At 61.2% G+C, this 114,269-nt stretch carries 103 protein-coding genes and 1 pseudogene (1 of these 104 running past the window's edge); 51 read left to right on the top strand and 53 right to left on the bottom strand.

Annotated features, from left to right (window positions below):
- A protein-coding gene (locus tag AAE029_RS21300; protein ID WP_371074893.1) for an alpha/beta hydrolase crosses the window boundary here: on the top strand, positions 1–704 show its 3' portion. The gene continues 211 nt to the left of window position 1, outside the view; the window shows 704 of its 915 coding nt (coding positions 212–915); its start codon lies beyond the left edge, outside the window; it ends in the stop codon at positions 702–704.
- Between the two features lie 219 nt (positions 705–923).
- Here AAE029_RS21300 and AAE029_RS21295 read toward each other — a convergent pair whose 3' ends face one another.
- From AAE029_RS21295 to AAE029_RS21285, 3 genes are read right to left on the bottom strand one after another with little or no spacing between them, the layout of a single operon-like run.
- Positions 924–4,187 carry an error-prone DNA polymerase gene (locus tag AAE029_RS21295; RefSeq protein ID WP_371075048.1) on the bottom strand — a complete coding sequence of 1,088 codons (3,264 nt, stop codon included), beginning with the start codon at positions 4,185–4,187 and terminating at the stop codon, positions 924–926.
- Positions 4,187–5,701, bottom strand: a complete 1,515-nt coding sequence (locus AAE029_RS21290) for a DNA polymerase Y family protein (protein ID WP_371074892.1) — start codon at positions 5,699–5,701, stop codon at positions 4,187–4,189. Before AAE029_RS21290 ends, AAE029_RS21295 begins: the two co-directional genes overlap by 1 nt.
- Positions 5,622–6,383, bottom strand: coding sequence for an ImuA family protein (locus AAE029_RS21285; RefSeq protein ID WP_371074891.1), 762 nt, complete (start codon positions 6,381–6,383; stop codon positions 5,622–5,624). The genes AAE029_RS21290 and AAE029_RS21285 overlap by 80 nt, the downstream gene beginning before the upstream one ends.
- A 444-nt stretch (positions 6,384–6,827) precedes the next feature.
- On the opposite strand from AAE029_RS21285, the gene dinB reads away from it, so the two are divergent.
- Positions 6,828–7,919 (top strand): DNA polymerase IV, encoded by a 1,092-nt coding sequence (dinB, locus tag AAE029_RS21280; RefSeq protein ID WP_371074890.1) that lies wholly within the window; start codon positions 6,828–6,830, stop codon positions 7,917–7,919.
- Here the strand turns inward: dinB and AAE029_RS21275 are convergent.
- Complete coding sequence (locus AAE029_RS21275; protein ID WP_371075047.1) at positions 7,916–8,413, bottom strand: SOS response-associated peptidase family protein; 498 nt, start codon at positions 8,411–8,413, stop codon at positions 7,916–7,918. The two genes, dinB and AAE029_RS21275, sit on opposite strands and share 4 nt — an antisense overlap.
- A 297-nt stretch (positions 8,414–8,710) precedes the next feature.
- On the opposite strand from AAE029_RS21275, the gene AAE029_RS21270 reads away from it, so the two are divergent.
- Positions 8,711–9,301: an SOS response-associated peptidase family protein gene (locus AAE029_RS21270; RefSeq protein WP_371074889.1), complete on the top strand. Its 591-nt coding sequence runs from the start codon at positions 8,711–8,713 to the stop codon at positions 9,299–9,301.
- 252 nt (positions 9,302–9,553) lie between these two features.
- Positions 9,554–10,609 carry a non-homologous end-joining DNA ligase gene (gene ligD, locus AAE029_RS21265; protein ID WP_371074888.1) on the top strand — a complete coding sequence of 352 codons (1,056 nt, stop codon included), beginning with the start codon at positions 9,554–9,556 and terminating at the stop codon, positions 10,607–10,609.
- Positions 10,610–10,751: 142 nt separating this feature from the next.
- On the opposite strand, the gene AAE029_RS21260 is transcribed toward ligD, so the two are convergent.
- The 5 genes from AAE029_RS21260 to AAE029_RS21240 form a co-directional block, all read right to left on the bottom strand.
- Positions 10,752–11,186: a DUF2165 family protein gene (locus tag AAE029_RS21260; RefSeq protein ID WP_371074887.1), complete on the bottom strand. Its 435-nt coding sequence runs from the start codon at positions 11,184–11,186 to the stop codon at positions 10,752–10,754.
- Positions 11,187–11,257: 71 nt separating this feature from the next.
- Positions 11,258–12,037, bottom strand: coding sequence for an SDR family oxidoreductase (locus tag AAE029_RS21255; protein ID WP_371074886.1), 780 nt, complete (start codon positions 12,035–12,037; stop codon positions 11,258–11,260).
- 4 nt (positions 12,038–12,041) lie between these two features.
- The gene (gene folE / locus AAE029_RS21250; RefSeq protein WP_371074885.1) at positions 12,042–12,662 is read right to left on the bottom strand and encodes a GTP cyclohydrolase I FolE; all 621 of its coding nucleotides are present in this window, start codon (positions 12,660–12,662) and stop codon (positions 12,042–12,044) included.
- A 66-nt stretch (positions 12,663–12,728) separates the two neighbouring features.
- Positions 12,729–13,463 carry a hypothetical protein gene (locus AAE029_RS21245; RefSeq protein ID WP_371074884.1) on the bottom strand — a complete coding sequence of 245 codons (735 nt, stop codon included), beginning with the start codon at positions 13,461–13,463 and terminating at the stop codon, positions 12,729–12,731.
- Between the two features lie 46 nt (positions 13,464–13,509).
- Entirely contained in the window at positions 13,510–14,706 is a 1,197-nt protein-coding gene (locus AAE029_RS21240; protein ID WP_371074883.1) for an MFS transporter, read from the bottom strand.
- Positions 14,707–14,769: 63 nt separating this feature from the next.
- Between AAE029_RS21240 and AAE029_RS21235 the strand changes: the two genes are divergently transcribed.
- A complete protein-coding gene (locus tag AAE029_RS21235; protein WP_371074882.1) occupies positions 14,770–15,843 on the top strand; it encodes a LysR substrate-binding domain-containing protein in 1,074 nt (357 codons plus the stop codon).
- Positions 15,844–16,074: 231 nt separating this feature from the next.
- Here AAE029_RS21235 and AAE029_RS21230 read toward each other — a convergent pair whose 3' ends face one another.
- From AAE029_RS21230 to AAE029_RS21215, 4 genes are read right to left on the bottom strand one after another with little or no spacing between them, the layout of a single operon-like run.
- The gene (locus AAE029_RS21230) at positions 16,075–18,453 is read right to left on the bottom strand and encodes a hypothetical protein (protein WP_371074881.1); all 2,379 of its coding nucleotides are present in this window, start codon (positions 18,451–18,453) and stop codon (positions 16,075–16,077) included.
- A 12-nt stretch (positions 18,454–18,465) separates the two neighbouring features.
- Entirely contained in the window at positions 18,466–19,236 is a 771-nt protein-coding gene (locus tag AAE029_RS21225) for an ABC transporter permease (protein WP_371074880.1), read from the bottom strand.
- Positions 19,237–19,246: 10 nt separating this feature from the next.
- On the bottom strand, positions 19,247–20,242 hold the full coding sequence (locus tag AAE029_RS21220) for an ABC transporter substrate-binding protein (RefSeq protein WP_371074879.1): 996 nt from the start codon (positions 20,240–20,242) through the stop codon (positions 19,247–19,249).
- Between the two features lie 13 nt (positions 20,243–20,255).
- The gene (locus AAE029_RS21215) at positions 20,256–21,071 is read right to left on the bottom strand and encodes an ABC transporter ATP-binding protein (protein ID WP_371074878.1); all 816 of its coding nucleotides are present in this window, start codon (positions 21,069–21,071) and stop codon (positions 20,256–20,258) included.
- Between the two features lie 157 nt (positions 21,072–21,228).
- Here AAE029_RS21215 and AAE029_RS21210 point away from each other — a divergent pair, with 157 nt between their 5' ends.
- From AAE029_RS21210 to msuE (AAE029_RS21145), 14 genes are all read left to right on the top strand, one after another.
- Positions 21,229–21,948 carry a GntR family transcriptional regulator gene (locus AAE029_RS21210; protein WP_371074877.1) on the top strand — a complete coding sequence of 240 codons (720 nt, stop codon included), beginning with the start codon at positions 21,229–21,231 and terminating at the stop codon, positions 21,946–21,948.
- Between the two features lie 183 nt (positions 21,949–22,131).
- Positions 22,132–22,710, top strand: a complete 579-nt coding sequence (locus AAE029_RS21205) for a TetR/AcrR family transcriptional regulator (RefSeq protein ID WP_371074876.1) — start codon at positions 22,132–22,134, stop codon at positions 22,708–22,710.
- Between the two features lies 1 nt (position 22,711).
- The gene (locus AAE029_RS21200; RefSeq protein ID WP_371074875.1) at positions 22,712–23,314 is read left to right on the top strand and encodes a 2-hydroxychromene-2-carboxylate isomerase; all 603 of its coding nucleotides are present in this window, start codon (positions 22,712–22,714) and stop codon (positions 23,312–23,314) included.
- 86 nt (positions 23,315–23,400) lie between these two features.
- Positions 23,401–24,777 carry an FAD-binding oxidoreductase gene (locus AAE029_RS21195; protein WP_371074874.1) on the top strand — a complete coding sequence of 459 codons (1,377 nt, stop codon included), beginning with the start codon at positions 23,401–23,403 and terminating at the stop codon, positions 24,775–24,777.
- A gap of 41 nt (positions 24,778–24,818) precedes the next feature.
- On the top strand, positions 24,819–27,119 hold the full coding sequence (locus AAE029_RS21190) for a molybdopterin guanine dinucleotide-containing S/N-oxide reductase (protein ID WP_371074873.1): 2,301 nt from the start codon (positions 24,819–24,821) through the stop codon (positions 27,117–27,119).
- Positions 27,120–27,306: 187 nt separating this feature from the next.
- Entirely contained in the window at positions 27,307–28,959 is a 1,653-nt protein-coding gene (locus tag AAE029_RS21185) for an ABC transporter substrate-binding protein (protein WP_371074872.1), read from the top strand.
- A gap of 33 nt (positions 28,960–28,992) precedes the next feature.
- Positions 28,993–30,003, top strand: a complete 1,011-nt coding sequence (locus AAE029_RS21180; protein WP_371074871.1) for an ABC transporter permease — start codon at positions 28,993–28,995, stop codon at positions 30,001–30,003.
- A complete protein-coding gene (locus AAE029_RS21175; protein WP_371074870.1) occupies positions 30,000–30,848 on the top strand; it encodes an ABC transporter permease in 849 nt (282 codons plus the stop codon). The genes AAE029_RS21180 and AAE029_RS21175 overlap by 4 nt, the downstream gene beginning before the upstream one ends.
- Entirely contained in the window at positions 30,827–32,530 is a 1,704-nt protein-coding gene (locus AAE029_RS21170) for a dipeptide ABC transporter ATP-binding protein (RefSeq protein ID WP_371074869.1), read from the top strand. The genes AAE029_RS21175 and AAE029_RS21170 overlap by 22 nt, the downstream gene beginning before the upstream one ends.
- Positions 32,527–33,618, top strand: coding sequence for an LLM class flavin-dependent oxidoreductase (locus tag AAE029_RS21165; protein ID WP_371074868.1), 1,092 nt, complete (start codon positions 32,527–32,529; stop codon positions 33,616–33,618). The genes AAE029_RS21170 and AAE029_RS21165 overlap by 4 nt, the downstream gene beginning before the upstream one ends.
- Before the next feature lie 141 nt (positions 33,619–33,759).
- Positions 33,760–34,863, top strand: coding sequence for an LLM class flavin-dependent oxidoreductase (locus AAE029_RS21160; RefSeq protein ID WP_371074867.1), 1,104 nt, complete (start codon positions 33,760–33,762; stop codon positions 34,861–34,863).
- A complete protein-coding gene (locus tag AAE029_RS21155; protein ID WP_371074866.1) occupies positions 34,863–36,059 on the top strand; it encodes an acyl-CoA dehydrogenase family protein in 1,197 nt (398 codons plus the stop codon). The genes AAE029_RS21160 and AAE029_RS21155 overlap by 1 nt, the downstream gene beginning before the upstream one ends.
- Before the next feature lie 2 nt (positions 36,060–36,061).
- Positions 36,062–37,057 carry a ketopantoate reductase family protein gene (locus tag AAE029_RS21150; protein ID WP_371074865.1) on the top strand — a complete coding sequence of 332 codons (996 nt, stop codon included), beginning with the start codon at positions 36,062–36,064 and terminating at the stop codon, positions 37,055–37,057.
- A gap of 38 nt (positions 37,058–37,095) precedes the next feature.
- Positions 37,096–37,656, top strand: a complete 561-nt coding sequence (gene msuE / locus AAE029_RS21145; protein WP_371074864.1) for an FMN reductase — start codon at positions 37,096–37,098, stop codon at positions 37,654–37,656.
- 167 nt (positions 37,657–37,823) lie between these two features.
- On the opposite strand, the gene AAE029_RS21140 is transcribed toward msuE (AAE029_RS21145), so the two are convergent.
- Positions 37,824–38,831 (bottom strand): LysR substrate-binding domain-containing protein, encoded by a 1,008-nt coding sequence (locus tag AAE029_RS21140; protein WP_371074863.1) that lies wholly within the window; start codon positions 38,829–38,831, stop codon positions 37,824–37,826.
- 272 nt (positions 38,832–39,103) lie between these two features.
- Positions 39,104–40,708, bottom strand: a complete 1,605-nt coding sequence (locus tag AAE029_RS21135) for an ABC transporter substrate-binding protein (protein ID WP_371074862.1) — start codon at positions 40,706–40,708, stop codon at positions 39,104–39,106.
- 223 nt (positions 40,709–40,931) lie between these two features.
- Here AAE029_RS21135 and AAE029_RS21130 point away from each other — a divergent pair, with 223 nt between their 5' ends.
- Both AAE029_RS21130 and AAE029_RS21125 read left to right on the top strand, forming a co-directional pair.
- Complete coding sequence (locus AAE029_RS21130; RefSeq protein WP_371074861.1) at positions 40,932–41,228, top strand: DUF1778 domain-containing protein; 297 nt, start codon at positions 40,932–40,934, stop codon at positions 41,226–41,228.
- The gene (locus AAE029_RS21125; protein WP_371074860.1) at positions 41,225–41,722 is read left to right on the top strand and encodes a GNAT family N-acetyltransferase; all 498 of its coding nucleotides are present in this window, start codon (positions 41,225–41,227) and stop codon (positions 41,720–41,722) included. Before AAE029_RS21130 ends, AAE029_RS21125 begins: the two co-directional genes overlap by 4 nt.
- 27 nt (positions 41,723–41,749) lie before the next feature.
- Here the strand turns inward: AAE029_RS21125 and AAE029_RS21120 are convergent, their stop codons facing one another.
- Both AAE029_RS21120 and AAE029_RS21115 read right to left on the bottom strand, forming a co-directional pair.
- Positions 41,750–42,973 carry an acyl-CoA dehydrogenase family protein gene (locus AAE029_RS21120; protein ID WP_371074859.1) on the bottom strand — a complete coding sequence of 408 codons (1,224 nt, stop codon included), beginning with the start codon at positions 42,971–42,973 and terminating at the stop codon, positions 41,750–41,752.
- Positions 42,974–43,039: 66 nt separating this feature from the next.
- Positions 43,040–44,656: an ABC transporter substrate-binding protein gene (locus AAE029_RS21115; RefSeq protein WP_371074858.1), complete on the bottom strand. Its 1,617-nt coding sequence runs from the start codon at positions 44,654–44,656 to the stop codon at positions 43,040–43,042.
- A gap of 374 nt (positions 44,657–45,030) precedes the next feature.
- Here AAE029_RS21115 and AAE029_RS21110 point away from each other — a divergent pair, with 374 nt between their 5' ends.
- Positions 45,031–46,131, top strand: coding sequence for an LLM class flavin-dependent oxidoreductase (locus AAE029_RS21110; protein WP_371074857.1), 1,101 nt, complete (start codon positions 45,031–45,033; stop codon positions 46,129–46,131).
- Complete coding sequence (locus AAE029_RS21105; protein WP_371074856.1) at positions 46,128–47,081, top strand: amidohydrolase family protein; 954 nt, start codon at positions 46,128–46,130, stop codon at positions 47,079–47,081. Before AAE029_RS21110 ends, AAE029_RS21105 begins: the two co-directional genes overlap by 4 nt.
- A gap of 79 nt (positions 47,082–47,160) precedes the next feature.
- Here the strand turns inward: AAE029_RS21105 and AAE029_RS21100 are convergent, their stop codons facing one another.
- From AAE029_RS21100 to AAE029_RS21080, 5 genes are read right to left on the bottom strand one after another with little or no spacing between them, the layout of a single operon-like run.
- The gene (locus AAE029_RS21100; protein ID WP_371074855.1) at positions 47,161–48,222 is read right to left on the bottom strand and encodes an aldo/keto reductase; all 1,062 of its coding nucleotides are present in this window, start codon (positions 48,220–48,222) and stop codon (positions 47,161–47,163) included.
- Positions 48,223–48,240: 18 nt separating this feature from the next.
- Positions 48,241–49,185 (bottom strand): ABC transporter ATP-binding protein, encoded by a 945-nt coding sequence (locus AAE029_RS21095; protein ID WP_371074854.1) that lies wholly within the window; start codon positions 49,183–49,185, stop codon positions 48,241–48,243.
- Entirely contained in the window at positions 49,163–50,161 is a 999-nt protein-coding gene (locus AAE029_RS21090) for an ABC transporter ATP-binding protein (protein WP_371074853.1), read from the bottom strand. The genes AAE029_RS21095 and AAE029_RS21090 overlap by 23 nt, the downstream gene beginning before the upstream one ends.
- 2 nt (positions 50,162–50,163) lie before the next feature.
- The gene (locus AAE029_RS21085; protein ID WP_371074852.1) at positions 50,164–51,171 is read right to left on the bottom strand and encodes an ABC transporter permease; all 1,008 of its coding nucleotides are present in this window, start codon (positions 51,169–51,171) and stop codon (positions 50,164–50,166) included.
- Positions 51,171–52,157 carry an ABC transporter permease gene (locus tag AAE029_RS21080; protein ID WP_371074851.1) on the bottom strand — a complete coding sequence of 329 codons (987 nt, stop codon included), beginning with the start codon at positions 52,155–52,157 and terminating at the stop codon, positions 51,171–51,173. Before AAE029_RS21080 ends, AAE029_RS21085 begins: the two co-directional genes overlap by 1 nt.
- A gap of 294 nt (positions 52,158–52,451) precedes the next feature.
- Here AAE029_RS21080 and AAE029_RS21075 point away from each other — a divergent pair, with 294 nt between their 5' ends.
- The 7 genes from AAE029_RS21075 (at position 52,452) to AAE029_RS21045 (ending at position 59,946) form a co-directional block, all read left to right on the top strand.
- A complete protein-coding gene (locus AAE029_RS21075) occupies positions 52,452–53,492 on the top strand; it encodes an ABC transporter substrate-binding protein (protein WP_371074850.1) in 1,041 nt (346 codons plus the stop codon).
- 11 nt (positions 53,493–53,503) lie between these two features.
- Positions 53,504–54,736 carry an acyl-CoA dehydrogenase family protein gene (locus tag AAE029_RS21070; protein WP_371074849.1) on the top strand — a complete coding sequence of 411 codons (1,233 nt, stop codon included), beginning with the start codon at positions 53,504–53,506 and terminating at the stop codon, positions 54,734–54,736.
- Between the two features lie 10 nt (positions 54,737–54,746).
- Positions 54,747–55,781, top strand: a complete 1,035-nt coding sequence (locus tag AAE029_RS21065; RefSeq protein WP_371074848.1) for an ABC transporter substrate-binding protein — start codon at positions 54,747–54,749, stop codon at positions 55,779–55,781.
- Positions 55,778–56,647, top strand: coding sequence for an NAD(P)H-binding protein (locus AAE029_RS21060; RefSeq protein WP_371074847.1), 870 nt, complete (start codon positions 55,778–55,780; stop codon positions 56,645–56,647). The genes AAE029_RS21065 and AAE029_RS21060 overlap by 4 nt, the downstream gene beginning before the upstream one ends.
- A 4-nt stretch (positions 56,648–56,651) precedes the next feature.
- Positions 56,652–57,905 (top strand): FAD-dependent oxidoreductase, encoded by a 1,254-nt coding sequence (locus tag AAE029_RS21055; protein WP_371074846.1) that lies wholly within the window; start codon positions 56,652–56,654, stop codon positions 57,903–57,905.
- A gap of 18 nt (positions 57,906–57,923) precedes the next feature.
- The gene (locus tag AAE029_RS21050) at positions 57,924–58,574 is read left to right on the top strand and encodes an NAD(P)-dependent oxidoreductase (RefSeq protein ID WP_371074845.1); all 651 of its coding nucleotides are present in this window, start codon (positions 57,924–57,926) and stop codon (positions 58,572–58,574) included.
- A 64-nt stretch (positions 58,575–58,638) separates the two neighbouring features.
- Positions 58,639–59,946, top strand: a complete 1,308-nt coding sequence (locus AAE029_RS21045; protein ID WP_371074844.1) for an NtaA/DmoA family FMN-dependent monooxygenase — start codon at positions 58,639–58,641, stop codon at positions 59,944–59,946.
- A 40-nt stretch (positions 59,947–59,986) separates the two neighbouring features.
- Here the strand turns inward: AAE029_RS21045 and AAE029_RS21040 are convergent, their stop codons facing one another.
- A complete protein-coding gene (locus tag AAE029_RS21040) occupies positions 59,987–61,237 on the bottom strand; it encodes an acyl-CoA dehydrogenase family protein (RefSeq protein ID WP_371074843.1) in 1,251 nt (416 codons plus the stop codon).
- Between the two features lie 223 nt (positions 61,238–61,460).
- Between AAE029_RS21040 and AAE029_RS21035 the strand changes: the two genes are divergently transcribed.
- From AAE029_RS21035 to AAE029_RS21025, 3 genes are read left to right on the top strand one after another with little or no spacing between them, the layout of a single operon-like run.
- Positions 61,461–62,555, top strand: coding sequence for a rhodanese-like domain-containing protein (locus tag AAE029_RS21035; RefSeq protein ID WP_371074842.1), 1,095 nt, complete (start codon positions 61,461–61,463; stop codon positions 62,553–62,555).
- Positions 62,556–62,601: 46 nt separating this feature from the next.
- Positions 62,602–62,799, top strand: a complete 198-nt coding sequence (locus tag AAE029_RS21030) for a hypothetical protein (protein ID WP_371074841.1) — start codon at positions 62,602–62,604, stop codon at positions 62,797–62,799.
- 13 nt (positions 62,800–62,812) lie between these two features.
- Positions 62,813–63,016: a hypothetical protein gene (locus AAE029_RS21025; RefSeq protein ID WP_371074840.1), complete on the top strand. Its 204-nt coding sequence runs from the start codon at positions 62,813–62,815 to the stop codon at positions 63,014–63,016.
- Between the two features lie 164 nt (positions 63,017–63,180).
- On the opposite strand, the gene AAE029_RS21020 is transcribed toward AAE029_RS21025, so the two are convergent.
- The 7 genes from AAE029_RS21020 to AAE029_RS20990 form a co-directional block, all read right to left on the bottom strand.
- Complete coding sequence (locus tag AAE029_RS21020; RefSeq protein ID WP_371074839.1) at positions 63,181–64,506, bottom strand: NtaA/DmoA family FMN-dependent monooxygenase; 1,326 nt, start codon at positions 64,504–64,506, stop codon at positions 63,181–63,183.
- A gap of 60 nt (positions 64,507–64,566) precedes the next feature.
- Positions 64,567–66,231 (bottom strand): dipeptide ABC transporter ATP-binding protein, encoded by a 1,665-nt coding sequence (locus AAE029_RS21015; protein WP_371074838.1) that lies wholly within the window; start codon positions 66,229–66,231, stop codon positions 64,567–64,569.
- Positions 66,228–67,100 carry an ABC transporter permease gene (locus AAE029_RS21010; RefSeq protein ID WP_371074837.1) on the bottom strand — a complete coding sequence of 291 codons (873 nt, stop codon included), beginning with the start codon at positions 67,098–67,100 and terminating at the stop codon, positions 66,228–66,230. The genes AAE029_RS21015 and AAE029_RS21010 overlap by 4 nt, the downstream gene beginning before the upstream one ends.
- Positions 67,097–68,113: an ABC transporter permease gene (locus tag AAE029_RS21005; protein WP_371074836.1), complete on the bottom strand. Its 1,017-nt coding sequence runs from the start codon at positions 68,111–68,113 to the stop codon at positions 67,097–67,099. The genes AAE029_RS21010 and AAE029_RS21005 overlap by 4 nt, the downstream gene beginning before the upstream one ends.
- Positions 68,114–68,166: 53 nt before the next feature.
- Complete coding sequence (locus tag AAE029_RS21000) at positions 68,167–69,789, bottom strand: ABC transporter substrate-binding protein (protein WP_371074835.1); 1,623 nt, start codon at positions 69,787–69,789, stop codon at positions 68,167–68,169.
- A gap of 39 nt (positions 69,790–69,828) precedes the next feature.
- Positions 69,829–71,430 (bottom strand): ABC transporter substrate-binding protein, encoded by a 1,602-nt coding sequence (locus AAE029_RS20995; RefSeq protein WP_371075046.1) that lies wholly within the window; start codon positions 71,428–71,430, stop codon positions 69,829–69,831.
- 62 nt (positions 71,431–71,492) lie between these two features.
- Positions 71,493–72,494 (bottom strand): MsnO8 family LLM class oxidoreductase, encoded by a 1,002-nt coding sequence (locus tag AAE029_RS20990; protein WP_371074834.1) that lies wholly within the window; start codon positions 72,492–72,494, stop codon positions 71,493–71,495.
- Between the two features lie 205 nt (positions 72,495–72,699).
- Here AAE029_RS20990 and AAE029_RS20985 point away from each other — a divergent pair, with 205 nt between their 5' ends.
- The 5 genes from AAE029_RS20985 to AAE029_RS20965 all read left to right on the top strand — a co-directional run bounded on the left by AAE029_RS20985 (position 72,700) and on the right by AAE029_RS20965 (position 76,757).
- Positions 72,700–73,326, top strand: coding sequence for a GNAT family N-acetyltransferase (locus AAE029_RS20985; protein WP_371074833.1), 627 nt, complete (start codon positions 72,700–72,702; stop codon positions 73,324–73,326).
- A 68-nt stretch (positions 73,327–73,394) separates the two neighbouring features.
- Positions 73,395–73,853: an LLM class flavin-dependent oxidoreductase gene (locus AAE029_RS20980; RefSeq protein ID WP_371074832.1), complete on the top strand. Its 459-nt coding sequence runs from the start codon at positions 73,395–73,397 to the stop codon at positions 73,851–73,853.
- Between the two features lie 12 nt (positions 73,854–73,865).
- Entirely contained in the window at positions 73,866–74,384 is a 519-nt protein-coding gene (locus tag AAE029_RS20975; RefSeq protein ID WP_371074831.1) for a hypothetical protein, read from the top strand.
- Positions 74,385–74,408: 24 nt separating this feature from the next.
- Positions 74,409–75,680 (top strand): LLM class flavin-dependent oxidoreductase, encoded by a 1,272-nt coding sequence (locus tag AAE029_RS20970; RefSeq protein ID WP_371074830.1) that lies wholly within the window; start codon positions 74,409–74,411, stop codon positions 75,678–75,680.
- Between the two features lie 9 nt (positions 75,681–75,689).
- Entirely contained in the window at positions 75,690–76,757 is a 1,068-nt protein-coding gene (locus tag AAE029_RS20965; protein WP_371074829.1) for an LLM class flavin-dependent oxidoreductase, read from the top strand.
- Between the two features lie 175 nt (positions 76,758–76,932).
- Here the strand turns inward: AAE029_RS20965 and AAE029_RS20960 are convergent, their stop codons facing one another.
- From AAE029_RS20960 to AAE029_RS20945, 4 genes are read right to left on the bottom strand one after another with little or no spacing between them, the layout of a single operon-like run.
- Positions 76,933–78,693, bottom strand: coding sequence for a dipeptide ABC transporter ATP-binding protein (locus tag AAE029_RS20960; protein ID WP_371074828.1), 1,761 nt, complete (start codon positions 78,691–78,693; stop codon positions 76,933–76,935).
- The gene (locus tag AAE029_RS20955) at positions 78,690–79,565 is read right to left on the bottom strand and encodes an ABC transporter permease (RefSeq protein ID WP_371074827.1); all 876 of its coding nucleotides are present in this window, start codon (positions 79,563–79,565) and stop codon (positions 78,690–78,692) included. The genes AAE029_RS20960 and AAE029_RS20955 overlap by 4 nt, the downstream gene beginning before the upstream one ends.
- Positions 79,562–80,512, bottom strand: coding sequence for an ABC transporter permease (locus tag AAE029_RS20950; protein WP_371074826.1), 951 nt, complete (start codon positions 80,510–80,512; stop codon positions 79,562–79,564). The genes AAE029_RS20955 and AAE029_RS20950 overlap by 4 nt, the downstream gene beginning before the upstream one ends.
- On the bottom strand, positions 80,493–82,118 hold the full coding sequence (locus AAE029_RS20945; protein ID WP_371074825.1) for an ABC transporter substrate-binding protein: 1,626 nt from the start codon (positions 82,116–82,118) through the stop codon (positions 80,493–80,495). Before AAE029_RS20945 ends, AAE029_RS20950 begins: the two co-directional genes overlap by 20 nt.
- Positions 82,119–82,355: 237 nt before the next feature.
- On the opposite strand from AAE029_RS20945, the gene AAE029_RS20940 reads away from it, so the two are divergent.
- Genes AAE029_RS20940 through AAE029_RS20925 form a run of 4 tightly spaced genes read left to right on the top strand, consistent with a single transcriptional unit; the run spans position 82,356 to position 85,593 of the window.
- The gene (locus AAE029_RS20940; RefSeq protein ID WP_371074824.1) at positions 82,356–82,643 is read left to right on the top strand and encodes a DUF971 domain-containing protein; all 288 of its coding nucleotides are present in this window, start codon (positions 82,356–82,358) and stop codon (positions 82,641–82,643) included.
- Positions 82,644–82,653: 10 nt separating this feature from the next.
- A complete protein-coding gene (locus AAE029_RS20935; protein ID WP_371074823.1) occupies positions 82,654–84,390 on the top strand; it encodes a fumarate reductase/succinate dehydrogenase flavoprotein subunit in 1,737 nt (578 codons plus the stop codon).
- Positions 84,391–84,401: 11 nt separating this feature from the next.
- Positions 84,402–84,635: a ferredoxin family protein gene (locus AAE029_RS20930; protein WP_371074822.1), complete on the top strand. Its 234-nt coding sequence runs from the start codon at positions 84,402–84,404 to the stop codon at positions 84,633–84,635.
- A 1-nt stretch (position 84,636) separates the two neighbouring features.
- Positions 84,637–85,593, top strand: a complete 957-nt coding sequence (locus AAE029_RS20925; RefSeq protein ID WP_371074821.1) for a HEAT repeat domain-containing protein — start codon at positions 84,637–84,639, stop codon at positions 85,591–85,593.
- A gap of 20 nt (positions 85,594–85,613) precedes the next feature.
- Here the strand turns inward: AAE029_RS20925 and AAE029_RS20920 are convergent, their stop codons facing one another.
- Entirely contained in the window at positions 85,614–86,420 is an 807-nt protein-coding gene (locus AAE029_RS20920) for a Crp/Fnr family transcriptional regulator (protein ID WP_371074820.1), read from the bottom strand.
- A 369-nt stretch (positions 86,421–86,789) separates the two neighbouring features.
- On the opposite strand from AAE029_RS20920, the gene AAE029_RS20915 reads away from it, so the two are divergent.
- From AAE029_RS20915 to AAE029_RS20905, 3 genes are read left to right on the top strand one after another with little or no spacing between them, the layout of a single operon-like run.
- Positions 86,790–88,202, top strand: a complete 1,413-nt coding sequence (locus AAE029_RS20915; protein ID WP_371074819.1) for an ABC transporter substrate-binding protein — start codon at positions 86,790–86,792, stop codon at positions 88,200–88,202.
- Positions 88,203–88,210: 8 nt separating this feature from the next.
- Positions 88,211–89,005 (top strand): ABC transporter permease, encoded by a 795-nt coding sequence (locus AAE029_RS20910; protein ID WP_371074818.1) that lies wholly within the window; start codon positions 88,211–88,213, stop codon positions 89,003–89,005.
- Positions 89,002–89,844, top strand: a complete 843-nt coding sequence (locus AAE029_RS20905) for an ABC transporter ATP-binding protein (RefSeq protein WP_371074817.1) — start codon at positions 89,002–89,004, stop codon at positions 89,842–89,844. Before AAE029_RS20910 ends, AAE029_RS20905 begins: the two co-directional genes overlap by 4 nt.
- 303 nt (positions 89,845–90,147) lie before the next feature.
- Here AAE029_RS20905 and AAE029_RS20900 read toward each other — a convergent pair whose 3' ends face one another.
- Together AAE029_RS20900 and AAE029_RS20895 are read right to left on the bottom strand one after the other, a co-directional pair.
- The gene (locus AAE029_RS20900) at positions 90,148–90,765 is read right to left on the bottom strand and encodes a shikimate kinase (RefSeq protein ID WP_371074816.1); all 618 of its coding nucleotides are present in this window, start codon (positions 90,763–90,765) and stop codon (positions 90,148–90,150) included.
- Between the two features lie 167 nt (positions 90,766–90,932).
- A complete protein-coding gene (locus AAE029_RS20895) occupies positions 90,933–92,291 on the bottom strand; it encodes an FAD/NAD(P)-binding protein (RefSeq protein ID WP_371074815.1) in 1,359 nt (452 codons plus the stop codon).
- A 201-nt stretch (positions 92,292–92,492) separates the two neighbouring features.
- On the opposite strand from AAE029_RS20895, the gene tauA reads away from it, so the two are divergent.
- Genes tauA through AAE029_RS20880 form a run of 3 tightly spaced genes read left to right on the top strand, consistent with a single transcriptional unit; the run spans position 92,493 to position 95,198 of the window.
- Complete coding sequence (tauA, locus tag AAE029_RS20890) at positions 92,493–93,506, top strand: taurine ABC transporter substrate-binding protein (protein ID WP_371074814.1); 1,014 nt, start codon at positions 92,493–92,495, stop codon at positions 93,504–93,506.
- 52 nt (positions 93,507–93,558) lie between these two features.
- Positions 93,559–94,347, top strand: coding sequence for a taurine ABC transporter ATP-binding protein (locus AAE029_RS20885; RefSeq protein WP_371074813.1), 789 nt, complete (start codon positions 93,559–93,561; stop codon positions 94,345–94,347).
- Complete coding sequence (locus AAE029_RS20880; protein WP_371074812.1) at positions 94,344–95,198, top strand: ABC transporter permease subunit; 855 nt, start codon at positions 94,344–94,346, stop codon at positions 95,196–95,198. Before AAE029_RS20885 ends, AAE029_RS20880 begins: the two co-directional genes overlap by 4 nt.
- 27 nt (positions 95,199–95,225) lie before the next feature.
- Here AAE029_RS20880 and AAE029_RS20875 read toward each other — a convergent pair.
- The 15 genes and pseudogenes from AAE029_RS20875 to AAE029_RS20805 all read right to left on the bottom strand — a co-directional run bounded on the left by AAE029_RS20875 (position 95,226) and on the right by AAE029_RS20805 (position 107,982).
- Positions 95,226–95,997: pseudogene (locus AAE029_RS20875) on the bottom strand (gamma-glutamylcyclotransferase).
- 2 nt (positions 95,998–95,999) lie between these two features.
- Entirely contained in the window at positions 96,000–96,308 is a 309-nt protein-coding gene (locus tag AAE029_RS20870; protein ID WP_371074811.1) for a hypothetical protein, read from the bottom strand.
- An 11-nt stretch (positions 96,309–96,319) separates the two neighbouring features.
- The gene (locus tag AAE029_RS20865) at positions 96,320–96,901 is read right to left on the bottom strand and encodes an RBBP9/YdeN family alpha/beta hydrolase (protein ID WP_371074810.1); all 582 of its coding nucleotides are present in this window, start codon (positions 96,899–96,901) and stop codon (positions 96,320–96,322) included.
- 161 nt (positions 96,902–97,062) lie between these two features.
- Positions 97,063–97,239: a hypothetical protein gene (locus AAE029_RS20860; protein ID WP_198175575.1), complete on the bottom strand. Its 177-nt coding sequence runs from the start codon at positions 97,237–97,239 to the stop codon at positions 97,063–97,065.
- Between the two features lie 131 nt (positions 97,240–97,370).
- Positions 97,371–97,568 carry a hypothetical protein gene (locus AAE029_RS20855; protein WP_371074809.1) on the bottom strand — a complete coding sequence of 66 codons (198 nt, stop codon included), beginning with the start codon at positions 97,566–97,568 and terminating at the stop codon, positions 97,371–97,373.
- Between the two features lie 10 nt (positions 97,569–97,578).
- Positions 97,579–98,139, bottom strand: coding sequence for an FMN reductase (msuE, locus tag AAE029_RS20850; protein ID WP_371074808.1), 561 nt, complete (start codon positions 98,137–98,139; stop codon positions 97,579–97,581).
- A gap of 120 nt (positions 98,140–98,259) precedes the next feature.
- Positions 98,260–98,856, bottom strand: a complete 597-nt coding sequence (locus tag AAE029_RS20845; protein ID WP_371074807.1) for a 2-hydroxychromene-2-carboxylate isomerase — start codon at positions 98,854–98,856, stop codon at positions 98,260–98,262.
- A gap of 67 nt (positions 98,857–98,923) precedes the next feature.
- A complete protein-coding gene (locus AAE029_RS20840; protein ID WP_371074806.1) occupies positions 98,924–99,958 on the bottom strand; it encodes an LLM class flavin-dependent oxidoreductase in 1,035 nt (344 codons plus the stop codon).
- A gap of 15 nt (positions 99,959–99,973) precedes the next feature.
- Entirely contained in the window at positions 99,974–100,912 is a 939-nt protein-coding gene (locus AAE029_RS20835) for an ABC transporter substrate-binding protein (protein WP_371074805.1), read from the bottom strand.
- A gap of 71 nt (positions 100,913–100,983) precedes the next feature.
- Positions 100,984–101,928 (bottom strand): ABC transporter substrate-binding protein, encoded by a 945-nt coding sequence (locus tag AAE029_RS20830; RefSeq protein WP_371074804.1) that lies wholly within the window; start codon positions 101,926–101,928, stop codon positions 100,984–100,986.
- A gap of 95 nt (positions 101,929–102,023) precedes the next feature.
- Positions 102,024–103,802 carry an amino acid ABC transporter permease/ATP-binding protein gene (locus tag AAE029_RS20825; RefSeq protein ID WP_371074803.1) on the bottom strand — a complete coding sequence of 593 codons (1,779 nt, stop codon included), beginning with the start codon at positions 103,800–103,802 and terminating at the stop codon, positions 102,024–102,026.
- A gap of 36 nt (positions 103,803–103,838) precedes the next feature.
- Complete coding sequence (locus AAE029_RS20820) at positions 103,839–104,402, bottom strand: GNAT family N-acetyltransferase (RefSeq protein ID WP_371074802.1); 564 nt, start codon at positions 104,400–104,402, stop codon at positions 103,839–103,841.
- A complete protein-coding gene (locus tag AAE029_RS20815; protein WP_371074801.1) occupies positions 104,399–105,598 on the bottom strand; it encodes a M20 aminoacylase family protein in 1,200 nt (399 codons plus the stop codon). Before AAE029_RS20815 ends, AAE029_RS20820 begins: the two co-directional genes overlap by 4 nt.
- A gap of 18 nt (positions 105,599–105,616) precedes the next feature.
- The gene (locus tag AAE029_RS20810; RefSeq protein WP_371074800.1) at positions 105,617–106,966 is read right to left on the bottom strand and encodes an LLM class flavin-dependent oxidoreductase; all 1,350 of its coding nucleotides are present in this window, start codon (positions 106,964–106,966) and stop codon (positions 105,617–105,619) included.
- A gap of 23 nt (positions 106,967–106,989) precedes the next feature.
- Positions 106,990–107,982 (bottom strand): LLM class flavin-dependent oxidoreductase, encoded by a 993-nt coding sequence (locus tag AAE029_RS20805; RefSeq protein WP_371074799.1) that lies wholly within the window; start codon positions 107,980–107,982, stop codon positions 106,990–106,992.
- Between the two features lie 190 nt (positions 107,983–108,172).
- Here AAE029_RS20805 and AAE029_RS20800 point away from each other — a divergent pair, with 190 nt between their 5' ends.
- A complete protein-coding gene (locus AAE029_RS20800; RefSeq protein WP_371074798.1) occupies positions 108,173–109,198 on the top strand; it encodes an NADP-dependent oxidoreductase in 1,026 nt (341 codons plus the stop codon).
- Here AAE029_RS20800 and AAE029_RS20795 read toward each other — a convergent pair.
- A complete protein-coding gene (locus tag AAE029_RS20795) occupies positions 109,140–109,418 on the bottom strand; it encodes a DUF1403 family protein (RefSeq protein ID WP_371074797.1) in 279 nt (92 codons plus the stop codon). The two genes, AAE029_RS20800 and AAE029_RS20795, sit on opposite strands and share 59 nt — an antisense overlap.
- Before the next feature lie 488 nt (positions 109,419–109,906).
- Here AAE029_RS20795 and AAE029_RS20790 point away from each other — a divergent pair, with 488 nt between their 5' ends.
- Both AAE029_RS20790 and AAE029_RS20785 read left to right on the top strand, forming a co-directional pair.
- Positions 109,907–112,204, top strand: a complete 2,298-nt coding sequence (locus AAE029_RS20790) for a P-loop ATPase, Sll1717 family (protein ID WP_371074796.1) — start codon at positions 109,907–109,909, stop codon at positions 112,202–112,204.
- Between the two features lie 62 nt (positions 112,205–112,266).
- A partial coding sequence (locus AAE029_RS20785; protein WP_371074795.1) for a restriction endonuclease occupies positions 112,267–114,269 on the top strand: 2,003 nt, incomplete at its 3' end.

Below are 114,269 nucleotides of genomic sequence, written 5' to 3'. Positions count from 1 at the left end.
ACACCGACAAGCCTCCCGCTGAGGAGGGATATGACTCTCTAGCCAATGCCAGCGACATGGCCGAACTGATGACCCAACTAGGGTTTGACAAATTTCACGTTCATGGGGAGGATCGTGGTGCGGAATTTGCGTATGCGCTTGCCGCGACGGAGAGAGAGCGGGTTCTGACGCTTTCGTTCTGCGAGATGATGCTGTCGGGACTTGGGCTCGAGGAGCTCTCGTTTTTCACGCCCGAAAATATTACTGCACAGTACCGTCAGCAAGGTGTTTGGAACTGGCACCTGCCGTTTTTCTGGATCCCTCATGTCGCGGAAATGCTCATAACCGGGCGCGAGCGAGAGTTCTGGGAATACTGGATCAAAGCTGAGACCTGGAACCCGACGGCAATTGACGACTCGGCGATCAGCGAATGGGTGGCTCGGCTCACCGCGCCCGGCGGTCTCCGCGGCTGCCTTGAGACATATCGTGCTGGCCTCAAGAATGCGGAAATCAATCGGCGCCTTTCCAAGGAGAAACTTGATCTCCCTGTGATGACTATAGGGGCGCCTGAATTCTTTGGGCCTATGGTCCGTGAGCAAATGCTCAATGTTGCGAAAAACGTCGAGCAGTCAGAGGTATTCGAAGAGTGCGGTCACAGTTTGGCGTGGGAAGCCGAGCATCGATTGGCGAAAAGTCTACGCGATTTCATGCTGAAGAACCGGTGATCGAACGAACGACAGAATTTGGTCTTAAGAGCGGGAGCACGCAACTTCAAGAGGGTACAACACATTAGCATTCCTAAAGGGATGTATTGAGAAATGCGATCGTGTCTTGGAGAGATATGGGCCTGGTAAATTGGAAGGCGATAAGCTGCATCGATTTTTATGCAGTTAAACGGAATCGAACCCACCGCCCACAGTGGATAACATTAGTCAGCAGCAAATCTACTGAAAATTCCTGGATTTCACCTTCAGCGTATCGATATGAAGATCCGGCGTGAACAGATCCCTGGCCCGAATGCCGGGCGGCGCCTTTTCGCGCGAATCCGGGCTGCCGGGTGAGCCATGCGCGAACTCATCGCCGCGGCCGGTCGGCGGATGGAACGCACCGTGGCGCCCGGCCAGCCCAGACAGATCAGCCGAGAGATCGAAGAGCTGCTGGGCGACCAAGTGCACCACCTCGCCTTCTCGCTGGATCCTGCCGTTGATCGCCATCATGCTGGCGCCGAGCACCACACGTTTCGACCGTTCGAAGAGCTTTGGCCAGACGACGACATTGGCAATGCCGGTTTCATCCTCGATGGTGATGAACATCACGCCCTTCGCCGAACCGGGGCGCTGGCGCACCAGCACCAGGCCGGCCGCCATCAGCCACCGACCATTACGAGCGGACATCGCTTCCGTGCAGGTGACGATCTGACGTTCCGTCAGTTCTCGACGAAGGAAGCTGAGGGGATGCGCGCGCAACGTCAGCCCTATATGCCCGTAATCGAGGACGACGTTATGTCCCTGTGTCATCTGCCGGAGTTCGACGTTCGGTTCCTGTTGCTCGGCGATCGTCCTTGCTTCGCGCTGGGCGGCAGCCGCAAAAAGCGGTAGAGGCTCATCTCTTAACGCCTTGATTGACCAGAGCGCATCGCGACGCTCTAATCTAAGGGACGGTCGGAACGCGTCTGCTTCGGCCAGTTCAACCAATGATGCACTTGGAACGCCTGATCGCCGCCACATGTCATCAACGCCATCGAATGGCTGATCGGTTCGGGCTGCAACAATGCGGGCCGCGTCGGCAGTTGCCAGCCCTCGGACCATACGCATACCAAGTCGGACCGCGTGTCGGTCGGTGCCGTCGATAGGCTCGAGCGTGCAGTCCCAGCGTGACCGGTTGATACACACCGGCCGAACCTCGACACCATGCTCGCGGGCATCCCGGACGATTTGCGCCGGCGCATAAAAACCCATCGGCTGCGAGTTCAACAGCGCCGCACAGAAGACGTCCGGAAAATGGCATTTCACGTAGTTGGAGGCATAGGCGATCAGCGCGAAGGAGGCCGCGTGGCTTTCGGGGAAGCCATAAGAGCCGAACCCTTCGAGCTGTCCGAATGTCTTTTCGGCGAATTCCGGCGAATAGCCGTTCCGGATCATCCCCGAGACCAGCTTTTCCTTGAAGCGTGAAACGCCACCGGTGAACTTGAATGTCGCCATGGATTTGCGGAGCTGGTCGGCCTCTCCGCCGGTGAAGCCCGCACAGACCATCGCCACCTTCATCGCCGACTCCTGAAACAGCGGCACGCCCAGCGTCTTGTGGAGGACCGCCTCCAGTTCAGGCGTCGGATATTCGACCTTCTCCTTGCCCTCTCGCCGGCGAAGATAGGGATGCACCATATCACCCTGGATCGGGCCGGGACGGACGATCGCCACCTGGATGACGAGATCGTAGAAGGTCTTCGGCTTCATGCGTGGCAGCATCGACATCTGCGCGCGGCTCTCGATCTGGAAAGTCCCGAGCGTATCGGCCTTGCGGATCACCGCATAGGTCGCGGGGTCCTCCTGCGGGATGGTGGCGAGGTCGATGGCCTGGTGCTTGTGCTCGTTGATCAGCGCAAAGGCCTTGGCCATGCAGGTCAGCATGCCGAGCGCCAAGACATCGACCTTCATCATTTTGAGCGCTTCGACGTCGTCCTTGTCCCATTCGATCACCTGGCGGTCGACCATCGCTGCCGGTTCGATCGGCACGAGATGATCGAGCCTGTCATGCGTCAGGACGAATCCGCCCGGGTGCTGGCCAAGATGACGCGGCGCTCCCATCAGCTGCTGCGCGAGTGTAAGCGTCAAAGCGAGACGCCGATCATCAGGATTGAGGCCGAGGCCACGCACCTGGCTCTCCCCGACCGTTTCCGACCAGGACCAGATGCCGGAGGAAAGCGCCTTAATCAGATCATCGGGGAGGCCGAGCGCCTTGCCGACATCGCGAATGGCGCCCTTGGCGCGGTAGCGGGTGACCGTCGAGCAAAGTGCCGCCTTGTCATGGCCGTAGGTCTTGTAGATCCACTGGATCACCTCCTCGCGCCTCTCATGCTCGAAATCGACATCGATATCGGGCGGCTCGTCACGCTCCTGTGAGACGAAGCGCTCGAACAGGAGATCATTGGTTTCCGGGTCGATCGAGGTGATGCCGAGAACATAGCAGACGGCAGAATTTGCGGCCGATCCCCTGCCCTGGCAGAGAATGCCCTGCGATCGGGCGTAGCGGACGATGGAGAAGACCGTCAAAAAATAGGGGGCGTATTTCATCGTCTCGATCAGGGTCAGTTCATGACGGATCGTCTTTTCGACATGCGCAGGCAACCCCTCGGGATACCGAGTTTTCACGCCTTCCCAAGTGTAGTGCTCCAGCGACTGTTGCGCCGTCATGCCCGGTATCAGCGCTTCCTCGGGATATTGATAGACCAGCTCTTCCAAGGAGAACCTGCAGCGCTCGACGATTTCCATCGTGCGTACCAGTGCTTCCGGGTAACGGGGAAAGAGCCGCGCCATTTCTTCCGGCGGCTTCAGATAGCGGTCCGCGTGCCGCTCACGCTCGAAGCCGACATCGTCGATCGTGGAGCCGGTGCGGATGCAGGTGACGACATCCTGCAGCTGCCGCCGGCCGGGCTCATGAAACAGCACGTCATTGGTGACGACGGTCTTCACCCGGTGTTTTACCGCGAGGTTCGAGAGCCCGTGTAGGCGTAGCTGATCGTTGGGCCGCCGGCGCAGGCAGAGCGAGACATAGGCGCGGTCGCTAAAAATCTCGGCCATCTTCCTGAGTTGCACGGCGCAGATCTCGTCCGGTATGTCCGGAACCAGGATGCCGATCAGGCCTTCCGAATAAAGCGCCACGTCATCGAGATGCAGGATGCAGTTGGCCTTCCCGCCCCTGCCCTTGCCCAAGGTCAGAAGCCGCGTCAGCCGCGAGTAGGCGGCACGATCGGTGGGATAGACGAGGATTGACATGCCGTCGGCCAGATCGAGCCGGCAGCCGACGACCAGCCGCAGACTGGTGGCGCGCGACGCCTCCAGCGCCCGGACGATACCTGCCAGGCTGTTGCGGTCGACAATGCCGAGCGCGTCGATGCCCATGACTTTGGCGGTCGCGAACAGTTCTTCCGCTGAGCTGGCGCCCCTCAGGAACGAAAAATGCGTGGTGACCTGCAGCTCGGCATAGCGCATCAGGCAAACACCCCATGCAGAAACCATTTGTGCGATCCGGTGTCCGCGTCGACGCCGTCGCCCGACCGGAAAACCCAGAAGCGCTCGCCGACATCGTCCTCGACGACGAAGTAGTCGCGGACGGCGATCCACTCGGAGCTTCGTTGCCACCATTCCCCAAAAATTCGTTCCGGTCCGTCGGCGCGCGTCACCCGACGCCGCTTGCCGCGCCAGGTGAAGGAGACCGGCGGATGATCGGGCATAAGCGCAATCACCTCGATCGCTTCCGGTCGCGCCAAAAGCCGGGAAGGCCTCGGCCAATGGAGCGGCCAGGTGGCGCCGACCTCGTCGGCCGTCGGTGCAATCCGCTCAACGCTGCGCTCCGGAACGTCGCTTGCAACCGGCGCAACCCGGAAAATCCGCTGGCCGCCGCGATTACCAAGCACATCGATGAGCGGCGCCACATCGGTGACCTGCTCTTCGATCAGGGTGGAGGCCGACTGCACATTGAAGAGCGGTTCGACAAGGACGGCGGCCAGGCTCAATTTCTCGATCCCGAAGCCGGGCTCGATCTTCTCGATGCGATCACGGAAGAGTTTTGTCAGCCAGGCGATATCGCGAACCGGCTTGGCCGTGCCCGCCCGCAGCGACTGAAGCGTGTTATCGACGCGGTGGACGATCAGGTCGGCGCGCCGCACGCCTAGCCCCTTCTTCTCGAGCTCGAGACAGAGCTGCCGCACGAGGCGGGTGATGTATTTCTCGATCGTTTCCGGCGCGCCGATCGGTTCAGCAAAGGATTTTTGGACCTCGATCAGATCTGCCGGCCGGATCGGATCGATCGGCTCGGCGAGGCGTCCGAACATCTGGTCAAGTCGCCGTCCGACCTCCGACCCGAAGCGTAGCGTCAGCGGTGCGCGCGGCGTCGCCGCAAGATCGCCGACGGTGGCAAAACCGAGAGTGCGCAGGCTCGCGACGGTCTCGGCCGGCAGCCGCAGCGATGAAAGCGGCAACTGGTTCACCGCCTTGGCTGTCTTGCCATGCGGAATGACGATCGTCTCGCGATCCGTGGTGCGGGCGAGCGCATGCGCGGCACCCCATGTGTCGGCGATCGCCGCTCGCGCAAGGAGACCGCGGCCGCGGAACCGGTTGACGAGGCCGGAGAGCATGAGCTCCTCGCCTCCCTGAAGATGGTCGGCGCCTTCGGTGTCCATGACGATGCCATCGGGAGGGTCCATGGCGACGATCGGAGAATATTGCGACATGGCCCAGAGCGTCAGCCGTTCGAGCGCCGCGAGGTCTGCCGCCGGATCGGCATCGATCATCATCAGGCCCTGAACCAGCGCCTGCGCCTTGGCGGCGGGCACGCCGACACGAAGGCCGAGTTTAAGCGCTGCACGATCGGCCGCTGCGACCCAGCGCTTCGAGCCGCTCCTGGCGATCACCACGAGGGGCGTGTCAGGAGAGAGCGAAGGATCGGCGCGCCTGATCCTGTCGGTCGGCAGCGTCGGAAGAAAGACAGATACGACCCTGGCCATCACATGCTCCGATAATGAATTCTCCTCCCTCTCCTGCTCTCACCCGCATCAGTTCCGCCAGCCAGCGCGCCCGGCCGACGCCCGGCACGGGGAGTGGCTCGGACGGCAGTACCGAGATCCGCCACCGGGTTGCCGCAGCCGTTGGCATGCCGAAGTCCGAGGCTTCCGTCTGGCGCCGCCAGCGACGGATCACCAGACCCAACGTTCCCGACTTTTCCGCCGCAAGCTGCAGCCGGCGCGACGCCGTCATCGGCAGGCGCACCAGTTCGGCGACGACGGCGCCGAGGCCACCATAACGCAAGGCCTCTTCGAAGCTTGCCAGCACCGTCTCTTCCTTTTCGCATTCGACAAAGATGACGCGATCCGGATGAAGCCCGACCTGGGCGAGTGCCGGAAAGAACAGATCGAAGCGAGAGAGGCACCAGACCACCTTGCCGGTGGTGCGCGCTGCGATGCCGCCAATGAATAGCGCCGCTGCCGCCCCGTCGATCGCGCCGTTTCCGCCGCCGGCGACTTCGTGCAGCGCGCCATAGGCGAGACCTCCGCCCGGCAGCTGCGCGTCGATCTCGCCAACACCGAATGGCAGGACCATTCGACGACGCAAGCCCGTCCCTTCCAGGCTGGCGATTTTCTCGCGCAACTCGTCGAGAACAGCATTCGAAGTGGCGGCGGCTGTAGTCATGATCTCCTTACGGCAACCCGTTTTTCGACTTGAGATGTGAGAATATGTTCTTTATTTGTTCTCATGAGGGAAACGAGTCAATGCGCCACGTAACGCGCCGAAGTTGAGCGCGGCAGCTGACGAGTGATTCGGTGAATGGATTCAAATCGATGGCAGGAATGGGAATTTTTTCGCATGGTTCGGCCGGAGCCTGTGAACGATCTGGATCCGAGACTGAGGGATCACCATGAGCCGCTCATTGAATTCATCTGCCGCCTGTGCGATCGCCGGTGCACAGTTGAGCGCAAGCTGCTGGTAAAAACGTTTGGGACCGGTGTGAGCTTCGCGGTGATCCGCCGGCGTCTCGCGATGGGCTGCTGGCGAATGCAGACGCCGGAGGGTGATAAATGCGGCGCGCACTTCCCATCTTTGGGCAATGGATATGGTCCTGATGAAAGCTAGGCCATGACAAATGCGGAAGGCGGCGAGCGTCCGCGCAAGATCGTCCACATCGACATGGACGCCTTTTATGCGTCGGTCGAGCAGCGCGACAATCCCGAGCTGCGCGGCCTGCCGGTTGCCGTCGGCTATCCTGCCGCCCGTGGGGTCGTGGCGGCCGCGAGCTACGAGGCACGCAAGTTCGGCGTTCATTCGGCAATGCCTTCGGTAACCGCGCAACGGAAATGCCCCGACCTCATCTTCGTCAAACCCCGCTTCGAGGTCTATAAGGCCGTCTCGTTGCAGATCCGCGCGATCTTCGCCGAATACACGCCGCTGATCGAACCGCTCTCACTCGACGAGGCCTACTTGGACGTCACCGAAAACCTGAAGGGCATGGAGATCGCCACCGAGATTGCAACGGAGATCCGCGCGAAGATCAGAGAGGTCACCGGCCTCAATGCGTCGGCCGGGATTTCCTACAACAAGTTCCTCGCCAAGATGGCGTCCGACCTGAACAAGCCCAATGGTCAGGCCGTCATTACGCCGAAGAACGGGCCAACCTTCGTCGAGGCTCTCCCCGTCAAGAAGTTTCATGGTGTCGGCCCGGCGACGGCTGAAAAGATGCATCGGCTCGGGATCGAGACCGGCGCCGATCTGAAGCAGAAGACGCTAGAGTTCCTGGTCGACCATTTCGGGAAGTCGGGACCCTATTTCTACGGAATTGCCCGCGGCATCGACAATCGCCAGGTGAAACCGGACCGGGTGCGGAAGTCCGTTGGTGCGGAAGACACGTTCTCTGAGGACCTGCATTCCTACGACCAGGCGCGAGAAGGGCTGCAGCCGCTGATCGAGAAGGTATGGGGTTACTGCGAGGCCAATGAGATCGGCGCCAAAACCGTCACTCTGAAGGTCAAATATGCCGACTTCAGCCAGATCACCCGCAGCAAGACCGTTATGGCACCTCTGCCGGCAATCAAGGATCTCGAGGAGGTGGTCGACCTGCTGCTGGCGCCGATTTTCCCGGCGCGCAAAGGCATTCGCCTGCTCGGCGTCTCGCTGTCGTCGCTGGAGCGGCAGGCCACCCGAGCGGAGCCACAATTGCGCCTTGCCCTTTAGATCGCCAGCATTTGCTGGGCGGGAGCGGCTCCATGGCGTCTGATCCGAAATGTTCCTGGCGGCAACGGTCGCAGGATTTCGTCTTCAGCCACCAGTCCGTCAAGCCAGGCCATCCTTTGATCCCGTGTCAGCACCGCCATCTGCCGATCGTGAAACGGCGCGATATCGGCGTTCGCCTCGATCGTCAGGATGGCGTAGGCCTCAGGCCAAGCGTCGGTTTCCGGCCGCCAGATCCCCGCGAAATAGAACCAGTCGCCATTGGCGAGCGAAAAGCTGAAGCTCTTATGGCGAAATTCTGACGCCGGCACCAGGCAGCGGTGGGTCGGGAACGTCCGTCCCTCGGATCGTACGACGTTCACAGCGCGAGGACCGCCGTCTCGAGGACGCAGGCCCCAGGCCAGTTCCACCATCTCCACATCGCCATCATGGCGTCTGATCACGACGCGCCGCTCATCGAGCGGGGCATCGGATCGAAAAACGGTCGCGTTCATAATAGGAAGAACATATCAGGAACGAGCGCCCACGGCAATCGTGTAGCCGTCATCGTAAGAATGTTCGGAAACTGCTATTCTAACTCGATGCGCTCAGTTGAAACCGAATTTCAGATGGTCCCACGGCACGTCCGAGATGGGACCACCATTCTCGAGCCTCAAACAGCACTCATCAAAAGATTCGCCGATTTCCCAACGAAGCAAGCCGAAGAGCTGCTCGTCCTGGTGCAATCGAAGCATATATTGCATCTGAAGCGGCTCGGTGGCGAGTTGACCTGCTTGCGTAGAACAGGAGGCCCAATGTGCAATGATTATCGCCTGATGGTGGATGTCGCCTCGATTGTCGAGGACTTCGCCGACCTCAAGATCAAGATCCGCTTCGGCGAAGGCACGCCGAACATCGAGGCACGTGAGGACATCAAGATCACCGATAGCGGCCCGATCGTCCGGACCATCGAAGGGGTCCGTGACGAGGGTGAGCTCGTGCAGCGGCGCTGGAGCTGGCCCGGGCCAAACAAGCGGCCGGTGTATAATTTCCGCTCGGAAGGACGGGAGTTCACGTCCAATCGCTGCCTGATCGTCGCCGATGGCTTTTACGAGTTCACCGATCCGAAGGACCCGAAAAAGAAGCGCAAGGACAAGTGGTTATTCACCAAGAAGAATGAGCCGATCTTCTGTATCGCCGGCATCTGGCGCGAAACGCCGGAGGTCGGGCAAGCCTTCACCATGCTGACGATGGAGCCTGGTCCCGACATTGCCCCATATCATGATCGACAGATCGTCATCCTGGAGCACAGCGCCTGGGCCGGCTGGCTCGATCCGACCGTTCCGGCAAAGTCGCTGATCAGGCCGCTCGCGGCCGGCACTCTCGCTGTGGAACAGGTTGGGTGATCCCGACGGCAGCCTTCGCATCTCGCTTCACCCGGCTGCAACCGGTCTGTTACCCGTTCCGCAAGTGCCCCGCATAGACTGCGTACTGGCACCAGAGATGCCGGTCTGATCGCCCCTTTCCGCGGGCATGCTGTTGAATTTCAGTTATGTCCACGGAGTTGGCGTTCGCAGTGCCAGCATCGCGTGAGTAATCCCTACAGTCACTCGGTCCAAGGACTCGACTCTTCAGATCCCGTCTGATGCACTGTCGGTATGACCAAGCCACCGGGAAAAAGAACGCAACCCCTGTTGGGCGTCGCCGAAGCGCCGCTTCGAAGCCGTGCACGAAAACCGCGTGATCCAACGCAGCCGGTACTGCCGTTTGACCCGATGCCAGATCGCATTGAGCCATGTCTGGCGCTGCTAGTATCGAAACCTCCAAAAGGCACGGAATGGATCTACGAGGTGAAATGGGACGGGTATCGTCTCGCGATCCACGTCGAGCCGACGCGAGTCCGCGTCATCACTCGCGGTGGCCATGATTGGACGCATCGGTTCCCGTCGATCGCGCAGGCGGCGTCTCGGTTTGGCGGAACGATGATCCTCGATGGCGAGGCCGTCGTGCTCGATGAACAGGGCCGCTCCGATTTCGGAGGCCTGCAGCAGGCGCTCGGCGGCCGGGGTGGCAAGCGAAGTGCCGCTGAAGCGATCTTCTTCGTCTTCGATATCCTGTATCTAGACGGGCATGATCTACGGCGAATGACTTTCTCCGAGCGCCGGCAGATGCTCGAGAGCGTCATTCCAGCCGAGGCTCTCGGCGCCATCCGGCTTTCCGAAGCGATCGAGGCCGACGGCGACGAGTTGTTCGCTTCGGCCTGCGAGCACGGGCTCGAAGGGCTCATCGCCAAGAAGCTCGACTCGCCCTATCGATCGGGTCGTCTCGGTGACTGGCTCAAGATCAAATGCGTCCAAAGCGACAGCTTCTTTATCATCGGCTATGAGCCTTCCGCGGCGGCGCGGGGTGGCATTGGAAGATTGCTGCTCGCGGCCTATCAGGGTAACGATCTCGTCTACGTCGGCGGTGTAGGCACTGGTTTCAAAGAACGCGAGACAATCCGTCTTCGGGAGGATCTCGACAAGATCAAGACGGCGAAGCCGCCGGTGGAGCTTAAGCGCAAGGGCGCGATCTGGGTTCAACCGACTCTGATCGCTGAAATCGAGTATCGGGCTTGGACCGATGACGGTAAGCTTCGGCACCCCTCATACAAGGGCCAGCGTGAGCGGCAGGATAATGCGTCAGTCTACCGTATTGGCAGGGGACCGACATGAAGGGTATTGTCCCAGACACGCCGCGGAACCCGCGACGCTGTTGATGAGAATCGGACCAGTGGCTCGCTCGTCACATCATTGAAATGATCTTGCGCCCATCGTCTGCGCTGACTGATTCAAGGGACATGAAGATCAAGCAGGCTTAATCGGATTCCGGCTGATTTAAATAAATCAGAACCAAGGCGATGCATACGATAAATCGAAATGCGGCTTGCACACCGTTCCACTGTTGCGATTGCCACATCAGAAACCATTCTGCAGCGACCGTCATGAAGCCGAAGAACCAGACGAAGATCCCAAGCGTCAGTCCCAAAGTTGCCGTTCGCTTCGCTTTTGAGAAAATCTCCCGTGGGAGAGTGGATGCCCTGATGAGCCCAATTGCTCCCCAGACACAGAGTACCCCGGCCGACATCTCTCCGGCAATGATGAGCCAGTAGGCCGCGTGATGCGCGGACGGTGAAGAAATCGAGCGCCACATCAAGTCATTGCCCGGAAATGTGGTATCCATGAGCATGACATGCTGGACGAAATTGAAATTCGATTGATAGTCAAAAATATTGTTCGATGCGACCAGCACACCGAAAAGTCCGATCAAAAGGACGAGAAACGCCTTTGACAAGCGCGTAACATTCATAATTTTCTCCGTTTTTATTCTGAGATGCCGATGACGTCGGGCGTCTGCCAGGCAAGGTGCTGTCCGCCATCGACGGCAATCATTTGGCCCGTGATACTCTCGGCTCGCGCCAGATAAGCAACCGTTTCGGCAACCTGATCTGGGGAACTCCCGCGGCCAAGCGGAACGGCGCCCGATTGGCGTGCAAAGTCATCGTCGCTTTGCCTCACATTGCTGAGCGTCGGACCTGGCCCTACGGCATTTACCCTTATCCGGGGCGCCAGGGCCTGCGCAAAGGTCTTCGTCGCGGTCCAAAGTGCGGCCTTTGCAAGCGTGTATGAGGCGAATTGGGGCGTTAACTTCCAGACTCGCTGATCGATGACATTCACAACCGCACCAACACGGCCTGGCGGCAACTGCCGGGCCAGGTCCCGCATCAAAAACGCAGGGGCGCGAAGATTGATTGCAAAGTGCTCGTCCCATAAAGCCTGATCGAGAGATATGGCCTCATCAGCGTCGAATTTGGATGCATTGTTCACGAGAAGCGTCACGGCGCCCAATTTCGCGGAAGCTTGCGTTAAAAGTGTTTCCACCACCGAGTGATCGGCGAGATCACCCTCGACGAGTTCGGCACGAGCACCCGCATCATTAATACGGCTCGCCAATTCATACGCGGCTTCATTTTTCTTACGAACGTGAATAGCGACTGCGTAACCGTCGGCGGCAAGCCTCTCTGTGATTGCGCGGCCGATCCGGACCGCCCCGCCGGTGACAAGCGCCACCGACCTGGATGTGATAGATTGCGGCCGCTCCATACCTTCACCCGCGCAATAGCTTGAAGGTTTCTGCTCGCAAAGTGGGATCTGTTTCCAAAGTACCGCGTGATACCACGGTCAACGTCTTGCTGTCGGGTGAACGGATGCCCCGCATCGCCATGCACATATGTTCCGCCTCAACAACGGCAAGTACGCCCTTGGGCTCAAGCGCGTCCCACATGGCATCTACAATCTGGGAGTTCAATCGCTCCTGGAGTTGTGGCCGTCTGGCAACGGATTGAACAACTCGGGCGATTTTGCTGAGACCCGTCAAACGTCCGCCGTTCGGTATATAGGCGACGTGAGCTTTACCAAAGAAAGGAACAAGATGATGCTCGCATACTGAGTAGAAGCGGATGTCTTTCACGATGACCATGTCCTCGTGCTGATCATCGCTAAATTGCGTTTGAAGATGGTCCCGTGGATCTTCATTGAGGCCGGAGAAGAGTTCCTCAAACATCTTCGCAACGCGAACGGGGGTATCACGAAGCCCTTCACGTTCAGGATCTTCCCCCGCCGCCGCGAGGATTTGTTTTACCGCTCCGGCTATCGCCGACCGCGCCTCGAGCTGCGCAGACTGCGCGGACGGTATGCCTTTCAAGGATTGTGCTAAGTCAAGATTCATCGGGTCCTCCCGTTTTGCCTGCGGCAAAAGCCGACAATGTGCCGGCTTCCAGCCGCCGATTACACGTCAGAAAAAGTGGATTTCGAGCTTCGATTTGGCGAGAAGCGGCCAATCAATAGAACCGATGCTGAAAACGCCGGGCCAGTAGATCCGCTCCACATTTTCTTCCTCGACCACTGATTGGTTCGTGCAGACATATCGATCGAGATAATCAAAGTCCGTTGGGACGATCGCATCCTTGCCGCCCTCGGTCACATCAAGGATATAGTTGACGTCGGCAGGCTCGTAGAGCTTGATGAGCGGGATTAGATGAGGATGGCCGATCGCTCGCAGCAGGTCGGCAGCAAAATCATTGGCCCTGATCTCGAACTCGGTTCGATCGCGTCTGACTTTATCCGTAACGATACGCGCCTCCTGAACCGCCTTGGCGTCTGCCTGTTCGTAGACGTGCAGGTTGGTGTTCTCGAAGGTGTCGTAGATGTATTTGTACCGATCGATACCCATCTTGTCGGCGCGTGAGATGAAGTAATAGTGGCCGAGCGTGTGCAGGATCATGAACAGACGGGAAGGCAACGATATCCCGTCCGAGAAATCGAAAACGCGGCTCTTGATAACCGTCTTAATTCCGAAATTGTGGACCTTGCCGAAGTTCAGCTCAAGGTCGAACAAGGCCATAAGCTTGGAGACAACCGTCTCGTATTCGTTTTCATCGACCATGCTCAGGACGGTCTTGATACGATCCGCCTTCGTCAGCGCCTCAAAAGTCTCCTTTGCCAAAGGCGACGCAACAGAAATGTTCATGGATTTTCTCCTTCCTCTCTCAAAATAATGGGATTTGGTTGTCCACTCAGTCTGCGGACGGCTTGATCAGTGCGATGAGAAGTGCGGTTCCGGCGGATAGCGCCCCAAAGACGCAGGTTCCGGTCCATCCAAATCTCGAAAAGGCGAGGCCTGCAGCGCCGGCACCCAACGAGCCGCCGAGGAGCATCGTTGCCATGAAGATCGTATTGAGACGGCTGCGTGCAGTCGGATCCAGCGCATAGACCCGTGCCTGGTTGGCAACTTGGGAGGACTGCACGCCGAGATCCATAACGATCACGCCGATAATCAACGCGACGATCGATCCCTGTATGGCGATGAAGGACACGAAAGCAGCCACGACAATGGCCGCTCCGAGCGCGATTACAGCCTTGGGTCCTCGTCTATCGGCAAACCGGCCGGCGACGGGTGCTGCCATTGCCCCACCGGCACCGACCAGCGCAACCAGTCCCACCCATGACGAACCCAGCTGAAAGGGCTCCCGAGCAAGGTGCAAAGCCAGGTTCGACCAGAAGCCGAGGAACGACGCAAAAATCAGCGCTTGAATGATAATGGCACGACGCAGAAGCGCGTGTGTGCGTAACAGGCTCCACAACGATGCGATGAGATTGAAATAGCTAACATCAGTTGTTGGGACGACCCGCGGCAGCATTAACGCCAGTGCAAGGCCAATTAGGGTCATCAGCAGGGCTGCAACCCAGAACATTATATGCCAATCCCACAGGTCCGTAACGAATCCACTCAGCACTCTGGACAGCAAAATGCCGATCAGGATTCCGCCGGTGACTGTCCCGAGCACCTGCCCCTTCATCTTCGCCGGCGCGATATGCACGGAAAGCGGCACCAACTGTTGCGCGACGGTTGCGAAAAGACCGACAAAGAAGCTTGCGATGACGAGCCACTCAAATGAGTTTGCCAGCGCAGCGCTGATCAGCGCAACGACAAGCGCTGTTATGGTGACCAAGATGAGGAGCTTGCGCTCAATGCGATCACCCAAAGGCGCGATGAACAGGACGCCGATTGCATTGCCGAATTGAGTCAGGACTGGCACCAGCGCCACGGTTGCCGCGGCCAGGCCGAAATCGCTCGAGAGCCGGCTCAACATAGGCTGATTATAATAGCTGTTGGCGACCGACAGTCCGGCCGCCGTCGAAAGTGCGACAAGCAAGCTACGACTCAGCGTCGGCGTCGGCGAAATTTCCAGTGATCCTGCGGGATAATTCATTTCCGACGCCTGCCTTGTCTGACCGCGCAGCCGAGCTTTTGCCCGGTTGGCCGGGCAGCTCGGATGCGCAAAACATCATTTCGAGATTTGGTTTGCGACGGGCAAAGAGATGCACGAAATGGTTGCGGCGAGCAAACAAGTTCTCTTGCAGGTGAAATTAGTTTTGCTAAACTCCGGCCCATGGGGCTACAGATTTCATTGGTTTCTCTTCGAACATTTGTTGAAGTCGCGCGCTGCGGAAGCATGAAGGATGCTGCGCGAAATTTGGGCGTCACTCCGGGCGCCGTGAGCCAGCAAATCAAGATCGTGGAGGACCGCCTGGGTGCTACGCTATTTGAGCGTGCCAGCAAGGATCTGCATTTGACGGCGGAGGGAGCACGCCTGATAGAGGCGCTTAATATGCCTTTCCAACAGATCCAGGACGCTGTTGAAGACTTCGATCACCGCAAGCCGAAGCGCAACACGCTTGTCGTCACGACCGTACCGTCTTTCGCGTCATCCTGGCTCGTTCCCCGGATAGGCAAGTTCTCGAAGCTCTATCCCGATATCGAGGTAAAAGTAGACAGTTCAGTCGCCTTGGTTGACCTGCGTCACGAGCCGTTCGACGTCGCGATCCGCCATGGAAGTGGGAACTATCCTGGCATGTCAGTGACGCAACTCTTAACACCACAGCTGATCGTCGTCGCCAGCCCTGAATTTTTGAGGAGCATACCCTCAATACAGACCCCCGCCGATTGTCTTGCCCACCCACTTTTACAGGATCGTGATCGCGTAGATTGGCCGAGATGGTTTCGCGCTCATGGGATCAATGATACGACGGGCCGAGCTGCACGTGGGTCGAGCTTTTCTGACGATTCGCTTATGATCAAAGCGGCAGTGGCTTCGCAGGGACTGGCCTTGGTTCGCGACATCTATGCCGAGGAAGCTATCAGCTCGGGGCTTGTAAGGATCCCGATCGCAGCATCGCTGGGAACCCCTCTTTCCTATTATTTTGTTACACGGACGCAGGACGCGCAAAAACCGCGGATCCAGGCCTTCAGGAACTGGCTGCTCAGTGAGATAGCAAGCAGGCCAGCGCTAGTTCAGGTCGAACCAACTTTTCGCCTGCCCGAAAACGCCACCCAAGTGGCAACCTGACTTGAGGGCGTTCGCTTGGGCGGAGTTGGATTTTACGACTCTGCGATGGCCGACGAAGCGATAGTTGTCTTAGTTGCTCCTGACGGGAGCAGGACGTTAATGCAATCCAGTTGCAGTTGAAGGGAGTAGAACCCCTGACCTCTCTGATCGATCGGCGCCGCGACGCACACCCAGCAAATATCGGCGCGTATTCGCGAGGCGCCCACAAGCAACCAAAGAACTCAGCGTCTCTCAGACTGCCAGACTTGTCATGAACAATGGCGACGTCCAGACACGGGATTGATCCCGCTGTCTCGCTGTCAGGAAAAGCGGATGTTCGCGTCCATCCTGCAATCCGAGTTCGGCAATTGGTATCTCGCCTGAGAGATCGCGCGGCAAGGGACTATCGGTGACGCGCTCCAACAGAAGCCTGAGTTCGACTCCCGGAAGATCGACCGAGATGGAGCCCTTTGCGATTATCTCGTGTCCGCTTGCCTCCAGCGACACCTGGGGCGCATGCACATGTGGCGGCGGCTGCAGCGAATCTCCGATCTTGCTGTAGCCGTGGAGCTTGGCGGCGATGACGATGCGCGCGTCGCGCAGGTCGGAAAGCTTAAGTTCGATTCCGTCGACGTCGCCATGTGTCGCCGTCCTGAAGCCGAGCGTGCCGAGCCCAGTGCGCCACACGCTTTGCTCGGGATGATCGAAACCGACCCCGTGCACGTCCAGAAGCGCTGCACCGGTCACAGCCACCTCGCCGCTCCAATAGGCAGCGCGATAGCGATCCTTGATGCGCGCCCCGCCGAAGCGTATCCGCACACTCCGCTCACTAAGCCCCGTTTCGGCGTGCAGATCGCGCCGCCACACGGCGCGATCGCCATCAAAAAGCTGAACCTCCTCCCAGCCGGCGTGCCCGAGCAGGCGGTAAGAGAGCGGCTCTTCAGACTCGGCGCTGAACACCTCACCCATCAAATGTTTTCCTTGCGACAGTGAGGCGAAACTGCGTTCGCCGGTCGTCGCAAAAGTGCGCCTCGCTCGAAGTGCGCTGCCAACGCCGGCACGGTCGAAACGCTCGGCGATGACGCCGGTGAGCCCGCCACGCGCACCGAAGGTTCCGGTGGCCGGTGCACCACCGCCACAGCGGCCCTGATGCTCATCGCTTGCAGCGGAAGCGCCGACCCTATATCCGCGTGCCAGAGCTTCGATGTAAAGCCAATGAAATTGCCCCCAGGCAGAACCGACCTCGATGAGTCGTTCCAGCTCCGGATGGTTCCAGTCCAGTATGCAGCGCCTGCCACCCACATGCGGGATCAACAAATGGCCTTCCGGATCATCCTCATAGGCTGCATAGAGCCGGTCCACGGGCCAGATACCGGGGCGGATGGCTCCCGCCGTCGTCTCATTCCATTCGAAAGAGCGAAGGGAGCCCCCCTTCTCGTCAAATGGAAACCGGGGCTTGCCGTCGCGCAGAAAGACGACGTTGCGGTCGCCGCCAGCAGCGGAGTTGCCGCACCATTCGGTACCCGGGTAGCAGACAAAGCGACCCGGCTCGTTAAGATCGTGGATGATCTCCACGGCCTTGTCCCAATTCGCCTCGGTGATGTTGAAGTCGTTGACAGTGTAACCCACCACGTCAAGCCCGGCGATGTCGCGTCCGTAGGTGAGATTGTAGGTCGCGTCGTTGGTGCCCACGGTGTCGTCGGAATGGACGTGCAGATCGGCATAGAGAGGGCGCAAAGCGCCGTCTTCGCTCTGTACATAGGCGACGCCCGCGACGACAGAGGGTTGGCCGTTCAGCCATGCTTCCAATTTCCACTCGCCGGCTTCGGCGAAGGAAAGGCCGGAAATCCGTGCGAATGTCCAGCCTTCCGCGGCAAATGCCACTGGCTCCGTCCGTTGCCGCCCGTCCGGGGCGGTGACGACGAGCGCACCCTGCAGGTCGCGACCATGGCAAGTGTTGCCCCATATATCGTCGACGCGCACGATAGCGTCGAAGAATTGGCCGAGGCCAACCAGCCGCGGCGCGATGACTTGAAGGGCATGAGGCTCGCCGGCCGAAATTTCCAGTTTGCAGTCGCCTGGCACTTCTGCAAATTTCGAGCTGCCCAGCGGATCGACGAACAGCCGGAAACGGAATGCCCTCTCCACGAAAGTCTGGACACGGGTACCCGCACCGCCCTGCCGCCGATCGCCCAGGCGGATGACGATCCTGTCGCCGGGATTGAGATAGCCGTCGACGATGTCAATGATGACAGCCTTCTGGAAGGGACGTTCGTGTCCTTTCTGGTCGAAACGCACTTTCAGTGCTTGAACTGTGCCCGGGCTTTGCCCCGAAACCAGAGGACCGGCGTGATATTCGGCGGAAACATAGTTTGCGCCCGCTGGGTTCGTTGTTTGGAACAGCGCCCAGTCGGAATAGAACTTGAAAGCGAGCTTCAGCCATGCTCCGTCCGCGAGGCCGACGGCACCGACCTCATAAACGAGCTCCAGTTCGGTCCACTCACCCGCCGTCAGCGTCTGCCTCTGACAGGTCAGACGACCGAGGAAGGGCAAAGTATCGAAATGATCGGCAAGGCCCGTCGGAGAATGGGCGCTGGCTTGAAACGTCTTGTGCGGCAAAATCTCTGTCATGGGAAACGTCCGTTATTGTCCGCGCCAGCCTTCGTAGCGGCGCTCTATCCGTCGAAACACGAGGCTTTCCATCAGCCACGCGGTAAGTCCTATCAGCGCGATGCCGAGAAGCACCTGCGCCGAGTTGCCGAGCTGGCCGCCCATGGCGACCATCCAGCCGATACCTTGAGATGCCCCGATCATCTCGGCCGCCACAAGCGCCCGCCATGCCTGCGCAAAACCGATGCGCAATGCAGCCGTGAGGAAAGGAAGAGAGGCGGGAAGATAGACGTGGGCCAGCAATTGCAACCGTCTGGCTCCCAATATGCGCGCTGCACGCACCTCGCCGCTGTTGGTGGAAAGCACGCCTTCCTGAACTGTCACGGCCATCGGAAAGGCCGATGCGATGAAGATGACGACGGCGATGGAGAGATATCCGAGGCCGAAGAAAATCAGCGACAGCGGCGCCCAGGCGATCGGTGGGATGGCCATGAAAAGACCGAGCAGCGGCTGGGCGAATTCGCGAAACGGCCGCCAAAGCCCGGCGGACACGCCGATGAGCACGGCAGCTACGACGGCCGCGCCGAAGCCGCCGAATTCCCGCAACAAGCTCGCCATGATCTGGCGGCCCAACTCGCCCGACCGGATCCAGCGGAGCCCTTCGGCCGCCACGTCCCAAGGCTGCGGCAGCACATAGGAGGGAACGCGGCTTGCCGCGAGGCACCACACCACAAGCAGAAACGGAAGCGCTGCCCAGCGCCAGGACGGTTGCGGAAAACGCAGCCGCGCTGCCAACTTCTTCATCGATCGGATCTCATCGTTGAGCGGCCGCTTTCGCGGCGAAGCTGTCGTCAATGATGTCGGCGACATTCAAGCGCTTGTCGAGAAAACCGAGGTCGACGGAGTAGTCGATGAGCCGCTGGATGAAGGCACGGTCGGACGGCTCGATTTCAGCGGACCACCCAAGCCGCTTCCTCGCTTCCGCGACGATCGCTTCCGGCGGTACGACGCTTCCGTCAGCGGCCTTGAGGGCTTCCAGCTTGAAGCTCCGGGCGATGATCCGGTCGGCCTCCTCAGGATGCTCTCGCAGAAAGGCAATGGCCTTCGAATTCGCCCGCAACAGTTTCACGAGATCGTCCGGGCGTTCCTTAAGGGTCTTGTCGGGCGCTGCCACGACATACCAGGGATAACCGGGCAGAGCTCCGTTCACGTCGAAGACGACACGGCCTGCACCGCGGAGCACCGATTGGCTGATAAAAGGTTCCCATAAAAAGGCTGCATCGACGACGCCTGTATCGAGAGCGGCGTTCATGTTTCCGACGGGCATTTGCGACAACGCAAGATCCGTGTCCGGGCTGAGGCCGGCGGCCTCTTTCAGAACGTAGCCGCGCAGCAGCACGTCCATGCCGCTACCCCTGTTGACGCCGGCAAGCCTCTTGCCCTTAAGGTCGGAAAGCGCGTGGACAGGGCCGTCCGCCTTTGCGATCACCGCTGCCTGACCATAGTTGACCTTGGCGATGATCTTCGCGTCGAGACCGCGTGCTGCCCATTGATAGACCGGGGGCGCTCCGATATAGGCCACGTCGATTTCGCCTCCGGCCACGGCCTGCTGGATGACTGGACCATCGCCGAAACCCTTGAGCTCGACGTTCAAGCCCTCGTCCCGAAAATAGCCTTTCTCCTCGGCGATCAGGGCAGGCGCATTCGCCATCGCCTGGACCCAGCCAATGCGAAGCGGCCGCGGATCCTCGGCATGGGCAGGCAGAGCCGCCGCAAGAGCGAGAAGAACTGCAGGCAGAATGTGTTTCATCGGATGCTCCCCTTCAGGTAACTGGTTGATTGCTGGTCATGACCTTGGCGATTTCCTCGCCGAGCCGTTCGCGCAGCTGCGCGAAGAGCGGATTGGCTCTCGTGCCACGCTGATCGCGAGGACGCGGCAGATCGATCGCCAGTTCGGCGGTGATGCCCGCCGGCGGCAGCCCGAGGACGAGGACCCTGTCGGCGAGATAGATCGCTTCATCGATGTCATGGGTGATGAAAAGCACGGTCTGGCCCAAGCTCGACCAGATGCGAAGCAGTTCGTCGTTAAGGGCCGCGCGCGTCATGGCGTCGAGCGCTGCGAATGGTTCATCCATCAGCAGAAGGCGCGGCTCGAGTGCCAGTGAGCGCGCCAGCGCAACCCGTTGACGCTGGCCGCCCGACAATCGGTGAGGCGGCTCATGCGCCTGCTCTTCCAGACCGACGAGCCGCAGAAAATGCAGCGCGACGGCTCGCTGCTCCTGCGGAGAGCCACGGCGATTCATGCGCAGGCCAAAGCGGACGTTTTCCAGGACGCTCAGCCAAGGGAAGAGGTTCGGCGACTGAAATACATATCCGAGAACCGGATGCTCCGGCACAACAGGCGCACCATCTATGGTGATATGCCCCGATTGCGGGCGCAGGAAGCCGGAAAGAAGATTGAGGAGCGTAGACTTGCCGCAACCGGACGGGCCGAGGATCGCCACGAATTCTCCCGGCCGAGCCTTCAGCGAAAACCGTTCGAATATGCCGCGTCGGCTTCCGGGATAGGCGAAAGCCGTACCGTCCACCGAAAAGGCGGCGCCGGATGAAATCTGCCTTGAGGTAGCTGGAGATGCCATGTTGCCTTGGGACGCCCCTGGATTGGAGTTGCCCCAATTTCTAATACATTATAATACATGTTATCAACGTGAAGAGTTCCCCTTGTCCGGCAACAAAAGGGAAAGCTATTCCAAAGCTTCGCAGCTCCGTGGTCTTTTCGACCCAATGGAAAAATAGATGAACCTCATACGGAACAACCCGGTGGCAATGTACCTGCAGATCGCCGATCGCCTTCGTGCCGAGATTACCGGAGGCGCCTACGAGCCGTCAGGCCGGCTCCCGTCGGAATCGCAGATCATGGCACGCTTCACGGTCAGTCGCGTCACCGTCCGGCTGGCACTCGAACGGCTTGATAAGGATGGGCTGATCGAACGTCGGAAAGGCAAGGGCACTTTCGTGGCCGGCAAGCAGGTGCGCCATCAGATCGATACGCTGCGCAGCTTTCATGAATCGCTGAAAGTCCAAGGCTTCGATGCCACGATGCGGATCGTCGAGTTGACCGCCATCGAAACACCATCTGCTTTCATCCCGCTGTTCGGAACGAAATGCGCACTTTTGGAACGCCTTCACATTGTGGATGACGAGCCGATTGCCTTGGGCCGAAGCCTCTTGCCGGCCTTCATGTCTGAAGTGGAGCGAGAGATCGCTGAACAACGTCCGACGTATGCACTTCTCAAAGACAAAGCCGGCGCCGACATTGTCTCCGCCGAGATTGCGATCGGGGCGCGTGCTGTCTCGCCTCGGATAACATCGCTGATTGGAGCGGCGGAAAATGCGGTCCTGCTCGTGCTCGAACGAACCTCCTACTTCGAGAACGGCGCCTGCGCCGAAAAGTCTGAATTCTTTATTCGACCGCAGCGCTACAAGTTTGTTCTCGGCAATCGAATGCTCAGTTAGGACCGGCGCCTAGCTGAATCAGGCAGCCAACACACCAATCGAACTATCAAAGCAAAAACATTCCCGGCGAGCCGCGCAAAGGGAACGACCTGTCTTTCTCTTCTCGGCTGAGGCGCATAAAAGCCCTTAAAGTAGCTCGCACGTCAAAGCGTACCGATTAAGAAGGCTCCCTTAAACAGTTCCATGAAAGCATCGATATCAGATCACATTCTTGCGTCAGCCGGCGCACTTTTCTACCGCGAGGGCATTCGCGCTGTTGGCATTGACCGGATCATCGACGAAACCAAGATCGCCAAAGCGACGCTCTATCGGCATTTCCCGTCAAAGGACCATCTCGTCGCCGCCTATCTTCAGGACCGTCATGAGCGCGTCGTCCGCTCTCTTGAAGAAGTCTTAGACGAGGCAGCCAATCCACGGGATCAGCTCAAGCTCGTCTTTGAGCGGTTGCATGAGAAGGCTGATAGCCCTGAATTTCGAGGATGTGCGTTCGCTCTGGCGGTGGCCGAGCACGGCGATTCCGAACGTGTCGTTACCGTCGCACGTGCCCACAAGGCCGCCGTCAGCCAAATGTTTCGCGCGCTCATGGCGAGGGCGAATGCCGCAGCACATCAGCCGGCTGCTTATCTTGCCCTCCTTTACGAAGGAGCGCTGGCGACAGTCGCAGTTGGCCGCGATCCCCAAGCCGTGCTGACCGCCAGAGACTGCGCTCTTTTCGTTTTCGACGCCGCACTTTCCCCGATCAAGGACGCTGAACAGGCATAGTATGACAAAAGCAATTGACTACTTCTTCGGCATCGGTTCGCCTTGGTCCTTCATCGGCCTCGATGCTTTTTCCGAACTTGCGGAAAGGCACGGAGCTTCGATCCGCCCGCACGTCATCTCTGTTATAGAGGATAATGGCGGTATCTATTCGCGCAACCGGCCCGAGGCGCGGCGCGCCTACTGGACCAAAGACCTTAAGCGCTGGGCGGCATTGCGCGGCAAGACGCTCAACTTCGAAAATCGATCCGCCCTTTCCGATCCGACTCCCGCGGGCTTCATGGTGATTGCCGCCATCGAGGATGGCCTGGACTGGCTGAAGCTGACGCGCGCTCTTCAGGCGGCCTTCTGGACGAACGGCGATGATATCGGCCGAAGCGAAATCCGCCAGGCTGTTGCCCAAACGGCAGGCTTCGATGGGACAAAGCTCGAAGAACGAGCCTGGTCGGAGGCGATCCAGTCAGTCTGGCGATCCAATATAGAAGGCGCCAAGAGCGCAGGCATCTTCGGCCTTCCGACGTTTCGCTACGAGGACGAGCTCTATTGGGGACAGGACAGCCTGCCGTTTCTGGAACGCCATCTGAATGGCGAGAAGATCGCCGTCTGACACCAACGGACTGGGTGCAAGCACGCATCGCGTCTCATCATGCGAGATCTTCTCGCCGCCAGCACTGCTGACAGAGGAACTGAGAAATGGGCGCCCTATCCGCTGAGCTATCCGATCAGCTGCTGTCGATGTTCGGCAATCGCTTCTCGACATCAAAGGCGCTACGCGAACAGCATGGACGCGGCGAATCCCATCATATTCCGGCTGTCCCAGACGCTGTTGTGTTTGCGGAAAGCACGGACGAGGTCGCCGAGATCGTTCGGCTCTGCGCGGCCGAATACGTGCCCGTCATCGCCTTTGGCGCGGGCACGTCGCTCGAAGGCCATCTGACGGCAGTCCGCGGCGGCATTTCCATCGATCTTTCGCAGATGTCGCAGATCATTCGCGTCAGTGCCGAAGATCTCGATTGCACCGTGGAGGCCGGCGTCACGCGCGAACAGCTCAACGCTTATCTGCGCGATCAGGGCCTGTTCTTCCCGATCGACCCAGGTGCCAACGCTTCGATTGGCGGCATGGCAGCGACCCGTGCATCGGGCACCAACGCCGTGCGCTATGGCACCATGCGCGAGAACGTGCTCTCGCTGACTGTTGTGCTGCCGACAGGTCAGGTCATTCGCACGGGCGGAAGGGCGCGCAAATCATCGGCTGGCTATGACCTGACACGCCTCTTCGTCGGCTCTGAAGGCACGCTCGGCATCATCACCGAGGTGACGTTGCGGCTGCGGGGCATCCCCGAAACCATTTCGGCGGCCCTTTGTTCGTTCGAGAGCGTGGAGCAAGCGGTCAACGCAGCGATCGCGATCGTGCAGCTTGCCATCCCGGTCGCCCGGATGGAACTGATGGACCGTGGCCTGATTTCCGCCACCAACGCTTATTCCGGTCTCTCTCTCAAGATTGAAGATACGCTCGCCTTCGAGTTCCACGGGTCCCCTGCCTCGGTTCAAGAGCAGGTCGAATTGGTCGGAGAAATCATAAGGGATCACGGTGGCAAGGACTTCGAATGGGCCAATGCGCCGGAAGAACGAAACCGCCTCTGGAAAGCCCGCCACAACGCCTTCTACGCGGTCGTCTCGCAACGGCAAAATGCCAGGGGCTGGTCGTCCGATGTCTGCGTTCCGGTATCGGAACTCAGCGGCTGCATTCTCAAGACGCGCACGCTGTTGCAGGACTGCAGTGTTCCGGCCGCCATTCTCGGCCATGTCGGCGACGGCAACTATCATGTGGTCTTCGCCGTGGATCCGGAAAACGAAGCGGAGCTTGCGGAGGTCGCGGCCATCAACAAGAAGATGGTAGAACACGCAATCTCCGTCGGCGGGACGTCGACCGGAGAACACGGCGTCGGCACAGGCAAGATCGGCTATCTGCGCCAGGAACACGGAGACGCGGTCGAACTGATGGCCCTGCTTAAGAACGCCATCGATCCCAAAGGCATCATGAACCCCGGCAAGATCCTGCCGGCGTAAGTGCTGCCGATTTTTCCACCCTTGCCGCGGGAGACGGTGCGATGGACGGCTTCAAACCCCACAGCTCTCATTGGGGCGCATTCTATGGACGGGATCAAGGCGAAGCGCTCGAAATCCGTCCGCATCCCGCCGACCCTCACCCATCTCCCCTGCTCGGCAACCTGCCCGCAATCGCCCATAGCCCCGCCCGCATCCGGCGCCCGGCCGTCAGGCGCGGATGGCTTGAACGCCGGCCCGACAATGCCAGGAAACGTGGGAGCGACGGCTATGTCGAGGTCAGCTGGCCCGAAGCGCTCGATCTTGTCGCCAACGAGCTTCGCCGGGTTCACGCCGAAGCCGGGCCGCAGGCCATTTTCGGCGGCTCGTATGGTTGGTCCAGCGCCGGGCGATTTCATCACGCGCAAAGCCAGATCCACCGCTTCCTCAACATGCTCGGCGGATATGTCAGATCGGTCAATACTTACAGTTCGGGCGCGGCGATGGTCATCATTCCGCATGTGCTCGGCCCCTATGATCATTTCGACCGAAAGAGCGTCACCTGGGAAGCGATCGAACGCAGCAGCGAACTGATCGTTGCCTTCGGCGGCATGGCGGTGAAGAACACCGATGTCCATGGCGGCGGCATTAGCCGGCACGTCGTGCGCCCGGCGCTGAGCGGTGCCCGTGCGCGCGGTGCGCGCTTCGTGCTCATAAGCCCGCTCAAGGACGACATTGCCAGTGATCTCGATGCCGAATGGCTGCCGGTCACCCCTGGAACCGATGTCGCGCTCATGCTGGCGATCGCCTTCGTCCTGGTCAGCGAGGGACGGCACAACAGGGAGTTTCTCGACCGCTATACGACAGGCTATCCACGCTTCGAGGCTTATCTACTGGGGCGCGAGGATGGCGTCGAGAGGAGCCCGCAATGGGCAGCCGGAATCTGCGGTATCGCTGCCGATACGATCGTGGATCTGGCGCGGCACATGGCCAATGTCCGGACACTGATCACCGTCAGCCACTCGCTGCAACGCGCCGACTATGGCGAACAGCCGGTCTGGATGGGAATCGTGCTGGCGGCCATGCTCGGCCAGATCGGCCTCGATGGCGGCGGCTTTTCCTATTCGCTTGGTGCGCTCGGCAATATCGGCAAGCGCCAGCTCGCCGTTCCCCTGCCGACGCTCAAGCAGTTCCACAATCCGGTGCCGGATTTTATCCCAGTCGCACGGATCGCCGACATGCTGCTGAATCCGGGCGAACCGTTCCATTACAATGGCCAGGCTCTGCGCTATCCTGACATTCGCCTCGTCTATTGGGCCGGCGGCAACCCGTTCCATCATCATCAGGATCTCAACAGGCTTCGCCAGGCGTTCAAGAAGCCGCAGACGATCATCGTGCACGAGACGGCATGGACGTCGTCTGCATGCCACGCCGACATCGTCCTGCCCGCGACCACAACGCTCGAGCGCGACGATATCGGTGCGGCCGACCGCGATCCGATGATGATCGCCATGAAGAAGCTGATCGAACCGGTCGGCGAAGCACGCGACGACTACGAGATATTCGCGGATATTGCAGAGCGCCTCGGCAAACGCGGCGAATTCACCGAGAACCGGTCGAGCCGTGAGTGGCTCGCTCTCCTCTTCGAGACCACGCGAACAGCACTCACCGCCGCCGGTCATCCGGCGCCGGATTTCGAAACCTTCTGGGAGAAGGGTGAACTGCTGCTACCGGTAAAGCCTGACGATGGCGGCCCTGCGCGCGCATTCCGGGCCGATCCTGACGCCAATCCGCTGCCGACGCCATCGGGCAGAATCGAAATCTTCTCTGAGGCGATAGAGAGCTTTGGCTATGACGATTGCCGCGGTCATCCGCGCTGGTATGAACCGGACCCGGAGAGAGAGGCGGCGGAGTCCCCCCATCCTCTTTACCTCGTCTGCAACCAGCCCCACTCGCGCCTTCACAGCCAGCTGGACTATGGTGACTTCAGCCGTTCCACCAAGATCGACGGCCGCGAACCGGTGCGCATGAACCCTGCCGATGCGGCAGAGCGCGGCATTTCCGATCGCGATGTCGTCAGGCTGTTCAACGCCCGTGGCAGTTGCCTCGCCGCCGCAGTGATCAGTGAGGATGTAAGACCGGGCGTGATGCAGCTTGCCACCGGCGCATGGTTCGAGCCCGATGATGCTGAGGCTGCGATCGCCATGTGCATTCATGGCAACCCGAACATCCTCACCCGCGACGCCGGCACATCAAAGCTTGCCCAAGGCTCGACGGGCCAGCTGACGAAGGTCGATGTCGAGCGCTTCACTGGTGAACTGCCGCCCGTGCGCATTCTAGACGGAATGACATTCATCGCCGGATAGATCGGCATCACGTAATCTCGCTCGCCGGGCGATCGACGGCCGGAAATCCTGATCCTCGTGCTTCAGATTGCGCTGATAAAATAATCTACGAATTTGGTAGAAAAAGAACAACCAGTCTTTCTCGAAATCGATCCGCTCACATAGGCTCCTGTTCCTAATCAGCCCGGCAACCAAACAGGACCGCTTCATGAACGACCGTTCTTCTCGCCTTCTTCTTCCCCGGCGTCGTCTGCTGACCGCCACCTCTGCACTGGCATTTGCCGCTCTGGTCGCAACAGCTGGTGTAACCCCGGCATCGGCTGAGGACGGCGCGCGTGATGGCGGAGATGTCGTCTTCCTGATCGACTCGCTGGGCGACACCTGGATTCCCAACAACAGTGCGATCTCAAGCTTTCAGGGCCATATCTGGGGTCATGTCACCGACAAGCTTCTTTATGTCGATGCCGACGGCAAGGTCAGCCCGTGGATCGCCGAGCGCTGGGAGCAGAACGACAATGCGACGGAATTCACCCTGCATCTCAAGGGCGGCGTGACCTTCTCCGACGGCAGCCCGCTCGATGCAGCTGCGGTCGTCGCAAATCTCGACATCTGGTATGCGGGACGCAAGAGCGAGGGCATCAACCCGATCGGCCTGTTCCCCAAGACCTATGATCATGCCGAAGCCGTCGACGCGACAACCGTGAAGGTTTTCTTCAAGAAGCCGACGCTGGGCTTCATTCCAACACTCGGCTATCACGGCTCGATCCTTGTTTCCCCGAAGACCATCGCGTCGCCGGCGAGCAGCCAGGCCGATCTCAGCAAGACCTCCGGCAGCGGCCCCTATGTCGTCGAGTCCTGGAAGGAAGGCGACTACGTCAAGCTTACCAAGCGCAAGGATTACAACTGGGGTCCTGCGGCGGTTGGCCAGACAGGTCCGGCCCATCTTGATACGATCACCTACAAGCTGGTGTCGGAACCGTCGCTGCGGGTCGCAGCCGTCCAGTCCGGCCAGGCCGACGTTGCCTATAACGCATCGCCGCAGGAACTCGAGTCCCTCAAGTCGGAAGGCCTCACGGTAGCGACGCCCCGCTATCTCGGCTTCGTCAACGGCTGGGCGATCAATACCAAGCTTGCACCCTATGACGATGTGAAGGTTCGCCAGGCGCTTCAGGCAGGCATCAATCGCCAGGAAATCATCGACACGGTCTATACGCCCGACTGGAAGCTTGCGACCTCGTTCATCCAGAGCAACGTTCCAGGTGCGACCGACCAGAGCGCGCTCCTCGCCTACAATCCTGAAAAGGCAGAGAAGCTTCTCGACGAGGCAGGCTGGAAGAAGGGAACGGGCGGTGTTCGCGCCAAGGATGGCAAGCCGCTGTCGCTGACGCTGAATTCCAACCCCTACCTCGCGACATCGAAATCGATCGATGAGCTGATTGCGCAGCAGCTCGGCAAGATCGGCTGGAAGGTCGATATCCGTGCCTATGACGTCGTCACCTTCGGGCAGAAGGTCAAGTACGGTGGCGCGGGCGTACCGGCATATGAGGTGACGCGCTCCTTCATCGACGCCGGCACCGTCGCCAGCATCCTGACGAATGCCAATAATGGCGAGAACTGGTTTGCGCTCGACGAGAGCGACAAGACCCTCAACGACCTGCGCGACAAGATCGCCGGCGCCGGCTCCATCGAAGCCCGCAAACCGCTGCTCGACGAATTGCAGAGATACGTCCTCGAGCAGGGCTACTTCATTCCGCGAACCCAGATCGTCCAGCGCATCTACGTGCAGTCGCCGAAGCTCAAGGGAGAGGTCTACAACGGCGTCGCCTATGCCAGTTACTACACCGCAACAAAAAGCGAATAGTCCGGCCGTTCAACAGACACAGAGGTGATGGGCATGAGAAAAGCCTATTTCGACTACGCCGGAAAGCGGCTCCTGCAGGCGATCGTCGTGATCCTGCTGTCTTATGTCTTCACCTTTGTCGTCGTCAGTATCCTGCCTGGCGATCCGATTACCAACGTCCTGAACAACCCGCAGAACGGCTTCACCCCGGATGAGATCAAAGAGATCATCGCCGCGCAGGGGCTGGATAAACCGATCCCCGTGCAGCTCTGGAATGCCTTTTCCGGCTTCATGACCGGCGATCTCGGTCTGTCGATGCGAACCAACCGGCCGGTGGCGACGCTGATTGCGGAGGTTTTGCCGTCGACGCTCGTGCTTGCCTCGGCGGGGCTCACGGTTGCGCTGTTCCTGGCGGCAATCATCGCCTATGGCACGCAATCTCTGCCCCGGCGGTTTGGTCAGGGATTGCTCCGCGGCTTCCCGTCGCTCTTCCTGTCGGTTCCGAACTTCGTGATCGGCCTGGTGCTGATCCATCTCTTCGGTTTTCAGCTCGGCGTCTTTCGCGTCATCCAGCCTGACAGTTTCTGGGCAACGCTTTTCGCAGCGATCGCCCTCGGCATTCCGATCTCGGCACAGATCGCCGAAGTCCTGATTGCCAATCTCGACCATGAATCCAGCCAGGACTATGCCGTCGTCGCGCGCGGACGCGGGCTCGGCCAGATGCGGCTCTTCGTCATGCACCTGCTCAAGCCCTCATCACTCCCGGTCATCACGGTCGTCGCTTTGACGATCGGCGAATTGCTCGGGGGCTCGCTGATCACCGAAACGGTCTTTGGGCGAAACGGGCTCGGCAGCCTGGTGCAGCGGTCGGTCAGCACGCAGGACCTGCCGGTTCTGCAAGCGGTCGTCTCGCTCGCCGCGGTGGTCTTTGTGGTCGTCAACCTGATCGCCGACCTCACCTACCCACTCCTCGATCCGCGCGTCAAACTTCTCGGTGGGCAAGCACGCCGCCCGACGACTGCTGACGACAGTTCTCCTCCCATCTCCAAGGCGGTAACCCCATGACACTTGCCTCTGTTTCCGCGACCCCGCGCGCGACGGCGATCGGCCGTCTGACGGGCCTGCGCGTGCAGCCTGTCGTCATTCTTTCTTTCCTGGTCGTTGCTGTGGCGATCGGCTGGTCTTTGGCGCCGTGGCTGTTTACCCATTACGATCCGGTGAACGGCACACCCGCTCAAAAGCTGCTCGGCCCAAGTGCGGCACACTGGTTCGGTACTGACCATCTCGGCCGCGACCTCTATGCACGTGTCGTCTATGGCACGGCCTCATCGGTGGCGAGCGCACTGATCGCGGTCGTCATCGGTGTCGTCGCAGGCGGGTCTGTCGGACTGCTGGCCGGCTTCTTCGGCGGCTGGGTGGACACGGCCTTTGCCCGTCTCGTCGATGTGTTGCTGGCGATCCCCAAGTTCCTGCTGGCGGTCATCGTCGTCACCGCAATCGGTTTCGACACGACCAACGCGGCAATCGCGACGGGCGTCTCCGCCGTTGCCTTGTTTGCCCGGGTGATGCGCTCCGAAGTCATCAAGACCCGGCAGGCAACATTCGTCGAATCGTCCTTCCTCCTCGGTGGCTCGCGCTGGCACATTCTGTGGCGCCATGTGCTTCCGAACGCATCGCGATCGGTGCTGCCGCTTGCTGTCTTGCAATTCGGCGATTCCATCCTTGTCATCGCCAGCCTCGCCTTCCTTGGCTACGGCGACCCGCCACCCGCCTCCGACTGGGGCCTGCTGATCTCGACCGGCAAGGATTACCTCAAGTGGCCCTGGCTTGTTTACGCCCCGGCCCTCGTCACGATCGCAACCGTCCTCTCTGTAAACAGGATCAGCCGATGGCTCCGCAAGACAGACTGACTTCGCTTTCAAACCGCGCGTCGACCCCGCTGTTGCGGGCCGAAGGATTGTCGGTCGCCTACGACACCCACAGGGTTGTGAGCAATGTCGGCTTCGAGCTCGGACGCGGCAAAGGTCTCGCGCTGATTGGCGAATCCGGATCGGGCAAGTCGACCATCGCTCGCGCCGTCCTGCGACTACTTCCAGCAACGGGACACGCCTCCGGCCGTGTCGAATTCGAGGGCCAGGAGCTACTGGGGCTTCCGGAGCGCCGCTTCCGCCCCTTGAGGGGACGCAGCATCGGCTTCGTGCCGCAGGACCCTGGCAACTCCCTGAACCCGGTCCGCACGATCGGCGCGCAGGCAATGGAAGCGGCCGCACTGCTGGACGAACCGGACAAGGCGCTTCGCAAGGCATTGGTTCTGGAGACATTCGCGCAGGTCGGGCTCGACAATCCGCAGCGTGTCTACGACTCCTATCCGCATCAGCTTTCCGGCGGCATGCTCCAGCGCGTGTTGATCGGTCTGGCCGTTCTGCCGCGACCCTCGCTGCTGGTCGCGGACGAGCCGACCTCCGCACTCGATGTGACGATCCAGAAACGTATTCTCGACCTGTTGTCGAAATTGCAGGAGGAGTTACAGATCAGCCTTCTCCTGATCACCCATGATCTGGCGATCGCAGCCGAGCGCGCGGATTCCATCGTGGTCCTCAAGGACGGCACCGTCCAGGAAGCCGGCAGTACCGCTACGATATTCTCCGCCCCTTCCTCGTCCTACGCCAGAAAGCTCCATGGTGACGTGCCGGCCCTCAACCCGGACCGGTACCGGTCGTTGCGAGAGCCTGGTTTCCGGCACCTCGGCGCTCGGCGCGAGAAGACACCGAAGATCGAGGTTGCCGGCGTAACGAAGAACTTCACCGTCGACGGCAAGGTTCTGAGCGCCGTCAACGACGTCTCGTTCGAAGTTCAGGCGGGAACGACGCATGCGCTGGTCGGGGAATCCGGATCGGGGAAGACAACGGCGATCCGGCTTCTGCTCGGGCTTGAGCAGCCCGATACCGGGAAGATCGCGGTCGGCGGCGAACAGGTCAACGGCAAGTCGCCCGAACAGCTGCGCTCAGTCTGGCGCCACCTGCAACTCGTCTACCAGAACCCCTTCACATCGCTCGATCCGACCTGGAACGTCGAGAGGCTCGTGCGCGAGCCCTTGGACCGCTTCAAGATCGGGACGCATCAGGAGCGGGCGCTTGTGGTGCGCAAGGCGTTTGCGGACGTGGGGCTGGGAGAGCATCTCCTGTCCCGCAAGCCCGCCGCCTTGTCTGGCGGCCAGCGCCAGCGTGTTGCCATTGCGCGCTCGCTCGTCCTGAAACCCGACGTGATCGTGCTTGACGAACCCACCTCGGCGCTCGACGTCAGCGTTCAGGCCGATATTGTCGAGGTGCTGCTGTCGCTGCAGGCCAAGCTTGGTCTTACCTATATCTTCGTGTCGCATGATCTGGCGCTCGTGCGCCAGCTTGCCCACACGGTCTCGGTCATGAAGCGCGGACGCATCGTCGAGCATGGCACCGTCGGCGAGATCTTCGACACGCCCCGCCAGCCTTACACCCGCTCGCTGCTGGAATCGATCCCGTCAGGGGCCGCGCGTTTTGCGCGAACCCAGCCCCCGCAGCAGCGACAGATCTTCAACGAGGAAAAGATCGCATGACCGTCATCGCCCCCGCCGCGGCACCGTCCGCATCATTCCGTCCGAAGAAGCGGCTTGGCTTCAACACGCGCGTCTCGTTCAACGACGAGACCGGCCCGGCTCACGGCTTGCGGGAAGGCATCGAACTTTTCAAGGCGGCAGAACGTCTGGGCTACCAGTCGGGTTGGGCCTATCAACGCCATTTCGACCATTATCTGTCCTCGCCGCTCCCCTTCTTTGCTGCAGCTGGCCAGCATACCAGCCACATCGTGCTCGGCTCGGCCGTCATTCCGATGCGCTATCAGGATCCCATCCTGCTGGCGGAAGCCGCAGGCACGACAGATCTCCTGATCGGCGGCCGGCTGGAACTGGCGATCTCGACCGGCTCCAACGCCGCCTTCGATGCCGTGTTCGGCACGGTCGGAACTGACGCCCGGACGGAAGCCAAGCGCCGTCAGGCCCGTTTTCTTTCCGCGGTCGCAGGCGAAGTTCTGCACACCGTTGCAGAACCCGGCCAGGGTGCCGCGGAAGGCAGCCAGCTGAGAGTGACGCCGCATAGTCCTACCCTTCGCTCGCGCATCAGGCAGGGTTCCGCCAGCCTTGGATCGGCGACCCGGGCGGCCGAACTCGGCATCGGGCTGATCGCCGGAACCGTACAGCATGACCACGCCGAGGGTGAGAGCTTCGGAGATTATCAGGCCCGCTGCATCGAGGCTTTCCGAGCCACCTGGCGGCGGGAACGGACAAGCGAGCCGCCGCCTGTCGCGGTGGCAGCGTCGATCCTGGTCGGCACCACCCCGGACCTTCGCGAAAAATACGCCGCCTATGATCTCGAGCGTCGCACCCAAGGCATTGCGGCATCGCGGCCGAAGGGCGCGCTTCAGCCGAGCGCGCGGACCAACCAGCCGCCGGGAAGCCAGATCTCACCGGTCTTTCACGGCACGCCGGACCAGGTCATCGAAGCGGTGCTCAGTGATCCCGGCCTTGCCGCGGCCGACGAGGTCGTCCTCTTTCTGCCGCCTGCCTTCGGTCTGGCCGAGAACATCCGTCTGCTCACCGATCTCGCCGGAACCGTCGCTCCAAGCCTCGGCTGGTCCCCTGACTGGTAAGGCCGTCGCTCGACTAAACCTCCCGCGCGAGGGATTAGAGAATATTTTCTATAGTTTCAATGGAAATAGAAAGACCTGTCTTCCTTACTCCTTAGCTGCCACCTAACTTTTGTCCAACATTCGACAATCAGAGGAGCTCCCATGTCCGCGGAATTCATCAGCGTTAGCTTTCCCAACGCCTCGAGCGATCTCAATCCCATGCCGGACGCTCCGGTCGATCCCCGCTATCTCGAGCGCTATGCACGCGCGCTCGATGACTACGGCTTCAACTACACGCTGATCCCCTACTCATCCTCTTCCTTCGACCCCTTCACCATTGGCGCCACCGTCCTTGCGCATACGAAGAACATCAAGATCATCGTCGCGCTCAGGCCCAATACCGTCTATCCGACGGTCGCGGCCAAATCGCTTGCTACACTTGACCAGTTGAGCGGCGGGCGCGTGGTCGTCCACTTCATTGCCGGTGGCAGCGATGACGAGCAGGCGCGCGAGGGGGACTTCCTCAATAAGGAGCAGCGCTACGAGCGGCAGGAGGAATATATCCGTATCCTGCGGCTTGCATGGAGCTCAACCGAGCCCTTCGATTTCGACGGGAAATACTACCAGTTCAAGCAGTTCCGCAGCGCCGTTCGTCCGACGAATGGGACCATCCCCATCTCGGTCGGCGGGTCGTCGGACGCCGCCTACCGGATCGGCGGCTCGCTCGGCGATATTTTTGGCCTGTGGGGCGAGCCGCTGGCGGAAACCAAGCAGCAGATCGAGCGCATCTACGCCGAGGCGGCAAAGGCCGGCAGGACCGACCGGCCCCGGATCTGGGTGACCTTCCGCCCGATCGTTGCCGAAACCGACGAACTGGCCTGGGAAAAGGCTCACCGGGTCCTCGACCGCCTCAAGGACAACCGGGAAAAGGGCCTTCATCGCGCGCCGCCCACCGCCCCTCGTCCCGCCAATGTCGGATCGCAGCGGCTTCTCGACATTGCGGCACGCGGCGACGTCCATGATCGTGCCCTCTGGTATCCGACGGTCACGGCGACCAATGCCTCCGGGGCAACTACCGCGCTCGTCGGATCGCCGCGCACGATTGCCGATTCGATCCTCGACTATATCGATCTCGGCGCCGACCTGATCTCTATCCGCGGCTATGATAACTTCAACGATGCCGTCGACTACGGCCGCTACATCCTGCCGCTGGTGCGCGAGGGCATACGCGAACGGGAAGAGGCAAAGAAGAAGGCCGCAGCCTGATGATTGCGCAGGACACGCCTTTCGATCCAAGCCTGCTGAGAGCGACAACGCGTGCTCTTGCGGACGCTGCCCCCGAGGCGGACCGGACCGGGGACTTCCCATGGGCAGGCATCCGTGCGGTTCATGAAAGCGGCCTGCTCGAAAGCACCGTCGCGGCGAGATATGGTGGCGCCGGCGCAACCCTTCACGACGTTGCAACGATTCTCACAGCACTCGGTCGCGGTGATCCGTCGGTCGCACTTATCAGCGCGATGACGATCTTCAACCACCTCGGCCAGGCAACGAAAAGCCATTGGCCGGAGGATCTCTACAGGCGCCTGCTTGCGCAGGCCAAAGAGCAGCCGCTGCTCATCAACGCCGCGCGTGTCGAGCCCGAGCTCGGCTCGCCCGCCCGCGGCGGCCTGCCGGCGACGCTCGCCCGCCGCACGGCCTCCGGCTGGTCGATCACCGGTCGCAAGCGGTTCGTCACCGGCGCCCACGGCCTGAGGCATTTTCTGGTCTGGGCGCACACCGACGAGGCGCCGGCCCGTGTCGGAACATTTGTCGTGCCGAACAAGCTTTCGGGCATCCGCGTCATCGAGAACTGGAACAGCCTTGGCATGCGCGCCTCCGGCTCTCACGACGTCGAATATACCGATGTCGAGATCCCGCTCGAGAACGTGATCGATCTCGTCGATCCGTCCGTTGCACAGCAGGATAATCGCGCCCATGCAGCAATCACGCTGGCACTGACTGCGCTTTATCTCGGAGTGGCCGAAGCCGCTCAGGAAGCGTTCATCCGCTTTGCCCACGAGCGGGTGCCGACCAACCTTGGTCATCCGATCGCACGCACGGAACGCTTCGTGACGCTTTCCGGTGAGATCGATCTGCTCGTCTCCGGTGCCCGGCAGATCATTTTCGATGCCCTGAGGGATAAGCATGCCGATGCCGAGAAGCACATAAGGGCCCGGTTGATCGCAGGCCGGCAACTGCGCGACGCGGTTCAGGTTGCTGTTCGCGGGATCGGCAATCCCGGTCTCGGAAACGAACTGGGGCTGGAGCGCCACTTCCGCGACATTCAATCGGTGCTCGTCCATGCCCCGCAGGAGGACACATCCATCTCCATGCTCGGGCGCGCAGCCTTCGAACGTTGGAAGAGCGAAAAGGACACGCCGTCGGCTCCTCCGCTCAATCTCGCCGTATTGAAAACGGCCTGATCATGACACGCTACATCATAATCGGCGCCGGCGCAGTCGGCGCGAGCCTTGCGGCCGAGTTCGAAACGCACGCCATCCCCTATGTCCTGGTCGGGCGCGGCGCCCAGATCACCCATATTGCAAGGCACGGTCTTTCCTATCGCCGCCCGGCAGAAGACAGGATCGTGCGGCTCAACACCGCCGATACGGCCGCACCGCCGGCGCTCCGGCGAGGCGATATCCTCGTCCTTGCGGTCAAGGCGCAGGATGTCGAGGCTGCGACCGAGTTCTGGGCCTGGCGGGATGTCGAGGGGTCAGGCTTCGCATCAGAACTGCCACTCGTGACGCTGCAAAATGGACTTGCTGCGGAAGATATCGCCCTGCGGCGCTTCGATCGCGTTTATGCGGCCAGTATCCGCATTCCGGCGCGCTACACGGTCACCGGCGAGGTGGTCGTCGGGGGCGAGCCGAATGTCGGCATCGTCGCCCTTGGATGCTACCCTGCAGGTCTCGACGATACGGCCCTGTCGATCGTCGCGGATCTTGCGAAGGCCGGCTATCTTGCCGAAGCGCGTCCGGATATCCGGCGATGGAAGGCTGCCAAGCTGGAGCACAACGTCGCCAATGCGGTCGAACTGTTCGCCGGTCCTCCTGAGCTTCGTTTAAAAGCGGCGGCAAGCCTCGCGAAAGAGGCGCGCGCTGTTCTCGTGGCCGCCGGTTATGATCCGGCCGCACCATCGGAATGGACGATCGACATCTCGTCCTGGCGCGTCGCCCCCGAGAGCGGCATAAAGCCCGGCCAGCAATCGACCTGGCAAAGTTTCACCCGTGGCACCTCAAGCGAGGTCGATTACCTGAACGGCGAAATCGTCAGGCTCGCCCGCATCCATGGCATAGCGGCTCCTCTCAACGCAGCCTTCCAGCAGGCGGCAGCAAGGCTTGCACTCGAGGGCCGTAAACCGGGCACGAGCGATATAGCCGAGATCTACCCGATCGTTGCCGGCAGTGCTGCACTTTAGCCTGTCAGCTATCTTTAAAACCGACCGAAAGGAAGAATATGGGAACCCCAAGGATCGTCGCAATATCGGGAAGCTTCAGCCGGCCGTCGAAAACCACAGCGCTCGTGCAGCATATTGCCGGACGGGCAAGCGATCGCTACAGCTTTGATAGCGTCACTTACGACATGGTCGATATCGGACCATCGCTCGGCACTGCGCTTTGGCGCAAACAGCTCGACGACCGGGCTCAACATGTCCTCAAAGAGATTGTCGATGCCGATATCCTGGTCATCGGCGCACCGACCTATAAGGGCTCCTACCCCGGCCTCTTCAAGCATTTGATCGATCTCATCGATCCTCATGAACTGCGGTCGAAGCCGATCCTCATCACGGCCACGGGCGGTGGTGATCGCCACGCGCTGATGGTGGAGCACCAGCTTCGTCCCCTATTCGGGTTCTTCATGGCCCACACCCTGCCCACTGCGGTGTATGCATCGGATCGCGACTTCGCAGACTACGCCGTTTCATCAGAGCAGCTCCTCAAACGCATCGACGAAGCGGTCAATGAGATTGGCGCCTTCTTTCCCACGACAGCGGCCAATCGTGCGGCGGCCGAGTGAAACTTTGCTACAAAAAGGCGGTGCGCAACCGGGTCGGCACGATGGAAGCGCTCAAAGGGCGGCATTTGCTGGGTGAGGCGGCCCGCAGGCTCGGTTTCAAACTTCGCTGATACAAGCCATCCGGAGCGTCGCGTGGACCAAAGTCCCTGTGGCGCCTTTTGATTGCATCATTCGGCAGCGAGCATTTTCTCTGGGCGGATGTTCTGGGCCACGATCGCGTCGATGGTCTCAAGCGACTTCGCTTCCGCCAGCAGCCAATTGCGAAAGAGATCGACGCGCATGAGCTGCGACTTGTGCGTCGTCGTCGCGAAGAAATAGGACGATCTGACCGCTTGCGGGCTGCCGAAGGGGCTGACCAGCCGGCCGGATCTGATCTCGGCTTCGGCGAGCCTGATCTTGCCCAGTCCCAGCCCCTGCCCCGCCAGTGCCGCATCGAGAACGAGCGAGGATTGCGTGAGCCGAAAGCCGCCCTGCGGCGGACGAAGGGACAGGCCTTCGACGCGCAGCCACGCATCCCAATCCGGACAGGAATGGTCGTGCTCGGCGCCTTCTTCGTGCAGCAGGGGAACACCCTCGATCGCCTGCGGCCCGTCCCACAGCGAGTGCACATCGGCAAAGCCCGGGCTGCAAACCGGCAGCACTGCTTCCGAGAAGAGATGGTCGACGATCAGGCCGGGATAGGCGCCACTGCCGTAACGGATGACGCAGTCCGCATCGCCGGCGTCGAGATCGGTCAGATGCGTCGAGGCGTCGACCAAGATCTGCAGTCCGGGCGCGGCACGGCGTAGCGCATCGAGGCGCGGCACCAGCCATTTTCCCGCAAAGGATGGAGCGACCGAGACGCGGATCGGCTGCTCATGATCGCCCGCGGCAAACTGGGCCATTGCAGCAAGTACCGCATCGAAGGCGTCGGTGAGCCCGGGCATCAGCGAAAGCCCGGCGGGCGTGAGATGAAGCTGGCCGCGCGCGCGATGGAAGAGCGCCTGCCCGAGATAATCCTCCAGCAGTCTTATCTGCTGACCGACCGCGGCGGAGGTGACGTGAAGCTCTTCGGCCGCACGAATGAAATTCAGGTGGCGCGCCGTGGCGACGAAAGCACGCAGAGACGTCAGCGGCGGAAGCCGCGCAAGCGTCGGCTGGATGGTCTTCTTGCGGGTGTTGGCAAGCGTGTTCATGGAGCGATTGCACCACAATCACGCCCATGAAGACGAGAGCCCGTTTTGCTTGCGGCCGGACGGCGGAAACATTTTGTTTCATCCCGTGCCATCGCAAGAGAAGCAAAAACTAAAATCGAATAATTGTCTATCTGATTAGTAGATTATGCCTCTGGCCATATCCGGCTGATCGAAACGACGCGGGCGGTCATCTCGGCCGAGCGACCGGAGCGGTCGCTCGGCATTGACCGGCCTGTGGTCATCCGGTCGTCTTGCGGGTGCCGGAGCGCTGGTCAGGCGTCGGGGCTCAGCCAGATCTGACCGAAACTGTTGTTGATGCCCTGTGCGCCGGGCGCAAAATTCCTGACGCGCTTGCTGGCGACGATCTGCGCGCCCGCGGCCACGAGATCGACCGAGACCACGTCCTCGTGGATGATATGCTGGAATTTGTACCAGAGTTGCCGGCGCTTGCCCTCATCCGGTTCGGTCGCCGCAGCTTCGAGAATCTGGTCGACTTCCGCATTGGCGTAGTGGCTGGCGTTCGAGAAGGGCAGACCTATCTTGAAGTTCTTCGACCAGTAGGCGCGCTGGACGCCGAGCGTCGGATCGAAGGTATTCGACAGCGATTCGATCACGATATCCCAGGCCCGATCCGTGTAGACGGTTTTGAGGAAGGTCGCGAGGTCGAGCTTTATGACTTCGGCGTCGATGCCGATCGCCGCCAGCGACTGCTTGATGAAATCCGCATAGGACGGCGTCAGGAAGGGGTTATAGGCAAGGCGCAGCTTAAAGCGCGATCCGTTGGTTCCGCGAGGATAACCGGCGTCATCGAGGAGCTTATTGGCGAGCTTTGGGTCTAGCTCCCGCGCCTTGACGCTCGGGTCATACCATTTCGGCAAGGCCGTGCTGATGGGGCTCGGCGAGACCTGCCCGTAGCCGTAGAGGGCGATATCGAGCAGCTTCTGCAGATCGATGGCATGGGCAATCGCCAGCCGCACGTCCCGTTTCGTCAGGATTTCATTTTCATAGTTGAAGAACAACTGCTGCTGGGGTCCCGAATAGGCATAGGTCGTGGTGTCGACCACGAGGTTGGTATTGGCTTTCAATCGCTCGACGTCGGCGAGCGGCACCGGGTTGGCGCCGATATCGATCTCCCCCGTCTCCAGTGCGGCCGCTCGTGCCGCCGGATCAAGGATGACCCTCAGGACGACACGATCGAGATAGGGCTTCGGCGCATCCCAATAATCGGGATTGCGGTCGAATATCAGGTGACTACCGGGCTGCCATTCCTTGAGAATGAACGGCCCCGTACCGATGATCTGCGCCAGCTTGGGCTGCTCTTCCGGCTTGAAGGTCTCGTAGACATGCTTCGGCACGATCGGCGATTCCGAACTGCTGAGGGCTGAGATCAGATAGGGGGCGGGCTTGGAAAGGACGACCACAGCGGTATGAGGATCCGGTGTCTCTACCGCGGTGACGTTCTGGTAGGTAATGCGCCCGCGCGGATGAGCTTCCTTCAGGCGGAAGATCGTGAATTTCACGTCTTCGGAAGTAAAGTCTTTTCCATCGTGCCATTTGACGCCCTGGCGGAGCTGGAACATATAACGAAGGCCGTCATCGCTTGATGACCACGATGTCGCCAGCAGCGGGATAGGATTGAGGTTATAATCGAAATCGAAGAGCCCTTCGTTGACTTTCGGCCCGATTGCCTGCCCGGTGCCCGACGACGTGTTGATGGCGATCAGAGCCGATGGGTCGGGATAATAGGCCCAGTTCAGCGTGCCGCCCCTGACCGGAGTTTCCGCTGCCGCATCGGCGATGGCTGGAACGCCCCCAAATGCCAGGCCGGCACCGCTGAGGAGTAACAGGTGATTGAACTGGCGGCGATTGATCGACATCGAGTGTGCTCCGAAGATGGACGAAGCACCATGCTCCGCTGCGACGATGATCCGTGCAGACAGCCTGAAACCAAAGGCAGTTTTTCTATCGCCCTGCGAAAGCGATACTTGCCGATATTCACTTCCTAGCAGGAACTAACAGACATGTTGTAACGACAACATCATTACGGCTCCTGTAAAGATGATGTCGTTACGCTAGTCTGGAGGACGATTGGAGTTTCCTATGTCCACACCACGCACCAGTAAAAATCCAGAGCCAAGCGTACCACTGAATATCCGCATCAAGCCGGCGACCCGCAACTTGATCGACCGTGCGGCCGAGCTGCTTGGTAAGACACGCACGGATTTCATGCTGGAGGCTTCCGGGCGCCGTGCCGAAGAAGTGCTGCTTGACCGCACCGTCTTTACGGTCAGCCCCGAACTTTATGCCGAGTACCTTGCCCGGCTCGATGCGCCTGCGCAGGCCAATGAGCGCCTCAAACGCACCATGACAACCAAAGCGCCGTGGGACAAGGCGTGACCCTTAGCCGACCGGCGTCGCTGGCCGACGGTCACGAGCTGGCCGGCTTCGATTCCGGCGTCCCTGAGCTGGATGATTGGCTGTGTCGGCGCGCCCGCGCCAACCAGGCAAGTGGCGCATCACGCACCTTCGTCCTATGCGAGGGAAACCGCGTTATCGCTTACTATGCGCTAGCCTCCGGTGCGGTGAGGCAGTTGGAAGTACCTGGCCGTTTCCGGCGTAACATGCCGGATCCGATTCCGGTCGCCGTCATCGGCCGCCTCGCCATCGACAAGACTTATCAAGGGCGCGGCATCGGCAGGGCATTGGTTCGCGACGCAGGCCTACGCCTGCTCAATGCCGCTGAAATCCTGGGCATACGAGGCGTGCTGGTGCATGCGATATCCGACGATGCGCGAGCCTTCTACGCGGCGGTCGGCTTCCTGCCTTCGCCGCTCGATCCCATGATGCCGATGATCGGGCTGCATGATCTCAACAGCGCTCTGAGTTTCTGAGAGCAGCGGCCAACCCCAACAATCAATTTAGAAGACCCTCCCCTCCTTGAGATGGGTGGTCGTTCCGTTGAGCAGATAATCCCCCACGACCCGCGACTTGTGCAGCAGCGGGTTGTGGTTGAGCACGGTTCTGATGTTGCGCCAGTGGCGGTCGAAATTATTGTTGCGTGAAGTTGCGGAGCCGCCACCCAGTTCGAACATGCGCTCGGCGCTGCGGCAGCCGAGCTGGCCGAGCAGGAGCTGCGTGCGCGCCGTCGCCAGCGCGCTCGCGACGAGCGCTTCCTCGATCCCGTCCTCGTTGCCTACGGCAAAGGCGGCGACGGTGCGGTCCAAAGCCGCGGCCGCCGCGGAGATCGCCGTATCGATGGCAAAGGAATTGGCAGCGATTTCCCCGATGATCTGCTGAACGAAGGGATCCTGGTTCGCCGTCTCGGCCGCGCTGTGGGCGGCGGTGCGCGCCTGACGGCGCACATAATCGATGCCGTCCGCAAGGACGTTGCGGACGGCGCCGGCAGCACTTGCGGCCAGGTGAAGTTGCCGCAACGTCGAGCAATGACGCCCAACCTGGCTATCGAGGCCGCGACGGGTGAACTCATGCGGAAATACTTCGACATTCTCCAGGAGAACGCCGCCGCTCGCCGTCAGCCGCTGGCCCATGCCATCCCAATCGTCGAGAATGCGGATACCCGGCCGATCGACCGGCAAGAGAACGCCGACGGTCTTGCCCTCTTCGTCGAGTGCGCTGAAGGAGGCGAAATCGGCAAAGGCCGTGCCGGTCGCATACCACTTGCGGCCGTTCAGCCGGTAGGTATCGCCCTGGCGGGCGATCGTCGTCGTCACCTGCCCCGGCCGTGCAGTCCCCTGTTCCGTGTGGGCGCCGCCGAACAGTTTTCCCGCCAGTATCAGCTCGATCGCGCCGGCGTCGCGCTCACGCGGCTCGCTCAGAATGACGTTTTCGACATAGTTGAAATGCGACCGGAGGGCGTGCGCGACATTGGAATCCGCAGCACCGATGGTCGCGATCATCTCGATGTAATCCGCCACCTGACCACCAGGTCCGCCAAGCGCCACCGGAATGCGCAGGGTGCCGAGTTCCAGCTCGCGGAACAGCCTGAAAGCTTCGAACGGCAGTTCACGGTTGAGGTCGCGCTCCGCCGCGCCTTTGGCGACTTCTGCCGCGAAGGCGGGAATACGCGCGAGCAATTCCTCGCGCGTCGGGCGTCCGGTGGCCTGCAATTTGGCTATGCTCAAGCGATCTTCTCCCGAAAATAAAAGCGATAGGCAGCCGAATGGCAATCCGGCTGCCCTGCCCGTCGATCATCCTTCGAAATAGATGTCGGCCCCGTTGCTCCAAAGGTCTTCGGCGCCAATTCTCAGGTTCTTGACCCGCTTGTCGTAGACGGTGATTACCGAGGGCGTGACGATGTCGAGTGTCGGCAGGTCCTCGACGACGAGCTTCTGAAATTCGTTGAAGAGCTGCTTGCGCTTGTTCGGATCGACTTCGATCGCGGCGGTTTCGAGAAGGCGATCCACCTCCGGGTTCACGTATTTCGAGCCGTTGGTGAAGGGCACGCCGGGCTTGAAGTTCTTCGACCAGTAGAGGCGCTGGATGCCGACTGTCGGGTCGTAGAGGTTGCTCATGCCTTCGATGGCAATATCGAAATCGCGATCGGTGAAGATGCGCTTCACGAAGGTTGCGAAATCCTGGGTGCGCAGTTCGACCTTGATGCCGACCTTGGCAAGCGCCTGGGCGAAATATTCCGCGGTCTGCTTGGGAGGACCGGAAGGTTGCGTCGGATCGATGAAGAGCTTGAAGCGGAAACCGTCCCCGCCGCGCTTGTAGCCCGCTTCGTCGAGCAGCTTCTCCGCCTTGGCCGGGTCGAAATCGTATCTCGGGAGATCCGGCGTATAGAATTTCACAAGATCCGGACTGACGGGACCGTCGAGCCGGGTCGCATAACCGAGATAAACGGTATTGACGATGAAATCCTTGTCGATCGCATGCGCGATCGCGTGGCGCACCCTGATATCGGCAAGATAGGGATTTTCCAGATTGAACTCGGCGCGCGCGATGCTCGGAGAATAGGGAGCTGGCTTGGTCTCGACGACGAGATTCGGATTGGCCTTGAGGCGGTCGATATCCGTCAGGGGAAGATTGGCTGTGGAAACCTGCACCTCGCCAGTCTCGATGGCGGCAACCGCCGCAGCCGGATCGATGATGAACCGGAAGATGATCTGGTCGAGGTAAGGCTTCGGCGCTCCCCAATAATCTTCATTGCGAACGAAGAGCGCATGGCTGCCGCGCACCCATTCGACGAATTTATAGGGCCCGGTACCGACGGGCGCGACGTTGTGCGGGTTTTCCGAGACCTTGGTGCCCTCATAGAGATGCTTCGGCACGATCGGGGATTCGAAGCTTGCGAAGGCCGTCAGCAGGTAGGGCGCAGGCTTGGAGAGAATGACTTCGACTTCGTGCGAATTGAGCACGTTGACAGCCTGCACCGTCGCGTAGGTGGCGCGTCCGCGCGGATGGTTTTCCTTGAGCGCAAGAATGGAGAAGGCGACGTCTTCGGCGGTGAAATCCTTGCCGTCGTGCCAGCGCACGCCCTCGCGCAGCTTGAACCAGTAGCGCAGGCCGTCATCGCTCACCTTCCATTCCGTGGCGAGCAGCGGCTGCGGGTTGAAATCCTTGTCATAGGTCAACAGGCTCTCGGTCGCCTTGCCGCTGATGTAATAGGCCGCTCCGGCGCTATGGGCGATCAGAACCAGGACCGGCGGCTCCGTGCCGATATTGATCGACACGCTTCCGCCGCGCGGCGTTTCGGTCTGCGCCAGGGATGCGTAGGGGAGAGCGGCCGCGGCGGCAATGGCAACGGTAGAAAGCAGGAAGGCGCGGCGCGTCGATGCCAGCGCCCTGGCATTTTGAATCGTCATAAGGATATCCCCAAGCGGCCGCTTCGGCGAGATGAAACAGCCTGTTTTCCCACACCCATCGACGGGTGAACGGCATGACGATATAAAATCTACTATTTTTATCGAGAAACTATATTTCTAATGTTGGAGAGCCTTTCGAAAAATGTCCCCCGCGGTTCTATGGCGGCGGGAGGTTTTCCCGCTTCAGACGGGCCGCTCCAGCGAACAAGCACACCGGGAAAGGTTTGGTTCGTCACCGCGAGACGCAAACGAAATCCTTATGATCGGCGCCACGACGAAAACTATCCCACAATTCCCGTGCAAAACGCAATTCACATAACCCACGAAAATAGTAGATTATTTGCATGACGTTTGTCAGCCCTCAGGAGCTTTTCATGCAATCCGAATTCATCGGCCACACCTCCAATCGCGAGGGATCGGACATCGTTCCCGCCACCGGGCCTATCATCGACAAGGCCTATATCCGCAGACATGTGCAAGCCGCCGAAGCGGCCGGCATCGACCGGCTGCTGATCGGCCAGTTCGCGCAATGGCCCGATAACAACCAGATCGCCGCCTATGTCTTCAGTCAGACCGAGCGGATCGGCGCGCTTCTCGCCCACCGGCCCGGCCTGATGGCGCCCACGCTCGGGGCTCGGCAGCTTGCAACCCTCGACCATTTTTCCGAGGGGCGCGTCTGGGTGCACATCATTACGGGCGGGTCGGATGCCGATCAGGCGCGCGACGGCGATTTCGAAGACCACGACACCCGCTATGCCCGCACGGACGAATATCTGACGGTGCTGAAAAGGGTCTGGGAAAGCGATCAGCCTTTCGACTATGAAGGACGTTTCTACAAGGTCAGGGGCGCTTTCAGCCAGGTCAAACCGTTCCAGAAGCCGCGCATCCCGATTTCCTTCGGCGGTTCTTCCGATGCGGCAATCGCGGTCGCAGGCAAGCACGCCGATATCTACGCGCTCTGGGGCGAACCGCTCGACGGCACGCGTGAGACGATCGCCAAGGTGCGTGCCGCAGCCGTCGCCAACGGCCGTGCCGCCGGCGACATCCGTTTCACGCTCGCCTTCCGCACCGTCGTCGCCGAGACGGAAGACGCGGCCTGGGCCAAGGCTGCCGATATCCTTCACAAGGTGAAGTCGCAGGTCGCCCGGTCTGCCGGCGGCAATGGCGAAAAACTTCCCTCCAATGTCGGCTCGGTGCGTCTGCGCGAGGCGGCGCGGCGCGGCAAGGTACTCGACAAGCGGCTCTGGACGGAGGTCGCCGAAGCCAGCGGCGCCGGCGGCAATTCCACCGCCCTCGTCGGCACGGCCGAGCAGCTCGCCGACGCCATCCTCGACTATTACGACGCCGGCGTCTCCAATTTCCTCGTGCGCGGCTTCTACCCGACCGAAGACACCGTCACCTACGGGCGGGACGTGGTGCCGCTCGTCAAGGCCGGCATTGCCGAGCGCGAAGCAAGAAAGGTAGCCGCAGAATGACAGCGCCGCTCGATATCGTCGACATCCACACGCATCTCTGGCCGCCGAACTGGGGTCCGGGCGGCAAATATGCGAAGCCCGCAAGCGGTTTCGCTCCTGAGATCTACCGCAAGATCACCACACCCCAGGCGCTGGTGGACGAGTTTCAGTCCGCCGGGGTTTCGCTGGCGATCGTCACTGCCACGATCGAGAGCCTCTTCGGAGTGGAAGGTCCGGTCGATCCCGTCGCCGTCCGCGAGGCGAATGATTGGCTGGCTGGCCTTTCCCGCAATCACCCGACGCTTGCGGGCTTCGGCGTCGTTGACGCCTTCGGCGGAGAAGAAAGCGCCCGCGAAGCGGAACGGGCGATCGGCGAACTCGGATTAGCCGGTCTCGTCATCGACTCCTCACGCGACGGCAAGTTTCTCGCCGACCCCGCCGTGCGGCCGATGCTTGAAGTGGCGGCGCGCCACAAGGTGCCGGTCTTCGTCCACCCCGTCGCGCATCCGAACGCTGAGGTTCTAATTGCCGGCGCGGGCATGCTCGGCAACTCCCTCGGCCGCGGCCTGATGAACGGCGTGGCCTTCCTCTCGGTGATCCAATCGCCGCTGCTCAAAGAGCTGCCGGACCTGCATTTGATCTTTGCCACGCTCGGTCTCGGGGCAATCGTCCAAGCCGCCCGCGGCGGCATTTACGGCCGCACGGAGCGGGCGTCCGGCAAGCGCCCGAACATCTATTTTGATACGATGGGCCATGACCCGGCGATCGTCCGCACGCTTACAGGTTTCTTCGGAGCAGAGCGCGTTCTGGCCGGCACCGACTGGCCGATCCTTGCAGTGCTGGACCAGAAAGGCCTTGCGGCAAGTCTCGCGGAAGCTGGCCTGAACGAGGCCGAACAGCGGCTTGTTGCCGGTGGCAATGCGCGGCGCTTGCTCGAGTTGAGAGACACCAAGGCAGAAGCGGCGGAATAATCTGCTCGTCAACGACAAAACGGCCCCGCATCAAAATGCGGGGCCGTTGCATCAAAGGAAAGGTCCTAAGAGTTCGCTCTTAGGCGACCCGCTGCGGGCGGGAGAGCGGAACGACCGCGGCCGAAGCGGCGGCCGAGCGCGGTACACGACCTTCGATCGGATGGCCGGGATCGGTGAAGCCCGGCGTCGAGGGATGGCCGATCGCGACGAGCTTGTCGACGAAAGCCTCGTCCTCGGCGTCGAGCTTCACATCCAGCGCACGGAGATAGCCGTCCCACTGCTCCTCGGTGCGGGGGCCGGCGATGGCGGAGGTGATCAGCCGGTTGTTCAGCACCCAGGCGAGCGCGAAATCGGCGGGCGAAATACCCTTGGCCTGCGCATGGGTGGCGATTTGCTTGGCAATCGCGATCGACTCCTCGCGGAACTCGACGTCATGCATGCGCTTGTCACCGCGGCCGGCGCGGGTATCGGCCGCCGGCGCTTCGCCGATATTGTACTTGCCCGTCAGTACACCGCGCGCCAGCGGGCTGTAGGAGACGACGCCGAGCCCGAAGGCTGCCGCCGCTGGAAGCTGCTCGGCTTCGGCCGTGCGGTTGACGATATTGTAGAGCGGCTGGCTGGCGATCGGCCGGTCGATGCCGAGCTGGTCGGCGAGATGTGCCACTTCCGCGATGCGCCAGCCGCGGAAGTTGGAGACGCCGAAATAACGCAGCTTGCCGGCCCTGATCAGATCGGCGATCGCCCGCACCGGCTCTTCCAGCGGCGCGTCGAAGACGGCGCGGTGGAAATAGAGGATGTCGATATAGTCGGTCCCGAGATTGCGCAGGGAATTCTCGACGGTCTGATAAACCCACTTGCGGGAATAACCGCCGAGGTTCGGCCCGTTGTTGTGGGAATTGACGAATTTCGTCGCCACCACCCAGTGATCGCGGTTCGCCTTGATGCCGCGGCCCACGACCTCTTCCGACTTGCCGTCATGATAGACGTCGGCGGTGTCGATGAAGTTGATGCCATGTTCGCGCGCCTTGTCGATGATGCGGAAGGCAACGTCGTCGGGCGCCTGGTTGCCGAACATCATGGCTCCCAGCGTCAGCGGCGAAACCTTGAGGGCGCTGCGCCCTAGATAGCGATAGTCAACCATTTGAAACTCCGTGCTCGTTCAGTTGATGCGGTCCGCGAAATGACACGCGACCTGATGGCCGGGTGCAATGGCGCGGAATTCGGGTTCGTCGCTGCGGCAGAGGTCCGTCGCGAGCGGGCATCGGGTGTGAAACCGACAGCCCTGTGGAATATTGCTGGGGCTCGGCAGGTCGCCGCCGAGCGGCGCGGCCTGGCGCGGCCGCGAAGGATCGGGCACGGCCTCCATCAGAGCCCTGGTGTAGGGATGGCGCGGATCGGACCAGAGCGTGCCATTATCGGCGCTCTCGACGATCCGGCCGAGATACATGACCATGACCCGATCGGCGAAGTACCGCACCACCGAAAGATCATGGCTGATGAAAAGATAGGAAAGGCCAAATTCCTTCTTCATCTCTACCAGCAGATTGAGGATCTGTGCCTGGATGGAAAGGTCGAGCGCCGAGACGGGCTCGTCGCAGACGATCAGCTCCGGATTGAGGAGTAGAGCGCGGGCGATGCCGATGCGCTGCCGCTGGCCGCCGGAAAACTCGTGCGGATATCGGTTGACGGAATCGGAAGGCAGCCCGACCTTGGCGACGACATCAGCGACGATCTGCCGGCGTTCGGCGCGATTGCCGGCCTTGTGCACAACAAGCGGCGCTTCGAGGATCTCGCCGATCGTCTGGCGCGGATTGAGCGAGGCGAACGGGTCCTGGAAAATCATCTGGATCGACTTGCGCACGCCGCGCAACCGCTTTTGGTCGAGAACCGTGATATCCTCGCCCTTGAACTCGATCCGGCCCGCGGTCGGATCGACCAGCCGCAACACCGTCTTGCCGAGGGTCGATTTCCCACAGCCGCTCTCGCCGACGAGCCCGACCGTCTCGCCGCGCTCGACCACGAGATCGACGCCGTCGACCGCGCGCAGCAGGCCGTCACGACTCTTGTAATGCGTCTTGAGTTCAGAGACTGAAAGCAGCGGCATGAGGCACGGCCTTGATCGACGTGGTGAACGGGCAGGCAACGAGGCGGTCCGGCGCGGGAGCCGTCAGCGGCGGCAGCTGATGGCCGCAGCTTGCGCGCGCCTGGCTGCAGCGGGGCCGGAACGGACAGCCCGTTTCGCCGGCGGCCGAAACGATCGAGCCCGGGATTTCTGTCAGCGGGCCGTCTCGATAATGGAAATCGTTCTTCAGCCGCGGCGAGGCGGAAAGCAGGCCCCGTGTATACGGATGAAGCGGATCGTTGAAGAGCTCGTCCGGCAAGGCCTGCTCCACCTTGCGGCCGGCATACATGACGACGACCTTGTCGGCCCATTGCGCCACCACGCCGAGATCATGGGTGATGAGAACGACCGCCATCTGCAATTCCCGCCGCAACGTGTCGAGCAGATCGAGCACCTGCGCCTGAATGGTGACGTCGAGGGCTGTTGTCGGCTCGTCGGCAATCAGGAGCTTCGGTTTGCAGGCAACCGCCATGGCGATCATCACGCGCTGGCGCATACCGCCGGAGAGCTGATGCGGATAATCGTCCACGCGCTTTTCCGGCGCGGGGATGCGCACGAGCTGCAGAAGTTCGATCGCCCGCTGGCGCGCCACCTTGCCCGACAGCTTTTCATGCACCTTCAGCACCTCGGCGATCTGGCGGCCGACGGTCATCACCGGATTGAGCGACGTCATCGGCTCCTGGAAGATCATGCCAATCTCGCTGCCGCGCAGGTTGCGCATCGCGCGCGCGTCGAGACGCAGAAAGTCCCGGCCGCCGAAGGCGATGCGCCCGCTGGTCACCCTGGCGGCGCGGGGCAGAAGCTGCATCAGCGCCAGCGCGGTCAGTGATTTTCCGGAACCGGATTCCCCGACGATCGCCAGCGTCTCGCCCTGCCCGACTTCGAAGGAGAGGTTGCGGACGGGCTCGGCGCGCGGAAAGCGGATCGTGAGATTGTCGACGTGAAGCAGCGCAGCCATGTCTAGTGTTCCTGGGAAAAGAGCGGGTTCAGGGCGTCGTTGAGCCCGTCGCCGATCAGGTTGAGCGCCAGCACCGTGAAGACGATCGCAAGCCCCGGCAGCGCGGTCAGATACCAGGCGGTGCGCACAAGTTCGCGGCCCGTCCCGATCATCGAACCCCAGCTCACCACATTGGGATCGCCGAGGCCCATGAAGGATAGAGCCGATTCCATCAGGATCGCAGTCGCCACCATGACCGACGAGGTGACGATGATCGGCGGCAGCGCATTCGGGAGGATTTCGCGAAAGATGATGCGCGCGTGGCCAAAGCCGAGACTGCGCGCCGCCATGACGAAATCCTTTTCGCGGATGGCGCGGAATTCGGCCCGCGTCAGCCGCGCCACGGTCGGCCAGGAAATGACGGCGATTGCCAGCGTCACCGTCGTGGCCGAGGGCTGGGCGATCGCCACGAGCACGACCAGCAGCACGAAACTCGGCAGGGTTTGGAAGATTTCGATGAGCCGGACGAGCACATCGTCGATCCAGCCGCCGAAATAACCGGCGATCGATCCGACCACGACGCCGAACGTCAGGCCCAGGGCCGTCGCGGTGAGGCCGACGAAAAGCGAGATGCGCGAGCCGTGCAGGATGCCGGCAAGCACGTCACGGCCGAGCGAGTCCGTGCCGAGCGGAAAAGCCGGGTTCTGGCCCGGCCAGAGGAAGGGGCGCCCGACCATGGAAAGCGGGTCGTCCGGATACAGTATCGGCGCAAGGAAAGCGACGATGATCACCAGAGCCAGGAAACCCGTGCCAAGCAGCGCATTGGGGTTGGAGAGAAAGACTTTTAGCGCCCGGCGGCCATTGGTCACGGCGACGGCCGCACTTTGCTTCGACCGGGCATCCGGCGCCTTCATGTTCGACCAGGCCGCTCCATCTGTCGGGACAGGAGAAGTCGATAGTTCGGCTTCGACGGAAGCGGTGCGGCGCTCGCGTGCAATGCCGCGGACCGCTGCGATATCGGTGGTGGACATCAGCGGGCTCCAATACGGGGGTCGAGCCATGCGTGGACAAGATCCACGACGGCGTTGGCGATGATGACGAGAAGCGAGGAGAGCAGGAGAATGCCGAGCAGCACGGTGAAGTCGCGGCCCATCACGGCCTCGAAGGCGAGCCGACCAAGGCCCGGCCAGCTATAGACCGTCTCCACCACGACGGCGCCGCCAAGCATGCCGCCGATATGCATGCCGGCCATGGTGGTAATTGGAATGAGCGCGTTGCGCAGGATATGGCGCGCCGTCACGCTGAAGGGGGTGAGACCCTTGGCATAGGCCGTTCGCACGAAATCCTGGTTCTTGACCTCGAGCATGGAGGCCCGTGTCAGCCGCGCGTAGATAGCGACATAAAAGAGGGCAAGCGACGTCGCTGGCAGCACCATGTAACGCGCCTTGTCGACCAGGGCGGCCCAGCCTGTGAGCCTCGAACCGATCGTGCCCGCGCCGCCGCTCGGCAGCCAGCCGAGCGTTACGGAGAAGAGCACGATCAGCATCAGGCCGATCCAGAAACTCGGTATCGAATAGAAGAGCAACGAGAAGACAGACAGCAGCCGGTCGGGGATTCGGCCGGCAAATGTCGCCATCAGCGAGCCGAGAGCGACGCCGAGCAGGATAGCGATCACAAGCGCAACCGCCATCAGGGTCAACGTACCCGGCAGGCGCTGGGCGATCAGATCGGCCACCGGCATGCCGTAACGCGGCGAAAAGCCAAGGCTGAAATGAACAAGATTGTTCAGGTAATGCCCCAGTTGCACGAGCACGGGATTATCGAGGCCGAACCGCGTCCGCAGCGCGGCCATGGTTTCTTCGGTCGCCGATCCCGCCTCGCCGGCCATCACGTCCGCAGCATCGCCGGGCGCAAGCTGCAGCAGGAAGAAGTTCAGGATGACGATTCCGAGCATCGTCGGAATGGCTTGCAGCAACGTGCGCCGCAGCGTTCGTCCAATTCTTACCAATGCCGGCATGGATGTCGTCTCTTCGTTTGTGACGGCCGCCGGATACGAACCGGAACCGACCCGGTTATGCTTTTCAGCGGCACTTCATGATTTATAGTTGACTAAATCCATAGGCTTTGTCAAATCTGATTTAGGTAAATACGACCCGATAATCAGCCAAAACAGAAATCAGGTTTCGTCACAAAGCTGAATCCGGACGCGTAAAACAATAAACTTCCAATATTTGTCGCTAATGGGCAAGAACGAACTCCGCTTCGACAATCGCTTGGAAAAGACTTCCAGAAGACAGACGAGGAGTAGGTGATGACGCTCAAGAATACGATTTCGGAAATCTGGTATACGCGTTGTCCCGTGCCGACCCCTGTCGGTTTGGCGACGCAGCTCGGCCTGCTCGACGAGGCCTTCGCTCGGGAAGGCATAACGCTCAATTCGATCATCGACAGCAAAGACCGAACCATAAGGTCGAGCCATTTCAATCATCACCTCAGCTATTCCTTCCGCCATGGCGGCAATGTTCCGCCGATCCGCGCGCGGTCGGAAGGCAACCCCACCCGCCTCGTCGGCATCACCTGGACCGACGAATTCCAGGCGATCGTCACCCTGCCGGACGGCGGCATCCGAACGACGCGGGATCTCGTCGGCCGCCGATTCGGCGTCGCCCGCCGCCCGCCCGGCATTGTCGATTTCATGGCCGCGACGGCGCTGAAGGGCCTCGTCTCGGCTCTCTCGCTCGAAGGGCTGTCGCATGAGGATGTCGAGATCGTCGACATTCCGCTTGCCGATTCGGTCCTCGATAACCGCGAGGGCCCGCATCTCTACGGCTTGCGCAACCGCCAGGCCTATGGGCCGGAAATGGCGGCGCTGCTGCGCGGCGAAGTCGATGCCATCTATGTCAAGGGCACGGCGGGCATCGCCATCGCCAATCTCTTCGCAGTCCATACCGTCACCGAATTCGGTTTCCACCCCGACCCCAGGATCCGCATCAACTCCGGTTCGCCGCGCATCCTGACCGTCGACGAAAAACTGGCGGAAGACCGGCCGGATCTCGTCGCCAAGCTGATCGGCACCCTGCAGCAGGCGAGTGCCTGGGCGGAGAACCACCCGGATGAGGTCCGCCGCTTCGTCGCCCGCGAGGTGGGAGCATCGGAAGAGGTGGTCGCCGCCGCCAACGGTCCGGAACTCCATAAACATCTGGGTATCGGGCTCGAACCGGAACTGGTCGACGCGATCGGCCACTACAAGGATTTCCTGCACGACTGGGGTTTTCTGGCGGCAAACTTCGATATCGAGGCCTGGGTCGATCGCCGTCCCTGGTCGGCCCTCGAAACTCGTGCCGTCGCCTGATCGGAGGACCGATGACTCACGCCACCGATTTTGCACCCGTCATTTCCAAGGCCGTGGAACTGGGAAAGCGTTTCGCACTGACGGCGCGGCACTATGACGAGAGCGGCGAATTCCCCTTCGCCAATTTCGACGCCCTCTACGAGGCCGGTCTGCTCGGTCTCGTGACGTCGGTCGAACATGGCGGCCTCGGCGGCGGCCTGAGCGAAGCGTTGGCGGTCATCTCCGCAATCGCCCGTGGCGAACCTTCGACGGCGCTGGTGCTCTCGATGCATTATAACCAGCATTATTCCCTGCGCGCCTCCGGCAGATGTCCGGACCATCTCATCGAGCGCATCACTCGGGCCAACCGGGAAGGCGTGGCGCTGCTCAACGCCGCGCAGGTCGAACCACGCGTCGGCTCGCCATCGCACGGCACCTTGCCGGAGACCGTCGCCCGCAAGGTCGGGGAGACATGGCGGATCACCGGCCACAAGACCTATGCGACCGGCATACCGCTGCTGCGCTGGGTTTCGGTGCTCGCTGTAACCGACGAGCCGGAGCCGCGTCTCGGCTCTTTCCTGGTTCCGACCGCCGCTGCCGGAATCCGGGTCGAAAAAACCTGGAACGCCACCGGCATGCGCGCCACTAATAGCGACGACCTGATCCTCGACGACGTCGCCATTCCGCTCGAGGACGTCCTGGATATAGCACCGGCGCACGAAGGGCTGAAGCGCGACGAACGCTTGGGCGCCTGGTATTTCAGCCTCGTTCCGGCGATCTATGACGGCGCCGCGCGCGGGGCGCGCGATTGGCTCGTCGAATTCACCACGACACGGGCGCCGGCAAGCCTCGGCGCACCGCTTTCCACCGTACCGCGCATCCAGGACGGCCTGGGCCAGATCGAAGTCTGGCTCACCGCCAATCGCCGGCTGCTCAGATCGATCGCCGAAGATTTCGACGCCGGACGCCCATTCGGCCCCGATGCGGCGGCGGTCAAGCATATCGTCATGGAAAACGCCATTGCCGTCACGACGCTCGCGTTGGAGCTCGGCGGCAATCCCGGCATCAGCCGCGACAATCCTCTCGAGCGCCATCACCGCGACGCGCTTTCCGGCAAGGCGCACGCGCCGCAGAACAATCTTGTCCGCACCATGCTCGCCAAGGCGGCATTCGGCCGACACGCGGCGACACCCGCCGCGCCGCTCGAACCGGTTCCTGTGCGCACGCATCATCAACCCCACCTCGCCGTTGTCGGCCGCAGCTAGGAGACCCGCGATGTCCTCCCTCGATTCCGTCTGGTACACGCGCTGCCCGGCGCCGACGCCGCTGTCGATCGCCCACCAGCTCGGTTGGATCGACCGACAGTTCCAAGCCTACGGGGTTGCGGTCCGCTCCATTCGCGACAGCAAGGATCCGGCTGTGCGCCAGAGCCATTTCACCCATGCTCTCGATTATTCCTTCCGCCAGGGCGGCAATATTCCGCCGATCTGGGCGCGCTCCGGCGGCCGGGAAACCCGCGTGGTGGGCATCACAACCACGGACGAATTCCAGGCGATCATTGCCCTTCCCTCTTCCGGCATCGGCAAGGGTTCTGATCTGAAGGGCCGCCGGATCGGCGTGCCGCGTAAGCCGCATGAGAAAATCGTCGACTTCCAGCGCGCCACCGCGCTGAAGGGCATCGTCTCGGCCCTTTCTCTCGAAGGATTGAGCCATGACGACGTCGAGCTCGTCTATCTCGACAGCACCGAGGCCAGCCTGATCGAGCGGGGCAACGCCGCCTTTCTCGGCCTGAAGCGGCGCTATCCCTATGGCGACGAGCTTCTGGCGCTGGCACGCGGGCAGATCGATGCCTTTTTCGTCAAGGGCGGCGAAGGCATCGTGCTCGCCAACCAGATCGGTGCGGTCGTCGTCTCGGAATTCGGCTTTCATCCGGACCCGAAGATTCGCATCAACAACGGCACGCCGCGGCCGCTGACGGTGGACGCACGCTTCCTCGACGACTATTTCGAGCTCGTCACCGAGCTCGTCGCAACGGTCGGACGCGTCGCGGACTGGGCCCGAGCCCATCCCGACGACGCGGTGCGGCTGATCGCCAACGAGATCGGCGTCGGCGAGGACGCGATCTGGGCGGCGAACGGCCCGGATGTGCATAAGCACCTCGAACTCACCCTCGAAGAAGACCAGGTCGAGGCCTTCGATCATTTCAAGGACTTCCTCTTGGAATGGGGGTTCATCCCGAGCGAGTTCGACGTTTTCTCCTGGATCGAGCGAGGACCGCTTGACGCCGCCGCCCGGAAGGCCGCCGCATGAGTCGATCTCCGACCCTCGTCACCGGCGCCACCGGCAGGCTGGGGCGACTTGTCGTCGAGCGGCTGGTCGCGCTTCGCCAACCAGTCCGCGTCTTCACGCGCCGGCCGGACGCGGCGCGCAAGCTCTTCGGCCCGGAGATCGAGATCGCCGCCGGGGATTATGCCGATCGCGTCTCCGTCGCAGCGGCGGTGCGCGGTGCCGTCAGTCTTCTGCTGCTGTCGCCGATCAGCCGGACGCTCGCTTCCGACCAGATCGCGGTTGCCGATGCGGCAGCGGCAGCGGGTATCGGCCGTATCGTCAAGATCTCGGGCTCGGACTGGACGATCGAACCGTCAGGCAATTCCATCTCGGGCGACGCCCATGCGGGCGTCGAGCGCCACCTTCAAACGCTTGCCGTCGAGCATGTGTCGCTGCGCCCCAATGCGTGGATGCAGGTATCGCTCGCCAATGCAATAGGACAGGTCCTCGCCGGAAATCCGCTCTTTGCGGCCAATCCGGACGCCGGCATTGGTTATATCGATGCGCGCGACATTGCCGATGTCGCGACCGATCAGTTGCTTGCCGATAAGGTCGCCGGAGAAACGCTGAAGCTCACAGGCCCGTCGGCGGTGACAGCCCGCACGATTGCAGCCCTGCTTGCTGTTGCATTGAAGCGGCCGGTCGCGTTGAGAGAGAGGCCTTTGGTCGCCGCCCCCTTGGACGCCGACATCGAACATCGCGCCGTCGCGCAATTTGCGGCGTTGATTGCCGCCGGCCGCGCCGCAACGACAACCGATGTCGTCGCGACCATTCTCGGGCGGCCCGCGCGCAGCGTCGAAGCCTTCATCTCCGAATTTCTTGTCGCCGAGGCGGCACTCGCCGGGTAAGTCCATGAGCATTCCCTTCGTCGACATCGCCATCATCGGCGCAGGCCCGGGCGGCCTGGCGCTCGCCCAGGGGCTGAAGAAGAACGGCATCGATGCCGTCGTCTTCGAACGCGACCCGGTGCGCGCCGATTACGTCCAAGGCTTCCGCATGCGCATCCGCCAGCGCGGCATCGCCGCGCTCGAAGCCAATCTGCCGCCGCATCTCTTCCAGGCCTTCCTCGATACGCTCGGCATCGCTCCGACGGAAAACCTCATCCTCGACGAGCGATTCAACCGGCTGGAGAATGCCGGCTGGGGAAGCGGCGAGCCGGAAGACACGCATATCGAGAAATCCGTGAGCCGCATTACGCTGAGGCAGATCCTGCTCTCCGGGCTGGAGGGGATCTTTCAGACCGGCAAGCATTTTCAGCGCTACGAAATCCTCCCGGACGATACGGTTCTTGCCCATTTCGCCGATGGTTCGGCTATCCGCGCCAACCTGCTGGTCGGCGCCGACGGCGCCGGATCAGCGGTCCGCCGCCAGCTTCTGCCGGAACTGAAAAGCGTCGACACCGGTGTGCGCCGGCTGGCGGGCAAGATAACGCTCGGCGATGCGGCACGGCACGGCATCTCTCCGCTACTGACCGACTTCAACATCAATATCCGTTCCACCACCGGCCGCAGCCTGATGATCACCAGCCACCGGGTCGATCCGGCAGCCTACGCCCGGCATGGCCTGATCGGCGCGGAGGACCTGACGCACCGCGACATCCCCGGTTTTCATTTCAACAACACGACGAGCTACACCTGGTGGAACACTGCCTACGACACGGATGAGCTGGGGCCGGACGACGTCCTGGAAACGCTCGACGGAGCCGCGTTGCTTCGGGCGCTGCTCGCCCGGATCGGTGATTGGGACGAGCGCATCCTGAAACTTGTCCGTCATACCGATCCCTCGACGGTCGCCTTGCTGAAGGTCCGGACCTCGACGCCGGGAGCAGTCTGGCAGAGCGGCCCGGTGACGCTGCTCGGCGACGCCATTCATGCCATGACCTATTTTCGCGCGCTCGGCGGCAATACGGCGCTCTACGATACCGGGCTTCTCGTTCCCCAGATCGTTGCTGCGCGTCGCCACGGCAAGCCGCTGCTCGCCGCCGTCCACGATTATGAGAACGCCATGCGCGAACACGGCTATGAAGCCGTGCGCTCCTCGCTTTCGGCCATGCAGCGCAATGTCGGCGCCGGCCGGCCGCTGAAAGCCCTCATTGCTTCGCAATAACCCTTGAAAGACACGATCATGTCCATTGTCCTCTTCGGAGCCTCCGGAAATATCGGCAGCAATATTTTACAGGAAGCGCTGTTGCGCGACCATCGCGTCACCGCCGTCACCCACTCCTCCGATCTGGCGCCCGCGGCGGGCGTAACGGCGCTCAAGGCCGATATCGCCAACGAGGACGATGTGACCAGGATCGTCTCCGGGCATGATGCGGTGATCAGCGCCTATAGCCCCGGTCTGCGCCGTCACTCGGCGGAAGAGGCGGCCGAGCTGATCCGCAAGGCGCACGACGCCCTGTTTGCCGGCGTCAAAAGGTCGGGGGTTCGGCGCATCATCATCGTCGGCGGCGTGGGCAGCCTGGAAGCGAGCCCAGGTGTGGATGTCGTCGACAGCGATTTCTATCCTGCCGAACACAAGGCCCATACGCTGCGCAATCGCGAGATCCTGCGCAGCCTGAAACGCGGCGAGCACGATCTCGACTGGACTTACGCCTCGCCGCCGCTCGCCATCAAGGCCGGCGAGCGCACCGGAAAATTCCGGCTCGGCGAAGACAGGCTGCTGCGCGACGAGGCCGGTGAAAGCCGCATCACCGAGGCCGATTTCGCCATCGCCATCCTCGATGAACTCGAAAGGGCGCAGTTTATCCGTCGCCGTTTCACCGCGGCTTATTGAAGGCCGCAACTTCCGCCGGAGGCGGCGGTGAGAACGCCCTCGTCGAACAAGGACATACAGACGCATGACCAGTCCAGCCCGAACACTCAACCTCAATGTCGGCATCAACACGACCGGCTATCTTCCCAATGCGTGGAAATACAGGACCGGCACCCGCCACGACATCAACGACCCCGACTATTATCGCCGGCTGACCGAGCTTGCGCATAAAGGCCTGTTCGACGCGGTGTTCTTTTCCGACCATCCGGCATTGATGACCGATCCGAACAGTCGGCCCTTCCACACGATCGACCCGCTGATCCTCTGCTCGGCGCTCGCAGCGCAAGTGCCCGATATCGGCTTCGTGGCAACGATGTCCTCGACCTACAATTCGCCTTTCAACCTGGCGCGGCGCACCCAATCGGCCGATATTATTTCCGGGGGGCGGATGATCATCAACATCGTTTCGTCCTTCAACCCGAACGTCGCCGCCAATTTTGGATCAGCACCCCTGCCGCCCCGTAACGAGCGTTATGCCAAGGCCTCCGAATTCCTCGACGTCGCCAAGAAACTCTGGTCGAGCTGGGATCCCTCGCGCGAAAACGAGATTCCCGAAAACCTGTTCTGGGATGCGGCAAGCGCGCATGCGATCGATCACGCCGGCGACTATTTCAACGTCAAGGGACCGCTCAACGTTCCGCGCGGCCCGCAGGGACATCCGGTGCTGGCGCAGGCGGGCGCATCCGACGGCGGCATCGATCTTGCCGCGCGTCACGGCGAGATCATCTATTGCAACATCTTGTCGCAGCCGGCCGGGCAGGCCTTCGGCAGGAAGGTCAAGGACCGCGCCGCCGCGCTCGGACGCGATCCTTCCGGCATCCGCATCGTGCCGGGGCTGGTGGTCATCCTTGGCGAAAGCCGCGAGGAAGCGCTACGCAAACACGAACTCTTCAGCGGCGCCGGCTCCGAAGACGGGCTGATCGCCCGCTTCGTCAGGGACAATGGGATCGATCCGGATGGCTTCGATCCGGACGCAGTGCTGGAGGCGGAACACTTCATTCCCGATCAGAACCGCCTGCTGGCGGTCGGCATGGGGCTCGGTCTCGCGGACCTGCTCACCCACGAGAAACTCACGGCCCGCCAGGCGGTCCGCCGCTCGGAAGGGCATCACCGGCTGCTGCTCGGAACACCGGAGGAGGTGGCCGACGGCATTATCGACCTCTGGGCGGATGGCACGGTCGACGGCTACACGCTGCAGCCGCCGCGCGCGCCTGACGACATCGAGGAATTCATTGAGAAGGTGGTGCCGATCCTCCAGGATCGCGGCGTCTATCGCACCGCATATGAGGGAAAGACGGTTCGCGACCGTTACGGCTTGCCCTACCCCGCCTGAAGGTCTCGACATCGCCGGCATGAGGGTCGGAGCGCTGGGTTCAGGCGACCTCGCTGCTCCGGTCGAAAGGCGTGATGATCTTGCGATTGCCCACGGGGGCCGGCTTCCGGCCGGATACCGCAAATTCGCCGACAACGCGGTCATGGTAGATGCGGGGATTGTGGGAGGTGATGGTGCGGGCATTGCGCCAGTGACGGTCGAGGGCGGTTGCGCGTTTGGCGGCGGAGGCCCCGAGAGCATCAAACAGCACCGTCGTCGCCTCGAGGATCAGCTTGGAGATCACCGTCACGGACTGGCTGGTTTCGATATCAGCAATCAGATGAGCGTCCGTTTCATCAGGCGTGACCCCTGATATATTGGCTTCGTACGATCGCTGGAGCGCTTCGGCGACGTTCAGCACGATCGCGCCCGCGGCATAGGCCGGTCCCTTGACGCGGCCGACCACCTCCAGCACCTGCGGATCTTCCGCACTCGTCTTGCCGTTTCCGCGCGGATATATCCGCGCCCGCGCACCGACGTGACGGGCAAGCTCCGTCGCCGCGGCTCGTCCGATGCCGGCAAGGCTTGCGAGATGGACGAGCTGAAAGAACGCCTGCGTGTAAGGAAACCGCGCGGCATTTGGCTTGATGTGAAAGGGCTCCAACTTGACGTTGTCGAACCTTGCCGTGCCGCTGCCGCTCATCGCTTGGCCGAAACCATCCCAATCGTCGAAAATTTCGACACCCGGTGCAGACGTTGGCACCAGAGCCGCGATGGGCGCGCCCGATGCGTCGACTGCGCCGAGATTGATCCAATCGGCATAGAGCGAGCCCGTCGTATAGAATTTGGCGCCGTTGAGGCGATATTCGTTCGCCTCGCGCACGATGGTCGTGGAGTAGTCGCCGACATTGCCGGTCAGCTCTGAAAATCCACTGCCGATCATTTCGCCCCTGCCGAGACGAACAAGCCAATCGTCCCGCCATTTGTCCTTCGGGGCATTGAGAAGGTCCTCGGTAAATCCCTGATGGCTCCGGAATATATTGGTAATATTGGGATCGGCCGCCGACAGCTCGATCAGCAGCGCGAACAATTCCGGCAGGGTGACTTCGCTTCCTCCGTGATGAGCCGGAACACGCAAGGCGCCGAAGCCCGCCTCCCGAAGCCATCGAACCTCCTCGAAGGGCAGGCGCCTCTCCTGATCGCGCTCGATTGCATTCTCGCCGATCTGCTTGAAAAGCGGGCGAAACCGCCCCGCAATTTCCTCATATCGCGCCGACGGCCCGCGGCCCCAGCCTTCATCAATCCTTGTCATGAAGATATCCTTTGGAGATTGTCCGGGAAAATCGACCGGCATTTGATATTGGCCCGCATCGAGAACCTATGAGAGAGATCGGCTGAAGGTAAGTAGCAATAATCTACAAATTTAGTAGATTATAAAATCGATTTTTCGTTTCCGGCTCATTTCCGCATGCTGCGCCTTCGCCACTCGACGCAGGCTCCGGTAGATTTCAAAATCGACAGCAAGGAGCCGAACCATGAGCCAGAGAACCATTTCCCACGATACGTTTCGCAATTGGCTCGCGGATGGAGAAGAACTGGCGGTGCTCGACATCCGCGATCCCAGTGTCGTCGGCTACGCCTCTCCGCTTTTTGCGACCAATCTCTCCGCGGAACGGGTGGTAGGGGAAATCGGTCTTTTCGTGCCACGCAAGGCCGTTCGCACCGTGCTTGCCGATGCCGGCGACGGCGCTGCCTCCCGTGTAGCCGGCGAGCTTGGCGCAGCTGGCTGGCCGAGCGTCTTTGCCCTCGAAGGCGGAATTCCGGCCTGGACGGCGGAAGGCAATGGCGCGCCGCTGCCGACATTCGACATACCGGGCGTCGACTTTACGCTCGCCGTCCAGAAGGAAAGGAATACGCCGGCCATTTCGGCCGATGAACTGAAGCAGCTGCGCGATGCCGGCGAAGACGTCGTCGTCATCGATACCCGCACCGTTCCCGAATTCGCGCGCGAGCATGTGCCCGGAGCCGTAAGCGTGCCGGGAGCGGAACTGGTGCTGCGTTTCAAGGACGTCGTTTCATCCGAAAAGACCCGGGTGGTCGTCTCCTGCGCCGGCCTGCCGCGCGCCATTCTCGGCGCGCAGACGCTGATTGACGCGAAGGTTCCCAATCCGGTTTCCTATCTTCACGAAGGCACCAAGGGCTGGACGGCGGCTGGTCTCGATCTCGAAACCGGCAAGACGCGGATCTATGACGAAGCCAGCAAGAGCGCGCTCGCTTTCGCCCACCGCCATATTCAGGCGCTGAGCAGCGGCGATCATTTCCCCGAAATCGACGTTGCGACGGCCAGAACATGGGCGGCTGATCCCGACCGCACAACCTATCTGCTGGATGTAAGGACGCCCGAGGAGTTCGAACGCGGACACCTCGACGGCACCTTGTCGTCCGAAGGCGGGCAGTTGCTCGGCGTAGCTTATCGCACGATCGCCGTGCGCGGCGCACGCGTCGTCCTCGTCGACGACCTGCTCGGCGTCCGCGCCCGCACCGTGGCCCATTGGCTGCAACGGCGCGGGTACGAGATCGCCATCCTGCTCATCGATTTTGAGGGCAGCAGGCTCAGTGAAGTGGCCTGACCGAAGCCCGCCCAATATCGCGACGATAGCGCAGAAACGAGGTGTGGTGATGAAACAGGTTATCGAATATGCCGGCATGCCGGTGGGCATCGTCGTCCCCGACAAGGATCATCTCAAATTCATCGCGGTCAAGTTTCATGTCCACGATTTAGACGGACAGCTTTTTGCTTCGCCCTCCGAAGTGTTGCACGCCATCCACCGCATGATGTCCGAGCACCCGCCCCTTTCCAGGCGGGTTGCTTAGCCGGGAGAGATTGATGGGCAGGCTGCACCGCTTCTTTCGGCTGTCGGAACGCCGCAAAGACCTCGAAACCATGCTTCTTATCCACGAATATCGGGCGTTGCTGGTGGATGATCAGATCGACGATGGGAGTGAAACGGAGCTGAGAACAAAGCTTGGCGAAGTTTCAGATGAGCTTCTGTCGCTCTGGCATCGCCCTACCCGCCGCAACACCGCCTGACTTCGCGGCGACGGCGGCACAAGGCCCCCCGCGTCCGGAGCCTATTCTCTTGAGGAACTCGGAACCGGCTGGCTCTGAGTACAGGCCGCCATCGCCGGTCAACCCACGCTTGCAAACGAGATCAGCTCAGACGTGCCCATCATCGGCTGGCGATTGCGTCGGCCTTAAGCCGATTTCCGGGCCCAAAAACTATCCTTCGGCAAGACATAAGGAGGCAGTTCAAGATTCGACCGGAAGTCGCCACCAATATAATCCGTGTCGATGATCGAACGGCGCCGGAGTTCCGGCAGCAGTCCGTTGACCAGGAGGTCCTCTTGTTCGGGATTGCCGAAACCGTGCAGCGAAAGCACGTCGAGAATGCCGTGGCGGTAGCGCTCCTCGATAGCGTCGGCCAATTGTTCCGGCGTGCCGGCCACCGACCAGTGGCCGGTTTCTTGCGCCTGAATGATCAATTCGCGAAGCGTCAGGCCCTGCTGCGCATAGCGGCGGAAGACTTCGACGCGACCGCGCCGGCGATTGATGCTGGTGACTTCGGGTAGAAGCGTTTCAGGCAGCGGCTCGTCGAGCGGCAGTTCCGACAGGTCGAGCTCGCCGCCGAGCATGTCCGAGAGCTTCAGACGGCCTTGTTCATAATCGATGCGTTCGTGCTTTTCTTTCAGCCGTCGGGCAACGTCCGCATCACTCTCGCCGATCACCGAATGGAACGAATTCATGATGAAAGGCAGGCCTTCCGCGCGACCGAAAGCCGTCGCCCGCCGGCGAAGCTCGGTCGCGAAAGCGACCGCATCCCCAAGCTTCGGCTGTGAGGTATAGACGACCTCCGCGTAACGCGCGCCGACCGTGACGCCCGCCTCGGACTGGCCAGCCTGGAACTGCACCGGGCGTCCCTGCGGCAATGGAGCCACGTTCAGAGGGCCCTGAACGTCGAAATGTTTGCCCCGGTAGTCGACACGATGAAATTTATGGTGATCGATGGCAATGGCGCCTGATGGCCGGCGCTGCACAGCATCCCGCTCGTTGGAATCGTAGAGCGCGTTGATGACCTCGATGAATTCGGCCGCGCGCTCGTACCGCTCTTCGGGGCTTGGCAGTTGCTCGCCGAAATTCTCCTCGCCGATGGACGACGTCACCGCGTTCCAACCGGCGCGTCCACTGCTTGCGTGGTCGAGCGTGCCGATTTGTCTCGCCAGATTGTATGGGTGGTGGAAGGTCGTGGAAACGGTGGCGATCAGGCCGATCTGCAACGTCACCTGGCTGAGCGCCGACAGGACGACGATAGGTTCCTGAATGCCGGCCGTTCCGACGAGACCGGCAGGATCGATATGCAGCACATCGGCCGTGAAAAGGCCGGTGATCTTTTCGGCCTCTGCCTTGCGTGCGAGCTGGACAGCCCGGGCGATACCGGTCGTCGGTGTCGGATCGTTCGAGGCCGAGATCACACTGCCTGCGCCGGTAAGGGTCTTCAGACGCCGGGGACGGTTGGAACCCATGATGAAATCCTCCGATGGAATGAACTGATATATTGTTTTCCGATTTGCCGATCGTCAGCGTCAGGCCAGAGCCGGGACCGCTTCGAGCAGCGCCTGGGTGTAGGTGTGACGAGGTGAGGAAAATACCTGCCCTACCTCGCCGGTTTCGACGACGCGACCGTCCTTCATCACCAGGACACGGTCGGTCAGGTGATGCACGATGCCGAGATCGTGGGAGATGAACAGGAGCGACGTGCCGGAGGCCGCCTGCAACTCCGCGAGAAGATCGAGGACCTGCGCCTGAACCGAGACGTCGAGAGCACTGACCGGTTCATCCGCCACCAAGAGCTTCGGCCGCGGAGCAAACGCCCTGGCAATTGCCACTCGCTGCCTCTGGCCGCCGGATAGTTCGCGCGGGAAGCGTTTGAGAAAAGCAGGTCCGAGCCGTACTGCATCGAGAACATCGAGCACGCGCTGCCTGCGCTCGGCCCCGTAGACGCCGACGGAATCGAGGCTTTCGCCGACGATCTTTTCGATCGTGTAGCGAGGATCGAAGGAGCTGAAAGCATCCTGCGCGATCAGCTGCATGCTGGCACGCTGCGGACGCCGTGCGGTTTCCGGCACGTTGCTCCATTGCCGCCCGCCGATCAGCACTGTTCCCTCGTCCGGCTCCAGCAGGCCAAGCACGATCTTGGCGACCGTGGTCTTGCCCGATCCGGACTCGCCGACGATGCCGAGCGCCTCACCGGCAGCGAGCGAGAAGGAGACGTCGTTGACGACGGTCGAACCGCCGTTGCCGCCATAACGCTTGACCAGACCGTGGGCCGTCAGAACATGGGTATCGTGGTCGATCCGCTTTTGCGGCAGCGGAATTCGATGACGCACAGAGATATCAGCTTCGATGATAGTCGATGTTTCGGGGCGAACGGGCTCGGCAGGTGCGGAGAGGCGGAAGCCTTTGGAGGCGACCGATGGCACTGCGTCCAGAAGCTGCCGCGTATAGGGATGTTCGGGCTGCCGCAAAAGTTTATCGGTCGGCCCCTCTTCGACGATCCGGCCGTCATTCATCACCAGCACCCGGTCGGCCAACCGGGACACCACGGCGAGGTCATGGCTAATGAGCAGTAACGTGTGCCCGGCCTTGCGACGCTCGGCAAGCAGGTCGAGGATCTGCTTCTGGACGGTAGCGTCGAGCGCCGTGGTGGGTTCGTCGGCAATCAGCAGCGACGGGCCACGAGCTATCGCGGTGGCGATCAGCGCACGCTGGCGCAGGCCACCGGACAGCTGATGCGGATATTGCCGCAGTCGACGCTCCGGATCTGGAATGCCGACCGATTTCAACAGGTGCTGACTTTCGCTGCCTGCGCTCTTACCGGCAAACAATCTCCGTCTTCCGAAAGCATCTGAAAGCTGCTGCTCGATCCGCCGCAGCGGATCGAGCGAGACAAGCGCGTCCTGAAGAACAAAGCCAATCCTTTCGCCGCGCAGCCGCCGCCAGTCTTTCTCGCGATGGCCCAGCACGCTTTCACCCGCGATATCGAACTGGTCGGCCCGGACTTTTGCCCCCGCACCGGCGAGCCCAATCAATGATCGCGCGGTCACCGATTTCCCGGAGCCGGATTCCCCGACTAGAGCGACGGTCTCACCTTCGCGGATTGCAAGATCGATGCCGCGCACGACGACATTCTCGTCCTCGTCGCGCGGGAAGGCGATCGACAGACTGCGGATTTCGATCAGCGGGCTCATACCGACCTCCTGCCTTCAAAGGCGAGCTGCCAGCGCTTGCCGAGGTATGTGATGGCGATGACGGTGAGAGTGATGGCAAGGCCGGGCCAGACGCCGATCCACCAGGCAACGCGCAGATAATTGCGCGCCTCCGCAAGCATCGCGCCCCATTCCGGCGCCGGCGGCTGTGGTCCCATGCCGAGAAAGCTCAAGCCCGCGGCCTGAATGATCGTCGATCCGAGCCCGATCGTCGCGAGGATCGGCACCTGCGCGATCGCATGCGGGAGTATGTGCCGGACGACCAGCACGATCCGGCTTAGGCCGAAGGTTCTTGCCTGTTCCACATAGCCGCTTTTGGCGATGACGAATGTCTGCGCCCGGACCACCCGGGCGAAGCGGGGGATGGACGCGACGCCGAGGGCAAAGACGAGATTGACGGTGCCGGGGCCGGTGAACGAAATCAGCACCAGGGCAAGGAGCAGATCCGGAAAGGACGAGATCACGTCGAGGAAACGCGAGATCACCTCGTCGATGATGCCGCGTGCCAGCCCGCAGGACAGGCCGAAAAGCGAGCCGACGAACGCGGAGATGGCGACTGCGCTGATCCCGATCAGGATCGAATACCGCGCACCATAAATCACCCGCGACAACACGTCCCGCCCGAGATGATCGGTGCCGAGCAGATGGGTCAGCGAAGGCGGCAATTGCGCCTGCAGAGGATCGGCGACGATGGGATCGGCCGAAGTCAGCGCCTGCGGCCAGATCGTCGCAACCGCCACCAACGCAAGGAAAAGTGCAGACAAAAAGGTGCCGGGACTGAGCTTGAAGGGTCGGATGCCCTGGTGGGACCCCTTCCTCTCGCTTTGGTCGATCGCGCCAAGAAGGGTCATGCCGCCCTCCCCTGGCTGTCGTTGCGCAGTCGCGGATCGAGGATGAGGTAGAGAACGTCGACCAGCGTGCTCATCGCCACGTAGATGAGCGCCGATAGGATGGCGACCGCCAGCACAATCGGAAGGTCGTGGGAAAGCACGGCATCGACAGTGATGCGCCCGAGCCCCGGCCGCCCAAAGACAGCCTCGGTGATGACCGCACCGGAAAGGAGGTTTCCGACCAGCCATCCCGCAAGCGTTACGGCCGGCAGAGCCGCATGCCTGAGGCCGTGACGCAGCTTCAGTACGAAGCTGCTCGCACCCCAGCTGCGCACGGTCAGGGCGAACGGCTCTTCAAGTGCCCGCTCCAACCCTTCGCGCAGAACCTGGCCCAGGACCGCGCCGAGCGGGAGGCCAAGGGCAAAGGCAGGCAGGACGAGCGCGGAGATGTTCCGATCGCCGGACACCGGAAACAGCTTCAGCGTGAAGGAAAAGACGAAGAGCAACAGGATGCCGAGCCAGAAGGAAGGGGTGGAAATCAGCGTCAGCTCCAACCCGCTGGCGATGGCGCGCGGCAACCACCTGCCCGCAGTGAGGATCGCGCTTGCCACCGCAAACAGGATGGCGACGACAAGGGCCGCGGCTGTGAGTTTCAGCGTCGGCAGCATCTGCGTGGCGACGAGGCCGGATATATCCGTCTGCAGGATGTAGGAGCGGCCGAAGTCGCCGTGCAGCACCCGCTCCAGATAGCTGAGGTATTGAGTGATCAGCGGTTGGTCGAGACCCCATTCGGCACGGATTGCCGCTTCCACCTCCGGCGTCCGGAGCTGCTCGCCGATCAACAAGCTGACGATGTCGCCCGGTGCGAGTTGGACGGCGATGAAGCTCAACGTCACCGCGGCCCAAAGCACCAGCAGGCCGGAGCCGATCCGCACCAGGATCTGGGACGTGAGCCCGCCACGCCGCCAGAGCCGGTGGCGGCTGAGGCGAACGGCAGGTGCCTGTTCGAAAACACTCGTGTTGTCGGCGGCCATGTCATCCACTCCTTCCCGCGGCAAACCCCGCGCGTTATCTCCATTCGGACGGATTATTCGGTGCGCCAGATATCGTAGGCGCCTTCCGGCAGTTGCTTGAAGGGACGAAACGAGATGCCCTTCACATAGGTCGCGGCCGCAACCTGGTCCTCCGGCTCGTAGAGCGGCAGAGCATAGGCCTGGTCGACGATCGCAAAACGCTGCAGCTTGGCGTAGAGCTCGAAACGCTTCTTGGCGTCGAGCGTCGCGGCGGCCTCGTTCAGCCATTGCGACAATTCCGGCGCGGCAGCCCGGCTGTAGTTGATCGTGCCACCCTTATCGATGGGCAGATAGTGATATTCGATGTCGATCGCATCGGTCGGCGTGTTGGAATTGGCAATCGAGCCAAACTGGCCGGTCTTGCGGCGGTCCGTGTAGGTGCCGGCATCGACGAACTTGATCGCGAGATCAATACCGGCCACCTGCCGAGCCTGCGCCTGCAGCGCCTGCAGCAGCACGTCTCGCTGGTCTCGCACCGTGGCCTGTGCCTGGATCACCTCGATCGTCAGCCGCTTGCCGTCCTTGGTGCGGAAACCCTCCGCGTCCCGCGCCGTCCAACCGGCTTCGTCCAGAAGCGCGTTCGCGACCTTCGGGTCGGCACCATAGGCTCCTTCGATGCTCTTGTCGTAGAATTGCGGATCGATGGGCGAGGTAATGCCCCAGGCGCGTGTCCTCTCCCCGCGATAGACGGCCTTCAGGACCGCATCGACGTCGATCGCCGCGACCAATGCCTTGCGCACCTTCACGTCCTGCGTCGGGCCCCATGTGACGTTCAGGAAGAGCGAATAGGGCGTGCCTGTGTTGAGCGCCGTCTGGTAGGTGAAATCGGCATTTTCCTTGAACAGCGCGGCATCATTCCCGGATATCCCCTCGATGACGTCGACCTGTCCCGATGTCAGCGCCCCGACGCGAACCGAGGATTCCGGCAGGAAACGATAGACGACCTCTTCCAGATAGGCTTTGCCCTGATGCGCGGCGGTCTTCGGCGCCCAGTCATAGGCGTCGTTCCTGACGAACTGGATCTCCTGGCCTTTCACATAGCGCTTCAGGATGAAGGGGCCGGTTCCGGCGATCTCCGGGCCACCAGACTTCAGTTGCGCCGAGGCGAAGGCCGCTGGCGACAGGATTTCAAGGCTCGCGACATAATCGAGGAACGGCGCATAGACATCCTTCAGGGTGAAGGAGACGGTCGACGCATCAACCGCCTTCAGCTCCGCGATCCGCGAAACGGGGCCGGCACTGACACTGCCCGAATAGGCCGCGTCCTTCAGGCGGGTGAAATTCGCAACGACCGCGTTGGCGTCGAATTTCTGGCCGTCGGAGAAGGTAATGCCGTCGCGCAGCTTGAACGTATAGGTCTTTCCGTCCTCGGAGATCGTGTAACCAGCCGCAAGCCACGGCGTGTAACCGCCGTCCGACGTGCGAGCCAGAAGCGATTCATAGGCGTTGCGCAGCAGAAGCTTGGTCTTGTCCTGGCCGTTGAGCTGCGGATTGAGCGTCGCCGGCTCCGTCTCGACGCCCCAGGTCAGCTTCCCGCCGCTTACTGGCTTGCCATCGTCTGCCAGCGAAAGACCCGGAAGGGCCGATGCGGCGAGGATCCCCATGCCCAGAGCAATCACCTGTCTGCGGTTCAGCATTCACATTCTCCATTGTTGATAGGGTTCGGACGACAGGGATCAGGCTTCCTGCTGAAGCCAGATGTCGTAGGCGTTTTCCGGCAAGCGCTTGAACGGACGGAAGCCGGCGCCCTTCACCTGGATGGATGCGGCGATCTGGTCGTCGGGCACATAGAGCGGCAGGCCCAGCGCCTGTTCGATCAGCGCATAACGCTGCAGCCTGGCGTAAACTTCGAAGCGCTTGCCGGCATCGAGCGTCGAGGCCGCTTCGTCCAGCCATGCGGATACTTCCGGTGCCTCGGTGCGGCTGTAGTTGATCGATCCGCCTTTGTCGCGCGGAAGATAGTGGAAATAAATCGTGACGCCGTTTTCCTGGGTCGTTGTAGAGTTTGGAATGATGCCGTACTGGCCATCCTTCTGGCGGACGGCATAGGTTCCGGCATCGACATATTGCAGGGAAAGATCGATGCCGGCGTTCTGGCGGGCCTGGGCCTGGGCCGCCTGCAGCACGATGTCGCGCTGGTCTCGGACCGTCGCCTGCGACTGCACGACCTCGATCGTCAGGCGCTTGCCGTTCTTGGTGCGGAAACCGTCGGCGTCCCTCGCCGTCCAACCCGCCTCGTCCAGCAACTGGTTGGCGACCTTGGGATCGAAACCGTAGCTGGCCTCGATGCTTTTGTCGTAGAAATCGGTATCGGCGGGCGTCAGGATGCCCCAGGCACGCTTGCGTTCTCCCCGGTAGACCGCCTTCAGGACTCCTTCAACATCGATCGCAGCCAGCACCGCCTTGCGCACCCTGACATCGGTCGTCGGGCCGTTGGTGATATTGAGGAACAGCGTATAGGGCGTGCCGGTATTGATCGCCGTCTGGTAGGTGAAATCCGGATTATCCTTGAACAAGCCAGCATCGTTGCCCGATATGCCTTCGATCACATGCACCTGGCCGGAGGTCAGCGCGCCGGTGCGGACAGCGGATTCAGGCAGGAAGCGATAGACGACCTCGTCCAGATAGGCTGGCCCCTGATGTCTCGCGTTGGCCGGCGCCCAGTTGTATTTCGGGTTCCTGACGAAACGGATTTCCTGGCCCTTGACATAGCGGTCGAGGATGAAGGGACCGGTTCCAGCGAGTTCCGGCCCTCCGGCCTTGAGCTGGGCCGACGCGAATGCCTTTGGCGACAGGATCTCGATGCCGGCGGCTCCATCCAGGAACGGCGAATAGACTTTGTTCAGCTTGAGAATCAGCGTGTACTCGTCGGCTGCGATCGCCTCCTTCACATGCGACACATACCCGGCGCTGATGCTTCCCGAATAAGTCGGCTCCTTCAGTTTGGTGAAGTTGAGCGCCACCGCCGCCGCGTTGAACTTCTCGCCGTCCGTGAACGTCACGTCGTCGCGCAGGATAAACGTATATTCGGTACCATCAGGCGATAACGAATAGCTCTTGGCGAGCCACGGAACGTAACCGCCGTCAGGGCTACGCGCCAGAAGCGACTCGTAGGCATTGCGGATGATCAGTTTTGCCTTGGCCTGTCCGTTCAGATGCGGGTTCAAAGTATTCGGTTCGGTCTCCACGCCCCAGGTCAGCGACCCGCCGCTCTTCGGCCGATCCGCTGCAAATGCGTCACTGGTTTTAGTACCCACAACTGCGAGGATGGCTGTCATGCCGGTTCCCGTCAGAAAGGTGCGTCTCTTGATCATGTCGCTTTTCCCAAATTGAATCGCGCCTAAGCGGCGATCGCCTTTCCCTGCGGCGCGAGATATTCGATTGTCTTCAGACGGTGGGCTCCATCGACGACGGGGCAGTCGATGACGAACTCGTCGATGCCGAAGCGCTGGTGCAGCCGTTGCAGCTCGGCACGCACACGCGCCGGGCCGCCGCGGATGACGAGCGGCAAACGTTCCTCGACCCGGTAGTTGGCCGCCCCGGCCTGGCGGGCGAACTCCGCTGCCTGTTCCTGGCTGCCGACATTGACGCCCTGCCCGTTTTCGACTTCGACGCGGAACCGCCGGTCGTTGGCCTTCAGGCTGTCGGCAGCCTGGTCGGTATCGGCAACCACGACGGCAACCGCCAGAAGCGCGTGAGCGCCGCCGGCGTCGCGATAGGCAGAAAATGCTGTGGAAATGGCCGTCTCGTCGCCATGGATGTGGCCGGCATAAACGAAGCCCCAGCCGAGGTTCGCCGCGAGCCGGGCGCTTTCGGTGCTGGCGCCGAGCAGGAAGCGGTCAGGGGCAACATCGGGCACCGGATAGGCGAGTAGGCTGTCGGCGTCGACCTCCACAGTCCCGCCAGACTTCAGAAAACGGTCGAGCTCCACCAGTTGGGCATCGAAGCTCGGCTTATGGGCAGGATCATAGCTACCCTGAAGGGCACGCGTCGAAAGCGGCAGGCCGCCGGGAGCCTTACCGACCCCGAGATCGACTCGACCGGGCGCAAGGGCTGACAAGAGATTGAAATTTTCCGCCACCTTGTAGGGGCTGTAATGCTGCAGCATCACCCCGCCGGAGCCGATACGGATGCTCGCAGTTTGGGCAAGCAAAAAACTAATGAGGATTTCAGGCGATGAACTGGCAAGGCCCGACGAATTATGGTGTTCTGCCACCCAGAAGCGCCTGAACCCAAGCGCCTCCGCCCTTTGGGCGAGCGCAAGGGTCCGCTGAAGCGCCCGCGAAGCTGGTTCGTCTCCATCGATCGGACTCTTGTCCAAAAAACTCAGCGCGTAACCCATGAGATCTCCTGCAACTGCTGTCGATGAAATCTATTGGTTGTATAGACAAATAATCGAGCAAGGATGTTTCTTTATTCAGTTGCACAATAAAAGATCATGCCGAGCCAACCGGTTGCGCACTGCGCCATGCTTGCGGGCGCAGTGAGGGCACGTCGCATCGGCTGACCAACGCCTGGACCCCTCTCGCGCTAAACGGAGACTGGGCATGGCGGACGCCATCATTCGATCGTCACTTCTGCATCCCGACGCGGAGCCCCTTATCGAGGGGCTGATCCTGGAATACGACGGTCGTTACGGCGCCGCGAGCCGACCTGGCGGGGCGCGCGGCGAGATCTATCGGTATCCGGAAGGGCTTTATGCGCCACCGCTCGGCGATTTCCTGCTACTGCGGCGCGACGGGCGCACGATCGCCGGCGGCGCCTTCATGAGCCACGATGACGAGACGGCAGAACTGAAGAGGATATGGACGGACCCCTCATTGCGCAGGCAGGGGCTTGCCGAGCGCATCGTTCTCGCGCTCGAAGTAAGCGCCGCAGAGCTAGGTTACACCCGCGTCTATCTTTCGACCGGATTTCGCCAGCCGGAAGCCGTGGCGCTCTATCTGAAGCTTGGATACCGGCCACTCTTCGACCCCGCCGCCGATCCGTCGCTCTATCGGTCCCTGCCCTTCGAAAAGCATATCGGGGCCAAGGCCGGCCTGACCGGAAGCCGGCCGATCTATCCGCCGGCCGCTTCGTTCGACGATGCGACGGCCAGGGTCAAGGCACTGAAGGCAGAACAGGAAGTGCGCATCCTCGAGCGCTTCCGCAGATACGCGGCCTCTGCGGCCTGATCCTCGATCGCGGAACAGGCCGAGCTGACGACAGCCATCTCACGACAATCCTATTCACAGGGTACGACATGACTTCCAAGACAGGTCTTTTTATCGGCATCGGCCTGGCGGCCGGCGACTACGGCCTCTTCAAGGTGGCCGAGGACCATCCCGCGCTGCTCGATCGGCTGGACCATAATGCGGACCTGATCACGCTCGAGGATGGCTACGCTCGGGCAGAGGGAGACGGACCCGACGCCATCCTGCTGGCCAACTGGCTCGGTTCGCGCACCCGCTTCGCCGGCCTGATCGCCGGTGCACCGTTGAATTTCCTGGAACCCTTCCATGTCTCCACGGCTATCGCCACGCTGGACTATGTGACCGAGGGCCGCGCCGGTCTTCTCGTCCAGTCGCTCAAGACAGACCGTGCCGCTGAGGCACGCCTGGCAACGGGATCGCTCAACGGCTTCCCCGGCCTCGGCGAGCAGGCACTCGCCCGGGATCTCGCGGAAGCAATCGACGTCATCCGGCGGCTCTGGGACAGTTAGGAAGACGATGCCGTGATCCGCGACAAGGAAAGCCAAAGGTTCATCGACGGCGCGAAGCTGCGCTACATCGACTTCAAGGGCGAAAATTTCAGCGTTCTTGGGCCATCGATCACGCCGCGACCGCCGCAGGGACAGCCGCTCGTCGCCTGCTCCATTGGACCAGAGGATGATCCCGCATCCGCCGTAGGCTCTGACGTTGTATTCCTGAATGGCTCGGCAGATCACATTTCGGCCCTGTCACGGGGAATTGTCGCGCGGTTTCCCTCCGCGCTACGCTTCGCCGACATCGAAGTCACCACTGCGGTCGAGTCGGATGGTCTGCTCCGGCAGGCCAGGCGATTCGACGACTTGGAGCTCGCCGGAATCCGCTTTGTCGTGACCGACCCCAAACGCGACCTGCAGCTCCTGCTCGAGCGGGTCATCCCGGCGCTCCAGGATACGGGCATCGCTGCGGCGACCAGCGGTACGACATTGCGGCAGCGCCTTGGCCTGCCCGCCGCGCGCAACCGCTACGTTGCTGCTGCGGCCTGATCTCTACAATTAGGATTTCACAGGATGTCTAAGAAACAGGTCATCATCGGAGCCCAGTTTCCGTGCGTCAACAATTTCACTGTCTGGAGCGATCCGCAGGCCGGCAGCCAAATCGCCTTCTCCTCATTCCGGCATTTCGCCGAAACGGTCGAGCGGGGCAAACTCGACTTTATCTTCCTGGCGGAAGGGCTTCGGGTGCGTGAACAAAAGGGACGTTTCCACGAGTTGGACGTCGTGGGTCGCCCGAATACGCTCGCCATCCTGACGGCACTGTCGGGCATCACCAGCAAGGTTGGGCTGATCGGTACGTTGACGACCACCTTCAACGAACCCTATGCGCTGGCGCGGCAGCTCGCCACGCTCGATGCGCTATCGGATGGCCGCGCCGGCTGGAACGTCGTCACCTCGCCCGGCGCCTTCACCGGCGCAAACTTCCGGCGCGGCGACCACCTACCCTTCGCGGAGCGCTACGAACGCGCCCGCGAATTCATCGACGTGGCAAGGACGATCTGGGAAAGCGGCGATTTCGCGCTTCGCTCGAAGCATTTCGACATAGCAGGGCGAACCGACTTGCCGCGATCGCCACAGGGCAGGCCGGTCATCGCCCAGGCGGGCGATTCCGATACCGGCCGCGAGCTTGCCGCAAGCCATGCCGACCTGATCTATTCGCGCCACGGGACATTGGAGGAAGGGCGGGTCTTCTATCGCGACGTCAAATCGAGGCTTTCGAAATACGGCAGGGATGGGAGCGACCTGAAGATCCTGCCCGGTGCCGCCTTCGTGCTCGGCGATAGCGAAGAGGACGCCCGCGAACGGCTTGCGGCGATCAGGCTGCAGCAGGTCAGTCCAAAGAACGCGATCGTGTTCCTGGAGCAGGTTTGGAACCGGGATCTCTCGGCCTATGACCCGGACGGCCCACTGCCGGAGATCGACCCGGACATCGTCTCCGTTGCCCTTTCGCAAGGACGCGCCAACCGGATCGACGACCGGCTTCAGACCGCCCGCACCTGGCGGGAGATCGCCGAACGCGACAAGCTCACCATCCGCCAACTGGTGATCAAGCTAACCGCCCGCCAGCATTTCGTCGGCACGCCGGAGACGGTCGCAAGCGAGATCAATCGCTATGTCCAGGAAGATGCCGCCGACGGTTTCGTCTTCGCACCGCATCTGACGCCCACCGGCTTCGACGAGTTCGTCGAAAAGGTCATTCCCCATCTCCAGGAGAGAGGCGTCTACCGCAGGGATTACCAGGAAGGCACGTTGCGCGGCCATCTCGGGCTGCGGCAGCTGCCTTAGGTGTGACGCATGACCAGGACCTCCGAATTTCTTTGGTACATTCCAAACGATACCCAGGCCGGCCATCGCGGTGATGCCGCCGTCGCCGATCACAACAGCCTTGAAACGCTGGTGAGCCACGCCAAGGCGCTGGAAGACAATGGCTGGCGCGGCGCCCTGATCGGCACCGGCTGGGGAAGGCCGGACACATTCACCGTGGCGACCGCCCTTTGTGCCCGCACCACCAGCTTTGAGCCCCTGATCGCCGTGCGGCCGGGCTACTGGCGTCCAGCCAACTTCGCTTCGGCTGCGGCAACGCTGGACCACCTCAGCCGTGGGCGGGTGCGCGTCAACGTCGTTTCCGGGCTGGACGACCTGGCCGCCTATGGCGACGAGGAAGGCGATCAGGCACAGCGCTATGGGCGCACGAAGGAGTTCATGCGGCTCACCCGCAGGCTTTGGACGGAAGAGAAGGTCACCTTCGAAGGCGAGCATTTTCGCGTGGCAGCATCGACCGTCCAACCCCGCACGGCGGTACGTGGCGACCGGCGTCATCCGGAGCTTTATTTCGGCGGCGCTTCGGAAGCCGCCGAACATGTCGCGGCAACGGAAGCGGACGTCCAGCTGTTTTGGGGCGAGCCGCTCGACGATATCGCGGCACGGATCGAGCGCCTCAGGAAGCTTAGTATTCGTCTCGATCGAGATCTCCCTCCGCTGCAATTTGGCCTTCGCGTCACCACCCTTGTGCGCGACACTGCTGAAGAGGCCTGGAAGGACGCAGAAGCAAAGGTGGCCAAGCTGGCCGCTGGCAAAAGCGGCAAATGGAGTGATCACCGCCAATCGATCGCCGTTGGACAACGACGCCTCTTTGATCTGCAAAGCCGAGGCGACGTGCTTGACGAAAACCTCTACACGGCTCCGGGCAAATTCGGTGCAGGCGGCGCCGGCACGACCTGGCTCGTCGGCTCTGCGGAAGAGGTCGCACGTGCCTTGCGCAAATATCGCGACCTTGGCATTTCCAAATTCATATTGTCAGACACGCCGTATCTTTCGGAGATCGTCAGGCAGGGGAAGACATTGCTTCCACTGCTGCGTTGACGACGAGGCTCATGGCAACGCTTTCGACCGGCCCAAATCCACATTTCATCCCGGTGCCCGGCAGAGACATTGCCGGGCAGATGGAAGATTCGATGATCTCCGGAGCTCGTCCGAATATCTGGTCGACGAGGCAGGAAATCCAATCTACGCGCGAAAGGAAGGAATGTCTTTCGGCTCAACCTTTTGCACCGCTATCGACCAGCAAGCCGATAACGGGGTCTGCCGGAGGCATACCGGCAGGCGCGCGAAGTTCTGCGGAAAGCGCCGGGACGGCGGCAATCAGGTCACGCGTATAGGGATGCCGGGGATCATCGAAGAGGCTCTCGACTGGCCCAGTTTCGACGATCTCGCCGTCCTTCATGACCACGATCCGATGGCTCATATGCTGGACCACGCCGAGGTCGTGCGAGATGAAGAGCATCGACAATCCCAATCGCCCCTGAAGATCGACCAGCAGGTCCAGGACCTGGGCCTGCGTCGTCACATCGAGCGCCGAGACCGGCTCGTCGCAGATCAGCAGTTTGGGCTCTGCCGCAAGTGCCTGGGCAATGGACACGCGCTGCCGCTGGCCGCCGGAAAGCGTGTTCGGCCGTCGTGCCAAAAGCTCAGCCGGCAGGCCGACCCATTCGATCAGTTCGCCGATTTTCCGCCGACGCGCCGGCCGGTCGAGATCGCCGCGCAGCCGCAGCGGCTGATCGAGCAGGCGTTCCACGGTGAAGCGGGGATCGAAGGAGCCGAGAGGGTCCTGGCTGATGGTCTGAATGTGGCGGCGGAGCGGCCGCCGCTCCGCCTCTGCGAGCCCGCTCCATGGCCTGCCCTCGAAAAGCACCTCGCCGCTATCGGGACGCCGCAGCGCCAAGGCGACCTTGCCGAGCGTCGTCTTGCCGGAACCGGATTCCCCGACGATACCAAGCGTTTCACCGCGGCCAACATCGAGCGAGACCTGCCTGACCGCATCGAATCGGCTGCCGTCGGGGCGTTTGAAACCCACCGAGACATTGCGGACCTCCAGCAGCGGCTCGTCTGACCTCACCTCCGGGCGGCGTACCGGCGCACCGTCGGCGATGCTCAGCCACCGGCCTCGGGTCGCTCCCGTCGGCACGGCTGCGAGAAGCCGCCGCGTATAGTCGTGCTGCGGCGCAGACAGCACCTTGCGCGCGGAACCAGCCTCCACCAATCGGCCGCTCTGCATGACGATTAAGCGGTCGGCAAGTTGCATCGCGACGGCGAGATCATGGGTGATGATGAGGACACCATGGCCAGCGCTCGCCAGTTCCTTGAAAACGGCGAGAACCTGCCGTTGGACTGTGACGTCAAGCGCCGTCGTCGGCTCGTCTGCGATCAGCAGACGGGGGTGGGCGGCAAGTGCTGACGCAATCAGCGCTCTTTGCCGCAACCCGCCGGACAATTCGTGCGGATATTGCGCGGCGCGATGATCGGGATCGGGAATGCCGGTCTGGCGGAGCAATTCCTCGACACGTCGCGCCACCTGCGAACGGGGCAGCAGACGATGCGCCAGGATCGGCTCGGCAACCTCCCGGCCGACCGTGCGCAACGGGTCCAGCGAGACCAGCGCGTCCTGGAGCACGAAGCCGATCTCGCGCCCGCGAAGCCGGCGCCAGGATCGCTCCGACAGGTTGAGCAGATCATGTGCGCGTCCGTCGCCGTCGGCAAGCGCCATCGTCTCTGCCTGGATCTCCGCCCGCGATCCGGCAAGGCCGACGATAGCGCGGGCCGTCACCGATTTTCCCGAACCGGATTCGCCGACCAGCGCCAGGATTTCACCGGCCGCGATGTGGAAGGAAATGTCCTTTACTGCCTGAGCGCGGCCGTGCGGCGTCGGGAAAGCGATGCTGAGCCCCTTCACTTCAAGCAACGGGGCGTCGCTTGAAGGAGCTGATGTAGAGCGGCCAGGCAGAATGCTGTTTGGGCTCAACCTATCTCTCCCTTGGATAACAGGGTTTGCAGCCGGCGGCCGAGAAGCGTGATCGAGATCACCGAGATGGCCACGACCGTCGCCGGCAACAGGCTCGCCCACGGCGCAATGTCGAGGAAGTTCCGGCCGTTTGCGAGCAAAGCCCCCCATTCCGGCGCCGGCGGCACGACACCGAGGCCGAGAAAACTGAGCGCCGATGCGGAGAGGATCGCCCCTCCGACGCCGATGGTCGCCAGGATCAACAGCGGGCGGATCGTGTTCGGCACGATATGTCTGGTGATGATCGACCAGGGATGTTCGCCGAGGGTGACGGCGTGCTCGACATAGCCGGACAGCCTGACCTGCAGCACCTGCGAGCGCACCAGCCTGGCATAGGAGGCAATGCTGGAAAGCCCCACGGCGAGCAGCATGTTCATCGGCCCCCGCCCGAGCACGGCGATCACCAGGAGCGCCAGCAGCATTTCGGGAAAGGCGAGCAGAATATCGATCGCTCGGACGAGAAGGCGGCTGATCGCTTTCGGCGCGAGCGCGGCAGCCGTGCCGAGCAGGATGCCGCCGAGCGTAGCTATCAACGTCGCGCCAAGACCGATCGCGAGCGACAGCGAAGTGCCGTGGACGACGCGGGAAAACAGGTCGCGTCCGAGCTCATCCGTGCCGAACCAATGCCTGAGATCCGGGGCCATCAATATCGCGTCCGTATCCACCGCTTCGGGATCGAACACGGTGAACCATTGCGGCGCCAGCACCGCGAAGGCGAGAACCACCACGATGGTAAGCGGTACGAGCAGGCCGGGAGCGAGCCAGGGATTGGCATCAAGACAACCATCCTGGCGCCGGCGCAACGCGGCGTCAAACAGTTCGGCGCTGCTCATCGTGACGTTCTCCTGAGGCGGGGATCGATAAGGAGATAGAGGGCGTCGACCAGAAGGTTGATGACGACGAAGAGACCGGCAGAGAGCATTACAAGGCCCAGCACCAGCGGCATGTCGCGGGTCTTGATCGCCTGCAGAGTGATCTGCCCGATGCCGGATCGGCCGAACACGGTCTCCGTGAGGATGGAGCCGCCGAGCGTGCCGGCGAGAAGCGTGCCGGTCAGGGTGGAGGCGGCGAGTGCGGCATGACGCAGGCCATGGCGAAACCTCAGCAGCGTTTCCCCGACGCCACGCGCGCGCACCGTGAGCGCGAACGGCTGCAAAAGCGCTTCTTCCAGGCCGTCGCGCAGGACCTGGCTCAATAGCGCAGCCAGAGGCAGGCTGAGTGCGATGGCCGGCAACACGAGGGCGGAAAACCCGTCATTGCCCGTCACCGGAAACCATTGCAGCCGGAAGCTGAACACCGACAGCAGCACGATGCCGATCCAGTAGACAGGCGTGCTCAGCACGATGAGCTCGATGCCGGAAAGCGCGGCCGCTAACCCTCTCCTGCGTCCGGCGGTCAACAATGCGATCGTAATCGCCAAAAGGAGCGCAAGGACGACGGCGCCGCCCGCCAGTTGCAGCGTCGGACCGGCGGCCTCCGCTATCACGCCGATGACCGGCTGCCGGTATTGATAGCTCTGGCCGAAATTCCCGAGCAAGGAGTTGCCGATATAGCGCACGTATTGGAGCGCCAGCGGCTGATCCAAGCCATACTGATGCACCAGGGCCGCCCGCTCCGCCTCGTCGACGACATTCTCGCCGCCGGCAAGGATCGACACCGGATCACCCGGTATGAGCTTGACGGCGATGAATGCAATCGTCGCCGCGCCCCAGAGCACGGCAAAGATCACACCCAGCCGCCTTGTGCCGGCAAGGATCAGATTACGGGCTGAGCCAGGCATCGTAGAAATTCGGCTTCGCATTGGTTGCCCAGCTGATGCCCAGAAGCTTCCTGGAGGCGCCAAGCTGATAGGCTGCGACATAAAGCGGCACCGCATAGGCCTGCTCGACGATCTCCGCCTGGACCTCGGCATAGAGCCGTTTTCGCTCTTCATCGCTCGCGCCGATCGCCTTGCTCAGCTTCTCGTCAAGACTGCTGACGCGGGAGAAATCCGAACCTTTCGGCGGGATATAGGCAGAGTGAAAGACTGTGCGCAGAATATCCGGCTCAGCCCGCACATAATAGAAGGAGACGAGATCGTAGTCGTTGACGTTGGTGCGGGCGGTGTAACCGCCAGCATCGACGGGATCGAGCTGAAGATCGAAGCCAGCCTGGCGCACCTGATACTGAGCGGCCTGGGCAAGGGTGACGTCCGAGGCGCCGACGGTAGCGCTGTCGTAGACATAGTGCAAGGTAAGGCGTTGGCCGTCCTTCTTGCGGATGCCATCGGCATCCTTGGCGGCCCATCCGGCCTCGTCAAGCAGGCGGTTGGCCTTCGCCAGATCGAAGCCCCACTTCGCCTTGACGCCCGCATCGTAATAGAGCGTCGAAGGCCCAACGATGTTGTCTGCCGGTTTCAGCGTGCCGAGATAAGCCGCCTTCACCGCCGAGGCGGTATCGGCTGCGCTCTGGAAAGCCTGGCGAACCTTCACGTCATTGAAGGGCGCCTTGGATGTGTTGAGGAAATAGGAATTGTTGACGCCGGGGTTTTCCCGCGTCACTACCTGCAGCTTGTCATTGGCCTGGACCGATCGATAATTTGCGGGAGGAACGGCGTCGATGGCATCGATCTGCCCGCTTGCGAGTGCGCCGAGACGAACGGACGCTTCCGGCAGATATTTGAAATTGATCGCGTGGAAGTGCGCCGGGCCGGTGTGAGTGGCATAGCCCGGGCCCCAATTATAGTCGGCGCGCCGGCTGAGCTTGCTGCCGCTGCCTTTGACGAAACTGTCGAGCACATAGGGTCCAGAGCCGACGACGGTGTTGGTGGTGCTCGTCGCCTTCTGCAGATAGGAAGGTGATTGAATTCCGAGATAAGGAAGGCTGAGACCTTGCAGCAGCGGCGCGAAGGACTTGGCATATCGGATGACGAGGGTATTGGCATCCGGCGCCTCGATGCTCTCGACCGGACCGAGCAGCGACTTCGCATAGCTGGATGTCGTCTTGGGATCGAGAATGCGATCGAAATTGTATTTGACTGCTGCGGCATCGAGGCCTGTGCCGTCGCTGAAGGTTACGCCCTGGCGCAGGTGAAATGTGTAGACCGTGTTGTCGTCATTGATTTCCCAGCGTTCGGCCAGCCAAGGGGTAAAGCTGTTGTCCGGTGCCTGCCCGACCAGGGAATCGACAAGATTGCGGGTGATCACCGCGGTGATCGAACTGCCGGTGATCGACGGGTCGATGATCGCCGTATCGGTCCCGAGCCCGACATTGAGGGTCCCGCCATCGACGGGCTTGGCAGCATCGGCACCGGCCCAGGCACTGCTTGTGGCCATGGCGAGAAGAGAAGCCACCACAGCCGCGCGAAGACGACCGCGCCTGGAAAGTTTGACGATTTTACCACTCATGATCCCATCCTGTGTCTTAAAACGAGCGTGATTGCCGGCATCGGCATTTCACCCACGACGATAATTGTCTATTAATTTAGTGGACAAAAGGAATTCTAGTTCTTTGTGTAGCGGTGTCGGAAAATTCCAGTTCTGAGCGTCCCGGTCGAAAAAGCGTACGGCACTCTTCGATGGCAATTTATTGCGTGCCTCTGTCCGGCGCTTTCTTAGAGTGGGGCTCGATTGACAGGGAAAGCCATGACACCGTTGCAACTGAAGCTGAAGCCGGAACGCCGCACGCTAGCCATTACCTGGGAGGGCGGCGACATTTCTCTCCTTCCCGCCTCTGAACTCCGTCGGCGCAGCCGCGCCGCCCAGGCGGTACGCGCCTCCCTCGACGGGCGCGAGGCGAGCTTCGACGACATCACGGTGACGGGCATAGAGCCGATCGGCTCCTATGCCGTCAGACTGGTTTTCTCGGATGGGCACGATCGCGGGATCTATCCCTGGCAATATTTGCGCGAAATCGCCGATTCATTGGCTTGAGGAATCATGCATGGATAATTTTGTAGAAGGCCTGTCCGAGGTCGAGTGCGACGTGCTGGTGATCGGCGGCGGCACGGCCGGGCCGATGGCGGCGCTCAAGGCAAAGCAGCACAATCCCAACCTGAACGTCATTCTGCTGGAGAAGGCAAACGTCAAGCGCTCGGGCGCGATCTCCATGGGCATGGACGGGCTGAACAATGCCGTCGTGCCGGGCTACGCGACCCCCGAGCAGTACACCAAGGAAATCACCATCGCCAATGACGGCATCGTCGATCAGGCGCCGGTCTACAAATATGCCTCGCGATGCTACGAGATCATCGAGGAGCTGGATCGCTTCGGCATCCGCTTCCAGAAAAACGCCAACGGCGATTTCGATCTCAAAAAGGTGCATCACCTCGGCACCTACGTGCTGCCGATGCCGAATGGCGATACCGTCAAGAAGGCGCTCTATCGGCAATTGCGCCGTGAGCGCATCCTTATCTCAAACCGCTACATGGCGACGCGGCTCTTGACGGCGAAGGACGGGCGGATCGCCGGGGCGATCGCCGTCAACACGCGCTCGGCGGAATTTCTCGTTCTGCGCGCCAAGACCGTGATCCTCTGCATGGGCGCGGCGGGGCGGCTCGGCCTGCCCCATTCCGGATATCTCTTCGGCACCTATGAGAACCCGACCAATTCCGGCGACGGCTATGCCATGGCCTATCATGCCGGTGCCGCGCTTGCGAACCTCGAATGCTACCAGATCAACCCGCTGATCAAGGACTATAACGGACCCGCCTGCGCCTATGTCGCAGGCCCGTTCGGCGCCTATACCGCCAACAGCGAAGGCAACCGTTTCATCGAAAGCGACTACTGGTCGGGCCAGATGATGCAGGAATTCTACAACGAACTGCAGTCCGGCAAGGGGCCGGTCTTTCTGAAGCTCAACCATCTGCACCACGACACGGTCGGCGAGATCGAGCAGATCCTGCACAAGGTCGAGCGGCCCTCGCGCGGACGCTTCCATGAGGCGCGCGGCACCGATTACCGTGAGAAGATGATCGAGATGCACATCTCCGAAATCGGCTTCTGTTCCGGCCACAGCGCCTCAGGCGTTTTCGTCGATGAGTTCGCGCGCACCACGGTTGAAGGCCTCTATGCGGCGGGCGACATGGCGAACGTGCCGCACAATTACATGCTCGGCGCCTTTACCAACGGCGCCGTTGCCGGAGAGCATGCGGCCGACGTCGCCGCGCAAACCGAGCTTCCCGATTATGATCCTGAATTTGTCGCACGAGAGCGCGAACGCGTGCTGGCGCCGACGCGGCGCGATGACGGCATTCCGCCCAACCAGCTGGAATACAAGGCGCGCCGCCTGGTCAACGACTACCTGCAGCCGCCGAAGGTGACGGCGAAGATGCAGATCGGCCAGCAGCGGCTCAGCGAAGTCCGCGACGATCTGGAAACCGCGCTTGTCGCCCGCGACGCGCATGAACTGATGCGGGCGCTCGAGGTCTCCTCCATCCTCGACTGCGCCGAAATGGCCGCCCACGCCTCGCTTTTCCGCACCGAAAGCCGCTGGGGCCTCTACCACAATCGCGTCGATTACCCTGAGAAGGATGACGACAACTGGTTCTGCCACACGCTTCTCAGGAAAATCGACGGCCGCATGGTCTCGGAGAAGCGCAAGGTGGAGCCCTATGTCGTCCCGATCGAGACCGAAGAACGGACGGCCTACGACCGTCTGCGTGTTCAAAAGCAAGCCTGACAGGAAGATCCATGCCTCTCGCCCTCTCCCCGAGCCCAGTCCCCGTGATTGTCGATGACGCCAAATGCATCGCCGACAAGGGCTGCACGGTCTGCGTCGACGTCTGCCCACTCGATGTCCTGCGCATCAGCGATTTGACCGGCAAGGCCTATATGAAATTCGACGAATGCTGGTACTGCATGCCCTGCGAAACCGACTGCCCGACCGGGGCCGTCACCGTCAACATTCCCTACCTATTGCGTTGATATGAGCGCTTTTGAACCTTTCGAAGCCTTTGGCGATATCGAGGCCATTGCCCAACGCCTCTTGGATGCGGATGCCGCCATCCGCCGCCTCGCCGTGATCGAGCTTGCGGAAACCGCAAGTCCCGAGGCGCTGCCGCATCTGATCGAGGCGGCCGGCGATGCCAGCGAAAATGTCCGCCTCCAGGCGGCGATCGCTCTCGCCGAATTTGACGGCGCCGGTGCCGCCGGCGGCCTGGCGCGGCTGGTCGTCGACGACGATCCGTCGGTCGCGCAGGCTGCGGCCGACGGCTTGGCGGAGCTGAAAAAGCAGGAGGCCGGCGGCGGCTTGCTGCCGCTGCTGGATCACGCCAGCGCCTTCGTGCGCGCCGCGGCGTTTCGTGGATTGAAGGGGCTACGGCTGCGGGATGCGCTCGGCCCCGCCCTCATTGCGCTGCGCGACGCGGACGCATCGGTGCGGGTGCAGGCGCTCGGCACGATCGCCTATCTCAAGCTCGACTCGACGCTCCCCTCCCTGATTGCGGCAACGCGCGACGAGGACGTCGAAGTGCGTGCCGCGGCCGTCAATGCTTTGACGTTCACGGCGCAGCCGGCTGCGGCCGAAGCGGTGGCCGCAGCTCTCGGCGATGCGAACTGGCAGGTCCGGGCGGCGGCGGCGGAATCGCTCGGCCGCATCGGCCATGCCTCGGCGGTCGAAGCGCTCAGCAAGGCGCTTTCCGACGACTATTGGCAGGTGCAGCAAAAATCGCTCAATGCCCTCGGCAAGCTGAAGGCGGAGACCGCCCTGCTCCGGATCACCCTTCTGCTCGAAAACGGCATGCCCACCCTGCGCAAGGAAGCGGCAGCCGCCCTTGGCGAGATCGGCAGTCCCCGGGCCAGCGAAGCGCTGGCCGCGCATATCGACGATCCCGATCCCGATGTGCGCAAGACCGTGCGCTGGGCGCTGACCCGCCTCGCTTAGCAAGTGGCGATAGGCGGCGCTTAGGCGCCGCCCTTCGACACCATCGCCATCAGTAGATGCGGCCGCTCGATGCGAATGTGCCGCGGCGTGACCGTCAGCAATCCTTCCTTCTGAAAACGCTTCATCATCATCGTCACCCACTGCCGGGTGGAGCCGACCATGGCCGCGATCTGGTCATGGGTCACCTTCGCATTGATGATAACGGCATGCCCGTCCCTGACGCCGTGCAGCTTGCCGAGATTCGTCAGAAACTGTGCCAGCCGCTCGATGACCGAGCGGGTGCCGAGCATCTGGGCCATGGCCGAATAGCTTTTGCCCTTCGACGCCAGGCCCTGGATAAGACAGAGCGCGAAATTGGGCAGTTCGACGATCAGCTTACGCAAGACAGGACCGGGCAGAAACAGAATCTCGCAATCATCCATGGCCTCGCCCGACCAGATATGCGTGCCGCCGCCGGTCATCTCCGGCCCGCCGATGAAATTGCCCGGCGTCCAATAGGCCAGCGTGATCTCGCGGCCGGAAGGAGCCGAATAGAAAACGCGCACCGAGCCGCGTTCGATGATGAAGACGCCGCCATGCCGGTCACCCTGCGTGAAGATCGTTTCCCCGGCGGAGAAGCTGAGCTGGCGCCCATGACTGCGCAAAACAGTCCATTCATCCGGCTTGAGCGGGTCGAGGAAATGCGCGCCCTCGTCCAGCCCATCGACGGTCTCGCTTAGAAACAACGACTGGGCGCCGGGCAGGATGGCCTGTGGCGGCAGCTCGGGGCTTGTTTCGCGCAATCCGCGTTTCGGTTCCGGCCTTGCGATTTCGAAATCCAAGCTCATCGATAGCCCTCTCTGGTGTCGAATGAGCGATTTAATAAATATAAAATCTATGGACTATAAAGAAATATATTTGCGTATTCGCCACCGAAAGTGGTCGTTTATCGCCGAAAATCTCAGCAATCTATCCAGGCGAGGGACGAATAAATCACTGTAATCGTTCATCTAAATACTCCGACCTCTATCCCCATCGTTCCCTTCCGGACGCCCGGCGCCGACGTGGCGCCATGCCAATGCAAATTAATTGCTTCCGCCGTCGTCAGCCTCGCCACATAAATTTGCGCGACCTCGGCGGTGAAACAGCTGCTGCCGGTCGGCAAGAATTCGGAGATTCCCCGCCGCGAGGCGACGGGCAATAGATGGGGTGGCACAATGCATTTTCGCTTAACATTGGCAGCCGCAGCCTTGGCTGCGACCAGTTTCCTCGGCACGGCGCATGCGGAAACCATTCGCGTCGCCATCGGAACGCAAGACACCACGATCAATACCGCGACCGGCGGCCTCCTGATCCGGGAACTCAACCTTCTCGAAAAATACCTGCCGCATGACGGCAAGTACAAGGATGCCACCTACGACATCCAGTGGAAGAATTTTACCAGCGGCGCGCCGATCACCAACGAGCAGATCGCCGGCAAGCTCGATTTCGGAGTGATGGCGGACTTCCCCGGCTCCTTCAACGGCCTGGCGCATCTGAAGGCGGGACGCAGGAGCCTGTTCATCTCGGTCCTTTCCGGCAGCGTCAAAGGAAGCGGCAACGGCATCGTCGTGCCGACGGATTCCCCGATCCAGTCCATCTCCGAATTGAAAGGCAAGACGATTTCAGTTCCCTTTGCCTCGACCTTGCATGGCCTGCTGCTGCGCGCCATCAAGGCTGAGGGCTGGGATCCTGAAAAGGATGTCAACATCATCGCCCAGGCGCCTGAAGTGGCCGGCGCCGCCCTCAAATCCAACCAGATCGAGGCGCATGCCGACTTCGTGCCCTTTGCGGAGCTTTATCCCTGGCGCGGCTTCGCGCGAAAGATCTATGATGGCTCGCAGGCGAACGGCCCCACCTTCCATGGCGCGCTGGTTGATGCGGACTATGCCGAAAAATATCCAGAGGTCGTCACCGCCTATCTGCGCGCAGCACTCGAAGCCGATCAGCTGATCGCCCGGGAACCGGAAAAATACAGCGAGCTCATTGCCAAGGTGACCGGCGTCGAAGCGGAGGTGGACTATCTCTTTCACGGCCCGCTCGGTCTCCAGACCCGTGACCTGACCTGGAAGCCGGAATACCGGCAGGCCGTCGGCACCGCGATCGAAACCCTGCAATATCTGAAGAAAGCCGATAGCGGGCTCGACGTCGGCACATTCATCGACGACCGCTTCATCAAGGCCGCCTTCAAGGCCTCGGGTCTCGACTATGAAGCAAGCCTGAAAAATTACGATCAGCTTCCGCTCGACGCCAAGGACGCGGCAACCGGCGAACCGATCAAGGATCCGAAGCGCGTCGCCGAAATCTGGGTCAAGGACGAACCGCTCGTCCGCCACTACGCCACGGCCGAAAATGCCTTCAAGGCCTTGAAGGGGCTAGAAGGCGAAGGCAAGGCCATCCGCGTCTTCTATGCCCAGGATCGGGAAAGCGGCATCAAGCTGCTCGGTAACCAGGCCTGGTTCGTGCGCGGCGACAACGGCGAGGTCAGCGCCTTCCTGCTCAAGGACAATGCCGAGAGCTGGGCCAAGGCGCGTGGCGGCGCCGTGCTCGATTTCGCCGGCGCCAGATCCTCGGTCGTGGCAAGCAACTGAGGCCGATAATGACGACGTGGACGCACCCTGACTACGGATCTTGGCTGCGCCGCGCCGGATCGATCGCCGTCTGCCTGCTCCTGTGGCAGATGGCGTCCACCCTGCGGCTCGATCTCGGCCTAGTCACCTTCCGAAACGTGCCTTCGCCAGTGGAGGTACTTGCCGCAGCCCTGGGGTTTCTCCAGTCGCCGAAACTGTTCGCGCATGTTTCCAGCAGTCTTGAAAGGGTGTTTGCCGGATACGCGATCGCCGCCGTCGCCGGCATCGCCTTCGGCCTGGTCATCGGCCGGTCGCGAAAAGTCGGAGATTTCCTGCTCGCGCCCCTCGAGCTCTTGCGGCCGATCCCGGCCGTCGCCTGGATCCCTCTCGCCGTGCTGATGTTTCCGTCGTCCGAATTGTCGATGATCTTCATCACCTTCACCGGCGCCTTGTTTCCCATTCTGCTCAATACGGTTCACGGGGTCGAAGGCGTCGATCCGCGCCTGATCGCAGCCGCCCGCAGTCTCGGCAGCACCCGCCGCGCGATGCTGTTCGAGGTCATTCTTCCAGGGGCGGCGCCGAGCATCGTCACCGGCCTTGCCATCGGCATGGGCACGTCGTGGTTCTGCCTGGTGACGGCCGAGATGATCTCCGGGCAATTCGGCATCGGCTACTACACCTGGGAAGCCTATACCTTGCAGAATTACCCCGAGATCATCGTAGGCATGGCAGTGATCGGCGTGCTCGGCATGGGCAGCAGCACCCTGCTGCGTGCCCTGGGCAACGCCCTCATTCCCTGGCAGAAAAAGGAAACGGCACGATGAACAGCCACCAGCGCCTGGTGCGATCGGAAACCGGACGCATCCTCGCAGACCGGGTCTCCATCCGCCTCGGCAAGGGCAAGGCCGCTTTCGAAGCGGTCTCGGATGTCAGTTTCTCCGTCGCGCCCGGCGAGTTCGTCTGCCTGCTCGGCCCGTCCGGCTGCGGGAAATCGACGCTTCTCGGCGCGCTCGCCGGCCATATCGACATTGCCGGTGGCCAGCTGGACGTCGATGGCACTCAAGTGCGGGGACCACACCCCGAACGCGGCATCGTCTTTCAGCACCACACCCTGTTTCCCTGGAAGAGCGCACGCGACAACGTTGCCTTCGGGCCGAAGATGCGCGGCGTCGGAAAGGAACAGCGCCGGCGCGAGGCGCAGAGAATGCTTGACCTCGTCGGCCTGAACGGCTTTGCCGATCGCTTTCCCGCCCAGCTTTCCGGCGGCATGCAGCAGCGGGTGGAAATCGCCCGCGTCCTCGTCAACCAGCCGCGACTCCTGCTGATGGATGAGCCCTTCGGCGCGCTCGACGCCCTGACACGGCTGAAGATGCAGGAACTGCTGCTCGCCATTTGGGAACAGTTCCGCAAGACCATCCTGTTCGTGACACACGATATCGACGAGGCGCTCCTCCTGGCGGACCGGATCATCGTAATGAAGGCGCAGCCCGGCCGCATCCACGAAGAGATCGCCGTCCCCTTCCCGCGACCGCGTTCGACCGACATCGTCGCGTCGCCTGAGTTTTCACGGCTGAAGCGCCATTGCCTCGAACTGCTCCATGAGAACACTGGCGCCGACACTCTTCCCCGCCTTACACCGCTTGGGTTGGGGAGAGCAGTCTAATGGGACTCATGAAATTGTAGTTTCGGCGCCGGCATCTTTTTTCGACGGGCTGTTCGGATCGCTGCAAGCCCTGGGTTACAAACCTTTTGGGCGAGGCACCGGTAGCATTATGTCAATGCGGGAGGCCGCCAGTTGAGAGACCGTCAATGTCAGCGGCGGATGGAGCTCTCCACCATCCAATCCTACGATCGCCGCCGCTGGCCCACCTTGCCACCGCGCGGTGCTTGGCGATCTCCGCGCCAGCAGACCCGATGATTGCGTCCCCTACGAAGTTATCGTGGCCGAGCTTCCCGAGAGTGAGCCTCACCTCATTTGCGAATTCTCTTCCGTCGCGTCCGGCCCGGCGGGCGGCGCGAGGTCAACGTTCAAATGGGACATCAAAGCCCGCATCGCTTTCGCCGCGACCCTTTCGTGCGGGCCGTCGTCGGACATGACCGTTACGTCGGCGAGGGCATAAGTTGGGTAACGGTCCTCCATCAATTTGCGCAGCGCGCCTTCGGGATCTGGCGTTCGCAACAATGGCCGGTTGCCGCGTCGGCGCACACGGCGGATCAATACGTCGAAATCGGCCTTCAGCCATATCGACACCCCCTGCTCCGCAATCTGCGCGCGGGTTTCGGCATTCATGAAAGCGCCGCCTCCAGTCGCCACCACTTTCGGCCCTCCGGCCAGGAGCCTGGCGAGTACCCGCCGTTCGCCGTCGCGAAAATAGGGCTCGCCATGCCGGGCAAAGATTTGCGGGATCGTCATACGGTGCGCCACTTCGATTTCGGCATCGGCGTCGGCAAAATCGAGCCGGAGCCGCGCTGCGAGCGGCCGACCGACGGACGTCTTGCCCGAGCCCATCATGCCGACGAGCACAATGCAGCGTCGACCGAGAGCTGTGAGCAGAGCAGTTTCAGGCTGGGAATTGAGAGTCATGTTTATGGCGCCTAAAACTGCTTGATGACGGCTGCTGAGAAGTCAGGTCGGGTATACCTATTCCCTGAGTAACATTGAGCCTATGTCTTCCTATCGAATGCCGAAAAGGGCGACGATTTTGAAGAGGCTGGAACTTAACAGTCGGCCTACTTGTTCTCAGGGTGATCCTACAATCGTTTCGCGGCGATCTCTTCGGCCACAGCCCTCGCTTGAACTCGAATGTCAGGAACGGCCGTGATCTCCCAGAATTGCCCCGACGTCAAGGCGCCTACTGCAAACAGCCGCGCAGGAGATACGCGGGACGGCGCCACCACTTCGGAAGCGACATCCACCTGTATCCCGAGGCCGAGAGGATCGGCAGCGATCAGTTGAGACCGGCTCATTTCCTTCAAAAGCGGTGAATGGCTGATGCCAGCGCGCTCCATCCCCGTGCAGTTGACCAGCCAATCCGCCTTGATGCCGGCATTCTCCTGCTTCGCTCTGACCCGGTATCCGGCAAGAAGCCTGCCCTTCTCGGCCCCGAGCGATTTCAGGAAGCCCGCATGGAAGCGAACGGTTCCTTCCGAGACGAGTTTGACGAACCTGTCGAACACGTCGGGCGCGACGCGGTGACGATGGATGTTCCACCACGGCAGCGCATGTCTGAGGAAGCGGGCCCGCTCCATGTCGGAAAGCCGTTGCCAGAGAGCCAGCGTTTGAGGCCTCAGGCCATCCATCACGCTTCGCCAGTCGTCGACCGACCTGCTCTTTTCCCGCAAGCTCCTCGATATGCCGCTGATCGTATCGGGAAGCGACGCAACGTCGATCGGCAGAGGCGAAGGCGGTTTCCTCGCATGCCCGAGCGGCGCAAGCCCGCGGCGCGAAAGCACGTCGATCCTGCCTCTATGGCCGTGAGCACGCAGCGCGAGAACCTGATCGATCATCGTCAGGCCGGAACCGAGGATGCAGACTGTATCGGACGACGCGACGCGTCCCAGCCAGGAGAGGCGCCAGGGGTTCTCGATGATCCGCGATCGCAGCGGCAGCGGCACGCCCGCTGAATCAACCGGCAGGTTGGCGTTGCCGACGCCAAGGCAGAGCACGACGTTCTTTCCGGCAATCTCGTCGCCATTGCCGAGGTGAAAGGCCAGAGTGCTGTTGTAACGTTCCACGCATCCCGCCGCCTTGGCCTTGATGAAATCAACCTGGCAGCGGCCATCCCGCTTTCGAAGCAGCTGCGCGAGCGTATCCCTGACATAGAGACCATAATCGCTGCGCGAGGCGAAATCGCCGGCCTGCAACCGCCGCCCGTGATTTTTCAGCCAGTCGACAAAGTCGTCGGGCTGATGCGGCAGCAGGCTCATACGGCCCGCGGGTACGTTGAGGCGGTGGAGGTAAAGTTCCGTCCGGTATGCCGTGCCGCGGCCGAAGCCGGGATCATCGCCAACGACGGCGACCGTCGCCGAAGCGGGAAGCTGCTCGATGAGATTGCAGGTCACGGCTATCGCCGAAAAACCGGATCCGACCACGATAACATCATATATCAACGCATTCTCCCTGACGGTCCACACCTTGGATTCTGCCGCTCACTCGGCCCTGAGACCGCGCCAGCGGTAGAATCGCGAAAACAAATATCTCCATTGTCTATAAATATAGTTTGTTATTTCTCCCGCTAGCCCATTCTCACCCGTTAGGCTTTTGAGGGTGAGATCAAGGGCTGGATGTGGCCCTGAACAAAGGGGCTCAAGATGAATTTCAGAAAATTGATTGCCGCGATCGCCGTCGGCGTCGGAACACTTGCAACGGCTTTTGTCGCCGAGGCGGCGGATAAAAAGGTCGTCGTCGGCTATCAAACCGACGCGCTGCCGTCTTCGGTCGCGATCGCCAATGGCGAATTTGCCAAGGCGACCGGTTATGAGATCGACTTCCGCAAGTTCAATTCGGGGGCCGAGATCTTTGCGGCCATCGCCTCGGGCGATGTCCAGGTCGGCTATGTCGGCTCCAGCCCGTTCGCGGCCGCGGTATCGCGCGGGCTCGAGGTCAAAGCCTTCTACCTGGCATCCATCTCGGGGATCGACGAGGCTCTTGTCGTCCGTAACGGCTCCGGCATCGACAGCCTGAACGATCTGAAGGGCAAGAAGCTTGCCGCCGCGCCCGTGTCGACGGATCACTATCAGCTGCTGGCACTGATCAAATCGCTGGGCCTGACCGAAAAAGACGTCCAGGTCTTCGCCATCCCCCAGCCGGAAATCGTCGCAAGCTATAATCGCGGCGATATCGACGGCGGCTTCGTCTGGGATCCGGCGCTAACCGAGCTGAAGAAGAACGGCAAGGTCATCGTGACCTCCAAGGATGTGGCGGACAAGGGTGCACCGACCTTTTCCGCCTGGGTTGCGACCTCCAAGTTCGCCGCCGACAATCCGGATTTCCTCAAGAGCTTCGCTTCGGTCGTCACCAAATATTACGCATCCTTCGCGGCGGACAAAGCCGCCTGGGGTCCCGACAGCGATAACGCCAAGTCGCTCGCCAAGCTTCTTGGCGGCACGCCTGAGCAGCAGGCTTCGGCCCTGCAGAACCTGACGCTGCTCACCCCCGAAGTCCAAGCTTCCGACGCCTGGCTCGGCGGCGGCGAAAAGGCGGGCGCCGGCAAGATCCTCAAGGACACGGCATCCTTCCTGAAAGAGCAGGGCAAGGTGTCCGGCGTGCTGGACAATTACGGCAGCTTCGTCACCGCCGACGCGCTCGCCGGCGCCACAAACTGATCCTCCCCGACGCCGGCGCGCCCGCGCCGGCGTCTAACGTGCGAGTTCCTCTATGCTGAAAGTCGATCACGCCAGCGTTTTCTTCTCCGCCCGGGACGGGCGGACCGTTCACGCGCTCGATCGCGTGTCTTTCGATATTCCCGAACGCGGTTTTGTCGTCGCACTCGGAGCCTCGGGCTGCGGTAAGTCGACCCTTCTTAACGCGATTGCCGGTTTTCTTCCGCTTTCGGATGGCCGGATCACGCTCGATGGCCGCAGCGTCGAACGTCCGGGTGCTGACCGCGGCGTCGTGTTCCAGAAGGACTCGCTGCTGCCTTGGAAGTCCGTCATCGATAACGTCGCGCTCGGCCTGAAATTCGCCGGCGCAAGCCGGAAGGAGCGGCAAGCCCGGGCTCTGGAACTGCTCCGGCTCGTCGGCCTTGACGAATTCGCCGGCGCCTTTCCCTACGAGCTGTCGGGCGGCATGCGCCAGCGCGTCGGTATCGCACGTGCTCTGGCGACCAATCCCGATATCCTGCTGATGGACGAGCCGTTCGGCGCGCTCGACAGCTTGACCCGCGAGCAGATGCAGGAACTGCTGGTCTCCGTCTGGAACAAGACGGCAAAGAAGGTTTTCTTCATCACGCATTCGATCGAAGAGGCCTTGTTCCTCGGCACGCAGGTGCTCGTGATGTCGCCTCGGCCGGGGCGCGTTGTCGCGCGCTTCGATCTCGATTTCATCAGCCGTTTTGCCGAAACCGGTGATGCCCGATCGATCAAGGCCTCGCCGCAATTTGCCGAGCTGCGCGAAGAGATCCGCGCCATTCTCCACAGCACCGAAGATTTGAGGAGCGTCGCATGAGCGATATAACACAGGCTCCGCCGATTGCGGCTCACACCGAGGACCGCCAGGTCAACCTGGTGAAAATGACCGGCTTCGGCGCCGGCGAAAAATCGACGGTGGTCATCAGCGTCGCCACCGCCTTGGCCATGTTGCTGCTGTGGTGGTTCGTCGCCGCGCTCGGTATCGTTCCGCACCTGTTTCTGCCGCGCCCGGACGAGGTGCTGACGCAGATCGGCCTCATTTATCGCGACGGCTATGCCGGGGCATCGCTTTCCGAGCATGTCTCTGCGAGTTTGTTCCGAATCGTGGTCGCCGCCCTCATCGCCATCTCCGCCGGCATTCCGCTCGGATTGCTGATGGGCTTGAACCGCTGGGCAAAAGGCGTGCTCGATGCGCCCATCGAGTTCTACTGGCCGCTTCCGCCCCTCTCCTATCTGCCGCTGATGATCATCTGGCTCGGCATCGGCGAGACGTCGAAAATCACGCTGCTGGTGCTTGCAATGTTCGCGCCGATCTGCCTCTCGGCCCAGGCCGGCGTTCGTTCGCTGCCGATCGAGCGCGTCAATGCCGCCCGTTCGCTGGGTGCTAGCCGCCTGCAGCTCTTCCTCGACATCGTCCTGCCATCGGCTCTGCCCGAGATCCTCACCGGCATCCGCATTGCGCTCGGCGTCGGCTGGAGCACGCTGGTTGCGGCCGAACTGATCGCATCCACGCGCGGGATCGGCTTCATGATCATGTCGGCCTCGCAGTTCCTGGCGACCGACGTCGTCTTCGTCGGCATCGCCATTATCGCGATCTGCGCCTTCACCTTTTCGGCCGCCATCCGCTTCCTCGAGGCCTTCCTAGTTCCGTGGAAAGGCAAGCTCTGACCGAATGGCAGGCAGCAGGCACCGATATCAATGACTGCCTGCTGCCTGGGTCAGTCCATGTATGGCGACAAGTTCGTCCGCGACCAGCTTCTGAAGCCGCCATAGATTGCGGTCCCGAATGCCGCGCTCCTCCAGGTGCTTCACCGTCAGATAGAGATATTCGGCGCAGGAGCCCATATGCCCGCAGGCCCTGGCAAGCACACGCGCCACGGTCTCCAGCCGCAATTTTGGCGAAACACGCTCGCCTTTCGGGCCCGCCCAGAAGACCAGCGCACGCACAAGCCCATCTGCAGTCGCGACCGGAATCCAGCGAATCGTCGCAGCGTCCTCGATCGAGCCGACCTCACGGCGGATCAGCCGCCGAAGCTGGCCAAGGCGATCCTTATCGGCGAGCCGGAAAAGGATGCCGTTGCAAAGTCCACCGCGGTCGAGAGCCATCATCAGGCCCGGCTGGGACTGCGTCCCCCGCCAGCGGGTCATCTTCAGGCAGAAGGACCGATGCCAACCCCCTGGCCGCACCCTGCTGCCATTGGATGACATCGAAATCGGGCTTCCATATCAGCGATCCATAGGCGAAAATCCAAAGCGGTCCCGCGCCGGATTCGAGAAGCAGCCTCATGGCGAGCGTCTCCAGCTCCGCTTCGGTGAGCGGGGTCCGATGCGGCTCCGGACCTGGGTCGGCCTCCGGGCGTAGGCTCAGCGATACGAGCGCATCTGTGAGCGCCATTCCTCTCCCGCCGAACATGCGGGCCTCGCTTGGCTGGATCACCGCCTGCTTGCGCTCCCGGATCGCAGTCACGTTCAATGCACCGTAAACTTGGCCGCATCCGCCCGGCGCCGCTCCATGCTGCGGATCAGCATCGCGGCCTCCCTGACGATCGCCGAAAACGTCGCGTCGTCTGCATCGGCGATCCGTCCCGTCATATCGCGGATGATCGTCGTCAAATGGATGATCGAATGGCGGTTCTGCGCATCTTCCGGTCCGAGTTGGCTGTCGGCCATCGCAAGCAGCGCCTGAACCAAATGATTGATGGTCTGGCGGCGCCTGCTTCGCGGGTCGGCATTCGGGTCTTCGGTGAGCCGCAGGAGATCGGCGACGATGTCGGACATTGCGCTTCCACTCACATCGAAAAAGCCGGCAGCATGGAAACGGCGCGCTTTCGAGCACCCGAGCGCGTCTTCAAGGCTTCCAGCAGCCGGTAGCCGTTGCGCCAGCGTCCGAAACCGCTGGCGATATTGATGTGGCCGGCCAGGCCGATATTCCGGGTCTCGGCGTTCCACAGCCGACCGAACAGGGCCAGGCGGTCGACGGTCATATAGGTGTCGTTCATGCTGCCGACGACGATGCTCGGAAAAGGCAGAGGCGCCGTCGGCATATCGCCGAAGGAGATTTGTCCAGGGTGCAGGACTTCGGTAACGGGCAGGTCGCATGGTGCGACGAGCAAAGCTCCCTTCACGCGGCGCGCAACGCTCCGGCCGGCGAGCCTGGCGGCTAGCAGGCATCCGAGACTATGGGCGACCAGATAGGCCTCACCTGCCTCTTCGAGCGCGCTTTCCAGCCGAAACAACCACTTGTCGACGTGCGGATGATCCCAGTCGTCCTGGATGACGCAACGACTGTCCGGGTGATCCTGCAGCCAGTGCCGCTGCCAGTGTCCTTCTGCCGAGCCGAACAGACCGGGAAGGATAAGGACTTCGTTCATCGGATCAACCCGATCACTAGAGCGAACAGGAATATGAACGAGCTCGTGGTCGTGCAGATTCCGGCGGCATTCCGGAATAGCGACATGATGCTGCCCGTTGTTCTTTTCGCACGATGCCGACCGAGGCCGGGTTCAATGATGATAGCCATCACCTGACCTCCTCAATACCAAAGGCCGGGCGTCGCGCCCCAATAATGAAGTTCGTATTCGCGGGCAGACCAGTCCCGCTCTTCGTCGCGAGTGAGCAATTCATTTGCGGGCTTGCGCCCAGCTGCCGGCTTTAGATCAAGAAAGCGGTCGACCGCGAGCTTCAGCCAGGATTGGAAATCAAGCTTCATGCGAATCTCCTGTCCGGAACCGATTTTCTTCGGCTAAAGCGCGTCACACCAAATTGAGTCGTGCGGCGCGCCTCAGGTCTTTGTTCGATGCGGGTCGTTCAAGACCGCGACCCACCTTTGGGTAACCTGCATCAGGAAATCAGCGAATGACGTCGCGCATTGGCAAGAAGAGCGCCAAGCGATGCGGTCGGCCCGTAGAGCATCAGCAGTCGGTTCTCTTCCCGCTTGGCGAGGCGATATCGCCGTGCGAATTCAAAGACGCTCCACATCTGCTCGCCCGCCTCGGGCTTTTCAGCATCGTCGGCCGATACCTTCTGAAACCTGACCATGACGATGATCCTATTCGGCCGCCGCCAGCGCCGGCTTCACCTCAGGGAAGAAAGCAGCCAGTTCCCCGACCACCTCGCCGATCCGGTTCGAAAGCGCGTCCGAGGAGACCGCATAGTCGGTAAAGTCGCGGTCGGAGGCGTAGACGGCCGTCGGCAATGTATGGGCCATGAAAAAGCCGAAGAGCGGCCGAAGCTGATGCTCGACCATCAGCGCATGCCGGTCGCCGCCGCCGGTCGCCGTGATGATGATCGGCTTCGCCCGCAGTTCATGCGGGTCGATCAGATCGATGAGGTGTTTGAAATGGCCGGGATAGGAACCCTTGTAGGTCGGCGAACCGACGATCAAGGCATCCGCCTGCACAATCTCGTCGATGACATGCTTGGCCTGCTCGTCAAGGTCCTTGCGCCATAAGGCGCCGCCGAGCGACGGACCGACATCATGCAGATCATAAGTCTTGCTCGTAAAGCCGTATCGATCGCTCGCAAGGTCGGCAACATGCCGGACCAGAGCCAGTGTCTTGGATGGACGGTTGAAGCTGCCAGCGACGCCGACGAGTTTGAAACCTGACATGGTTTTTCCTCTCTATGGTTGCTTCAACTATTGTCTATAAAATTAGTGGATTAAAGAAATGCTTGTCTCTCCTTCCTCGCTCTGGTGAAAAAACATTCGTCTTCGCTTGGTTGACCGAGCCTAAGGCCTGTCGCCGCGCAGATGCCGTTCGAGGAAGGGTAGATTGTCCTGTCCCCAATAGAGCTCACCGTCATAGACATAGGTGGGGAAGCCGAAGACGCCGCTGTCGCGCGCATGCACGCGGTCGGCCGACCATTTGTTCTGAACATCTTCGTCAGCCTGGCGCCTGAGCAGCACGGCGCCATTGAAACCGGCGGCGTTAACGATCGACTCGCGCACATCCGCCTTGCCTATATCCTTCGCCTCGCTCCAGAAGGCATGCTGAAGAGCACGGGCCACGCCGATCCAGTCCTGCCCGTCGAGATAAGCGGCGATCACGAAGAGGGACGCCGGTGTTGGGTCGCTGAGCTCGGGGCGATGCTCGAGGAACAATTCCTTACCGCGCACACGGGCCCAGCGTTTGAGGTCCCGCGTCCAGTAGGCGCGTCGGATCTCCGGGCGGTTGCGTGAGAAGATACCGCCGTTTTCTTCAACCACCGTCGTCAGATAGGGGGTGATAACCGCGTCGTTCTTCTCTGCCAGCTCGGTAAAGGCATGGAAGCCGATGTAGGACCAGGGCGATCCGATCGAAAAGAAGTATTCTACCGTTTTGGTCACTCTGAATGTTCCTCGTAAGATATTGTTCTAGCGTCGTGTCCGCGCCGGCCGCGAACTCGACGGCCGTTCAGGACGCGGCCCGAATTCCGGATTGCGCTTTCCATCCGAGCTCGGGCGCGATTTTTGTCACGAAGTCATGGAGAATCTGGCGATACTCCTCGTGCTCGAATTCGTAGGGGAGCTCCAGCCTCAGTTCGCTGACCTCAGGCAGAACCGGATCGGAAAAAAGCCGTTCCAAAATCTCGTCCGACGTGCCGACGATATCGCGGGCGAATAGGGTGCGCCGCTCGCCCTGCGGCGAAAGCGTCCGCTCGTGGCGGCCATCGGCATAATCCCGGTAACGGCGGCGCGTTGCAGCGTCAGCGCTGTCGAAAGGCACGATGACGCGGCCGAGCGCGACGCGTCGGTGAGTAACGGCGGTACGGAAGGTTTCGATCAACCTGGATTGAGCGACGAAGAAATCATCCGTTCCCTCCCCGGTTATTACATTCCCCGTCAGCAGGTTGAAGCCGTTGCGGCCGGCCCATTCGGCCGAGCGCTGCGACCCGCCGCCATACCACAGGCGGTCGATCAGCCCCTTGGCAAAAGGCTGCAGGCGCGGCCGCTGCGGGCCGAAGGGGGTCTTGATGAAGGTCTGCTCGTCACCGAGATAGTTGCCGCGCAGATTATCGGCAAAGCGCAGTACGCGCTCATGCGAGAAATCGTAGCTCGTCCAGTCACCGTCGAAGGCCAGCGGACCAATCAGCTCGGCATGCAGCGGCCGGCCGGCACTGACGCCGATGTTCAGCCTCCCGCGCGAGAGGACATCGACCGTGGCAAGGTCTTCGGCCAACCGATAAGGGCTTTCATAGCCGATCGGAATGACCGCTGTTCCGAGCTCGATCCGGCTGGTGCGCTGTGTGGCCGCCGCCAGGAAGGCGCTCGCCGAAGATATCCCGGGTTCCAGATGCCGCTGGCGGACCCAGGCGCTCTCGAAGCCCAGCTCCTCGCCATATTGCAGTTGCTGAAGCGTCTGCTCCAATCCCGACAAGGGATCATCGTCGGGATAATTGCCGGGGGTGAGGAAGCCGATATGGCTGATGGATATAGTGCGGCTGCTCATGTCATGCCTTCCGGATCAATATTTCGGCAGGCCGGGCGGATTGGTCTCGGATGCCGGCAAGGCTTCCTCGGAGAGATGCCAGTGCTCGAAGATTTTGGCGTAGGTGCCGTCCTTGATGAGGCCGTTGGTGGCGATCGTCAGTGCATCGGCGAGCCCGCTTCCCTTGCGGGTGGCGATCGCAACGTCCGAACGATCAGGCCAGCCGGCGCTGAGCGTTCCGACGCGCTTTATGTTTTTGTCGCGGGCGGCGATGAAGACGAGCTGGGCATGCGGCTGGACGATGACGTCAGCTCTCCCCGAGCGGAGCGCGAGCAGGCTTGCCGCCTCGTCATCATAATATTGCAATTCGATCGGCTTCAGCCCGGCGGCCACATCCTCTTCGCTCCACTTCACCAGGATGCGTTCCTGGTTCGTGCCGGCGCCGACGATGATCCTGAGACCCGCCGCGTCCTTCGGCTCCTTGAGCGAAGTGATGGGACTATCGGATTTCACGAAGAAACCGTGCAGGCCCTGGCGGTAGGTGGAGAAATCGAACTTCTCTTTGCGCTGCTCGGTGACGCCGACATTGGAGATGACGGCATCATATTTGCCCGAGGTGAGGCCGAGCGGCCAGTCGATCCAGGCGACCGGCACGATCTCCAGCGTGAGGCCAAGGCTGTCGGCGATGGCATAGGCATAGTCGGGATCGGCTCCGATCACGGTCTTGGCATCGGTGGCATAGGTCGAAAGCGGAGGACCGCCAGGGCTGACGGCGATGGTGAACTTGCCCGGTGTGACGAACTTGAAATCCTTCGGGATCGCGGCGACGGCCGCGTCGTTCCTCGCGACATGAAGTCTGCCTGACTGCTGCGGACTGAGGTCGAAATCATCTGCAGCATGGGCTGCACCGAGGCCAGTCAAGGCCGCCGTCAGCGCTGCAGAGAAGAAGGTGCGAATATTGGGAAAGGCCGTCACGTTCGATATGTCTCCGTTTGCATTGAAAAGCAGGGACGGACGAGCTCAAACTGCGATCCGTCCCGCGGGCATTACGAGCCGCTCTTCGGCAAGCCGGGCGGATTGGTCTTGGCCTCATCAATTGCCTCTGGGCCGAGATTCCAGGTGTCGAGAATCTTGCCGTAAGCGCCGCTGGCGATCAGATCGTTGATGACGCCGGTCAGCGGGGCCGCGAGACCGCTGCCCTTGCGCGTCGTGACCGCAATCTCAGCCGTAATCGGCCAGCCGCCGCTGACGGTACCGACAAGCTTGGTCTTGCCGTTCAGTCCCGACGCATAGGCCTGCGTCGCGTTCACGCTGAAGACGGCATCGGCCCTGCCCGACTGGACAGCCAGGTCCTTGACCGCGTCGTCGTCATAATATTGCACCTCGATCGGTTTCAGGCCGGCAGCGACGTTCTGACGGTCCCATTCCAGCAGGATCTTCTCCTGGTTGGTACCGGCATCGGTAATGACCTTCAGACCGGCAATATCCTTCGGTTCTTTGACCGATGTGATCGGGCTGTCAGACTTGACGTAGATGCCCAATTCGTCCTTGCGATAGGTCGAAAAATCGAACTTCTCCTTGCGTTCCTCCGTCACGGTCACATTCGAGATCACCGCGTCGAACTTTCCGGACGTCAGCCCAAGCGGCCAATCGGCCCATGCAACGGAAACCAGTTCAAGCTTCCGGCCGAGGCTATCGGCGATGACCTGTGCGAGATCGACGTCATAGCCGATGACGGTTTTGGAATCGGAGGCATAATCATGGAGCGGCAGATTCCCGCTCGTGCTGATGCCGACGGTAAAGACGCCGTCCTGAACGAACTTGAAGTCCTTGGCCTCGGCGATGCGTTTTTCGTTCTTCTCCGCCCGCAGCCGATTCGGCTGTTCCGGACTGAGGTCGAACTTGCCTCCGGCCTGTGCTGCGCCGATGCCGAGTGCGGCGATTGTGACGGCGCCCGCCATCAGGAGTTTTGCTGTTCTCAAAGATGCCATGTTTCCCGTCTCCATTTTCATCTAGTGGTTGTGTTCACTGTCATTATTCATCCGGTCGCCCGTCGCGGGCGGCATTTCACCAGCGCCCTTCGGCGCTAGAGAACCTTGGCGAGGAATTCACGCGTGCGGGGATGCTCTGCTTCGTTGAAGATGCGCGCCGGCGGGCCGGCCTCCAGAATCCTGCCGCTTTCGATGAAGACGACCGTATCGGCGACTTCGCGGGCAAAACCGACCTCGTGGGTGACGATGACGAGCGTCGTGCCGGTGCGGGCAAGTTCCTTGATGACATCGAGGACTTCGCCGACGAGTTCCGGGTCGAGTGCAGAGGTCGGCTCGTCGAAAAGCAGGACCTTGGGTTTCAGAGCCAGTGCACGGGCAATTGCGACGCGCTGCTGCTGGCCGCCGGAAAGCTGGCGCGGATAGGCGTTGATCTTGTCGGTGAGGCCGATGCGGGCAAGGAGTTCCTGCGCCAGTTGCACAGCTTCCTCGTGGCTTGCCTTGCGCACCTGGATGGGCGCCTCGATCAGGTTTTCGAGCACGGTCAGATGCGGAAAGAGATTGAAGCTCTGGAAGACCATGCCGATATCGGCGCGGCGCTTGAGGATGTCCTTTTCCTTGAGTTCATAGAGCGTATCGCCCTTTTGAGCGTAGCCGACCAGCTCGCCGTCGACGGAGATAAATCCACTGTCGACACGCTCCAGATGGTTGATGGCGCGCAGGAGCGTCGACTTGCCGGACCCGGAAGGGCCAAGGATGGCGGTGACGCTGCCGGCCGGAAGATTCAGCTCGATGTCGTCGAGCACCTTCAACGAGCCAAAGCTTTTCGAAATGCCATGGATACGCACGCTTCCGCCCGCTGCCCGCAGGGCCGCCGCATCATGAAAGCCGGATTTGCTGACTCGATCAGCCGCGAGATTGAGGACAGGCAGCGGACGGCGGAAACGGTCGAAGAAGGCCTGGAAGGGCAGCGGCGTCGGATTGCGCACGGCGCCCTTGGAGAAATAGCGTTCGATATAATGCTGGGCGGCCGACAGCACGGTCATGATGATCAGGTACCAGACGGTCGCGACCAACAGCAGCGGAATGACTTCGAGATTGCGGCGGTAGATCACCTGGACCGTGTAGAAGAGCTCCGGCAGCGCCAGCACGTAGACCATGGAGGTGCTCTTCGCCAATCCGATCAGTTCGTTGAAGCCGGTCGGCAGGATCGAGCGCATGGCCTGCGGCAAGACGATGCGGAAGGCCTGGCGGCGGCGCGGCAGGCCGAGTGCGGCGGCTGCTTCCAACTGCCCGTGATCCACCGAAAGAATGCCACCACGCACGATTTCAGCAAAGAATGCCGACTGGTTGAGCGTAAGCCCGAGGAAAGCCGCGGCAAAGGGCGTCAGCAGCTGCACCGTCGGATAATTGACGAAGACCGTATCGGTGAACGGGACGCCGATCCTGATCGTCTCGTAGAGGTAGCCGAGATTGTTCAAGATCAGCAGCAGCACGATCACGGGAATGGAGCGCAGGAGCCATATGTATCCCCATGAAAGCCCGGCAAGCAGCGGCGACTTCGATACGCGCGCCAACGCCAGTGCCGTGCCGAAAATGGAGCCGGAAATGGCGGCGAGCGCGGTCAAGAGCAGCGTCCTGCCGAGGCCGACGAGCACCGGCTCGGCAAAAAACCATTCGGCAAAGACGCCCCAACCCCAGCGTGGATTGGTAAAGGTGGAATAGAGGACGGCGACGATGACCACAGCAGCGAATATCGTGCCCGCCGCACGGCCGGGATGGCGCGCCGGCACGATGCGATAGCGGGAGTAGTCCTGCTTCGGTTCGGCCGCCCTGCTGCCGGCGTCGATGTCCGCGAAATCCGTCGTCAGTGCCATGATGCTCCCCTTTAAGGATGACCGATCCTGCCGTTTTCAGAGATTGCCGCCGGCCGCGCACAGGAGCGGCTCGGCCGCTTCGTGTTCGAGGCGCGCTTGAGCGAGGTGGCTGATGTCCTTCTCGAAGGGCAGGCTCTTGTAGGCTTCCGGATCGACAGACGTGTCGAAGAGCGCGGTGTAGCCATAGTTCAAGTAAAGGCCGACCGCTTCCGGCTGGCGGAACCCCGTCGTCAGATAAATGCGCGAATAACCCTGACGGGCAGCCTGTTCTTCGAGCGCGACGAGCACCTTACGGGCAAGTCCCTGGCGCCTGAGATCATGACGCGTCCAGATTCGTTTGAATTCGGCAGTCCGCTCGTCGTGGTGCATGAAGGCGCCGCCGCCGATCGTCTCGCCGTCGCGGATCAACAGCAGAAAATTGCCGTGTGGCGGTGCAAAGGCTTCGGGAGGATAGCGGTTGAGTTCAGCCGCCGCGCCCTCGGCATTGAAGTAGGTGCCGTAACGGCTGTCGTATTCATAGATGAGCTCGTCGATCAGCGGCTTGGCACGCGGGTCGGTGGGGCTCGTGTAGAGAAACACATCGCTCATATCGTTCGTCACCCGTTGTCATCAGTGAGGAATGTCTCGGCGAGCCGCACCCAGTACCGCGCGGCCGGCGCGATGATCGCGTCGTTGAAATTGTAATGGGCGCTATGCAGCGGAGCGCTGTCGCCATTGCCGACGAAGAGATAGCTGCCGGGATTTGCCTGCAGCATGAAGGCGAAATCCTCGCTTGCCGTTCTTGGACGAAAATCCTTCTCGACCGCCGCCGGCCCGAGGGCGTCGTAGGCGACGTCGCGGGCAAAAGCGGTTTCCTCGGCATGGTTGACCAGCGCCGGAAAGCCGAGGCGGTAGTTCACATCGGCCTCGGCGCCGAAGCTTTCCGCTTGAGCCCGGGCAAGCGCCGGAATGCGTTCCTGCAGTTTCTGGCGGACTGCCTCGCTGAAGGCGCGCATGGTCAGCTTCAACTCCACGCTTTCAGGTATGACATTCGAGGCGGACCCGGCATGGATCGAGCCGACGGTCGCAACCGCCATCTCCTGCGGATCGATGTTGCGCGAAACGACGCTTTGCAGCGCAGTGATGAAGGAGGCCGAGGCGAGCACGGGATCGACGGCTCGATGCGGCTCGGCGCCATGGCCGCCCTTGCCGATGATTTTAATGATCGCCTGGTCGACGGAGGCCATGGCAGGGCCGGTGACGAAGCCAAATTGCCCTTCCGGGACGCCTGGCCAATTGTGCAGCCCGAAGACGGCATCGACGGGAAACCGCTCGAACAGGCCCTCCGAGATCATCTTGCGGGCGCCTGCCCCGATCTCCTCGGCGGGCTGGAAAATCAGCCGCAAAGTGCCGCTGAAATTGCCGCTCTCGGCAAGATAGCGGGCAGCAGCAAGCAGGATCGACGTGTGGCCGTCATGGCCGCAGGCATGCATGACGCCAGGATTGCTGCTGGCATAGGAAAGCTCCGTCGCCTCCTCGATCGGCAGGGCATCCATGTCGGCACGGATGCCGATCCGCCTTTTGCCCTCTCCGCGCCTAAGGGTGGCGACGATGCCGGTGCCGGCAATGCCCATCGCCACCTCGTAGCCCCAGGAGGAAAGGTGCGATGCCACGAGCTTGCTGGTCCTGAGTTCCTGAAATGCGAGTTCAGGATATTGGTGCAGGTCGTGGCGAAGCGCGATGATCTCGTCCAGATAGGCGGCGATGCCGCGTTCGACCGGATCGTTTCCGTGTTGGTGCTGCACGATTGGGTTCATGATTTCTGCTCCCGCACCTCAGGCGCCAACGGCCTTTTCGTGCTCGGCCGGAGCTGCGCCGCCCGCATAGCGGCTCTCACGGAAGGGCAGCCCCAGATGATCGCGCAGCGTCTTGCCCTTCAAGACGGGGTCGAAATAGCCGCGCTTTGTGAGGATCGGCAGGACGTGCTCGGCGAAATCGTCGAACCCTTCCGCAATCACCGGGAAACCGAGAATGAAGCCGTCGGCAGCACCCTCCTCCACCCAGCGGACGATCTCGTCGGCGATATGCGCCGCGGTGCCGATAAAGGCCGTGCGCGGCGTGGCGACGTCGAGCGCGATCTCTCGCAGTGTCAGACCCTTCTCGCGCGCGGTCCTCTTGATCCGGTCGGTGGTCGCGCGGAAGCTGTTCCTGCCGATGTCGCCGATGTCAGGGAAAGGCGCGTCCAGCGGGTAGACGCTGAAATCGTGGTGGTCGAAGAAGCGGCCGAGATAGAGCAATGCCTCCTCTGTCGTGACGAGATTGCGGATCGCCTGATACTTGGCTTCCGCCTCGTCGGGCGTCGCACCGACGATCGGACCGATGCCGGGATAGATGCCGACTTCGGCGGCCGGGCGTCCATGCGCGATGACGCTGTCCTTCAGCTGCCGGTAGAAGGCCTTGGCCTCCTCGATCTGCCCGCCATTGGTGAAGACCGCATCGGCATGCTTGCCGGCGAGCCTGATGCCGGAGTCCGACGAGCCTGCCTGGAAGACGACTGGCTGGCCCTGTTTCGAGCGGCCGATGTTGAGCGGCCCCTCAATGCGGAAGAAGCGGCCCTTGTGATTGAGGCGATGCATCTTCGTCTTGTCGACATAGACGCCCGTTTCCCGATTGCGGACGAAGGCGTCGTCGTCCCAGGAATCCCAGAGACCTTTGATCGCATCGATGTATTCCTCGGCGATCTCGTAGCGCAGCTCGTGCTCGGGATGTTCGCGGCTGTAATTACGCCCCGAGCCCTCGAGCGGCGAGGTCACCGCGTTCCATCCGGCCCGGCCGCCGCTGATCAGATCGATCGAGGCGAACTGCCGGGCGATGGTGAAGGGATCGCTATAGGAGGTGGAGACGGTGCCGACGAGGCCGATCTTAGAGGTCGAGGCCGCCAGCGCCGAGAGGATGGCGATCGGCTCGAAGCGGTTGAGGAAATGCGGGATCGACTGCTCGTTGATGTAGAGCCCGTCGGCAACGAAGGCAAAGGCAATGCCCGCCGCCTCGGCCTTACGCGCCGTCCTGACGAAGAAATCGAAATTGACGCTGGCATCTGCTGGTCCGCTTGGATGCTTCCAGGCGTTCATGTGACCGCCAGGCCCCTGCAACATGATGCCGAAATTGACGTGTTTCTGAGCCATGGACCCAATCCTCTTTGGAAGTATCAAGCGACGAGCGAGAGCCGCTCCTTGGCAAGCAGCTCAATCGAATTCAGGCGCTCAACAGCGGTCAGCGCCGGCGTGTCTAGGATGAATTCCTTGACGCCGTAGCGGCGATGCAGTTCATCGAGTTCCTTGTGGATCTGCGAGGCCGTGCCATGCAGTACACCCGGTACCTTCTCCTCGATGCGGTAGTCGGTGACGCCGGATTGACGGGCAAATTCTGCCGCCTGCTCCTCGCTGCCGACGTTCACGCTCTGGCCGTTCGGCAGGAACACCTTTACGATTCGAAGGTTGCCGACGCGCTCTCGTGCCTGCTCTTCGCTTTCAGCTGCGAAGGCGGCGAGCGCCAGGATCGGGCGCTTGCCGCCCGTCGCTCGCTCATAGGCATCGAATGTTTTGCGCAGGTTTTCCGGATCGCCGTTCAGATGGCCGGCGAAGACGAGCTCCCAGCCTTTCTCAGCGGCAAGCTCGGCGCTTTCGACGCTGGCACCCAGCAGGAAGCGTTCAGGCGCGGTCGGCGGGAACGGGGTCGCCTGCGCGCCATCGTAATTCGGGTCGGCGGCGAGATAGGTATTGAGGTCGGAAAGCTGGTCAGCGAAATTCGGTTTCCTCGCCGGATCGACGGCCGCCTGCAGTGCGCGCGTCGAAAGCGGAAAACCACCCGGCGCCTTACCGACCCCGAGATCGACGCGACCGGGAGCGAGAGACGCCAGAAGATTGAAGGTTTCGGCCACCTTGTACGCACTATAGTGCTGCAGCATGACCCCGCCGGAACCGACGCGTATCCTGGAGGTCCTAGCGAGGAGGTAAGCGATCAGCGCTTCCGGAGCGGAGCTTGCGAGATTGGACATATGATGATGCTCGGCAACCCAGAAACGGTGGTAGCCGAGTTCCTCTGCCCGGGCTGCGAGCTTTACCGTCGCGCGCAGCGCATCTGTGGCGCAAAGTCCCTGTTCGATCGGGCTCTTGTCGAGAAGACTGAGGAGGTAGGTCATGACACTCCGATCCGTTCGCTGGGTTGCAAGATGTAATCTATAAAATCAGTAGACATAGTGATTTATAAGAAATGACATTCTCTTTAAGAGACGTTGAGGGAAAAAAGCCGCGCTGGAAGAGAGCACGGCAAAGCACCACCTGAGCCCAGGTTTCTGTGACTTGGAGCATAACCAGGAGAAGGAGACACGCATGGCCAACCAATCAACCATCCGCATCGTGCTTGCCTCGCGCCCGTCGGGAAAACCGACGGCTGCTAATTTTCGGCTCGAGCGGGAGACGATCCGCGACCTTTCAGAGGGCGAGCTTCTTCTTGAAATTCTCTATCTCTCCCTTGATCCCTACATGCGGGGACGCATGGATGACGCCAAATCCTATGCCAAGCCCGTCGACATCGGCGGCGTGATGGAAGGGGGAACGGTCGCTCGTGTCGTGCGTACGCGCAATGCGTCGTTCAATCCCGGCGATATCGTCCTGTCGCATTCCGGCTGGCAAACCCACGCGATCTCGAATGGCAGCGATTTAAGAAAGCTCGATCCAGGCGCCGCGCCGGTCACGACGGCGCTCGGCGTCCTCGGCATGACCGGCTTCACCGCCTATGCCGGTCTGCGCAACATCGGCAAGCCCAAGGCCGGTGAAACGCTTGTGGTTGCCGCCGCCAGCGGCGCGGTCGGCTCGGTGGTCGGCCAGATTGCGAAGATCTTCGGGGCGCGGGTGGTCGGAATTGCGGGCGGGCGTGAGAAATGCGATTACCTGCGTGAGGAGCTTGGCTTCGATGCGGCGATAGACCACCGTTCAAGCGATTTTCCATCGGAACTCGCCGCCGCCTGTCCAAACGGAATCGACGTCTATTTCGAGAATGTCGGCGGCCACGTCTGGAGCGCGGTCTTTCCCCTGCTCAACGATTTCGCACGTGTCCCGGTCTGCGGCCTGATCGCGCATTACAACGAAGGCCTTTCTGCAGCGAACGGACAGGACCGGTTGCCCATCCTGATGCGGGCCGTCCTGCGCAAGAGCCTCACCATACGCGGCTTCATCCAACGCGAATTCGCGGACCAACGCCCCGACTTCTATCGCGAAGCCGGAGCCTGGGTCGCCGAAGACCGCCTCAAATACAAAGAGGATATTGTCGACGGGATTGAAAACGCGCCCGAGGCTTTCATCGGCCTTCTGGAAGGACGAAATTTCGGCAAGCTGATCGTCCGCGTCGGTGGATGACGATCTTTCGACCTATTCCGTCTGCTGCGCGATGGCGGGGCCATCGCCAGCCGCCGCGCGGCCCGCGGTCGATGTCGGTGGCGGAGCGAAGTGCAGCATCGACGCCGTCGACCAGCGACAGGCAGATGGTTTTTGAATAAGCCGGTTCGCCCGGCCGGACGCGGCCTCTGCCGCCGATCGTGCGCAAAGCCGGACTATTGCGTTCAGGCGGCTCTTCCATCGACCACCCTGAATGGCTGCTTAGGCTGATAGCGGACCTGATGTTGCGGCTCTTGATGGGAGCAGAACCTCAGATCCCGCAATTTGCCTCCGGGCAGTTGAAAGGAATCGAACCAGCCACCCATCACCTGGATCCCTTAGATGATTGGAATTATTGGAATATCGACTCGTACGCAGCCACCTGTTCTAGTACAAGTCCGCCAGTGCTGACGGACAGGGCATCCGCATGCGGGCGCTTTCACAGATCACTTGCTCCTCTCGAGGGGGATTCAAATACACGCACCCGAGCGGACGACTTGCCCAATCACGAACCGAATTCACAGCATGAAAATGCAAGGTTGTAGAGCGCCGAAAGCGAGGTGCCTGTGAAATGATCGGATAACTATATTATTTGGTTGGATCGCTCACAGTTTACATGAGCAGATACTTGTCAAAGAAGCAAATTATGTCGCACGTTCTAGCAGCGCGTGTAATCGGTGATTCGATCAAATGGCCTCCGTCTTTGTAGCCTATCCCTCTGGCAACCAATATCACTCCGAGATGATTGAGGAGGCCTGCAGGTCGGCTTCCACCAACGGACGAAAGATATCCGCCTGGTCGACCAGAGACACTTCGGGCTCTCCAATCGCTCAATCCGTTGAAAGCTGGATCGAAGGCGCCGACGCCTTTGTGGCTGACGTTTCGCTGATTAATGCAAATGTGACCTACGAGCTGGGCTATGCAATCGGACTAGAAAAGCCGACACGTCTTATCCGATCGACTCACCTGGACTTCGCGCCCATTAAGGCGGTCGGACTGCTCGATACGCTGGGATATGACGGCTATGATTACCCTGACAAGCTTAGGAAAATACTTTCCAAGCCTGATGAGACCAACAGATGGGGCGATGTAACCAAAAACAAAGAGCAGCCCCTCTTTATTCTGCAACCGCCGAACCCGACTGATGCATCACTTCGTCTGACAAGTGCCGTCAAGAAGATTGCTCGCGTTAAGTTCCGCAATTTTAATCCGGCCGAGATCAGCCGTCTGAATGCTAGCGAAGCATACAGCTTGGTTTTGTCTTCATATGGCGTCCTTGCTTTCTGGGTGGACGGTACGGCCGAAGAGGCAGTCAGGAATAATCAGCGAGCCGCCTTTATCTACGGTGTTGCGAGAGGTAAGGGCATCCCGTGTCGCTTAATCGCTCACGAGTCACAAAGTCTCCCTCTTGACTTGCACGATCAAGCTCAGCGGTGGTGGAAACCTGAGGACTTGGACACTATCATCGCCGATTTCCGCGGCGATCTAGCGGACTACCAGAATGAATTTGTCTCGATCAAACATCATGACGGACGGCTTCTGGAGACGTTAACATGCGGGGATCCCGTTGCTGAAAACGAGGCGACCACGCTCGCGGATCATTTTCTCGAAACCGATGCATTTCAGCGATCACTATCTGGTGAGGCCAATGTTCTTGTGGGACGGAAGGGAAGTGGGAAGACCGCTGTCTTCTTGCAGGTCAGAGACATCAGTCGCGCGAATAAGGAGAATATTGTCATTGACCTCATTCCGGACGGCTACCAGCTCATCAAGATGAAGGAATTCATTCTGGACCGACTTAGTTTCGGGACACGTAAGGAGGTAATCGCGGCGTTTTGGGAATATGTTCTTTGGCTGGAAATAGCCTATAAGCTCCTGGAAAAAGACGAACTTCGCGCCCTACGCGATCAGAGGCTCTTTGGGGGCTACCAAAAGCTTAAAACCTTGTTCGAGCAGCGCGTCGATACCGGGACGGGTGATTTTTCCGAACGGCTTAAACGTTTGTCTCAGAATGTGGTCGATCGTTTTCGAGGAAGTAATCTTATCGACGACGAGTTGCACCAGCCGGATTCGTCTAAGGTATTGGAAGCTATTTATGGTCAGGATGTCAGGACACTACGGGAAACGGTCCTCGACTATCTGCGACTAAAAGGCTTCGTCCTCTTCCTGTTCGACAACCTGGATCGGTTCTGGACGCCGGGCGGGTTCACCGATGACGACGCAATGATCGTTGTCGGCCTAACGGAGTCTATGCAGGAGATATCAAGAAAGTTCAGGCGAAAGAATCTCGATTTTCGCTGGGGCATATTTGTTCGCAGCGACGTCTACGAATTTCTCATTCGGGGTATGGCAGACTATGGCAAATTAGCGGTTCAGAGCCTCGAATGGTCGGATCGATCGTTGATGAAGCAGCTGTTCGAGCAGCGCCTACGATCGAGTGCCATAGACATAAAGGAAGACTGGGCGACGATATGGAGTCGCGCCTCTGTCGCGACGGTAGCAGGACGGCCTGTACTTGATTTTCTTATAGACGGCAGTCTTATGAGGCCCAGATATATAATCCGCCTATTTGAGACCGCACGCCGGCGGGCGATCACCTTTAGCCGAGGCAAAATCGCAGAAGAGGATTATCTCGTCGCGCTGAAGGAATTAGGATGGCAGGTACTCGAAGACCTGGATCGGGAAATAGCTGACCTGGTACCGAAGGGCTCTGAACTCTTGTTCGAGATCGTTCAGCAACGCGAACATCTTACCGCGTCCAAGCTTCGTTACATCGCTTCGAAGGAGCTGAGAGACGCCGACAGCGTCAACAAGCTCATTGACGTAATGCTCTGGAATGGGAGTCTGGGCGTCGTTGAAGGAGAGGAGGCCCGCTACATCTTTGACGTCGGATATAAACGACAGTATCTCGCCACGTTATTACGGGGAGGTGATGACGTGGCTCTCGCTCTGCATCCAACGCTCGTTGCCGCTTTGACGACCAACTAGGCGATGTAAAAATAGAAAAAGCCTGTCGATCATTCGATCGCGCACATCGCTGCCTGGAGACAATGAGTTACGACTTTAAATCCCTTTCCCACCCCGATTTCGAAGACCTCGTGCGCGATCTGCTTGGGAAGCATCTTGATGTCAGCTTCGAAGGTTTTTGCTCTGGACCTGACGGCGGCATTGACGGACGCCATTCGCGGGCGGGGAAGACGACCGTCTTGCAGGCCAAACATTACGCTGGCTCACCTTTCACAGCGCTGAAATCGATGATGAAAAAGGAGCGCAAATCGATCGATGTGCTCAAGCCGGATCGATATCTCTTGGCCACCTCCTGCGGCCTGACGCCAACGAACAAGAAACAGCTGGGAACGGTCATCGGGCCCAGCTTGCTTGGCGAGAGTGACATTTTCGGCCAGACCGAGCTCAACTTCCTTCTGGGGAGATTTCCTGAGGTCGAAAAGGCGCATGTAAAACTGTGGCTATCCAGCAGCGCGGTCCTTGATCGCGTGCTTCATGCTGCGTTGCATGCCTTCACAGCCATTACGCGCGACGAGATAGAGGCGAAAGTCCGAGTTTACGCTCAAAACCCCAGTTTTGCGCAATCTGCCGGTAAACTCGAAGAGCAGCACGTCCTGATAATTTCCGGTCCACCTGGCGTCGGCAAGACAACACTCGCGGAAATGCTTTCCTACGCCTATCTTGCCGAAGGTTGGGATCTCGTTCCAATCCGCAGCCTGACCGACGGTTTTGCGGCCATCACGGATGCAAAAAAACAGATCTTCCTGTTCGATGACTTTCTGGGAAGGGTCGCACTCGACAAGCAGGCGTTGTCGATGAAGGATTCAGATCTTGCTCGCTTCATCAGGCGTATCAAGGGTTCTGCCAATGCTCGCTTTGTCCTTACGACGCGGGCCTACATCTTCGAGGAAGCGAGGCGCGTTTCCGAGCATCTTGCAGACAAGCGCCTTGATGTGTCGAAATTTGTCCTCGACGTGGGCGTCTATACGAGAAGGATCAGGGCACGTATCCTCTACAATCATCTCGCTGTTGCCGGCACCGGAAAACGCCATGTCCGAGCGCTGATTGAAACCGGAACGATCGAGAAGATTGTTGACCATAGGAATTACAACCCAAGAATTATCGAATGGATGACAGACCGCTTCCACGTTGAGGCGATGGACGCTTCGGAATATCCGACAGAATTCCTGGCAACACTGAACAACCCGAGCCGGCTTTGGGACATCGCCTTCCGCAATCACATCGACGCTCGGTCGCGGCACCTGCTCTATGCTCTGTTCTTCTGTTCCGAATACGGTGTGAATATCGATGATGCCAGAGAATCGTTTGAGGCCCTACATGCGGTCCTTTGCTCTAAATACGGCCTGCCGCGCGATCCGAAGGACTTTGAGGAATCGGTGAAAATCCTCGAAGGCGGCTTTATCAACATCAGCGGGACGACCATCACATATATAAACCCATCCTTTCGCGACTATCTCACAGAATATCTGAGCGACGGCGCGATGCTGAGGGATTTTGCGGCGGCAGCATGCCGCTTCAAATGGGCAGAGGCGGTATGGCGCTTCGGTACCCGAAATCGGCCACTGGGAACAGCGGACAAGCAATTCGCCGATGCATTCAAGCCAATCGCACCGATGCTCTCAAATTGGCCGATCTGGCGCGAGGTGCCGAGACTGAGAAGCGATGGCACCAACGCCGGCCGGCTGCAACTTCTTCTCGAATGGTGGGCTGAGAGCGGGGCGCCAGAATTCGTTGCGGCAATCATGCGCCTTGCCAAGGCCCCGCCGGACGGATGGCAAGCATGGCGCGATGGTTCAGAACTCATCGAAGTCGTTGTCCGCCTCCGCGATGGCGGATATTATGAGAACTTTCCGCAAGAGACGGTTCTTGCCGAGATACTTGAGCGCGAACTGATCGATATGCTGCGATTTGGCGTCGCAGCGGACGACTTAGAACAGATGTCCGACGCGATTGAAGACGGTCGCAGAATGCTAAGCAAAAATCTCATCGATGCGATGAACTCCGCGATCGAGGAGGAGATCATTCA

The sequence above is a fragment of the Sinorhizobium sp. CB7 genome (assembly GCF_041357635.1).
Taxonomy (GTDB): domain Bacteria; phylum Pseudomonadota; class Alphaproteobacteria; order Rhizobiales; family Rhizobiaceae; genus Rhizobium.
The sequence above is the reverse complement of the archived record's forward strand: the minus strand, read 5'-3'. Positions and strand labels throughout refer to the sequence as shown.

Bases quoted from the DNA above. Each gene is read 5' to 3' on its own strand.
- AAE029_RS21295 (WP_371075048.1), bottom strand. From the start codon at position 4,187: ATGCGCTATGCCGAGCTGCAGGTCACCACGCATTTTTCGTTCCTGAGG.
- AAE029_RS21290 (WP_371074892.1), bottom strand. From the start codon at position 5,701: ATGGCCAGGGTCGTATCTGTCTTTCTTCCGACGCTGCCGACCGACAGG.
- AAE029_RS21285 (WP_371074891.1), bottom strand. From the start codon at position 6,383: ATGACTACAGCCGCCGCCACTTCGAATGCTGTTCTCGACGAGTTGCGC.
- dinB (WP_371074890.1), top strand. From the start codon at position 6,828: ATGACAAATGCGGAAGGCGGCGAGCGTCCGCGCAAGATCGTCCACATC.
- AAE029_RS21270 (WP_371074889.1), top strand. From the start codon at position 8,711: ATGTGCAATGATTATCGCCTGATGGTGGATGTCGCCTCGATTGTCGAG.
- ligD (WP_371074888.1), top strand. From the start codon at position 9,554: ATGACCAAGCCACCGGGAAAAAGAACGCAACCCCTGTTGGGCGTCGCC.
- AAE029_RS21255 (WP_371074886.1), bottom strand. From the start codon at position 12,037: ATGGAGCGGCCGCAATCTATCACATCCAGGTCGGTGGCGCTTGTCACC.
- folE (WP_371074885.1), bottom strand. From the start codon at position 12,662: ATGAATCTTGACTTAGCACAATCCTTGAAAGGCATACCGTCCGCGCAG.
- AAE029_RS21245 (WP_371074884.1), bottom strand. From the start codon at position 13,463: ATGAACATTTCTGTTGCGTCGCCTTTGGCAAAGGAGACTTTTGAGGCG.
- AAE029_RS21240 (WP_371074883.1), bottom strand. From the start codon at position 14,706: ATGAATTATCCCGCAGGATCACTGGAAATTTCGCCGACGCCGACGCTG.
- AAE029_RS21235 (WP_371074882.1), top strand. From the start codon at position 14,770: ATGCGCAAAACATCATTTCGAGATTTGGTTTGCGACGGGCAAAGAGAT.
- AAE029_RS21230 (WP_371074881.1), bottom strand. From the start codon at position 18,453: ATGACAGAGATTTTGCCGCACAAGACGTTTCAAGCCAGCGCCCATTCT.
- AAE029_RS21225 (WP_371074880.1), bottom strand. From the start codon at position 19,236: ATGAAGAAGTTGGCAGCGCGGCTGCGTTTTCCGCAACCGTCCTGGCGC.
- AAE029_RS21220 (WP_371074879.1), bottom strand. From the start codon at position 20,242: ATGAAACACATTCTGCCTGCAGTTCTTCTCGCTCTTGCGGCGGCTCTG.
- AAE029_RS21215 (WP_371074878.1), bottom strand. From the start codon at position 21,071: ATGGCATCTCCAGCTACCTCAAGGCAGATTTCATCCGGCGCCGCCTTT.
- AAE029_RS21210 (WP_371074877.1), top strand. From the start codon at position 21,229: ATGAACCTCATACGGAACAACCCGGTGGCAATGTACCTGCAGATCGCC.
- AAE029_RS21205 (WP_371074876.1), top strand. From the start codon at position 22,132: ATGAAAGCATCGATATCAGATCACATTCTTGCGTCAGCCGGCGCACTT.
- AAE029_RS21200 (WP_371074875.1), top strand. From the start codon at position 22,712: ATGACAAAAGCAATTGACTACTTCTTCGGCATCGGTTCGCCTTGGTCC.
- AAE029_RS21195 (WP_371074874.1), top strand. From the start codon at position 23,401: ATGGGCGCCCTATCCGCTGAGCTATCCGATCAGCTGCTGTCGATGTTC.
- AAE029_RS21190 (WP_371074873.1), top strand. From the start codon at position 24,819: ATGGACGGCTTCAAACCCCACAGCTCTCATTGGGGCGCATTCTATGGA.
- AAE029_RS21185 (WP_371074872.1), top strand. From the start codon at position 27,307: ATGAACGACCGTTCTTCTCGCCTTCTTCTTCCCCGGCGTCGTCTGCTG.
- AAE029_RS21180 (WP_371074871.1), top strand. From the start codon at position 28,993: ATGAGAAAAGCCTATTTCGACTACGCCGGAAAGCGGCTCCTGCAGGCG.
- AAE029_RS21175 (WP_371074870.1), top strand. From the start codon at position 30,000: ATGACACTTGCCTCTGTTTCCGCGACCCCGCGCGCGACGGCGATCGGC.
- AAE029_RS21170 (WP_371074869.1), top strand. From the start codon at position 30,827: ATGGCTCCGCAAGACAGACTGACTTCGCTTTCAAACCGCGCGTCGACC.
- AAE029_RS21165 (WP_371074868.1), top strand. From the start codon at position 32,527: ATGACCGTCATCGCCCCCGCCGCGGCACCGTCCGCATCATTCCGTCCG.
- AAE029_RS21160 (WP_371074867.1), top strand. From the start codon at position 33,760: ATGTCCGCGGAATTCATCAGCGTTAGCTTTCCCAACGCCTCGAGCGAT.
- AAE029_RS21155 (WP_371074866.1), top strand. From the start codon at position 34,863: ATGATTGCGCAGGACACGCCTTTCGATCCAAGCCTGCTGAGAGCGACA.
- AAE029_RS21150 (WP_371074865.1), top strand. From the start codon at position 36,062: ATGACACGCTACATCATAATCGGCGCCGGCGCAGTCGGCGCGAGCCTT.
- msuE (WP_371074864.1), top strand. From the start codon at position 37,096: ATGGGAACCCCAAGGATCGTCGCAATATCGGGAAGCTTCAGCCGGCCG.
- AAE029_RS21140 (WP_371074863.1), bottom strand. From the start codon at position 38,831: ATGAACACGCTTGCCAACACCCGCAAGAAGACCATCCAGCCGACGCTT.
- AAE029_RS21135 (WP_371074862.1), bottom strand. From the start codon at position 40,708: ATGTCGATCAATCGCCGCCAGTTCAATCACCTGTTACTCCTCAGCGGT.
- AAE029_RS21130 (WP_371074861.1), top strand. From the start codon at position 40,932: ATGTCCACACCACGCACCAGTAAAAATCCAGAGCCAAGCGTACCACTG.
- AAE029_RS21115 (WP_371074858.1), bottom strand. From the start codon at position 44,656: ATGACGATTCAAAATGCCAGGGCGCTGGCATCGACGCGCCGCGCCTTC.
- AAE029_RS21110 (WP_371074857.1), top strand. From the start codon at position 45,031: ATGCAATCCGAATTCATCGGCCACACCTCCAATCGCGAGGGATCGGAC.
- AAE029_RS21105 (WP_371074856.1), top strand. From the start codon at position 46,128: ATGACAGCGCCGCTCGATATCGTCGACATCCACACGCATCTCTGGCCG.
- AAE029_RS21100 (WP_371074855.1), bottom strand. From the start codon at position 48,222: ATGGTTGACTATCGCTATCTAGGGCGCAGCGCCCTCAAGGTTTCGCCG.
- AAE029_RS21095 (WP_371074854.1), bottom strand. From the start codon at position 49,185: ATGCCGCTGCTTTCAGTCTCTGAACTCAAGACGCATTACAAGAGTCGT.
- AAE029_RS21090 (WP_371074853.1), bottom strand. From the start codon at position 50,161: ATGGCTGCGCTGCTTCACGTCGACAATCTCACGATCCGCTTTCCGCGC.
- AAE029_RS21085 (WP_371074852.1), bottom strand. From the start codon at position 51,171: ATGTCCACCACCGATATCGCAGCGGTCCGCGGCATTGCACGCGAGCGC.
- AAE029_RS21080 (WP_371074851.1), bottom strand. From the start codon at position 52,157: ATGCCGGCATTGGTAAGAATTGGACGAACGCTGCGGCGCACGTTGCTG.
- AAE029_RS21075 (WP_371074850.1), top strand. From the start codon at position 52,452: ATGACGCTCAAGAATACGATTTCGGAAATCTGGTATACGCGTTGTCCC.
- AAE029_RS21070 (WP_371074849.1), top strand. From the start codon at position 53,504: ATGACTCACGCCACCGATTTTGCACCCGTCATTTCCAAGGCCGTGGAA.
- AAE029_RS21065 (WP_371074848.1), top strand. From the start codon at position 54,747: ATGTCCTCCCTCGATTCCGTCTGGTACACGCGCTGCCCGGCGCCGACG.
- AAE029_RS21060 (WP_371074847.1), top strand. From the start codon at position 55,778: ATGAGTCGATCTCCGACCCTCGTCACCGGCGCCACCGGCAGGCTGGGG.
- AAE029_RS21055 (WP_371074846.1), top strand. From the start codon at position 56,652: ATGAGCATTCCCTTCGTCGACATCGCCATCATCGGCGCAGGCCCGGGC.
- AAE029_RS21050 (WP_371074845.1), top strand. From the start codon at position 57,924: ATGTCCATTGTCCTCTTCGGAGCCTCCGGAAATATCGGCAGCAATATT.
- AAE029_RS21045 (WP_371074844.1), top strand. From the start codon at position 58,639: ATGACCAGTCCAGCCCGAACACTCAACCTCAATGTCGGCATCAACACG.
- AAE029_RS21040 (WP_371074843.1), bottom strand. From the start codon at position 61,237: ATGACAAGGATTGATGAAGGCTGGGGCCGCGGGCCGTCGGCGCGATAT.
- AAE029_RS21035 (WP_371074842.1), top strand. From the start codon at position 61,461: ATGAGCCAGAGAACCATTTCCCACGATACGTTTCGCAATTGGCTCGCG.
- AAE029_RS21025 (WP_371074840.1), top strand. From the start codon at position 62,813: ATGGGCAGGCTGCACCGCTTCTTTCGGCTGTCGGAACGCCGCAAAGAC.
- AAE029_RS21020 (WP_371074839.1), bottom strand. From the start codon at position 64,506: ATGGGTTCCAACCGTCCCCGGCGTCTGAAGACCCTTACCGGCGCAGGC.
- AAE029_RS21015 (WP_371074838.1), bottom strand. From the start codon at position 66,231: ATGAGCCCGCTGATCGAAATCCGCAGTCTGTCGATCGCCTTCCCGCGC.
- AAE029_RS21010 (WP_371074837.1), bottom strand. From the start codon at position 67,100: ATGACCCTTCTTGGCGCGATCGACCAAAGCGAGAGGAAGGGGTCCCAC.
- AAE029_RS21005 (WP_371074836.1), bottom strand. From the start codon at position 68,113: ATGGCCGCCGACAACACGAGTGTTTTCGAACAGGCACCTGCCGTTCGC.
- AAE029_RS21000 (WP_371074835.1), bottom strand. From the start codon at position 69,789: ATGCTGAACCGCAGACAGGTGATTGCTCTGGGCATGGGGATCCTCGCC.
- AAE029_RS20995 (WP_371075046.1), bottom strand. From the start codon at position 71,430: ATGACAGCCATCCTCGCAGTTGTGGGTACTAAAACCAGTGACGCATTT.
- AAE029_RS20990 (WP_371074834.1), bottom strand. From the start codon at position 72,494: ATGGGTTACGCGCTGAGTTTTTTGGACAAGAGTCCGATCGATGGAGAC.
- AAE029_RS20985 (WP_371074833.1), top strand. From the start codon at position 72,700: ATGGCGGACGCCATCATTCGATCGTCACTTCTGCATCCCGACGCGGAG.
- AAE029_RS20980 (WP_371074832.1), top strand. From the start codon at position 73,395: ATGACTTCCAAGACAGGTCTTTTTATCGGCATCGGCCTGGCGGCCGGC.
- AAE029_RS20970 (WP_371074830.1), top strand. From the start codon at position 74,409: ATGTCTAAGAAACAGGTCATCATCGGAGCCCAGTTTCCGTGCGTCAAC.
- AAE029_RS20965 (WP_371074829.1), top strand. From the start codon at position 75,690: ATGACCAGGACCTCCGAATTTCTTTGGTACATTCCAAACGATACCCAG.
- AAE029_RS20955 (WP_371074827.1), bottom strand. From the start codon at position 79,565: ATGAGCAGCGCCGAACTGTTTGACGCCGCGTTGCGCCGGCGCCAGGAT.
- AAE029_RS20950 (WP_371074826.1), bottom strand. From the start codon at position 80,512: ATGCCTGGCTCAGCCCGTAATCTGATCCTTGCCGGCACAAGGCGGCTG.
- AAE029_RS20945 (WP_371074825.1), bottom strand. From the start codon at position 82,118: ATGAGTGGTAAAATCGTCAAACTTTCCAGGCGCGGTCGTCTTCGCGCG.
- AAE029_RS20940 (WP_371074824.1), top strand. From the start codon at position 82,356: ATGACACCGTTGCAACTGAAGCTGAAGCCGGAACGCCGCACGCTAGCC.
- AAE029_RS20935 (WP_371074823.1), top strand. From the start codon at position 82,654: ATGGATAATTTTGTAGAAGGCCTGTCCGAGGTCGAGTGCGACGTGCTG.
- AAE029_RS20930 (WP_371074822.1), top strand. From the start codon at position 84,402: ATGCCTCTCGCCCTCTCCCCGAGCCCAGTCCCCGTGATTGTCGATGAC.
- AAE029_RS20925 (WP_371074821.1), top strand. From the start codon at position 84,637: ATGAGCGCTTTTGAACCTTTCGAAGCCTTTGGCGATATCGAGGCCATT.
- AAE029_RS20920 (WP_371074820.1), bottom strand. From the start codon at position 86,420: ATGAGCTTGGATTTCGAAATCGCAAGGCCGGAACCGAAACGCGGATTG.
- AAE029_RS20915 (WP_371074819.1), top strand. From the start codon at position 86,790: ATGCATTTTCGCTTAACATTGGCAGCCGCAGCCTTGGCTGCGACCAGT.
- AAE029_RS20910 (WP_371074818.1), top strand. From the start codon at position 88,211: ATGACGACGTGGACGCACCCTGACTACGGATCTTGGCTGCGCCGCGCC.
- AAE029_RS20905 (WP_371074817.1), top strand. From the start codon at position 89,002: ATGAACAGCCACCAGCGCCTGGTGCGATCGGAAACCGGACGCATCCTC.
- AAE029_RS20900 (WP_371074816.1), bottom strand. From the start codon at position 90,765: ATGACTCTCAATTCCCAGCCTGAAACTGCTCTGCTCACAGCTCTCGGT.
- tauA (WP_371074814.1), top strand. From the start codon at position 92,493: ATGAATTTCAGAAAATTGATTGCCGCGATCGCCGTCGGCGTCGGAACA.
- AAE029_RS20885 (WP_371074813.1), top strand. From the start codon at position 93,559: ATGCTGAAAGTCGATCACGCCAGCGTTTTCTTCTCCGCCCGGGACGGG.
- AAE029_RS20880 (WP_371074812.1), top strand. From the start codon at position 94,344: ATGAGCGATATAACACAGGCTCCGCCGATTGCGGCTCACACCGAGGAC.
- AAE029_RS20870 (WP_371074811.1), bottom strand. From the start codon at position 96,308: ATGTCCGACATCGTCGCCGATCTCCTGCGGCTCACCGAAGACCCGAAT.
- AAE029_RS20865 (WP_371074810.1), bottom strand. From the start codon at position 96,901: ATGAACGAAGTCCTTATCCTTCCCGGTCTGTTCGGCTCGGCAGAAGGA.
- AAE029_RS20860 (WP_198175575.1), bottom strand. From the start codon at position 97,239: ATGAAGCTTGATTTCCAATCCTGGCTGAAGCTCGCGGTCGACCGCTTT.
- AAE029_RS20855 (WP_371074809.1), bottom strand. From the start codon at position 97,568: ATGGTCAGGTTTCAGAAGGTATCGGCCGACGATGCTGAAAAGCCCGAG.
- msuE (WP_371074808.1), bottom strand. From the start codon at position 98,139: ATGTCAGGTTTCAAACTCGTCGGCGTCGCTGGCAGCTTCAACCGTCCA.
- AAE029_RS20840 (WP_371074806.1), bottom strand. From the start codon at position 99,958: ATGAGCAGCCGCACTATATCCATCAGCCATATCGGCTTCCTCACCCCC.
- AAE029_RS20830 (WP_371074804.1), bottom strand. From the start codon at position 101,928: ATGGCATCTTTGAGAACAGCAAAACTCCTGATGGCGGGCGCCGTCACA.
- AAE029_RS20825 (WP_371074803.1), bottom strand. From the start codon at position 103,802: ATGGCACTGACGACGGATTTCGCGGACATCGACGCCGGCAGCAGGGCG.
- AAE029_RS20815 (WP_371074801.1), bottom strand. From the start codon at position 105,598: ATGAACCCAATCGTGCAGCACCAACACGGAAACGATCCGGTCGAACGC.
- AAE029_RS20810 (WP_371074800.1), bottom strand. From the start codon at position 106,966: ATGGCTCAGAAACACGTCAATTTCGGCATCATGTTGCAGGGGCCTGGC.
- AAE029_RS20805 (WP_371074799.1), bottom strand. From the start codon at position 107,982: ATGACCTACCTCCTCAGTCTTCTCGACAAGAGCCCGATCGAACAGGGA.
- AAE029_RS20800 (WP_371074798.1), top strand. From the start codon at position 108,173: ATGGCCAACCAATCAACCATCCGCATCGTGCTTGCCTCGCGCCCGTCG.
- AAE029_RS20795 (WP_371074797.1), bottom strand. From the start codon at position 109,418: ATGGAAGAGCCGCCTGAACGCAATAGTCCGGCTTTGCGCACGATCGGC.
- AAE029_RS20790 (WP_371074796.1), top strand. From the start codon at position 109,907: ATGGCCTCCGTCTTTGTAGCCTATCCCTCTGGCAACCAATATCACTCC.